Below are 114917 nucleotides of genomic sequence, written 5' to 3'. Positions count from 1 at the left end.
CCTTTGCGGCTTTGTCTACTGCTGTTAATACTGCCGGTTTTTCATTCGGCGGTAGCGGCAGACTTCTGGCGCAGTGAATGGATGGTACCTGAATCTGCTGAAGGCAAAAAGCTAATAATTCGCCCAATAGAAGCATCGGATGCTGATCGCTTCTTCCACAGTTACATGACATCGCAAAAGTGGCTGTATAACCGTCTTGGGTGGGCCTGGCCTTCGGAAAAAAGCAGTCTGGAACAAAATGAAACTATGGTGAGCTACCACCTGGAGCAAGCCAAAGAAAGAACAAGCTTTACCTACTTAGTACTTGATAAAGAAGACAAGTCCATAATTGGCGCCGTTTACATGGTACCCGTTGCCGCCAGCAGAGAAGAGAAAAGCGGTATTCCCCGCAATGCTTATAACGCTGAAATTAGCTGGTGGTTATTAGAGTCAGCGGTGAATGACAATTTGCACAATGACTTTTTTGTTTTGTTAACAAATTGGCTGGAGGCAAGCTGGCCCTGGCGGCAAGTGTTGTTCCCGGTATCGCAAAGCAACGATACAGCCTTACAGCTATTAGAAAGTAGTAACGCGCGTTCGCTCGGGCGTGACTTAGATGCAGAAGAAAAGTATTTCTCCTACGCAATATCACGCAAATAATCCCGCATTGTGCTATCATCGCGCGCAATTAACGAACGGTTAATAAGGAAAACTCATGCAGGTAATTGAAGGCGGAATTAACGCAGCTGGTAAAAAGTTTGCCATTATTGTCTCCCGGTTTAACCATTTTATGGTGGAAAGCCTGTTAGACGGTGCTGTGCAGACGCTGAAACACTACGGTGAAGTAGCCGATGAAGATATCACGGTTGTGCGTGTTCCCGGTGCTTATGAAATGCCGGTAACGGCTAAGCGCCTGGCCAGCTCAGGTAAATACGATGCGATTATTGCCGTTGGTGCTGTTATTCGTGGCGGAACACCTCATTTTGAGTTTGTTGCAGGTGAATGTAATAGCGGGTTAGGCCGGGTTGCAACGGAATTTGATTTGCCAGTGGCGTTTGGTGTTATCACCACCGATACGCTGGAACAAGCCATTGAACGCAGTGGTTCTAAAGCCGGCAATAAAGGCTCGGAAGCCGCACTAAGCGCGCTTGAAATGGTTAATGTACTGAAACAACTCTGAGACACATTAGATGAAACCCGCAGCAAGAAGAAAGGCCCGTAAGCTGGCCGTGCAAGCAATTTACTCATGGCAGTTATCGCAAAATAGCTTTAGCGATATTGAGGCTCAATTTTTAACAGAAAACGATACCAGCAAAGTCGATGTCGACTACTTTTTAGAGTTGGTTCGTGGTGTTGGCGGGCATTACCGGACACTGGACGATGCGCTGGAACCGTTTTTAGACAGACCCATTAAAGAACTCGACCCAATTGAAATGGCCGTTCTGAGACTGGCTGCCTACGAGTTGCGCGAGCGAGTGGATGTACCTTATAAAGTAGCGATTAATGAAGCGATAGAGTTGGCTAAATCTTTCGGTGCCGACGAAAGCCATCGTTTTGTAAACGGCGTTCTCGATAAAGCAGTAGATACTTTCCGCCCAACCAGGCAGTAACTTATGCCCCGCGATGAATTTTCGCTAATCAATGAATACTTTACTCATCGCTCCGCAAAACGGGGCGATGTTGCTATGGGGATTGGAGATGACGGCGCTGTTGTCCGTCCACTGCCCGAGCATGACCTGGTCATTGTTACTGACACTCTGGTAGAAGGCGTGCATTTTGATAAAACCACGCCGCCAAGAGCAATTGGTCATAAAAGTGTGGCTGTTAACCTAAGTGACTTAGCGGCAATGGGTGCCCAACCTTGTTGGGTGAGCCTGGCTTTAACCCTGCCAAACGTTGATGAAGACTGGCTGCAGGAGTTTAGTGGCGGGCTGGATGAAATTTGCAGTTACTACGACTGTCAGTTGATTGGTGGCGATACAACCAAAGGGCCACTCACTATTACCGTAACTGCGCATGGTCAGCTGCCTTCAGGAAGCGCAATACCGCGCTCCGGAGCTAAAGCAGGAGACTGGATTTACGTTAGCGGTTCTCTGGGCGATGCAGGCTTAGGCCTGAAGGTAACTCAGGACAAAGTCAGCACGACAGGGCGGCACTTACAGCAAGTGATTGAGCGGTTGCACTTTCCTACGCCCAGAGTTGCTTTGGGGCAAACGTTACGTGGCATAGCCAGCTCCTGTATCGATGTTTCCGACGGTTTACTTGCAGATTTGGGGCATCTAATGACAGAAGCCGGAACTGTCGGTCAGCTCGAATTAGATAAACTACCCTTGTCTTTAGCCTTAACCGAAACATTAAAAGTGGATGAAGCATTAGCTTTGGCACTAACAGCCGGCGACGATTACGAGCTTTGCTTTACCTTGCCAGAAGAGCATCGCGGACGTATGGAAACCCTGACAGCCCACCTTAAAACACGGCCAGTTTGTATTGGCAGGGTCGCTAATGGCGGACAAGGGGGCATTCAATTGCGTTATCAGGGCGAAGAATGGTCTCTGGCCGATGGTTACCACAGTTTTAATCATTTTGCGGAAAATGATCTTTCCGGGGAAAAGGGCTAGAGGGTTATGAACTAATGTCAAAGACATCGCTTTCATGGTTTAACCCAATACATTGGCTGGCTCTGGGGTTTGGTTCGGGTCTGGCGCCCAAAGCTCCTGGTACTTTTGGTACTCTTGTTGGTATCCCTGTTGTTTTCTTAATGGCTCAGCTTAACTGGTGGGAGTATCTGCTCGCGCTAGTGGTTATGACGCTTGCGGGTATCTGGATCTGCCAGTATACGGCTAAGGCTATGGGAGAGCACGATCACCCTGCTATTGTCTGGGATGAAATAGTTGGCTACGCCATAGCCATGTTCGCGCTGCCGGTGGAACCTTTATGGCTGATTGCTGCTTTTGTCCTATTTCGTATTTTTGATATCTGGAAACCCGGTCCAATAGGCTGGGCTGACAGAAAGCTGCACGGTGGTAACGGCATCATGATGGATGATGTCCTCGCCGGTATTTTCTCTGCTGCGTTACTGCACTTAGGATGGTGGGTATCGGGTTTACTCAGCTAAATAAACCCGACACTCTAACCGTCTGTTCTAACCTTTTTTCAGGAAGTTATTCACCTGGCTTTGGATGCCTTTCGCGTCTAGTCCAATTTCCTCGCGAACCTCGCCTTGAGAGCCATGTTTAATGAACTCATCGGGCAAACCAATATTGAGAACCTGAGGACGGGCTTTGTGCTGCGCGACGTATTCACTGACTGCGCTGCCTGCACCGCCCGCTACAACGTTTTCTTCCACCGTAACCAGTACTGAGTGGTCTTTCATTAATTCGTCCACACAGTTGGTGTCCAGCGGTTTTACGAAACGCATGTCAATGACGGTAGCATTAAATGCTGAAGCGGCTTCTTCTACTTCGGGCAACAGGGTGCCAAAGTTTAAGAATGCCACGTCCTGTCCCTTTTTAACGGTTACCGCTTTACCAATTTCTATAGCCTTACCCTGACGTAATTCCAACCCAACGCCTGCACCACGGGGGTATCGTACGGCAGCCGGACCTTTATGCTGGTAGCCGGTGGTTAGCATATCCAAACATTCTTGTTCATTACTGGGCGCCATAACCAACATGTTTGGAATACAGCGCAGGTAGCTTAAATCGAAAGCGCCCTGGTGGGTCGGTCCGTCGGCACCGACAATGCCGGCTCGATCTATGGCGAACAACACGTCTAAGTTCTGCAAAGCCACGTCATGAATTAATTGGTCGTAACCGCGTTGCAAAAAGGTAGAGTAAATGGCAACAACAGGCTTCATTCCGGCAATGGCTAAACCTGCTGCGTAGGTCACGCTGTGTTGCTCAGCAATTGCCACGTCAAAATACTGTTTTGGGAAGCGCTGCGAAAACTCAACCATACCTGAGCCTTCACGCATTGCCGGAGTTACTGCCATTAGCGACGGGTCGCCACTTGCGGTATCACACAGCCATTGTCCAAAAATTTCAGAGTAGCTGGGAACGCCTGCCGCTTTTTTCGGCAAGCTGGATTCCGCGGGGTCAAACTTAGGAACGCCGTGATAACCAATGGGGTCTTTCTCGGCTGGTTTATAACCTTTTCCTTTTTGCGTCACTATGTGCAGTAATTGCGGACCTTTTAAATCGCGCATGTTGGACAAGGTTTCCACCAGGGTGTCGACATCATGGCCGTCGATAGGACCTATGTAGTTGAAGCCCAGCTCTTCAAAAATAGTACCCGGTGCCATCATGCCTTTCATGTGCTCTTCAGCGCGGCTGGCAAAATGACGAATATGCGGCAGAGGACTGAGTAACTTTTTACTGCCTTCGCGTAATGAAGTATAAAAACGACCGGATAACAGACGGGCGAAGTGATGGTTCAAAGCACCGACGTTTTCAGAAATGGACATATCGTTGTCGTTTAACACCACCAGCATGTCGGGTTTTATGTCACCAGCATGGTTCATTGCCTCGAACGCCATGCCTGCCGTCATAGCCCCGTCACCAATAATAGACACCACTTTCTGGCGTAAACTTTGGCGTTGCGCTGCCACGGCCAGGCCTAAAGCAGCAGATATCGACGTGCTTGAGTGACCCACCGATAAGACATCGTATTCGCTTTCTTCCCGCCACGGAAAAGGGTGTAACCCGTCTTTCTGGCGAATGCTGTGCAACTGCTGTTTACGCCCGGTCAGTATTTTATGCGGATAAGCCTGATGGCCAACATCCCACACCAGCTTGTCTTCAGGAGTGTGGTAGATGTAGTGAAGGGCGACTGTTAACTCAACCGTACCTAAACCGGAGGCAAGGTGGCCACTGCTCTGACTGACCGATGTCAGCAAAAACTGACGAATTTCAGCGCACAAGTCAGGTAATTGCGAGCGTGACAGGCGACGCAAGTCGGCGGGTAAATTAATTTTATCGAGTAACGGATATTGTTGAGTCATTCAGTTAGTGGTCCCGCTTTAACAGCAAGTCGGAAAATTGTTCGAGTTTGTCGGTATTGTAAGGGATATCGCTTAATGACTGTAGCGCTTTGTTATGTAAGTTTTGTAAGCGTCGTTGAGCGCCTTCAATACCTAACAAACGCACGTATGTGGATTTTTCAGACGCGGCATCTGAACCCTGAGGTTTCCCCAGTGCTTCAGTGTTACCTACGACATCGAGAATATCATCCTGTACTTGAAATGCCAGCCCCAAATAACGTGCAAATTGTTCGAATTTTTCTTGCCACTTTTGGGCGTCGCTGCTACCACATAAAACGCCCATGCTGGCTGCTGCTGTTATTAATGCGCCGGTTTTACTTAAATGCATTTGCTCCAGAGCACTTTCGGTAAGGTTCTTTGCCGTTGCCTGTAAATCAATTGCCTGACCGGCACACATGCCCCGGGCACCGCTGGCTTTCGCCAATACATGAACGAGTTGCAGTTGGCGCTCTGCCGGTATGTCCTGCATGTTGCTTTCGGTCAGTATTTCAAAGGCCAGAGTTTGCAGTGCGTCACCTGCGAGAATAGCTGTCGCTTCATCGTACGCAATATGGCAAGTCGGTTGTCCGCGACGTAAGTCGTCATCGTCCATGGCCGGTAAGTCGTCATGAATTAATGAATAAGCGTGAATTAATTCAATAGCAGCTGCTGAACGCAAGGCATCGTCTTGGTTGGCGCCGCAGATATCGGCAACAGTCATTACCAGATAGGGGCGAATACGCTTTCCACCCAGTAAAACACCATGCTGCATTGCCTGACTCAAACGCTTATTTAACGTCAGGGGTTCGAGCTTCTGCTGTAAAAATGTGTCGACTTGCTTTCTTGTATCTGCTGTTAACGAATTAATCGTCACATCAGTTCTCCATCACTTTCATCATTGCCTGATTGTTGTTGCTCGGCTAACAGGGTTGTGACTTTTTGTTCAGCCTGCTGCAATTGTTGCTGGCTGGAGCGTGACAGCGCAATGGCCTGCTCAAACTTTTTCAGCGACTGTTCTAAGGGTAAATCGCCTTGCTCCAGTTCATTAACCAGTTGCTCTAACTGTTCAAGAGCCTGTTCAAAGGATTGCTGCTTCTGTTCTTCTGCCATAGCTGAGTCTGCCTTAAAATCTGTTTTGAGCCGCATTGCTACAAGAATGAAAGTTAATTATCCGATAAAGAATCCCGAATGTCAGCCGATGATCTCATTATTCCTGTGTAAGATGATCAGATGTCGCTTGTCAGAGCGGCGCTATTGTTTAAGAATGAGCACAGCAGCATAAGCGAAAACGCAAATCGGGGAGGAAAGCTGAGTGGATATAGCAACGCTCATAGGAATTATCGGCGCCATCGGCTTTGTTGTGGTCGCCATGATTCTGGGTGGGGATATAAGTCTTTTTATCGATGCGCGTTCGTTTTTTATCGTATTCGGTGGCTCATTATTTATAACCTTAGCTAATTTCTCGTTAAGCCAGTTTTTAGGGACGGGAAAAGTCGTCGTTAAGGCCTTTTTCTTTAAAATTGAACACCCACAAGAGCTTATCGACACTGCCGTTGAAATGGCTGACTCTGCGCGAAAAGGCGGTTTCCTGGCATTGGAAGAGGCGGAAATTCCGAATAAATTCTTTCGTAAAGGCGTCGACATGCTGGTTGATGGCCATGACGCCGAAGTGGTTCGCCAAACCTTGTCAAAAGACATAAAAATGAGTTTTTCTCGTCACGAGGAAGGTGCTCGCGTATTTAAAATACTCAGTGATGTTGCCCCGGCAATGGGTATGATAGGTACCTTGATTGGTTTGGTCGCTATGCTTTCCAATATGGACGACCCTAAAGCCATAGGTCCGGCTATGGCCGTTGCCTTGTTAACCACGCTTTATGGTGCGTTTCTGGCGAACGTTATTGCTATTCCTATTGCCAATAAACTGTTGCTGCGCGCAGAACAGGAAAAACTGAACCAACAATTGATACTGGATGCCATTTTAGGTATTCAGGACGGTCAAAACCCTCGTGTCATTGAAGGTATTTTGCGTAATTACCTGGCTGAATCTAAGCGTATTGGTAATGAGGATGAGGACGAGTAGTCATGGCCTCAGAGAAAGTCAGAGACGAAGAAGAAGAAGACTGCAACTGCCCGCCAGCGGGCTTACCTATGTGGATGGCAACCTTTGCCGATCTCATGACTTTGCTCATGTGCTTCTTCGTGCTCTTGCTGGCTTTCTCCGAGATGGATGTATTAAAGTTTAAGCAAATTGCCGGCTCTATGAAGTACGCCTTAGGTGTACAGAATAAAATTGAAGTTAAAGACATTCCTAAAGGTACCAGTGTCATTGCACAGGAATTCCGGCCCGGGCGTCCGGAGCCGACCCCCATTGAAACCATTCAGCAGCAAACCGTTGAAATGACCCAGCAAATGCTGGAATTTCAGGAAGGCGAGTCTGACTTTGCCGGGGGGCAACAAACCGAACGTGGTGGTCAGGAAGCTGACAGCGCAGAAGATCAAAAAGAAGCTGAATCTGAAAACACCGAAGCCATGACTCAGGTGTCTAAAGAGCTTATGCGCCGCATTGAACAACAGCTAGAGAATGAGATTAAAGCCGGAACCATAGAGCTGGAACAGCATGGTCAGCAAATCATTATTCGTATTCGCGAGCAGGGCTCATTCCCTGAAGGTTCTGCGTTCTTGCAGCCGCAGTTCCGGCCTATCATTCAGCAGGTTGCCGAGGCATTAAAAGATATTCCCGGCGAAATTACCATTTCCGGGCACAGTGATAATGAACGTCTGGTTTCAGAAATCTACTCGTCGCGTTGGGATCTCTCCAGCAAACGCGCGGTGGCCGTTGCTGAAGAAATGCTGAAAGTTGAAGACTTTAGTGAGGACCGCTTGGTTGTCATGGGCTTCTCCGACACTAAACCATTAGTACCAAACAATTCTGAAGAAAATCGTAAGCGCAATCGCCGGGTTGAAATTTCGGTTATGCAGGGTAAGGCGGCAGAATCTGACCCGGTTGATGTTATTGACTGAGTGCTGGTTTCTGTCGGGCAGGACACGTATAATTGCCCACTTTCCTAAAGACTTGACGATTTTGCTATGAAGTTTGTTGTTCGCCTGCACGCCGAAATTACCATTAAAAGCCGCTCTGTACGCAAGCGTTACGGTAAAGTACTTACCAATAACCTGCGTAAAATTCTGGCGCCAATCGATGACTCGGTTTACGCAAAGTGGCTGTGGGACCGAATTGAGGTTTCAGCCGATGGCGATGATTCTGAAGTACGTAATCAAATCAAAGAAGTCTTACAGAATACGCCGGGCATTTCCTGGTTTGCAGAGGTTATCGAGCAGCCATTAACCGACTTTGATGCCATTGCGGAATTAGTGGGCGAACACTGGCTACGGCGCCTGCCGGGTAAAACCTTTGCTATGCGTGTTAAGCGCAAGGGGCATCACGAGTTTAACTCGCAGCAGCTGGAGCGTTACATTGGTGGCTATTTGCTGCAACGCGTTCCCGATGCATCCGTTAACCTTTCTAAACCCGACCTTGAAATTGCACTGCAAATTACGAATAAGGTCGTGCACCTGGTTGGAGAACGTATTAACGGTTTAGGTGGCTTTCCAATTCCTACTCAGGAAACTGTATTGTCCTTGCTTAGCGGCGGTTTTGATTCAGGCGTTGCAACCTATGAGTTTATCCGGCGCGGTGCGCGAACGCACTTCTGCTTCTTTAATTTAGGCGGCGATGCTCATGAAGTGGCCGTGCGTCAAATAGCCTATTACCTCTGGAAGCGTTACAGCGCTTCGCATCCCATTAAGTTCATCAGCGTTGATTTTGCGCCCATTGTTGATGACATTCTTACCAATGTGGAAAACGGGCAAATGGGCGTGGTATTGAAGCGTCAAATGCTACGTGCTGCCGATAAAGTTGCGCGCTATGTCAAAGCTCAGGCTTTGGTCACCGGCGAGGCGATGGGGCAAGTGTCCAGTCAAACTCTGGCTAATTTGCGGGTTATTGACCAGGCAACGGATGCGCTAGTTTTACGGCCTCTTATTACCAAGGACAAACAAGAAATTGTTGATGAAGCCAAGCGTATTGGCACCGAGCCTTTGGCAAAATCGATTCCCGAATACTGTGGGGTTATTTCAAATAAGCCAACGGTTAAAGCTATTCCTGCGGTTATCGAAGCCGAAGAAGCAAAGCTTAATAAAGATTTACTCGATCAAGTGGTGCAGGCGTCAAACGTACTCAGCATGCAGGATATAGCAACTCAAACTGATAAAGAACTGGAGCTGCCGGATACAACCACGGAACTCAAAAGTCATACCACCATCATAGATATTCGAAATGATGAAGAAATTGAAGCTGCGCCTTTGTCGGTAGATGTAGAGGTTATTGAGATACCATTTTTTAAATTAGCCACTCAATTTGCTGAATTGGATCAAAGTCGTGAATACCTGTTGTATTGTGATCAGGGCATTATGAGCCGGATGCAGGCTTTGTTATTGCACGAAAATGGCTATAGCAACGTATCGGTTTATAAGCCTTAATTTAATAGAGAAGTAAATTATGCTGGCAAGAGTTCTGTTTTTTGTTCTGCTGTCGATAACCACCTTTTTATTTCTGTGGCAGTTCCCCAGTACCGGAGCTCAGAGTATCCCTTATATGGATAAGCTGGTTCATTTTGTGATCTTCTTCGTTCTGGCTTTGACGTTCCACCGGGCCTTTGCGTTGTCTGCCAGGTTATCGCTTTTGTTTTTAGCCTGCTACGGTTTAATGATTGAATTGGCTCAGGCTTATGCGCCGGGGCGTGGCGCAGATGTTTATGACTGGTTAGCGGATGCCAGCGGTGTTATCGCTTACTTTGCCTGGCATCACTTGAGAGAAAAATACCTAAGAAAAAAGTCGCGTTAACGCGACTTTTTCTTTGTATCTTTTTTCTTTGCATCCTTTTTCTTTTTATCTTTCTTCTTAGAACGAGCCTTTTCTGTCGACGGGAACTTATACTGAGGCTTCAAGCCCTGAATGGTTCTTCTGTCGAGCTTAGCGTCTAAGTAACGTTCAATACGCCCCAGTAATAAAGCATCGTGCGCTTCCACTAATGAAATGGCTATGCCTTTTTGTCCACCGCGAGCGGTGCGGCCAATTCTGTGCAGATAGACGTCCGCTTGTTTTGGTAAGTCGTAGTTAACAACCACGGTAATATCATCAACGTCCAGGCCTCTTGCGGCTATATCGGTAGCTACTAGCGTGATATCTGTGGTCTGTTTTAACTCGTTCATGATGCGCTGGCGATCACTTTGCGGCATGTCGCCCCGCAAGGTGACAATTTTGCGCCCGGTACCAAACTGACTGCGTAAAAAGTTGGCGATGAGCTCTACCCGCTCACGTGTTCTGACGAAAACAAACTGCCGCCCCGGGTGTTCTTTCAGTGTGCTCATTAAAAGCTGTCGTTTATGCTCATCGGTATCCGCTAAGTGTACCCACTGAACAATTTTACCACGTTCACGCTTTGGTGGCTGAACGTCAATGTATTCAGGTTCCGTCAGCAGCTCGCGCGAAAACTTAATAACACCAGAGCTATTCAATGTTGCAGACAGCAGCAATGACTGTTGGCGATGGCGTGCCTGCAGTGCCATTTCTTTAACTGTTGCTGCAAAGCCCATGTCCAACATGCGGTCGGCTTCATCAATGATCAGCCACTCTATGCCTTCCAGGTTGTACTGCTCGGCTTCGAGCAAATCCATCAGGCGACCGGGTGTGGCGACCAGAATATCGTGCGTTTTTTCCAGCAGAGACAGTTGCGAGCCGTAATTAATACCGCCGGTTACCACAACGGACGACAGCCCCGTCTTGCTTTCAAACTGTTGGGCCTGCTGATGAATCTGCTCAGCCAGTTCGCGAGTTGGAGCAAGAACCAGAATGCGGGCAGGACCTGGTTGTTGACGTGGGAAGTCCAGCAAATGTTGCAGGGCCGGTAACAGGAAGGCTAAGGTTTTGCCGGTTCCTGTCGGGGCACTAACAAGCAAGTCTCTGCCATCGAGGGCTGCAGGAATGCTCTGTTGCTGTACTTTTGCCGGTTTGTTCAGTTGTGCGTCCCGAAGGACCGCAATTAAGCGGTCATCAAGATCAAACTCTTCCCAGTCTGGGGTCATATTATTTTCCTTGAGATCATTTTGTCCGCGATTAACGCAGCAGCAATAAAGCAGAGTTGGTTGTTTGTAACAAACTGGTTGTGGTACTGCCAACTAAAAACTGACGAATACGCGAATGACCATAGGCACCCATTACCATTAGATCAATATTATGCTCTTTTTGATAGGCGTGCAGAGTCGGTTCAACTTCTCCGGAGCGTATTTCAAAATGCACGTTATGACCCAGTTCACGCAGATGGTTTGCTGCCGCTTCAATAGAGGCGTAGCTGTCATTCGTGTCAGCACCCACCATCACCAAATGCAGTGGCAGTCCACGAAATATTGGGCTTTCAGCCAAAAGACGAATGCCTTTTCGAGAAGAGTCGCTGCCATCAAATGCCAGCATGACACTTTTCGGTTCAGTGAACTCTTCAGGCGCAACCAGTATTGGTCGGTGCATGGTTCGTACAACAGTTTCAAGCTGACTACCCACGCGGTTGGTGCGAGAGGTGTCTTCGCCATGAAGGCCCATAACCAGTAGCCGCATAGAGTCTTCAATTTCTAAAAGAGACTCGGCTAAATCACCATGACGTTGTCGCAGATTGACCTGTTCGACACCGTCATGAAGCGCTCTTTCCTTTGCGCTTTCAAGCATGTGGTGACCTTGCTCTAAAGCAAGCTTGCTGCGTTGCTGGTCCAGTTCTGCTAATTGCTCAAGCAAGGCTTCTCTGCTGCCTAAACCTATGTTGCCGGTCATATCCGGTTCGGTAGGGTAGCGGGCTTGGTCCAGAACATGAAAGAGTGTCAGAGGCGTACTTAAACGTAACGCCGCCCAACTGGCGTAATCACAGACCGACTGCGTTGACGCGGAACCATCAATACAAGCAACAACATGTTTCATTATTGAATCCTTTTCCATTAGTGACCGCCCATCAGCTTGTCAACGGCATCAGGCTTGTCGTGTACGCCAAAACGGTCAACGATAGTTGCACTGGCTTCGTTCAGCCCAATGACTTCAACTTCGGCACCTTCACGGCGAAATTTGACTACAGCCCGATCAAGCGCATCAACGGCGGTAATATCCCAGAAGTGAGCATGACTCAGGTCAATGACAATCTGCTCAACCCCTTCCTTAAAATCAAATGCCGCAAGAAACTTTTCAGATGAACTGAAAAATACCTGTCCAATGACACGGTAGGTACGCTTATTGCCGTCCGTATCGATGTCTGATTTAACGTAAAGATAATGACCAATTTTGTTCGCAAAGAACATAGCAGCCAGAAGCACGCCAACCAGAACGCCATAAGCCAGGTTATGTGTTGCGACAACGACAGCAACCGTGGTTACCATGACAATATTGGTGGACAGTGGATGCTTCTTCAAGTTCTTAATGGAGCTCCAGCTAAAGGTACCAATAGAGACCATTATCATTACGGCAACTAATGCGGCCATTGGAATTTGCACCAGTAATTTATCCAGAACTAAAACCATGACCAATAAGAATATACCGGCGACAAGTGTGGAGAGTCGAGTACGACCGCCAGACTTTACATTAATAATCGACTGACCAATCATGGCACAACCCGCCATACCGCCGAGTAAACCAGAGCCAATGTTCGCAATACCCTGACCTTTACATTCGCGGTTTTTGTCGCTGGAAGTATCGGTTAAGTCGTCAACAATGGTTGCTGTCATTAGTGACTCAAGAATACCAACAACCGCAAGTGCCGCAGAGTAAGGGAAAATTATCGCTAAGGTTTCAAAGTTTAACGGAACATCAGGCCACAGGAATATCGGCAGAGTGTCCGGGAGTTCGCCCATATCACCCACGGTACGAATATCCAGACCTAAGAATACGGCAACTATGGTTAAGGACACGATACAAACCAGCGGAGAGGGCAGTATTTTACCGATAACCGGAACGTAGGGGAAACCGTAAATAATGGCGAGGCCTGCTGCGGTCATTGCATAAACGTGCCAGGTGACGTTGGTCAGCTCTGGCAATTGTGCCATAAAAATCAGAATGGCCAGCGCGTTAACGAAACCCGTGACTACCGAGCGTGAAACAAAGCGCATCAGCTCCCCAAGTTTGAGGTAGCCGGCAATTATTTGCAGTACGCCGGTCAATAGAGTGGCGGCTAGCAGGTACTGAAGTCCGTGATCTTTGACCAGGGTGACCATTAGCAGGGCCATAGCGCCTGTTGCGGCAGATATCATACCCGGGCGGCCACCCGTAAAAGCGATAACAACGGCAATACAGAAAGAAGCGTACAAGCCTATTTTCGGATCAACACCGGCGATAATAGAGAATGCGATAGCTTCAGGAATTAGCGCTAGAGCAACGACAATACCTGAAAGCAAATCACCACGTATATTAGAAAACCAGTTCTGCTGGATAGACTTCAACATAGTTAAATGACACCAAATTTTAGTAGCAAACATAAAGCGGCCGGAATGGCCAGAAAAGCAGTGAACAGCCTACTGCGCACCTGTGACAGGGAAGTGACGGCTAGGGTGGCGTAATACGCGTCAGCACGTAGGTGGCTCCTTCTGGTTTGAGGCTGGTCAAAAAAAGAGCGCGAATTTTAGCATAAAATGTGCCAACTACAAGTGATTTCCACATCGGCGTAGCCTGATGTTTACGTCAGGTCAGATATCGCACCTGACGTAAATGTCAGGCTACGACATATCAGACGCGATGCTGCTCCCGCTCGGGCAAAAAGCTAATTGCAGCCGTGGATAATAGCAATAACAGCGTTGATATCATTAAACAAGCAATGAGCCCCCACTGTTGATATACCCAGCCGGATAAAATGGTACCCAATAGACGCCCGGCTGCATTGGCCATATAGTAAAAACCAACGTCCAAAGATACACCGTCGGCGCGTGAGTAAGAGACAATAAGGTAACTGTGTAGCGACGAATTAATAGCAAACAGAATGCCGAACAACCCTAAGCCAATAATAATGCTTTGGATAACCGGCAAGTGTTGCCAAAGCGCCAGGGTTAACGCAAGCGGACTCAGCGTCAGTAGTGCATTCCATACCACCGCCTGAGTTTTGGGCACGTCCTTGCTACTTTTTGTGAATTTAGGCGCAATGCTTTGCACAAAACCGTAGCCAATAACCCACAAGGCCAAAAAGCTGCCCACTTGCCAGTGGCTCCAGTCCAGCTGGCTGGCTAAGAACACCGGTAAAGCGACGACGAACCAAACATCACGCGCGCCAAAAAGTAAAAAACGCGCGCACGACAAAATATTAATAGGCCGGCTTTTGGATAAAATGTCTTTAAATTTAGGTTTGAACTTGGCTTTGCCAGACTCTTTTTTCAGGAAGATCAAACTGCCTACCCAAACCAGGCTGAGCATAACTGCCATGGCAAGCACTGCGCCCTGAAAGCCAATTAATGTAAGCAACAAGCCACCCAGGAAAAAGCCAACGCCTTTTAATGTGTTTTTTGAGCCAGTGAGTATGGCGACCCACTTATACAGCTGGCCTTGTTTGTCGTCCGGCACCAGTAGCTTAATGGTGCTTTTGGCGCTCATTTTATTGAGATCTTTGGCAATACCGGACAGCGCCTGAGCGGCCATCACCCAAATAACAGTGAGCATCGAACTGGGCACCAACAGCATGGCGAGTGCCACAATTTGTATGCCGAGCCCAATGTTCATGGTGCGATTGAGCCCCCAACGGGCCCCCAGCCAGCCACCAAACAGGTTAGTGACTATGCCGAAAAACTCGTAGAACAGGAACAACATGGCCACTTCCAGCGCACTGTAACCCAACTGGTGGAAATGCAGCACCACCAGCATGCGCAGCGCGCCGTCAGTCAGGGTAAAGGCCCAGTAGTTGCCGGTAACAATTAAATATTGGCGTATTGCCGGCGACAGCTTACTTAGCATTATCCGACCTTTTCGACCAGCTCAACCGCGCGGTTGGCATAACCCCACTCGTTGTCATACCAGGCATAGATTTTTACGTGAGTGCCGTTAATAACTTTAGTTGACAGCGCATCCACAATGCTTGAGCGAGGGTCGGTTTTGTAATCTATTGACACTAACGGGCGTTCTTCGTAACCCAGAATGCCTTTAAGCTCACCTTCTGCGGCTTCTTTCATCCAGTCATTAATTTCTTCCACGGAAGTGGATTTTTCAACTTCAAACACACAGTCGGTTAGGGACGCATTGGCAAGGGGGACTCGTACAGCGTGGCCGTCAATTTTGTCTTTCAGTTCCGGGAAAATCTCCACAATGGCCGTTGCTGAACCGGTGGATGTAGGAATTAAGCTCATGCCGCAGGCACGGGCTCGGCGTAAGTCTTTGTGCGGCGCGTCCAGAATGGTCTGCGTGTTGGTTAAATCGTGAATAGTGGTAATGGACGCGTGCTTAATACCAATTTTGTCCTGCAGCACTTTAACCACAGGTGCCAGACAGTTGGTGGTGCAGGACGCGGCAGTGATTATCTGATGCTTGTCAGGGTCATAGAGGTGGTGATTAACGCCCATAACAATGTTCAAAGCGCCGGGCTCTTTGACTGGAGCTGATACCACCACGCGTTTAACGCCCTGTGACAGGTAATCGTTGAGCACCTTCACGGTTTTCACCTTACCGGAGGCTTCTAAAACCACATCACAACCACTCCAGTCGTTGTCAGCAATGGTTTTGTGTTGAGTGAAAGCAATGCGTTCATCACCAATTTGAATAGCATTGTCCGCGCCTTCGGCTTCATAACCCCAGCGACCATGCACCGAGTCAAAATTGAGTAAGTGCGCAAAAGTAGCGGCATCGGCACCCGGGTCATTCACCTGAACAATCTCCAGCTCAGTGTTTTCCCACGCCGCGCGTAGCGCTAAACGGCCAATACGACCCAAACCGTTAATTCCAACTTTAATCGTCATAAAAGACTCCTTTTGTGTATCTCTTACCTGCCTGCTTTTGGGCTCGGGGGGAGTTTGCTGTCTTGTTTCGCTTGAGCATTGCGCCCCCTATGGCGGAGACGCGACAAGCTCATCCATGAGGGCTTGACGAAGGCCATCCTTGGCCTTCGACACTCCACCATAGGGGGCGCAACACTCATAACGCTTACAAGACAACAAACTCCCCCTCCAGTATCTAAAGGGTTTTTGCGCTCATCATTCCCCTTTAACTTGATGTAAACCAGTGTTTCGTCTTATTCGCGAACCAGACTAAAGAGAGCATCACCGGTACTTCTACCAGCACACCCACAACAGTGGCCAACGCGGCGCCGGACTGCAAACCAAATAATGAAATAGCCACAGCTACTGCTAACTCAAAAAAGTTGGATGTGCCAATTAAGCAGGCCGGAGCCGCAATTCTATAAGGCAACTTAATCAGTAACGCGATAATAAAAGTGATAGCAAAAATGCCGTAGGTTTGAATCAGCAACGGGGTTGCTATCATGGCAATGTCCAGTGGACGTGTGAGTAACACCTCTGCCTGAAAGCCAAACAGCAGCACTACGGTTAGCAGTAAGCCGACAATGGACCAGGGCTTCATGCGGGCATCAAAGGTTTGCAGTACAGAGTCGACATTATGCTGTTGCGATGTTGCTTTGCTCTTTAGCCGCTGGCGCGTTAACAGCCCGGCAATAAGCGGTGCCACGACGTATAAGCCAACACTTAACAGTAAGGTTTGCCAGGGCACAATAATATCGGTAATACCCAGCAGCAAGGCGGCAATAGGGGCGAAGGCAAAAATCATAATGACGTCGTTGACCGACACCTGTACCAGAGTATAGCTGGCATCGCCTTTGGTCAGCTGACTCCAGATAAACACCATAGCCGTACACGGCGCAACACCAAGTAGAATGACCCCGGCCAGGTATTCGTTAGCGGTCTCCGGCTGAATAAAGTCAGCAAATACACCTTTGAAAAACAGCCAGCCAACCAGCGCCATGGTGAAGGGTTTTACCAGCCAGTTAATAACGATGGTTAGAATAAGCCCCTTCGGCTCTTTAGCAATTTGTGTAATAGACTCGAAGTTTACCTGCACCATGACCGGATAAATCATCAGCCATATCAGTACGGCGATAATCAGGTTAACCTGGGCAAATTCAATACCTGACAAGACTTCAAAAATTGCCGGGAATACATTGCCCAGTAAGGTTCCTGCAATAATCGCCAGAGCGACCCAAACCGATAAAAAACGCTCAAACACACCCATTATCGACATCCTTGACCTGTTGAGGAATTAACGACGCGTGATAAGCCGCCGTGGTTTTAATCATAGTCGCCATCCAGTCCTGTAGGGCGGGATTAATTCGATAGTACACCCAGCGCTGATCTTTACGGTCGGCTAATAAGCCGTATTCGCGCAGTTGCGCCAAATGCCGCGACACTTTTGGCTGTGACATACCAGTCGCGTCCACGAATTGGCAAACACATAACTCACCATGGTGTTGCAGCATTAAAATCATTTTCAGGCGCAGGGGGTCAGCCATAATTTTGAAGAACTCATGAGGTGCATCAAACAGCTGCGGACGGTCACTTTTCTTGCGTAAAATAAGCAACAGCATCTTTATACGCTCGCTTAATTCATGCGCCGTTTTCTTAAAAGCATCCGCTTTTTTACTGGCCACCGGGTCGGGGAAGTCCCAGGCAATGAAATGCTGCTCGCCGCATAAAGCTTGGCACTCAGTACGAGCTCGATCACACAGGCTTATCACGTAATCAAAGCTATTGAGATTAATTTCATCAAGCGCTTTTGAGTGCAGCCCATCCGTTTCAACACCCAAGTGCTCTAATGCCGCTAAAGCTCCTGGTTCAGGTTGTGTCGGCTCAGTACCCGCGCTGGCAACCTCAAAGTCATCACCAGCAAACTGCCGAAAAATAGCCTCCGCCATCAAAGACCGCGCAGAATTCGCCGTACACAGAAACAAAACCTTCGTCATCAGGTAACACCATACATTCGATAATCCATATATATGCTATACCGAATATATTGGCCGCGCAATAGCCAAGCTGGGAGGCTGGGGACTGAACCAAGAGCGCTGAGGCTACAGGAACCATTGTGGAGGACGCCCGTGAATACATCCCTGTAGGGCTTGGGCAGCGCCATCCATGGCGCTGCACACCTCCACAATGGCCCGCTGTAACCGTCGGGCGCGCTCCTGTTTCAGCCCTCACCTGATATCAATGGCAGGTAGGTGTAGATAGGGTAGGTTGCTCACTTGTAAGCGTTATGAATGTTGAGCCCCCTGTGGCGGAGTGTCGAAGGCCAAGGATGGCCTTCGTCAAGCGTTCATGGATGAACTTGTAGCGTCTCCGTCACAGGGGGCTCAATGTTCAAGCGAAGCAAGTGACAACCTGCCCTATAGCCCTAGCACGTCTTTGCCTTGTTTGAAAGTGACGTCAACGGGGATGCCGGCGTCGGCGAGTTTATCGAGGTCGGCTTTTAGCTGTGGGCTGACAACGCCTAAGGTTGCAACCAGTTCAGCCACACCGTTGTAGTCACCGTCGCCTTGCAGGGTCAGAATTTTTTCTGAAAGGCTGTTCATAGCGGCACGCATTTTGTCCATATCAATGGCGTATTGGCCTTTTTCATTGCGCTTGAAGGCGCCTTCATCGGCAAAGTAGTTGAAACGAATCATGTTGGCTTTGCCGTGGGCACTGGATGCACCAAAACGCACCGAGCGGAAAATGCTGGCCATAAAGGTGGTGTAATAGTCTTCCAGCTCACCTTCGGCTAGAACGCCTTGTTCAAACAACTGCGTTACCATGTAAAGCCCCAGAATATCAGCTTTACCTTCTTCCAGCGCAGAAGCGTGCTCTTTCAATGCCGAACGCACGGTGCCTTTGTCATTCAGTGTGTTTTTAATACCCAGGCCGTGTGCTACTTCGTGGAACATGGTGTTCGCGAAAAAGGCATTAAACGTAATGTTCTCACGCTGCTCCGGTACAATTAACTGCTCAGCAATAGGCACCAGAATTTTATCGAACTTAGCCTGCATGGCGTTTTTCAGCTGTAAGCGGCGAGTGCCTTTTTCCAGTTGAACTTCTTCGTCGTTAGGCAGGTTTATGGCAATGGTCTTACTGCCTGCATTGGAGTGACCGGCATAGTAAACCGCGTCGTAGGCATTTAGCTGAGCATTGGCGCCCGGCATTTCTGCTTTATAAGCCGGCTCAACGGGCAAGCCTTCCTGTAATTGCGGTAAATACTCAGCGTATTTCGCTAAGCGCTCGCTCCATGCTTTATCTTTTATCAAAACATAAGACTCAAACGCCGTTTTGTAACCGTACAGATGGTCTTCGTAGTTTTCGATAGGGCCAATAACCACATCAACATCGTTATCGGTCATTTCCATCCAGGCCATATCTGATGGCTGGTATTCATTACTTAAAAAAGCTTCGGCGCGCAGACGCAAATATTTAGCGAACGCCTGACTCTCTGCCAAATCTGCGGCTTCAAGGAGTATGTCTGAGGCTCTGGTTAATGAATCTTTAAAAGCTTCTGAATAGGGTACGGTAATCAATTCACCTTGCTCATCACGGCGCAACAACGTGTATAGACTGTCTTTGTCAGCAAGGTCTGCATTTTCAAATTCAGTTTTGCTCATATCAGCCGGGTAAAAATTCGCTCCTTCAGGTTTTTCCTCAAAACCGGTCAAGAAAGGTTTGTTGTTATTGAGGCGATCCCAGGGGCCGTAGTTAATGGCGGTAAAATCTCGTACGTCACCTTCAACACTGCTTAAAAGGCTTTCTTTATTTCCGGGAAAAGCTTGTCGCCAGAACAGGTTGTCCATAATTTCCGACGCATCTATGAGTAAACTGACCATCTTTTTCTGGTCGTCTGACAAGTGCGATAAGTCGGTCTTGAGCTGATAAGGTGTATAAATATCAAGCCGTTGTTCAGCTTCAGCAACTAATTCGTAATTCTCAATTGATTTTTTATCGGCTGGCTCAGGCTCGCTGCAGCCCATTAAAATCAGCGCCAGTGGGGCTAAACTAAACAGTGTTTTTTTCATAATATGACTTTTGTATAAATTGTGTTGTTGGCAAGTTCTGTTAATCTACTTCCAAGCTTTTTGAGAAGCAAGAAAACCATAATAATAAGGACTTAAAATGTCATCGCAAAATGCGTTATATCTGCTAATTGACGAGCGACTTAAGCGCGATGAGCTCAAGCTTCCGGGCTTACCTGAAACAGCAGAGCAAGTGCGTAACGCAACCATGGACCCAGATTGTAACCTGCACGATCTTAGTCATATTATCCAGCAAGATACCGTATTGAGTGCCCGCCTGATTCGTCTGGCAAACAGTGCTTATCTGGGCGGAAGAAATAAGGCTGAGAGTTTGATGCAGGCGTTGACCCGTATCGGCATGCGGCGTATTCGTACTCTGGCACTGGCAATGGCGATGGAACAGGTATTTAAACCCGATAATGACATCGTAAAAATGTTTTCTGAGCAGTTTATTAACGAAAGCCGTGAAATAGCCGCAGCCTCGGTCGTTATCACTCAGGATCTTCAACGGCGGGGAATCGGTCATCGGTTACATCAGGATGTGTCTTTGTTAGCCGGGATGATTTCACGCATTGGTGTTGCCCCAATTTTGCGCATGGCCAACGAGTTTGAAGACAGTTTCGCGAATCCGTCGTTTATTAACGAATGTATTACTCAATTCAGTTCTGCATTAGGCAGTAATATTCTGCGTTATTGGCAGTTCACGCCCAACTTGGTGCAGGTGCCGTTGCATTTTTACAAAGGCCGGATGGAATTAGACGATGCGATAACGGTGAACTACTGCGATATTGTCCATTTAGCGAGCTTATTGACCGGTAATGCCAAACCCAATAAAAACAGTGTGACTGTTGTTGAGTATCAAATGCGAGGAGTTATTAAAACGGATGATTTTTGGCAGCAGGAATCGGTTCAGGATTCCTACCGCCAAATGCTGGAGTTACTGTCTTAACCAAAGGCTCGTTTTAAATCATCAAATAGAAGTCCGGCTTCTGCACTCACTAAGGCGAAGTCGGCATCAATTTTCTCTTCCGGGCTTGGATCCACTAAATCATCTTTGGCGTCAAGCAGACGATCCGTGGGCTTAACTCGTTTAAGGGCCATGTCAGACTCGATAATAAACTCTAAGTTTTCCTGCCAAACCAAACCTAAGCGAGTCACCTGTTTGCCGCCGGCTAAGTGCGCCTGAATGTCTTCGCGGGTTAAGTCTTCCTGTTTACAACGAATGATGCCGCCATCGGCCTGCGGGGAACGTAGCTCGGCCTCGTCACCAAACTCAAAAGGGTTTGGTAAGTCTGTGCTTTGCAGCCAGTGAGTCAGGTAAGTTTCAACGGCATCGCCGGGGCTTACCGGACGCACAGGTAAAGAGCCTACAGAAGAGCGCAGTAACCCTAAAAAGTCTTCGGCTTTGTTGGCTGCAGATTCATCAATCGCAATAATTTGACGGTCGAGGTCAATATAACCCCAACTTTGACGAAAACGACTAAACGCCTGTGGTAAAAGCTGGTGAATTAAATCTTCTTTTAAATTCTGTTTTTCTTTACGTGGTACCGAACGGCCTTCAACTTCACTAATCTGGCGAACTTTTTCATCCAGCTGTGCGTTGACCACTGTGCTTGGCAGAACTTTTTCTTCACGTTTTGCACAAAGCAGCCAGCAGTTACCCAGGCTGTGGGTCAGTACTTCGTTGTCCGCACCAAAAGGGGAAGTCCAGCCGAATGAGCTCTGATCGGAGCGCGAACAGGGGTGAAAGCTGTGCTCCGCTAGCTGTTCAGAGAAGTCATCGGGTAATGAAAAGGTTTCGCTGAATTGGTAAAACCGAAGATTTTTAAACCACATAGATAAGCTGTTCCTGTCGCAACATAGTAAAGAAAGATAACAGCGGATTGTATCCCGTTAAGGGAGGTCTGTCAGTTTAAAACCTGTACAGGAAACGAAAAGAAATAGCTTAAACCGTCACCGGGTTCGCTCTCGGCTCTAATTTCGCCGGACAGAGTCTGGGTTACCAGGTTTCTGACAATATGCGTACCCAGTCCGCTGCCACCCTGGTCCCGTTTGGTGGTAAAGAAGGGGTCAAACAGACGGCTGAGCTGGTCCTGAGATAAGCCGTTGCCGGTATCTGAGTAGCGCACCTGAAGTGTTTCACCATCGAGCTTAATCGAAATGGTCATAACGCCGTTATTGATGCCGTCGAAAGCATGGCGTAATGAGTTAAGAATCAAGTTGGTGAATATCTGTGATAAAGCCCCTGCAGGGCAACGTATAAAAATGTCATCGGCGCATTCAAGTTGCACCTGATGGTTGGTTTTCTTCAAATGAGGCTGTAATGACTGGACCAGATCTTCGATATAACTTTTCAGGTTAATATCGCGGATGGCGTCAGATGCCTGATCGACGGCCACCTGCTTAAAGCTGCTGATAAGATCAGATGCGCGGTGCAGGTTATTGTCCAGTAAGTTAAGGCTTTCACGGCCTTCTTCAATAAACTTCTTCAATTGTGCCTGAGTCAGCTCTTTATTAAGCAGTGACTGGTCCAGTGTGTCGAGCTTTTCCCGTAAGTAAGATGAAGCCGTGACACTAATGCCAATGGGGGTGTTTACGTCGTGAGTAATACCGGCCACCAGACCGCCCAATGAAGCCATTTTTTCTGATTCAATTAATTGCTGCTGTGTTTCCCGTAAATGGTTCAGTGAAGACTCTAAGCGTTGGTTCGACTGACGTAAGGTATTTTCAATGGCACGGCGCTGACCCACTTCGCGCTCCAGTTTGTCCTGGCGCATTTCCAGTTCGTTTTTCCGTTGCTCCAGGTCCAGCATAACCTGACTTAAACGTGATGTTTTGCGTGCCACTTCCTGTTCAAGTATGGCGTTTTGTTCATCCAGCTGGCGGTTAGCTGCTTTGAGCTTCTTTTGGGTCCGGTCCAGGTCTGCCTGGTATTCCTCGATATTGTCGAGTAACTGGTTGTAGGCCTGCTCAACTAACACCAACTCGTTGTTGTGCTGGTCGTTCAGACGAATTCTTGAACGCTCCAGATTATCCAGCCGGAACCCTTTAATCTGCTGAGTTAAATCACTTAACGGGCGGCTTAACATACGGTTAAAGGCAATGGTAAAAAGCACAATAAGGAAGGTACTTTTAATAATGGCATTACCGATAATAAAGCCAAGGCTGACTTTTATGCGATCAATCGCAATATCGCGCGTCGAGAACAGACTGACGTCGCCGACTTTGGTGGAGTGACCGGAAAACTCGAAGATTAATGAATCGTAGTAACCGAAAATGCCTTCGCGTTCCGGAAGTAACATACCTTCGCTATTATCGTCCGGTAAATCACTCATTTCTGTGGTTTCGCCCAGCTGGACCAGGATATTTCCGGCGTCGTCGCGGATAAGTACCCCGGCTATGGCGGGAATGCTGATAAGTCCGTCGGCGATGGTATCAATTTGGTTGCTATTGAACTCCCACAACGAGCGCGTAAGTGAACCATTGAAGGTACTTTGTTGGTTCTGAAGTTCAGCAATCAATACACGCTTGGTATCGAAGTACTCCGCCCCTATCTGCACCGCAGTTACTATCAGTGTCAGCACGAAGTAAACGGATAATACCCGGGTAAGCAGCGAGGAAGAAATGCTTTTGATTGCCATAGACAGATGTCAACGAATTGAACAGATAGGGATAAACTAATTCATTGGCCAGAATAACGCAATAAAGCAATCCGCTCATCCTAAATAAAGCCATTGACATAAAAATGACATTTTTCGGTCATTAAGCTGTCACGAAAAGTCACTAAAGTCGCCACAAATTAATTCACAAAGGTCATAATTTATGAAGTTAATTACTTCTGCTGGCGTTTTAGTTGCCGTTGCCTTAGCTGTTGCTCCTGCTTATTCACAGGAAGATAAACTTGAGCCTGTGGTTGAGGGTGCTTCATCCATCAACGAGTCAGCCCGTAAGTCGCAGCTTACCATCGATCAAATCTCAGACGATATGCAGGAGCGGCTGCAACAGTATAAACGCATCATGAAAGAAATTGATGGCTTAAAAGTTTATACCACCCAAGTTGAGCAGCAAATCAGCAGCCAGGAAAGTGAAAAGCAGGACATCAATAATTCTATTGATCAGGTCAGCTATGTCGAGCGTCAAATTACTCCTCTGATGTTGAGAATGATTGACTCCCTTGAGTCTTTTGTTGAATTAGATGTGCCATTTTTGCAAACCGAGCGCAGTGAGCGGTTACAACAACTGAATGACCTTATGGAACGCGCGAATGTTGACGTTTCGGAGAAGTTCCGCCGGGTCATGGAGGCTTATCAGATAGAAGCTGATTATGGCCGAAATATTGAAGCCTATACCGCAGAACATGAAATTAACGGTCAGCAGCAGGATGTTACCTACCTCCGCATTGGTCGTGTGGCATTGATTTATAAAACGCGTGACGGTCAGCACTTAGGTATTTGGAACCAGGAGCAGCGCAGTTGGCAAGAGCTGGACAGTAAGCACCTACCTGCCGTAGACGAAGCGATTCGCATAGCCAGAAAGCAGTTAGCACCTGACTTACTGATGATGCCGCTGTTTGCAAATAAATCAAACAGTTCTACCCAAAACAGCGCCGGTCAATAAGGAGTAATAACCATGAATTTAATACAGCGTATCGCAAAATGGTTTTCAGTAACGGTATTGGCATGTGCTTCTGTTACGGCGTTGGCAGCTCCTGTCCCTCAGGACCCGATTAACTTAGATGAACTGTTACAGCAGTTACAGCAGGGTAAGTTTTCTCAGTCGGAAAGTAATAAAGAGCGCGAACAGCGTTTCCGTGAAAAAGAGCAAGAGCAAAAAGCCATGCTGGCTGACGCTATTGCTGAGCGTAACCGTTTAGAGCAGCGAGCTGAAAATCTGGAAACTCAGTTCGAGCAGAATGAAGTCGACTTGGGTAACTTGAGCGACACCTTAACGCAGCGCATGGGCTCACTAAAAGAGCTGTTTGGTGTGCTGCAGCAGGTTGCCAATGATGCATCCAGTAACTTTAATAATTCGGTTATTTCGGCGCAGTATCCGGGCCGGGCTGAGCAGTTAGACGAGCTTGCTGAACGTATGGGGTCGTCTTCTAAGCTGGCGTCAATTGAGGACATTGAGAGTGTCTGGTTTGCTCTGCAACAGGAAATGACAGAGTCGGGCAAAGTGGCAGAATTCACCACCGAAGTAACGGCTGCTAATGGTGACAAAGCCGAGCAGGACGTGGTTCGTGTTGGTGCTTTTAACCTGGTTTCAAACGGTAAGTATCTGGAGCGCATGAGCTCAACGGGCTCGGTTGCTGAGCTGGTGCGTCAACCTTCGGGTCGTTATCTGAACACTGCGGAAGATATTCAGCAAACCGACAGCGGCGTTGTGACCTTTGGTCTGGACCCTACAGGCGGCTCTATTCTTGGTTTACTGGTTCAGGCACCGAGTTTAGGTGAGCGCATCGACCAGGGCGGTACGGTTGGTTACATCATTCTGGCGTTGGGCGCGATTGGCCTGCTGTTTGCCTTAGAACGCTTTGTATCACTGATGCTGCTGGGTAACAAAGTTAAACGTCAGCTTAAGAAAGACAAGCCAAGCAATGATAACCCGCTCGGTCGCGTCATGCTGATTAAAGACAAGTACCCACAGGCGGATACAGAAACGCTTGAACTGAAGCTCAGTGAAGGCATTTTGCGGGAAGTGCCGAAAATCACTCGTAACCTGACGTTTATAAAGATCATCTCTGTGGTTGCACCGCTGATGGGTCTGTTAGGAACGGTAACCGGCATGATCAACACCTTCCAGGCGATAACACTGTTTGGCACCGGTGACCCGAAACTGATGGCAGGCGGTATATCGCAGGCCCTGGTAACAACGGTGCTGGGTCTGGTGGTTGCGATTCCTATGACCTTATTATTTGCCACCTTACACACCCGTAGTAAGAACCTGATTCATATATTGCAGGAACAAGCATCCGGCATTATTGCGGAGCGGTCTGAGCGAGGAGAGTAACCGTGTTATTCCTCATTGAATTCAGTAATGCGATTAGAGACTTCATCGAGGCCGGCGGACAAGTGCTGCTGGTCATCGGTATTCTCATCTTCACCATGTGGCTGATGATTCTTGAACGCATTTTTTACTATCTGAAAGGACACCGTGCTCGCGTTAAAGACACGCTAAAACGCTGGCAGCAGCGTGAAGACAAGTCGTCGTGGAATGCCGAACAAATTCGCCAGGCAATGATCTCGCGAGCCAGTTTAGCGCTTGGCGGCAACTTACCGGTTATTAAAGCGCTGGTTGCTCTTTGCCCCTTGCTGGGGCTGATGGGTACGGTAACCGGCATGATAGAAGTGTTTGACGTAATGGCTGTCACCGGAACCGGTAGCGCACGTTCAATGGCATCAGGTGTTTCTAAGGCCACAATTCCGACCATGGCTGGCATGGTGGGGGCTTTGTCCGGCGTGTTCGCAGCAACCTGGTTGCAACGAACCACACGTCGGGAGCGCATGAAGCTGGAAGATAAAATTTTATTGGAACGTCACTAAGGTGACGTTGAGGACAAGATTATGAAGCAGCATTTTGCCAATTTAATTGAAGAAGAAGAAAGCGCTATTGATATGACGCCGATGCTCGACGTGGTGTTCATTATGTTGATCTTCTTCATTGTCACCGCGTCTTTTGTGAAGGAAGCCGGAATTGATGTTAACCGTCCGGATGCCGCGACTGCGGTACAGAAAGATCGCGCGAACATTCTCATTGCAATAAGTGAAAACAATGAAATTTGGATAGACAAACGACAGGTGGACGTAAGAGCGGTACAAGCCAACATTGAACGTTTGTATGCGGAAAACCCTCAAGGTTCTGTTGTTATCCAGGCCGATGAAGAGTCAAACACCCGAGTGCTGATTAAGGTGATGGACGCGGCCCGATCAGCAGGTGTTTACGATGTTTCTGTAGCAACGGATGAAGACTAAATGATGAGATTCCTGGCAGCACTATTGGTTGCGGCATTTGTCACCATAGGCTTGTTCTACCTGATGCAATCGTTAATCAGTGGTGGTGAAGGTGCCATGAGCGAGCCTCCGCGCGGTAGCGTACTGGACTTTGTGCGTACGCCGGAACCCGAAGAGGTGCAGGAAAAAGAGCGCAAGCCCGAGCGTCCTCCAGAGCCTGAACAGCCGCCTGAAGACTTACCGCAGCCGCAAATGAATAACGACATTGCCGATTCTGACAGCGGTTCAGGTTATGACTTTTCTGCCAACATGGATGCTGGCGGAGATATTGGAAATGGTATGTCGCTGCAGGCAAGTGACGGTGAGTATTTACCTATCGTTAAGGTACAGGCTGCTTATCCTCGCAGAGCCTTGCAACGTGGCATCGAGGGCTATGTGGTGGTTGAGTTCACAGTGACAAAGCAGGGGTCAGTACGAGACCCGGTTGTTGTAGAGGCGGAACCGGAAGGTATTTTTGATCAGGCTGCCATGGATGCCGTGCTGAAGTTCAAATACAAACCCCGGGTTATTGATGGCGAAGCCGTTGAAGTGGCCGGCGTTCGTAACCGCATGACCTTTGAAATGAACTGAATGGGTGACTTATGAAATTACAATTTCTGGCGTTAGCGGTTTGCAGTGTTTGGTTGTTATTTGTGCATCCGGCTCAGGCTCAACAGACAGAGCGTGTTCCGGCGTTGCGCGAAAAAGTTTACGGACAGCTAGCCCGGGCGCAGGAGCAGGCGGACAATGGTAACCTTACGCAAGGCTTATCAATACTGGGCGAGGTAGCGGAAAAAGCGGACAGCATGAACAGCTATGAGCGCGCCATGATGTGGAACTTTTATGGCTTTATGTATTACGAGCAGGGCAATACCAAACAAGCCATTAACCACTTTGAAAAGGTAGTGAATGAGACGCCTATTCCCGAGTCTTTACAGAAAAGCACACTCTACAGCCTGGCTCAGTTGGCTTTAAGTGACGGTCAGTTCCAACGCGCAATTGGCTTTTTGGGGCAGTGGGAAGGTCTAGCGAAAGAGAACGAGATGAGTAAAGCCTGGGTGTTAAAAGCGCAAGCCTATTACCAGGCCGATAAGCATCAGGAAGCCTTGCCATTCATTGATAAAGCCATAGCCGCCGCAGACTCGAAAAATAAAACACCCGATGAGAACTGGCTGATTTTAAAGCGTGCGCTGCATTACGAACTAGAACAGCCCAAACAGGTTGCTAAAGTGATGGAGCGTTTGGTTGCGGACTATAGCAAGCCGGAATATTGGTTACAGCTTGCCGGTGTTTATGCTCAGTTAGAGCAGGATGACAAGCAGTTAGCCGTTTTAGAAGCAGCGCGGCAGCAAGGCTTTATTGAAAGAGGCAGTGAGTGGAAGCAACTGGCGCAGGCTTACTATTTTAACGAGTTGCCGTATAAAGCCGCTGAAACTATCCACCAGGCAATGTCTGACGGTCAGGTTGAAAAGTCAGTAGATAATCTGAAATTTATGGCTCAGGCTTATACTCAGGCGAAAGAATATGAACTCGCAATTGAAGCCTACAACGAGCTTTCCGGTAAGGTTGGGCACGGGAACTTTGCGCTGCAGGTTGCCCAGTTGCACTTAACTCTGAACAATAACGATAAAGCTCTGGAAAGTGCGGAAAGCGCTCTCAGTAAAGGAAAACTGGACAACGAAGGCAACCTTTACTTGATAAAAGGTATGGCGTCGCTGAATTTAAAGCGCTACGAACAGGCAACGTCGCATTTTGAACAGGCTTTAGGTTATCAGGCAACTGAACAGTCGGCACAGCAGTGGCTTAAATACGCCAAAAGTCAGCTTAAGCAACAGCAGCAATTAGCAAAACTGAAATAAATCTTAAATAAAACCTTCATCTGTCATATTTATGTCATAAAAAGGACATAGAATTGACTCACGACAGAAAAATAACTGCAATAAATTTTGCGGGCACTATAATGTGCGTAAAATTTAGACAGTTCCAGTTTAGACCTCGTGAGGATGACTATGAAAAGGTACTCGGTTCCGCTATTAATTGCTGCTACTGCAGCCAGTTTTTCCACTTTTGCTAATGATGACGACAGTTTAACGGTTTACGGTCGCGCGAATGTGTCTTTGCAAAGCAATGACTATGGTAATGGGGCGGATACTGAAGTTGTCAGTAACTCGTCGCGCTTTGGCTTTAAAGGCGCCGCTGAGCTGGAATCTGACTTAGAGGTTTTTTACCAAATTGAGTTTGGTGTCGACCTTGCTGACTCAGACGATGATAAAGACGCTGTTACAAACCGTAACCAGGTTGTTGGCTTACGCGGTAATTTCGGTGAGGTCATGATTGGCCGGTACGATACTTTTCTGAAAGATTCTCAAGGTTCAGTGGATGAGTTTAAGGACTATGAAGCTGACCTTAAAAGTTTGTTCCGTGGCGAAAACCGCCCGGATAACACGCTGACCTATTACTCGCCTTCATTTAGCAACTTTAAGCTGGGTGTCACCTATATTGCGTCAGAGAATGACAACGAAGACGATGGCTTCTCATTTGGCCTGCTTTACGGTGACAGCAAGCTGAAGAAAACCAATTATTATGCAGCGTTAGCGTTTGACCGTGACGTTAATGGTTATGACATTACTCAGTTAACCGGCGCGACAAAGTTTGGTAAAACACGCGTTGGTGTGGCTCTGCAGCAGTTTGAAACCATTAACGGTGCGAACGACTCCGACGGCTACCTGGTAAGTGCTGCACACCCGTATCAAAACTGGGTGTTTAAAGCGCAGTATCAAGCTATTGATGACGGCAATGATAACGACGCTTCTTTGTCAGTGGGAGCCGATTACTTCTTTAGCGGTGATACCCGCGTTTACGCCTGGTACACCGGTCGTGAATGTGACATCGCGCTTTATTCAACCCGTGGTTGTGGTGCAACCCCCGGCGTAGAGCAGGACTTTATTGCTGTCGGCATTCGCCACGACTTTTCCTGGTAAGCGCTTTCTCCTAAAGTAAACACAAAAGTAGCCTGACAGTGGCTGTCAGGCTACACTATAGCGGTCACTCTCAAACTTTCTGTACGCTATGATCAACCTCGCAGTCTTGGGGCTCTACCTACTTATTGGTTTTATCCTTAAGCGTACCGGCAAGTGTCCGGATAACACCGCACAAGTTCTTAACCTTTACGTTATTTATGCCGCACTCCCCGGTGTTATTTTCAGCAAAGTTCCGGCCCTGGAGTTTTCCTCTGAGCTACTGATCCCGGTTGTTATTCCCTGGGTCTTACTGATAGCCAGTGCGGTTTTTATATGGCTGCTGGGTCGCGCTTTTAAGTGGCCAAGAGAGGTAGTCGGTGCATTACTCATTTGTGTGCCGCTGGGTAATACGTCCTTTTTTGGCTTCCCTATGATAGAAGCCTTTTACGGCAGTGACGCTATTGTTTACGGGTTATTGTACGATCAGTTCGGCTCTTTTTTCGGTTTAGCAATTTATTCGACAATTGTTATTGCCCTGTATCGTGAGCAGGACGAAAAACCGACAGTGGGCAGTGTTTCCCGGCAAATTTTGACCTTCCCGCCATTTATTGCGCTGGTTATTGCGTTATTAACTAAGTCTTTCACTTACCCTGAAGCTTTTCAGCGGCTGATTGACTCATTAGCGGTAACTTTAGTGCCGGTTATTATGATTGCCGTTGGTTTTCAGCTTAAATTTCGTTTACCCAAGGGCAGTAAAACACCGTTAACCATTGGCTTGTTAACTAAATTGGTCTTAATGCCGGCATTAACAATTGCTTTATTGTTCGGCTTTGGTTTTGAAAGCACGCTGGTTCAGGTAACCGTATTTGAAAGTGCTATGCCACCTATGATCACGGCAGGTGCAGTGGCCATTATGGCAGGGCTGGCGCCAAGGTTATCGGCCGCCATGGTGGGTTATGGTATTCTGTTTGCTTTTGTTTCTCTTCCAATTGTTTACGAGTTATTGCAGTGGCTCTCTGCTCAATGACATAAGAAATTTTACAGAGATGTGTCCAGGTTCATAAAAGTGTCATATTCTTTAGTAATAATTGCAGCATCAGTTCATATTAGGGAACCAATGCATGTCACGTAGAATTCTAATTGTTGAAGACGAAGCGCCCATTCGTGAGATGTTGAGCTTTGTTATGGAACAACACGGTTATCAGGCTGTAGAGGCCAATGACTTCGATGCTGCTGTTAGTAAAATTGCTGAACCATACCCCGACATGGTGTTGCTGGACTGGATGCTTCCCGGCGGTTCTGGTCTGCAGTTGGCAAAGAAAATAAAAAGCGATGATTTCACCCGTAATATTCCCATCATTATGCTGACAGCACGAGGTGAGGAAGAGGACAAAATCAAAGGGCTGGAAGTTGGCGCTGACGACTACATTACCAAGCCGTTTTCACCGAAGGAACTGATGGCTCGTATGCGCGCTGTTTTCCGTCGCGTTGCTCCAACGGTTCTGGACGAGCCTCTGGAAGTTGAAGGGCTGAAACTTGATCCGGTATCACATCGTATTTCAGTCGATGATAAAGGTATTGATATGGGGCCAACGGAATTCAAATTACTGCACTTTTTTATGACGCACCCGGAGCGGGTTTACAGTCGAGAGCAGTTACTTGATCACGTATGGGGTACCAACGTTTATGTTGAAGACAGAACTGTCGACGTGCATATTCGCCGCCTGCGTAAAGCGCTGACTGAGCATGGTTATGACCGTTTGATTCAAACGGTGCGGGGAGTCGGTTATCGTTTCTCAAGTCGTTAAGCTTAGGCTGATTTAGCATGGACAGGAACTACTCTAATTGGCAGTCTTTCAGCAATCTGCTTTTATTTTTGCTGCCTTTTTTATTTGTTGGCTGGTTATTTGACCTGTTCTGGCCAATAACGACTTTAGCCTTATTGGGGCTGGTTTGCTGGCATTATTATTATCAGCAAAAGCTCATAAAGTGGCTTTGGCAAAGTCGTACTTTAATGCCGCCCTCTGCACCGGGAAGCTGGTCTTATATTTACGACGGTATCTATCGGTCGCAACGACGCAGTCAAAAAAGACGTAAGGCTCTAGCGCGTTTATTACGGCGTTTTCGTGAAGCGGCGGAAGCCTTGCCCGACGCCGCTATTGTATTCCGTGCTGACGGTGCTTTGCTTTGGAGCAATAAGTTAGCCCAATTTTATTTTGGCCTGCGCTGGCCTGACGATGCCGGTCAACGTTTATCGAACCTTATTCGTCACCCGGAATTCTATGCCTACCTGAACGAAGGTAACTTCGAAGAAGAGCTGACAATACCATCGCCAATACGCGAAAGCCTGGATATTGAAATTCGTATCATGCCTTACAGCGAAGATCAGTTCTTGTTGGTTGCGCGTGATGTGACGCAGGTGAAACGGCTGGAGAATTTGCGTCGGGAGTTCGTGGCCAATGTATCGCATGAATTAAAGACGCCATTGACAGTACTGCAGGGCTATCTGGAAATGATGGACGACCCACAGCAGACGCCGCCGGCCATGTTGAAAAAAGCCGTTGAAAACATGAATGCTCAAAGTACTCGTATGTCGAACCTGGTTGATCAGTTGCTGACGTTGTCACGCATGGAAACGCCCAGTGACGACGTATTCGACCATGAAGTGGATATGCCAGCTATGCTTGAACAACTGCAGGCTGAAGCCAAACGTTTAAACGAAGCGAAGCAGCATACTATTGAGTTCCAGGTGGCTCCTGTCAGAATCTACGGTAAAGAAAACCTTCTGCGCAGTGCCATGCAGAACCTGATAACCAATGCTATTTATTATACGCCAGAGGGCGGGAACATTACGGTGTCGTGGAAACGAGTGGCCGGCGGTGCGGAGTTTAGCGTCACGGACAATGGTAAAGGCATACCCGCTGAACACCTTCCTCGCCTGACCGAACGTTTTTACCGGGTTGAGGATGATCGTAACAGTGCCAGTGGCGGAACCGGGCTGGGCCTTTCTATTGTTAAGCATGCAATAGAGCATCATAACTCACAGTTGGATATTAATAGTTCACTAGAAAAAGGCAGTCGCTTTTCATTTCGCATTCCGAGCGGACTTTTAGTGAATTAGTCATAAATTTTTCACATTGTCATAAAGCTGTCACATAAGCGTCTTAAACTGGCCATAATTCGAAAACAGTTCAATAACCCTTAGAGGTGAATACACTATGTTTCAATCTACTTTGAACAAGACATTAACAGGCTTAGTTGTTGCAGGCTCACTGGCATTCAGTACATTGGCAGCGGCAACTGACGATTTACCAGAATACAAAAAAGTAAGTGGCTTATCCGGCAACTTATCTTCAGTGGGTTCTGACACTCTGGCCAATATGGTGACCTTCTGGAGTGAAGAGTTTAAGCGTAACTACCCAAGCGTAAACATTCAGGTGCAGGCGGCAGGTTCTTCAACGGCTCCACCGGCTTTAACTGAAGGCACGTCAAACTTCGGTCCTATGAGCCGCGCAATGAAGTCAAAAGAAATCGAGTCTTTTGAAAAGCGCCATGGTTACAAACCTACGCCAGTTCGTGTTGCTATCGATGCTTTGGCCGTTTTTGTGCATAAAGACAACCCAATTGAAGGTCTGACGATTCCGGAAGTTGACGCAATATTTTCCTCAACCCGCAAATGTGGCCTGAACGAGCAGGTTAATCGCTGGGGTGACCTGGGCATGGAAGGTGAGTGGACTAACCGTGACTTGCAGCTTTACGGCCGTAACTCGGTATCAGGTACCTATGGTTACTTTAAAGAAATTGGCCTGTGTGACGGCGACTTCCGCTCGAACGTGAATGAACAGCCCGGTTCAGCGTCGGTTGTGCAGTCAGTTTCAACCTCAATTAATGCCATTGGTTATTCCGGCATCGGCTATGTGACCTCAGGTGTTAAAGCGGTGCCTATCGCAAAAGCAGAAGGTCAGGAGTTTATCGGCGCAACTGCTGAAAATGCGTTGGCAGGTCAATATCCATTAGCTCGTTTCCTATATATTTATGTGAACAAGCATCCGACGAAACCACTGGGTAAAGCGGAAGGTGAGTTTCTGCGCATGATCTTGTCAAAAACAGGTCAGGATATTGTTAATAAAGACGGTTACATTGGACTGCCTAAAGCGGTTGTTGAAGCTGAATTGAAAAAGCTTGGCTTAGATTAATTTGTCCCTGAGACTGCTTTGCCGGTAGCTTGCTACCGGCTTTTTTATAACTATTACTGCATTATTAAGAAAATATGACAGTGGTGTAACAATACTGTCATATTTTTCAACTAAACTATTTGCAGAATTTTAGTAACGCGTATTCAAACCTGAGGTTTCTGATGGCATCACTGTCAGCTCAACAATTAGCCGCTAACCGGGGACGACTCTTTAAAGATCGTGCCGCTCGCTATGGTGTCACTTTAGGTGGCATTATGGTGTTGGTAGCGCTGTTGCTTATCTTTTTCTATCTGCTTTATGTTGTTCAGCCTATTTTCGAGTCGGTTTCCTTAAAAGAGGAACAGAGCTTTTCATTGCCAAACAGTGATGATGTAGAAGCACTTGGCATGGAGGAGCAGGCCGAAATTGGTTACCGTCTAATGAAATCGGGGAAATTTGAGTTCTTCGCGCTGGCCGATAAATCTATCGTTAAGCGTAAGGCCGGCGATATCATCGACTCAAAAGAAGTGGTCTCTGATGACAAAATAACGAGCTTTGCCAGCACACTGCCGGTCAACAAGCAGTACGCATACGGTCTGAACGATGGTACGGCGATGGTGGTTCAGCCTAAGTTTAAAGTGTCTTTTGCTGAAGACCCTCAGACAGGCGCACTTGAGCGTACGATAACGCCGCGTGTGGAGGTATTGAATAATGGCGAACCATTAGTTGTCGATGAAAGTGGTCAGGCTTTAGAAAAACTGGCTTACGAGAGCGATGGTGACACTATGATGTTTGCTGCTGTGCAGGGCGGCAATAATCTGCTTATTACCAAGTACGCAGCAGAAGAAAACTTTATGACTGGCGAAACGACATTAAAGCCGGTTTTTCATAAGGTGACACTAAACGGTACTATCGATGACTTAATTGTCACTCCGGATTTACGTCAGGTTATGGCGCGTCGCGGTAACCGAATTCATGTATTTGATGTCGGAATTTCAGGTCAGGTAAGTGAGCGTGAATTAATGCTGGTTAATGCGCGTGAGCAGGGTAATGCCACGGGTCTTTATTTACTGGCCGGAGCAAGTTCTATTTTAGTGACTCATGATACCGGGCTGGTAACACAGTGGTTCCAGGTATCGACAGATAAAGGTCGGCAATATCAATATATTCGCTCATTTGATGCTGGCTCACCGGTTAAAGATGTTGAAGTTGAATATTATCGACGTACTTTCTACACCGTTTCAGAAAACGGACAGCTAGGCATATTCTATACCACTTCAGAGGCGGACCTGTACCGGGGCAACCCTCTTGAATCCAGTTTAGAGCATGTCATGGTCGACCCTCGAGCCAACTACCTCATTATGCAAAGTGGTGATCGCTTCAGTGTGTTTGATATTAAGAACGAACACCCTGAAGTCACCTGGAGCGCTATGTGGCAGGAAGTCTGGTATGAGGGATACCCTGAGCCCGACTACACCTGGCAGTCGACCTCTGGTTCCGATGACTTTGAGTCTAAATACAGTTTGGTTCCTATTGCTTTTGGCACCATCAAGGCAGCCGCATATGCAATGCTGTTTGCTGTGCCTATTGGTTTGGCTGCTGCTGTTTACACGGCGTACTTTATGTCTCCGTCGGTGCGTAAATACGTCAAGCCGACCGTTGAAATTATGGAAGCCTTACCGACGGTTATTCTCGGCTTTTTGGCCGGTCTTTGGCTGGCACCGATAATTGAGAGGTATCTTCCGGGCCTGATAGCCGTGCTGCTGCTGGTGCCGGCAGCGATAATACTGACGGCATTCTTATGGTCGAGGTTACCTTCCCATATTCGTAACACCGTTACCGATGGACGAGCCGCTTTGCTGCTCATACCTATTGTTATTCTGGTCGGTTGGTTATCGTTTGGCCTTAGTCCCTGGGTTGAGCAAGTGTTGTTCGATGGCAATGTGCGTGGCTATTTAACCAATGAGCTGGGTATTACCTTCGATCAGCGTAATTCCCTGGTTGTTGGTATTGCGATGGGCTTTGCGGTTATCCCAACCATTTTCTCAATTGCAGAAGATGCGGTATTCAGTGTGCCGAAGCATTTATCTAACGGCTCGCTGGCGCTGGGTGCTACACCATGGCAAACCCTGACTAAAGTGGTTCTGCTAACCGCCAGTCCGGGCATATTCTCAGCGGTTATGATGGGGCTGGGACGCGCCGTAGGCGAGACGATGATTGTACTGATGGCAACCGGTAACACACCCATTATGGACTGGAACATTTTTGAAGGTATGCGCACCTTGTCGGCAAACATTGCGGTCGAGATGCCGGAGTCGGAGGTTGGCAGTTCACACTACCGAATCTTGTTCCTGGCAGCCTTTGTGCTGTTCGTATTTACCTTTTTCTTTAACACCATTGCTGAATTTGTTCGCCAACGTCTGCGCGACAAATACAGCTCGATGTAATTCCGGAACAGAGGTTTAATTCAATGAATACATGGTTTAAGTCCGGAAAGCCCTGGATCTGGTTAACCGCCGGCTCAGTTAGCATCAGCTTAATAGCGGTTATCGGGCTGGTATTAATGATTGGCTGGCGTGGACTGTCGTTTTTCTGGCCCGCCGCCATTCATGAAATGTCTATTGAACAGGCTGACGGTTCAACACGCACGCTCATTGGTGAAATCTATGAGAGCGAGTCGGTGCCAACATCACGAATCAGTAACTCGGGCACCATCATGGATGGCTACGAAGACGAGGAAGTGACTCGTTACCTGATGAAAATTGGTAACCGTGAGTACGTACCTTTGGATTTTGCCTGGGTGCTTGGTCCTGCCATCCGCTCCGATGAAACACCGGCTGGTCTGGCGGTTATTGAACGTACCAAAGATGGTAATTTCTACGGTTATCCAGTTGCTATCGAGCAGGCAGGCGAACGTGTTGCGACACATGGCGACTTGCGAGATGAATTGTTTAAGCGGGTTGAGCGCGCCGTTGAGCTGAATGAACAGGCTATGGCACTGCAGGAAGGTGAAATTGGTGCTATTAACTATGAGTTAACGCAATTGAACCTACAACGCCGTGGCCTTGAGCTTAGCGGCAGCTTGACTGAAGAAGCGATAAACGACATTGAGCAGCGTCGCGAAGAGCTTCAGGCCGAGTACCTGGAATACGAGAAAGAACTTTTTGCACTGCGTGATGAAGCCGGTCGTGACTCTTTAATTATGCGGGATATGCGCGGCGAAGAAGTCAAAGTGCCTATGTACCGCGTACTGGATGTGAACTTCCCTAACGATATGGGCTTTTTCTCAAAGCTTGGGCATTTTTTCCAGCAAATTGGCAAGTTTGTTTCTGAACCGCCCAGGGAAGCGAATACCGAAGGTGGGGTGTTCCCGGCCATTTTCGGCACGGTATTTATGGTGCTGTTAATGTCCGTTATTGTCGCTCCGTTTGGTGTTATTGCGGCCGTCTATTTACATGAATACGCGGGCAAAAATGCGGTCACTAAATTAATCCGTATTGCTGTCATTAACCTTGCCGGGGTACCGTCGATTGTTTATGGCGTATTTGGTTTAGGTTTCTTTGTTTATATGGTGGGTGGGAGCCTCGACCAGATTTTCTACCCCGAAGCCTTACCAAATCCGACTTTTGGTACGCCGGGTGTTTTATGGTCTGCCGTTACTCTGGCTATATTGACATTGCCCGTGGTGATTGTTGCGACCGAGGAAGGACTTTCGCGCATTCCACCGGCGTTACGTGAAGGCAGCTTGTCGTTGGGCGCAACGAAGTGGGAAACCATTTGGCGCATTGTTCTGCCTATGGCATCACCGGCTATTATGACGGGTCTGATTCTCGCGGTTGCAAGGGCGGCAGGTGAAGTTGCGCCACTGATGCTGGTTGGTGTGGTTAAATCGGCACCTATGCTGCCGGTGGACGGGAACTTCCCTTACTTCCATCTGGACAGAAAATTCATGCACCTGGGCTTCCACATTTACGATGTTGGTTTCCAGAGTCCCAACGTTGAAGCGGCCAGGCCGCTGGTTTACGCCACGTCATTCTTGCTGATCACCATTATTGTTGGCTTGAATTTAACAGCGATTGGTGTGCGTAACCATTTACGTGAAAAATACCGCTCACTTGAGCACTAATGTTGAACACGACAGTTGAACACGACAGTTTTGATGAATTAGCGAAAAGGTCTGAACTTATGATTTCGGTAAACCCGAGTACAAGCAACTTAGAAAAGCTGGACTTACACAACTTGCCAGCAGAACAGACTGCTTTAGATATTAAAAACTTGAATCTTTACTACGGTCAAGATCAGGCGTTACACGATATTTCTATGCGCATTCCCAATAACCGCGTAACCGCGTTTATCGGGCCATCGGGCTGCGGTAAATCAACACTGTTACGTTGTATTAATCGCATGAACGATTTAGTAGAGATTTGCCGTATTGACGGCCAGATTGATATGCACGGTCACAATATTTACGACAAGAACGTCGATGTTGCGGCTTTGCGTCGCCGTGTGGGCATGGTGTTTCAGCGTCCGAACCCCTTTCCTAAATCCATTTATGAAAACGTGGTTTATGGTTTGCGTTTGCAGGGTGTGAAAGATAAGCGGGTATTGGATGAGGCGGTAGAAACCTCGCTTCGTGGTGCGGCGTTATGGGATGAAGTTAAAGACCGTTTAAACGCCAGTGCGTTCAGTTTATCCGGCGGTCAGCAACAACGTGTGGTTATCGCGCGTTCTATTGCCATTGAACCTGAAATTTTGTTGCTGGATGAGCCAACCTCTGCGTTGGATCCTATTTCAACCCTGACCATTGAAGAGCTGATTACTGAGCTGAAGGAAAAGTATACCGTTGTTATTGTTACGCATAACATGCAACAGGCGGCGCGCGTATCAGACCAGACCGCGTTTTTGTATATGGGTAAATTGATTGAGTATGCTGATACGGATACTTTATTTACTACCCCGTCTGAAAAACAGACAGAAGATTATATTACTGGTCGTTACGGTTAAGGAGCGAGTCATGGATAAGATGAATATGGGTAAGCACATTTCCGGTAAGTTCAATGACGAACTGGAAGCTGTGCGTAACCGTGTGTTAAGCATGGGCGGATTGGTTGAAAAGCAATTGCAGGACTCACTTCTGGCAATTCAGAAGGGCGACATCGACTTGGCAGAGAAAGTCCTGACCAGTGACCATAAAGTGAACAAGCTCGAAGTGCAGATTGATGAAGAATGCGTGCACATTATTGCTAAACGCCAACCAACCGCCAGTGATCTGCGTTTAGTCATTGCGATTATCAAAACCATTGCTGACTTAGAGCGTATTGGTGACGAAGCAGAGCGTATTGCAAAAGTCGCTAAGGAAAGTTTCAGTAACGACCAACAGCAACTGTTAGTCAGTCTCGAAAACCTGGGGCAACACGTATTAAGCATGCTGCGTAATGTACTTGATGCTTTCGCCCGTATGGACCTGGAGTCGGCTTATAATGTGCACCAGCAGGACGAGCAGGCTGACCGTCAGTACGAAGCGCTGACACGTCAGTTAATGACATACATGATGGAAGACTCGCGCTCTATTCCAAAAATTATGAATGTGCTTTGGTCCGCACGTTCTTTAGAGCGTATTGGTGACCGTTGTCAGAACATTGCCGAATACATTATCTTTTTTGTGAAAGGCAAAGACGTGCGCCATGTCTCACCAGAGAGCATGGAACGCACGGTTATGGGCAAAAAAGACTAGAATAAACGCCGGGCACGAATAGTGCCCGGAATGTCTTTCAGTTGTTGCAGTATATTGGCGCCATTGTCGCCGTCAATATCCATCACCACGTAGCCCACACTTTCATCGGTCTGTAAGTACTGACCTGCCACGTTAATTTCATTGTCGCTAATAATGCGGTTAATGGCGTTTAGCATACCCGGCTGGTTTTTATGAATATGCAGCAAACGCTGTGCGGTGGCGTGTGTTGGCAAGCTCACTTCAGGGAAGTTCACGGCAGACAGGGTAGAGCCGTTATCCGAATAACGCACCAGCTTTCCGGCCACTTCAACGCCAATGTTTTCCTGAGCTTCTAAGGTTGATCCGCCAATGTGTGGTGTTAACAGACAGTTCTTCAAGCCACGCAGAGGCGACATAAACTCGTCGTTATTACCTTTAGGTTCAACCGGAAACACATCAATTGCCGCACCCGCCAGGTGCCTTGACGACAGGGCTTCAGCCAGGGCGTCAATGTCCACTACCGTTCCGCGCGACGCGTTAATGAGCAGGCTGCCCGGCTTCATACGTTCAATTTGACGACGGCCCATCATCCACTGAGTTTGTTCGGTTTCCGGTACGTGCAGAGTGACAATATCGGCTTGCGTGAGTAAGTCATCCAAAGTGGGAACCGACTGGGCGTTACCCATAGGCAGTTTGTCTTCAACGTCGTAGTAGCGAATGTGCATGCCCAGTTGTTCGGCTAAAACACTCAACTGGCTGCCAATGTGACCGTAGCCGACAATACCCAGTATTTTTCCGCGCGCCTCAAACGACTGCTTAGCCGATTTTAGCCAGCCACCTTCGTGGGCTACGGCATTTTTTTCCGGAATACCGCGTAGCAGCATAATAATTTCGGCTAAAACCAGCTCGGCAACACTGCGGGTGTTTGAAAAGGGCGCGTTGAAGACAACGACACCGTGTCGCTTGGCCGCATCTAAGTCAATTTGATTGGTGCCTATGCAAAAACAGCCAACCGCAATGAGTTTGTCTGCGGCGGCAAATACGCGTTCATTCAACTGGCTGCGTGAGCGAATACCAAGAATGTGAGCGTCTTTAACTTTCTCGCAGAGTTCATCTTCGCTCAGAGAGGTTTGCAGTATTTCCAGGTTATGATAGCCGTGGTGACGAAATAGCTGGATGGCACTGTCATGAACCCCTTCGAGCAATAAAACTTTGATTTTGTCCTTCGCTAATGAGGTTTGCATCAGCCACTTACCTTCAGAGTCTGAACCCCGTCTTCACGGGCAATAAGCGCCACATCCGCACCACGCTGAGCAAAGAGCCCGTTGGTGACTACGCCGACAATATTGTTCAGTTGAGCTTCAAGTTTCATGGGCTCCATGATGTCAAAGTTGTGCACATCGAGGATCCAGTTGCCGTTGTCGGTGGTAAAACCCTGGCGCCAGACCGGGTCGCCGCCAAGTTTTACAATTTCGCGGGCAACGTATGAACGCGCCATAGGAATCACTTCAACCGGCAGCGGGAATTGACCTAAACGGCCAACCATTTTGGTTTCATCAGCGACACAGACGAACTTTTTGGCGACTGCGGCTATAATTTTTTCACGGGTCAGCGCTCCGCCTCCGCCTTTAATCATTTGCCCATGCTCATTAATTTCATCAGCACCGTCTACATAAACGGGAACATCTGCAACGGAGTTCAGTTCAAACACCTCAATACCATGAGACTTCAGGCGCTCGGTAGAGGCTTCAGAACTTGAAACAGCCCCTTCAATGTCATGTTTTCGCTCGGCTAATGCATCGATAAAAAAGTTTACGGTTGAGCCGGTACCGACTCCGACGACAGTGCCGTCTTCAATGTATTGCATAGCAGCTTCTGCTGCCGCTTTTTTTAGTGCATCAGCGTTGCCTGACATGAGCGTTTCTCCGTGTTTGTGCTTTAAGCTCAGTATAGGGAATTTGTTGTTTTTTATCGATCTTTCTTTTACTTCAAAAGCGCCAGTGTTGCGCTGGTGTAATGATTTCCGGCAGCGGAATATCCCAACTCTCAACCGGTATTTTTTCAACCTGTTGTTCGTTATAGCTTAACCCAATGGGCGATAAGTTGGGCCTATTCCCATTATGCCATTGAGCTAATGTTCGATCGTAATAACCGCCGCCCATGCCTAACCGGTTGCCCTGACTGTCGAAGCCGACTAATGGCATCAGCAGTATCTGAATACTGGACAATGGCACCACGTTTTGGACATTCAGTTCGGGTTCAGCAATACCGTACTTGTTGGTTGTCATTGGCGTATCCGGGGCATAGTGTAAAAACAGTAAATGACCTTTAGCAAAAGGGTGAAGCACGGGTAAAACGGTATTAAAGCCTGACTGCCACAGTTTTTGAATAATGGCTGAGGTGGGTAACTCGCCGGCAAAGCTTTTATACACGGCAACGGTGGTCTGCTGAGGGACCCGGTTGCTCAGACGTTGCTCCAGTTTGTCAGCAACCAGATGTGCCGCTTCGCTCTGCTGTTCGGCGGTTAAATTGCGGCGAATTTGCTGTAACTTGCGTCGGAGGTCCTGTCGAGTCATGCTAGAGTCTGCTTAATGATAACCGCTGAGTAATTGCCAGAGGATAACCGATGAAAACAATAAAAACGATAGCTTTAGCCATGGTAGCGATGGCTTTTACGGTTGCAGCCCATGCTGTACAGGCTCCCCCGAAAGCGCCGGAGCGTGATCGCGGTGAAGGTCCGTACGAGCGCCTGATATTACGGGGCGGAACACTAATTAATGGCGAAGGCGCACCACCAATTGGTCCGGTAGACATCGTCATTGAAGACGATCGTATCGTGAATATTGTCAGTGTTGGGAATCCGGGAGTGCCCGTTAAGCCCGAGGGGCGTCCTGAAGCTGAAGCAGGTGATAAAGAGCTGGATGTCAGCGGTCAGTACATCTTGCCCGGCTTTGTTGATATGCATGCGCATATTGGTGGCTCCGCAAAAGGTATTCCGGCGGAGTATGTACTGAAGTTGTGGTTGGCTCACGGCATTACAACCATTCGGGAGCCCGGCAGTTTTAATGGTCTGGACTGGGTTCAGTGGCACGAAGAGCGCGCTGTCGATAATCGCATTACTTCGCCGCGAATCATTCCTTATGTCGGTTTTGGGCAAGGCTGGGATAAGCCTATTTATAACGGCGAGCAGGCGCGTGAATGGGTTCGCTACATTAAAGACGAGGGAGCGAAGGGTATTAAGTTCTTCGGTGCTTCTCGCAAGGTTATGGAAGCGGCGCTGGACGAAGCCAACGAGCAGGGCTTAGGCACTATGATGCACCACGCTCAGCTGAATGTAATGTCGATGAATGCACTGGATTCCGCCCGCCTGGGTTTAACCTCTATGGAGCATTGGTACGGTTTGCCGGAAGCTCTGTTTGAAGAGCGTCGCGTGCAGGACTACCCGGCAGGTTATAACTACAATAATGAGCAAAACCGCTTTGAAGAGGCTGGCCGCTTATGGAAGCAGGCCGCGGAGCCCGGTTCAGAGAAATGGAATTCAGTGCGCAATGAACTGATTGAACTGGACTTCACGATTAACCCCACCTTAACCATATACGAAGCGTCGCGTGACTTAATGCGTGAACGTCAGGCCATTTGGCACGACGAATACACCTTGCCGCGGTTGTGGGAGTTTTTCGAGCCAAGCCGCTACGCTCACGGCTCTTATTGGTTCGACTGGACTACCGACAATGAAATTGCCTGGAAAAAGAATTACCAGAAATGGATGGCGTTCTTAAAGGACTTCCACTCCAACGGCGGCAGAATTACGGTTGGTTCTGATGCGGGCTACATTTATAAGATTTATGGCTTTGGTTACATTCGCGAGCTGGAGTTATTACGTGAAGCCGGTTTGAATGCGTTAGAAGTGATTCACGCCGCCAGCCTGGCCGGTGCCGAGGCACTGAATATGGAAGACGACATTGGCTCTGTTGCTATTGGTAAAAAAGCCGACATGGTTATTGTGAACGAAAACCCGATGGATAACTTTAAAGTGTTGTACGGCACCGGGCACTTCAAGCTTGATGATAACAACCAGCCGATGCGTACCGAAGGCATTCAGTACACCATTAAAGACGGTGTGATTTTTGACGCACAACAATTGCTAGAGGACGTTAAAGCCATTGTTGCTGATGAAAAGGCGGAGCGCCAATAGTAAGGGTGGTTTCCCAAGGTGCCGCTGCTGGCTGTAGCCCTTGAACCCATTGGTTCAAGGCGGGGAGCAAATGGTATCTGCCGTAGGCTTCCCGGTTCATGCCGGGCTTGCACATGGCAGGCCAGTGATCCCCTTTTAATACAAGCATCGGCTCAGGGACATAAGCCTGCTGGCAAACACCCCAGGAAACCGCAAAAGGGTTACAATGTTGCTTTAGGTTAACTGCTAACGGTTACGTTGTGAGCGTTGCTCACTCATTGCCTGTTCTATCGTTGCCTGAAGTAACTGAATTTTTTCTTCAAGCTTAGCCGTTTTTGCAGATTGTTCATTTTGATCCTGAATCCACTCATGGCATAAATTCAGGGCTGTCATAACAGCTATTTGTTCGACATTGGTCAGTTGCGTTCGTTCTTTGGTTTCCATCAGTCTTTCATTGAGCGTATCTGCCGCTTGCTGCAACGCGCTTTCCTGCCCAACAGGGCAAGCCACCTTATAATTACGTTCCAGCAATTTTATATCCATGGTTTTTGCGGCCATTCAAAAGACTCCTTGCAACTGACTCAACAGCTTTGATAACTGCATTATGGCATGAGCTACCGGTGTTTGTCAGCTAGCGATTATGTAAAGCCAGTGTTAGGATTAATGCATGATAAATAAAGGGCAGAATTTAATGTCGACACGTTTTAATTATGACCGCTTAGTGGAACTTTACGCACAATACGACATGACGCCAAGTGCGTCAGAAGTGCAGGGTATGTTAACCGGGCTAATAGCCACCGGGAGCGACGCCAAAAGCAATGAATTAATGATCTTAATGTCAGACCTGGCATACGACGGCCAGGGCTTACCCGTCGAGCTGGAGAACTTGCTGCAACAGCAGGCCGAAGAAATCGAACACTCGTTGGGTGACGAAGATTTAGGCTACCGTTTGTTGTTACCTGAAGACACGACGCCGTTGTCTGACCGCTTAAGCGCACTGGCTGGCTGGGTTAATGCCTTTTTAGTGGGCTATGGTGTTAACCAGGAAAATATGACCAACTTAAGTGGTGACTTAAAAGAAGCCATTGAAGACATGGTCGAGCTGGCGAAAATAGAGTTTACCGACGATGGTGATGAGGAAGAAGAGCGAGCTTACACCGAAATTGTCGAGTATCTGCGTGTTTCAGCCATGATGTGCTACGCCGAATTAGGCCGTAATGAGCTACCGGCAAACCAGCCACCCAAAATTCTGCATTAATTACTGACGGAGTAGAGGTCGTTGATGAGAAACGTTATTCCTCAGGATGAATTTAAGCAGCGTCGACGCCAGCTGCTGGAGTCTTTGCCACCACACTCGGTGGCACTGGTGGCTGCTAACAGTGAAGTTACGCGCAGCAATGATACCGAGTACCCTTTTCGCCAAAACAGCGACTTTTTCTATTTAACCGGTTTTAATGAGCCGGACGCGGTGTTGCTGCTGATTAACGACAGCAACCCACGCAGTGTTTTATTCTGTCAGGATAAAGACCCAAAGCACGAAGTCTGGCATGGGCTGCGTTTAGGCTATACCAATGCTGTTGAAGCCTTAGCCGTTGACAGCGCGGAAGATCTCGACACTTTGCCGGAACGTTTACCGGAGTTGCTGGAGGGTATTGAATCGGTTTTCTACCCCATGGGCGAAGACTCGGTGCTGGCAGAACTGGTGAGCGAAGCGCGCGATGACGTCAGTGTGAAAGCAAGACGAAGCGGTAAATTAGCGCCTCAAAGTTTGTCTGACTTAAGACCTAACCTGGATGCCATGCGTTTAATTAAGTCAGCCAATGAAGTGGCAGTGATGAAAGAAGCTGGCCGAATAAGCTCGGGGGCATTCCGCCGCATTATGCGCTTTGTCGAAGCGGGCAAGCACGAGTATCAGGTAGCGGCAGAGCTGCACCATGAATTTGCCATGAACGGCGCTTTGCATCCGGCTTACGGTATTATCAGCGGTGGTGGTGCTAATGCCTGCGTTCTGCATTACACCGACAACCGAGATGAACTGCGCGACGGTGATTTACTGCTGGTAGACGCCGGCGCGGAGTATCAGGGTTACGCGGCCGACATTACCCGTACTTTCCCGGTAAATGGCAAGTTTAGTGAGCCACAGAGTATACTTTATAACTTAGTGTTGGACGCCCAGCAGGCGGCCTTTGCCGAAATCAAACCCGGCAGTAATTTGGTTCAGGCGAGCGAAGCGGCAGCCAGAGTCATTAGCGATGGTCTCACCGAACTGGGTATTTTAACCGGCGATGCCGAAGTAAACTTCAAAGAACAACGCTGGAAAACGTACTTTATTCACGGCCTGGGCCATTGGCTGGGTCTGGACGTTCACGATGTCGGACGTTATCGCGACAGTGAGGGCGAGCCTGTACCTTTCAAACCCGGCATGGTGCTGACAGTAGAACCCGGTATTTATATTCCGGAAGATGCTGACGTTGAAGAGAAATGGCGCGGCATAGGCATTCGCATTGAAGATGACCTGGTTGTAACAGCGGACGGTTTTGACAACATGACCGCCGATGTACCCAAAACCATTGAAGAGATTGAGACATGGATGAAAGGCCAGTAACGCACGCCGATGTTGTAATAGCCGGAGGTGGCCTGGTGGGCGCCTTAACTGGCTTAATGCTGGCGCAACAACGGCCGGACTGGCACATTGTTGTCTGTGAACCTCGCGCTGAGGGTCCGCCCGCCGACAAACGCATTATTGCTCTGGCTGCTGCATCAGCGCAGCGGCTGCAAAGTCTCGGTGTACTCAATGGCATTGACAGTACTCCAATAAAACATATTCACATCTCCGACCGGGGCTTTGCCGGCGCCACTGAACTGCACGCCGAGAACGAGCGGGTAGAGGCCTTAGGTCGGGTTGTTGCTGCTTCCGAGCTGGTTAATAACCTGTACCTTAGCTGTCAGAAGCAGACCAATCTTGAGTGGTTATCGGGTGTTCGTTTAGATTCATTGCAACAGCAGCAAAAGCAGGTGGAATTAAACCTGGATAACGGACAGCAGCTGTTGGCTAAGTTACTTATTGGTGCCGATGGCCAGAACTCACTGGTGCGCGAGCAACTGGGGCTAAAATCGGATGTTTACGACTATGGCCAGTTTGGGTGCATTGCAACGCTTGATTTAGAGCAGCCATTAGATGGCTGGGCCTATGAGCGCTTTACCGAGAATGGGCCTATTGCCTTACTGCCAATGCAGGGAAGTCAGGCTTCACTGGTGTGGAGCTTTACCGAAGCGCAGCGTGACGTTGCCCAGCAATGGTCCGACACCGAATTTATGCAACGGTGTCAGCAGGCGTTTGGCTACCGCGCAGGCTTATTTAGCGGCGTGTCGAAACGAGTTTTCTATCCGCTGACGTTACGCCGGGCAAAACGCTCGACTCACCACCGCAGTGTGATCATCGGTAATGCCTCGCACGCCTTACACCCCATAGCCGGACAGGGGTTTAACCTGGGGCTGCGCGATACCGAAGTGCTATGTGAGTCGCTGGCCAATGTCGATGACGCCGGTAATTTTCAGGCATTACAAGGTTATGAGCAGAACCGTGAACGTGATTACCAAGCCATTATTAAACTGACGGACGGTTTAGTGCGCGGCTTTTCGAATCACTACTGGCCCACGGTGTTGGGTCGCAACAGTGCGCTGATGTTACTGCAGCATTGTTTGCCGCTGAAATCCGCCTTCGCACGCTTAACCATGGGGATGCAACCATGACCATGAAACGCAAAAAGCTAGACGTTGTGATTGTTGGCGGCGGCATGATTGGCCTGAGCCTGGCGATACGTCTGGCTCAGCAAAACCGACGAGTGATGGTTCTGGAAAGGCATTCGCAACCTGAACTTTCTGAAGAGCTGGCATTGCGGGTAAGCGCCCTGAATGATCGCAGTCGCAGCGTATTAAAAGACTGTGGTGCCTGGCCTTTAGTGCAGGCACACCGAATTGGCCCTTACCAAAGCATGCAGGTGTGGGACAAAGACAGCCCCGCGCACATTGAGTTTTCAGCCCGGGAAATTAACGCCGCAGACTTAGGCGCGATTGTTGAAAACAACGTTGTGGAGCATTTTTTGTGGCACCGCGCTGAGCAGGTCGGTGTTGATATATTGCAGACGCAGCAGTGGACAATGGTTCATGCCGGCGATGATTCTCACCCCGCGGAAATCGATGTTGGTGAGTGGTTACTGTCAGCCGATCTTATAGTAGGAGCCGACGGTGGTCGTTCGAAAGTGCGTCAGTATGCTGAGTTACCACTAACTTTCTGGGACTACGGCCAGCAGGGCATTGTGGCCAATATTCGCACGGAGCAACCGCATAATGGTGTGGCTCGTCAGGTATTTCTGCCCACAGGGCCACTGGCGCTTCTGCCAACGCCTGACTCTCATACCGTTTCTATTGTTTGGTCTGCCGATGAAGATCTCGCCAGAAACTTGCTTAATGAGCCACCTGAGCGCTTTGCAAAACAGGTGGAAACAGAGTCAGGGCGGGTATTAGGCGGCTGCGAGTGTGTTTCTGATATAAAAGCCTTTCCGCTTAAAATGCAGTACGCCCGCCAATGGTATCAGCATCGTATTGTCCTGGCGGGCGACGCGGCTCACACCATTCATCCGCTGGCCGGGCAGGGTGCGAACTTAGGTTTTGGTGACGTGAAAGCCCTAACCGAAAAAATTGAGGGTGTGGATTTATCCTCGCTGGCGCAATTGCACCGCTCGCTGAGCGCGTATCAACGCGAGCGCAAAGCCGACACTCAGCTCATGATAGCCGCAATGGAAACGTTCAAACGCGGTTTCGGCACAGCAAACCCAGTGGTAAAAGGCCTACGCGCTCTGGCTTTCGCACTGCCAAACAAACTCACCTTTTTAAAGCGCAAGCTAGCCGAAGTGGCTCTGGGCACTGATCCCCAGAGCTAGGTGGCTGTGGTTGGTGCCTATTGCTCAGGGAGACGCCCGTGAACCCATCCCTGGGGGGCTTGGGCAGCGCCATCCATGGCGCTGCACACTCCCTGACCAGTACGTAGCAACCATAGGCGCCACCTATTCCGTAGCTCAGCTCTCGTGGCCTGACGTTCACGTCAGGTGAGATGTTCAAATCCGCGCTTTCAGATAATCCGCTAACTGAGAAGCCGCACTTGAAGCGCCGCCGGCCAGGCGCATAATCACGTTGACTGAGCCGGGGTTGGGTAAGGGTTTGTTATCAGAAAAACTTTCCAATATGGGAATATCCTTCGGTACCGTACTTTTAGCCAGAACGGTAATGCCAAGTCCACTGTTCAATGCCGCAGTCAGTCCCGAGAAGTCGGTATTGGTATAAGTGATACGATAAGGCTGATGTGCCCTTTGTAAACTTTGCTCTGCCCTGCGCCGATAAATACAGCCTTCCGGAGCAACCACCATAGGCCAGCCGGGTTGCTCTAACAAGCCGGGTAAGCCCACCCAAACCAACTCTTCGCGCTGAATCAAAACATCACTTTTATTGGTCTGTTCGCGCAGTGCCAGAATAATATCGAACTGCTGTCCCAGTCCGGACAGTAAGTCTTTACTCAACGCCGAAGTCACCTGCAGCGTAACCTGTGGGTAAACCTGAGCAAACTGACCCAGCACTTTGGGTAGCAAACTGGACGCGAACTCACTGGTTATACCGAGCCGCACTTTACCGCTAACCTGTTGAGGCTCGAACTGCGCCCAGGCCTGGTCATTTAGCGCCAACATTCGCTGCGCGTAGTCAAACAGCACGTCACCGTCGGCGGTAAGAGCAAAGCCGCTGCCCTGGCGGGTTAGCAGTTCAACACCCAGTTGCTGCTCCAGCTTTTTAAGCTGCAAACTTATAGCAGGCTGAGAACGGCCCATGCGTTCGCCGGCAAGTGTCATACTGCCTAGCTCAATCACCGCACTAAAACTGCGTAAGGCCTCTAAGGATAAATGTTTCATTGGTTCGCTTTATAAAGTCGCTACTGGGTATTTGAAAAATTAATACCATTATAAGCATTATTGATTTTAAGTTTAAGTGAATCACGCCTATAATTTGCGCCCATACACACGCACACAAAGTGAACAGAGAAGGAACACGGTATGGGTAGCAGAACGCCACTGTACGATGCACACGTAAAAGCGGGTGCGAAGATGGTTGATTTTCACGGCTGGGACATGCCGCTGAACTACGGCTCACAAATTGAAGAGCACCATGCTGTACGCCGTGACTGCGGTGTTTTCGATGTGTCGCACATGACCATTGTTGACGTAGAAGGCCCTCAGGCTCAGGCGTTTTTGCGTTACCTGCTGGCTAACGACGTTGCCAAGCTAAAAACCGAAGGCAAAGCACAATACACCAGCATGTTGAATGAAAACGGCGGTGTTATTGATGACCTTATTGTGTATTTCTTCTCAGAAACTGCTTACCGCATGGTTGTTAACTCAGCAACCCGTGACCGCGACCTGGCATGGATTGAAAAAGTCGCTGCCGATTTTGACGTTACCACCAAAGAGCGTGATGACATGGGTATGCTGGCTTTGCAGGGCCCTAAAGCCGCTGACAAAATACAAAGCATATTAACCGCAGAACAGTACGCTGAAATTGACGGCATGAAGCCTTTTGTGGGTAAAGACGTTGGCGATTACTTTATTGCGACCACAGGTTATACCGGCGAAAAAGGCTACGAAATTGTGGTTCCGGCCGAGCAACTTGAAGCCCTGTGGAATGACTTGCTAAAAGCCGATGTTGCTCCATGTGGACTGGGTGCTCGTGATACACTGCGCTTAGAAGCTGGCATGAACCTGTATGGTCAGGACATGGACGAGAACATCACGCCGCTGGAAGCCAATATGGGCTGGAGCGTAGCGTTTGAACCGGCTGATCGCGACTTCATTGGTCGTAAAGCCTTAGAGCAGAAAAAAGCGAAAGGTCATGACAAATTAGTCGGCCTTGTGATGGAAGAGAAAGGTGTACTGCGTCACGGTCAAAAAGTAACCGTTGAGGGTGGCGAAGGTATCATCACTTCTGGTACATTCTCGCCTACACTTGGTTTCTCAGTTGCAATGGCTCGCGTTCCATCCAGTGTTGGTGATACAGCGGAAGTGGAAATGCGTAAGAAACAAATGCCGGTGAAGGTGGTTAAGCCAGGTTTCGTCAGAAACGGTCAATCTGTTTTATAATCGAACAAGATTCAATACATTCCGGGTAACCCGGGTAGAAGGAAAGCAATATGAGCAATATTCCAGCAGATCTGAAATACGCATCAACCCACGAATGGGTTCGTGATGAAGGCGACGGTACTTTTACTGTAGGTATCTCCGAGCACGCGCAGGAACTTCTTGGCGACATGGTGTTTGTTGAATTGCCGGACGTAGGCGACAAAGTTGCCACAGGCGATGACATTGCTGTCGCTGAATCTGTAAAAGCCGCTTCAGATATCTACGCACCAATGACCGGTGAAGTTGTTGCGGTGAATGAAGATCTGGAAGATGCCCCTGAAACGGTCAACAATGACCCTTACGGCGATGGCTGGTTATTCCGTATAAAAGCAGATGACAGCGGCGAGCTGGACAACTTATTAGACGCGAACACTTACGAGGCTTCAATCGACGAAGACTGAGGCCATTGGCGCATAGCACCAATGACACAGAGCGTCCTGAGCCCCGGAAATTAGCCGGGGTTCATTGTTTTTTGTATCCGATAAGTTTTCGATAAATTTCCGATAAATGTACGAGGCTGAGTTAAATGAGCAGTACTACCCTGACGCAATTAGAGCACCACGATGAATTCATTAGCCGCCATATTGGCCCAAGCGCTGATGAGCAAAAAGCCATGCTGGCTGAGCTGGGTGTAGATTCTTTAGAAGCATTAACCAAAGACACTGTGCCTGGTGCGATTCTGCGTGAACCGTTCCTGCAGACAGGGGAGCCGCAAACTGAACGCGAAGCTCTGGCCCGTCTTAAAAACATCGCGAAAAAGAACCAAATTTGTACCTCGTACATTGGTATGGGCTACTACGACACCGTAGTGCCTAACGTTATTTTGCGTAACGTGCTGGAAAACCCGGGTTGGTACACAGCGTACACGCCGTATCAGCCGGAAATTGCTCAGGGTCGTTTAGAAGCACTGCTTAACTTCCAGCAAATGACCATGGACTTAACCGGCCTGGATTTAGCCAGTGCTTCACTGCTGGACGAAGCCACTGCCGCCGCCGAAGCAATGGCCATGGCGAAGCGGGTTTCTAAAAACAAAAAATCCAACGCGTTTTTCATTGCCGACAACGTTTACACGCAAACGATTGACGTGGTGAAAACCCGTGCGGAATACTTTGGTTTCGACATTATTGTCGGACCGGCGCGTGAAGCTTCTGATCATGACGTGTTTGGTGCGTTGTTACAGTACCCGGACAAGCAAGGTCAGCTGCACAATATTGAACAGTTAATTGGTGAGTTGCAGGAGAAAAAGGCCATTGTCGCCGTTGCTTCTGACTTAATGAGCCTGCTAATGGTGAAGTCACCGGGCGAAATGGGCGCGGACATGGTGTTCGGTAACGCGCAGCGTTTTGGTGTGCCAATGGGCTATGGTGGTCCTCACGCCGCGTTCTTCGCTACCCGTGACAAATTTAAGCGTTCTTTACCGGGTCGTATTATTGGGGTATCGAAAGACTCGCGCGGACGCCCTGCATTGCGTATGGCTATGCAGACCCGTGAGCAGCACATACGCCGCGAAAAAGCGAACTCGAACATTTGTACTGCGCAGGTTCTGCTGGCGAACATGGCGTCGTTTTACGCTGTGTATCATGGCCCTGAAGGCTTACGTCGTATTGCCAACCGCATTCACCGTTTAACCGACATTGTCGCCTTAGGTATGCAGGACAAAGGCGTGAAGCTGGTGAATAGCCACTGGTTTGACACCCTAACCTTTGAAATGAAAGAAAACGCTGCAGACGTATTGGCGCGCAGTAAAGCGCTGGGTCTTAACCTACGCGTTGACGGCGAAGGCGTGTTCGGTATCAGCCTTGACGAAGCCAAAACGCGTGACGACGTTGAAAACTTATTTGCCGCGCTGTTTGGCGACAACCACGGTTTAGACATCGACGTACTGGACAGCCGTGTTGCTGGCGGTGATGTGGAATCTATTCCTGCCGATTTAGTGCGTCAGTCTCAGTATTTACAGCATCCGGTATTTAACGAGTACCACTCAGAAACCGAAATGCTGCGTTATATTAAAAAGCTGGAAAACAAAGACTTAGCCCTGAACCATTCAATGATTTCTCTGGGCTCATGTACCATGAAACTGAACGCCACCGCCGAGATGATTCCGGTCACCTGGCCTGAGTTTGGTCAGTTGCACCCGTTCTGCCCGGCAGAGCAGGCGCAGGGTTATTACGAGTTAGTTGAAACCTTGTCTGAATGGTTAATTGACGTAACCGGTTATGACGCTATGTCTATGCAACCGAACTCCGGTGCGCAGGGCGAGTACGCCGGTCTGCTGGCTATTCAGAAATACCATGAAAGCCGCGGCGACGGGCACCGCGACATTTGCCTTATTCCAAGTTCTGCCCACGGTACGAACCCGGCCTCAGCTCAGATGATGAATATGAAAGTGGTGGTGGTTGACTGCGACAAGCACGGCAACGTGGACATGGACGACTTAAAATCTAAAGCCGAAGAAGCGGGCGAGAACCTGTCGTGCATTATGGTGACTTACCCGTCTACCCACGGTGTTTACGAAGAAGGCATTAAAGACATTTGTGACCTGGTTCACAGCTACGGCGGCCAGGTTTACATGGACGGCGCTAACATGAACGCACAGGTTGGCGTAACCTCACCGGGTTACATTGGCTCGGATGTATCGCACCTGAACCTGCACAAAACCTTCTGTATTCCGCACGGTGGCGGTGGCCCTGGCATGGGTCCTATTGGTGTGAAACAGCACCTGGCTGAATTCCTGCCAAACCACTCTATTGTGAATATCGACGGGCCTAAAGCAGGCAATGGCGCAGTATCTGCTGCACAGTTTGGTAGTGCCAGCATTCTGACCATTTCCTGGATGTACATTGCCATGATGGGCGGACGCGGCTTACGTGAAGCCTCTGAAACCGCTATTTTGAACGCCAACTACCTGGCTGAGAAGCTGAGTAAGCACTTCAAAATTCTGTATCGTGGCCGCAACAACCGTGTTGCGCACGAATGTATTATCGACCTGCGCCCAATGAAAGACGCCGCCGGTATTGCTGAAATTGATGTAGCTAAGCGCCTGCAGGACTACGGTTTCCACTCGCCAACCATGAGCTTCCCGGTAGCGGGTACCATTATGGTTGAGCCGACCGAGTCTGAGTCTAAAGCTGAGCTGGACCGCTTTATTGAAGCCCTGGTCAGCATTAAAGCCGAAGCCGAGAAAGTAGCCGCCGGTGAATGGCCAAAAGACAACAACCCACTGGTAAATGCGCCGCATACGCTAGCCGACATTACCGATGCAGAGTGGGATCGCCCATACGATAGAAAAACGGCAACCTACCCGGTTGAAGCCGTTGGTTACGATAAGTTCTGGCCAACCGTAAACCGTATAGATGACGTATTCGGCGACCGTAACTTGATGTGCTCATGCCCGAGCATTGAAGAGTATCGGTAAGCTTTTTGGGTGGCCTGACTTACGTCAGGTTCGATATCTCACTGATATGAATCTGGAGCCCGCTTTTTAGCGGGCTTTTTCACTCTATTTAGACGCCATACTTAAATTTCCATTCTAACTGGAGATTATTCATGGCAGTTCAACAAGCATATCCGTGGAATAAAGATCGAATTATAGGACAGAAAAAGCCACTCCAGATATCCCATATCTGGGGTATTCGCATACGCCTTGAACTTGAAGGAAAGGCAAGAGATTTGGCTCTTTTCAATCTCGCTTTAGATAGCAAGCTTAGAGGTTGTGATTTAGTGAAACTGAAAGTATCGGATGTTTCGTGTGGTCGTTCGCTGCTTACCAGGACTCATGTTTTGCAGCAGAAGACAGGTTGTCCAGTACAGTTCGAGATAACTCAAGGAACTAGAGACTCTCTATCCGCCTGGATCAGGCAAGCGAATCTATCAGAATCAGATTATTTATTTAGATCGAGAGTTACTGACGCAGAACATATCTCGACTCGCCAGTACAACCGGATATTTCACGGTTGGATCGAGAAGCTAGGCTTGGATCGTTCGCTGTACAGTACTCATTCAATGCGAAGAACCAAGCCATATCTTATCTATAAGAAAACTAAGAATCTCAGAGTTATCCAACTTTTATTAGGCCACAAGAAGTTGGAAAGCACGGTGCGTTACCTTGGAATTGAAGTCGATGACGCACTTGATATTTCCGAGTCAATTGAGGTTTGACTGTTAGGGGGCTGCTACGGCAGCCCTGTGCCAAGAGCTGACGTAATCCGGGAGCTCTCCTGAGCAAACTAGTGGGTCATCCCAAAGCAAATAGTTATAAACTTTCCCGATGAAGTACCGCAGTAGGGTACCGATATTGACCTCTATCCAAAAGTAAAACGATGACATCGATGAAAGTTCAATTAAAATAACAGGTACCTATTTAACTACTATAAATACTATTGAGGAAATAATGCTTAGAGTTTTAGTGTTAATCTTTCTAGCTACCATATCTAGCGCCAACGCAAACGACGCTTGCTCTTTTACTGAAAAAGATACTACTGATGCGAGGAGTATATTAAAGCATTCAGACGAATATATTGGCCTTCTCAACGATATAACCCTGGGCTCTTTCAAAGGCATCAACACTACTGCAGAAACCGCAGTTTCGCTGATTGAAGAAAGGGAAAAGTTAAAAGCAAACTTCTCTATAATATCAGATTCAGCAAAAGCGATTGTTAACGGTAAAACTGACTGCTCAGCAAGAGAGTGGAATGCTATTTTGTTTAATACTGCAGCTTCTATAAGAATGATGGCAGATCTTGAGAGATTTGGTTTGATAAAAGAATGTAAAGTTTGCTGGTTTAGCGTGGTTGTCTTGCATCAGTCTCATGAAAATTTAGCAGTAAAGCTAAAAGGCTTATAAAGAGGCATCTAAGAAACGGCCAAAGCAATTGGCTCTGAGAAAAGAGTCGGACAGTGTAAGTGTGTGCTACAACTCATTGAATAAGCCTCAGCTCAGTGCCAAGAGCGGACAATGAACTCCCACATAAACGGGGCGCGAGCGTCCGGCGACCGTAGGGAGCGTATTTAAGGTGTTTGTTAGATCTTTGGGTCAAACATCATGTACAAACGTTCATCATCTTCGCCATAATTGTCATTGCATTTGCAGCCTACTCGGCATACACGGCGTTCAATAGGAATGTCCAGGTCACTATAAGACATGGCGAGCTTTAATGCGCCCACTGCCATACTATAGAAGTCCACATCTTCTTCGCTCGTACGCTGTGGGTCATCTAAGACGATTCTTTTCAAGAACTTCTTAAATGGAAGCTCTCCACCGCAATGGCGGAATACTAACATTTGATCGAAAGTGCCTTTGGTAAGATTGTCTTCAAGATCTTCCTTGTCTTGAAACCACCTTTGTTTTTCAGATTTCCTAGACCACTTTGTCGGGTTTAACTTCGTCACCCAGATGCGGCCCGTATAGGACCTATTGATTAGCTCCGTGTTGAAGACAAACATTACCGGTCCGTAGGCATTTGCTCTTCTAGCTCTATTATGAATGTCAACGGAATCAGCGAAGACATCAAACCAGATTCCATAACGCTTATCTAGGTCATCCGAGCTTTGAGGTGTTTGTGTGACCCCAAGCCGCTCAACAGTTCCCCTAGACATCAAAGAGCGAGACCGTAGAAATTGACATGCGGTCGCAACGCTATTTGCGTGATGCAACTCATCAATTCCTTTATCCATTAACGCATCAAAAACATGTTTCGAAGGTATATCCACATACGCTCCTTGAAAAATCTAACGCCGCATTCAGCGGCCTGTCCGCTGGAATGCTTTGTTAGCCATTGATTATGTTCTCGATAATCCTAAAAGCCATTTCAAACTCTGAAAAATCTTCAGCTGTCCCGTTTTGACATAGCCAATTACACATATTACCTTTTTCATCCTTATTGACAGCCTTTGAAGCAGGAGTATTTATTTCAACTCCTCTAACTCTTTTCTTGGTTCCTTCTTGAAAGTCAATGAATTGTGGATTGCTCGTTTCGAGACTATCAATTGTGGCGTTTGAAAATAAGTTTTCTATTCCAACTGAGATAGGGTTATTTTGAACTGATGGCAATACTCGTTTAAATACAAGGTTTTTTTGAGCATCCTGTTTGTTTGTGTCACAGTCGTACAGGAGTATTATTTTATTGGGGACCACTTCTGAAACAGAGTTGTTATAACTTTTCCAAATTTTATCTAAGTTTCCAAATCCATCCCCATCTTTTAACTGCACCTTGTCCAATACATCCGTTCTACGCAGCAGCTCAGCCGCCTTTTTTAGGTAACGAATATCATAATCACCCTCTAAAAATACAATTGGTTTTGCATGCTGCTTAATCTCAGAAGTAATTTCTTCTCGGTGTCTTGTGGTTTCTTTAAAAGCTTCGTAGGCAGATACGAATTCAGAAAAGTCACTCGCTGAAACTCTTTCACCATTTGGCATATTGATTATTTCAAAGCCATCCTCCCCAACTGCTTTCTCCATCCCAAGAAGAAAAAGCGGAGCATGAGTTGTAATAACAAACTGGACATTCGGGAATGACTTAATCAGCTCAGGGAGGACCTCTTTCTGATGGATTGCATGAAGGTGCGAGTCGATCTCATCAATTATTACTACTCCTTTAATATCATTGAGGCTTTCAAGTTTTCCTTCTGAAAGATCATAGTCTCTAATAATTGAAAGGAACAAATTAATCAGCTGAACTTCGCCAGTGGAAAGTTGAAATAAATTTGGAACCCAAACCTTTTCATCTTTCATTACCGAAATTTGGCGATTCTTTCTAGTGCCAGCCCCAAGTCTAATATTTCCACTTTCTTTTAGGATGACTCGTATTACCTTAAGGACTGCCTCGTAGAGGCTCGAACTTGGACCTTGATAGCCAGCAAAAACTGGAACTACAGCAGGTTGTTGCTTTCCTGGTGCCGGAAGCGCTACTTGTTGAGTTCGTATTTCAAATGCCTGCCTATCAAAAATCAGGTCAAGCAGCCAATTAATATTATTTTTCAAGGGTGATGTACAGATAATTTCCCTATTCGAATATCCAGATATTCTCTTAAGCTCCGTGTAGCTTGCTTTAGCCTTTAAATTCATTAAATTTAGCCACGCAGGTTCTTCGAATCTATTCACGGGGAAATATAAACAACACTGCTGTGCGAAAATTTTCTTCGTATTTTCTTGGTTTTCCTGAAAGTTAGCAGTGAAGTGTGAGTTTTCCGAACTTGGAATATGATTCCATTCGTGTCTAAGCGGCGTATAGCCCAGGTCGCGCTCAAAGCTTGCTCTTGAAATTGCAAGTTGCCATTCCTGTACTTTTTCGCCAGACTCGAACTCTACATTTGAAAATGAGTACGCCTCACCGGATTTTATATAGTTTGGACTTCTATATTTAAATACTTTGCCTTTCTCAACTTCAACATCCTCATATACTTCTTGCTTTCCTACCACTAGAGCATTTACGAGGTGAGACAGAAAGATACTTTTTCCTGAACCATTTTCACCGACGATGATGAGAGGTTTTGGACTTTGCCCAACTTTAGGGAACTCCACACATAAATGAGTTATTGGCCCCAAATTATCCATTTCTAATTTCTTAAAAATCATCCGATATCTCGATATTCATGGCTAACATTTCTATATTGTGTATACACACTTTGTCACTCGTTAAATTGATCATTACCTAGCTTAAAGTTACTGACCTAAAAAGATTCCAACCTTGAAACGCTCTAAATGAGCGAAAGTAACTTGAACATGCTCAATTCGATTCTAACGAGCGCACAATACCCAACTTTGATTTTTTGTTATGTCATTGACAGTAAACGACTTAAATACACAACACAATAACAAAACGTGTAATAACGCAGAGATATGTGTGCCGTACCTTATTCGTGTCATCCAAACTTACCAATGATAGGGAGGTGAGTAATCAATTAGGTTAGGCAAAAACTCTAAGGTCCGGTCCTCGCTCTTAGCAGACCTTCAGCTCCGAGCTAATAGCAAGATTCAAGCATTAGAAAAGTGACGGTCAAGGAGTAGCGCCAATCCCTACCATAAGTGTTTTTTAATTTTCTTGTTAATGTAGTTGAGAATACGGTAATCTCAAACAAATCAATATGTTAAATTTTTTACTTTCTAGCTTAAAAACTGTCTAGTTAAAGCTGGGAAGTCCAATTAGATCGAGACATTTTAATGCACACAACCTCAACACCAACAACGCCGCCTGAGATTAAACCCCAGTTTCAAGATTCAACTTTTTTCTCACGCTTAGCCGTTTTCATTACTGTCGTAGTATTTTCTGGATTTATTCTTAATGGGGTCGTCAATCATGAACAGTTCGGACGATTCACTTTATGGATAGGCTTACATGGAGCATGCAGTGCTGCCTGGTACCTGTTACTTATTAATCAGTTAAGGCTTTCCAGAACCGGTCGTATGGAAGCACATAGACGTATGGGAAAACTGAGTGTCATGCTGGTGATAGGTATCTTGTCGACTGGTGTAATGATGGTGCTGGGACTATACGACTACCTGGTTAATATGGGGGCTTTTGACCCTTCCGACGCAAGCGCTCGAACGCGAGCAGGAGGCTTGATAGGCGGAACCTTTTTGCAGTGGACCATATTTGCAACTTTATACATTTTGGGGTTGCTTAATATACGCACTCCAACGCACCACAAACGATTTATGTTGGCCTCTGCTATACAAATGATGCCAGAGAGCCTGTCTCGTATTACTCATGTGCTGGGGCTGCCGGGATACGGGATGCTGATCATTATGTTATTGGTTTACTTATCGATTATGGTGTACGACTGGAGAACGGACCGCCGCCTTCACTGGAGTACCCTTATTTCTCTTGCACTGTTTAGCCTATTGGCGATCTCGATTTACACAGTTTTCCGCTCACAGATCTGGGGAGACTGGGTAGTTAACATGTTAAGCGGAATTTGATTGCCACAGTAACACTAGAAAGCAAGCCAGCGTTGCTGTTTTGTACGCAGGAACTGAACTCAGAGCCATCAGATCCGCTTTTGGTAGATGATTGTCAGTCTGCAATGAGCGAGGAGCAGACCTTGGCTTTTTCCTCGTGGATTCAACTAATGAGTCGCCTCCTGCTACAAGTAAGAGCGGATGACGCCTAGCATGAAGGGCACGCTTAACTCAGCAATATTGCACGTTTTGTTATTGTGTTCGGCATTTAAGTCGTTTACTGTCAATCACATAAAGAAAAATCAGAGTTGGATATTGTATGTACGCCCGATGGAGGGTGACTGAGCATGCTCAAATTACTTTTGATAGTTCGAAACTTTTCAAGACCAGAATGTGCTCTTAATCAGTAACTCAAAAATTGGCAACTATTAATTTGAGAGAGTTACTATGTATGAGCGTGCAAAATAATAATATACAAACATCATAAGTGAGTGAAGGGAGAGGGTTCGGTGTCACAGTTTCTTAGAGATATAAAAATTTCAAATGTGAACGTTACCGAACAGATGCTCCAGGCTATTAATGAATTTCTGGCTGGAAAGATGAGCTCCACAAACAAGGCCATTGATGCTCAAGGTATATCAGAACAAGAGAAGTCTGAGCAAAGGCTAGATCTGTTCTATGTTATCCGTTTTGATAACAGAGGGTATCGACTTTACGATCCGCAAGAAGCGTTTCGGTTTTACCAGCAAGCTTCAGAGGTAGAGAGGGTCATTTTTACTCTCGACTCCATACAAAGTGAACGAACGAATCGAATGTACGGCACTTTCTGTGAATTGAGGTTTGATGCAAATGATCCCAATAATTGTATTATCCAAGTGTCTTCCGACGATGGAGATGCCGTTGACTCGATGTATAACGGCTTATTAGAGATTATAAGCAAAAGTAAGAGCCTAAGTGGTTGGGCGAGGACCGCCTGGACCCAACTTCTCGTTCAGATACTTGGAGTGGCATCCGGCTTTGTTTTGAGTCTTATTGCGGCAATAAAGATATCCCCATACCTGAAGATTGATAACAATTTTGTCCTTTCCTTTATTTTTGCTTTCCTTATATTCTCCAATGCTTGGGGGTTTATCAACCAGCAGATCCTCAGCCTCATAAACTATTCTTTCCCGAACATTAGATTCTCAAGAGAGGGTAAGAGCTCCTTCAATTGGCTTACCCAAGCGGTTGTGGGTGGATTATTCGTAGCGCTATTTCTCTTCTTCTTCGGACAAATCATGGGCTGGGTAGGAAGTATATTAGGTGCCTTCATTGTGGGAAGATGAGGTTTATAATAACGCAGGGCGAGGCACGCCTAAAGCCTTGCTCGCGACGTTAGGTGCACAGATAGATTAAAAGGTTACGATGATTCTAAACCGCAAAATTGCGATTACTGATTAACGAGGAAACTCGTTATTGCTAGACCTCTATAGAAGCGTCTACCTTTGACATTGAGCAGCTAAGACCAAAATCGCGCCGGGCAAGATTGAGAGAGGAGCGAACTTTCGGATTTTTGTTTAATTCAACTAGTGACCAACCTCCCTGTTATTAGTAGGTGGAGGTGACGCCAATCATGCGGGACTCACTTATCTTAGCAATATTGCGCGCTTTGTCATTGTGTTGTGTATTTAAGTCGTTTAATGTCAATTACATAACGAAAAATTAAAGTTGGATATTGTGCTCCCGTTGGAGTGTAACTGAGTATGCTCAAATTACTCTCTGCTTTCTCAGGGAGTTTCAAGACCGAAAGTTTCTTTTTATCAGTAGCTTAAGAGCCAGAAAAACTATCAATTGAACCAGTTACAAAGTGCGCGCACACTATATAAATGTCATGTTTTTTGTGCCTGAAATAAAATAATGAAACCTATAAAAGCCAAATATACTGAAATTGTCTTACTGCTAGCCAGGTTAGTTCCTTGGCTTTTTCCTAAGTGGCTTCGGTTTATTGCAAAGAGCTACTCTCGAAAAGAGCAAGAGTCGATTCACCATCTATATGAAAAAGAGGATCGAATAAAAGCTGTCAGTCTTTTCGACGGAAGCTTCACATGGAAAGCTATAAGCGTAGTTGTAAAGATTGATCATGATGATTTGGATTCGATTCGCCGATGGCTAAAGTCCAATGCATCTCCTGGTGATTACGACCCTGATAGAGATGATGCCGTCTTTAAAAACAGGTATGATCATGGTGGCGGGTACAGAAATTTAGGTTGGATTCATTTTCACAGAGAAGATAGGGTAACTTCCTTAATAAGAATGGAGGAAGAAACAGAATTTTGTGATTCTTGTTATGTGTCGTTATCCAAGTATTCGTATGGAATTAACTATTTGTCCCTATATTTTTTTCTTAAAGAATCAGCAACAAGAATGGTCTCCAACGTTGATGTTAGCGAGATAAAAAGATACTACTCCTTTGCTTCCGCAAATCCATTTTCACAGCAATTTAGAGCTATTCAGCATCATGACAAACGAAACCTAGTTGAAGAACTCATAAATGAAAATATAAACAAGGTTTGCAGCGATGTGGTCAGTATTGCTAGAAAAGTTCTTAGTTTATGGCGAATAACTAAGGATGAATCAAAGTTAACGCTAATAGCAGATATCTATCGAGATACTAATGAGCCCTATTTCATTGAGGTTGATGGAGGCGAGGATGATAGTCATGTTCATGTTTGTCGACGAAGTCTTGGATTCTTTGATGATAAAATAAGCAGCGATACTTCAGAACACTTTTTAAGTCGTTATGTGGTCGAGAAGAATGATTTGGATGCGTTGTTTATAAAGAGCAAAAGCTTGGAGGAGTTTGACCGGCTTGATAACTTTGCTCGGAATGGATTGGCTCTATACGACTCACATATATTTATCTCAATGTTTATTGACGTAGCGAAACAACAGGTAGAGATTTCGGAGTACGCTAATTCAGCATTGTTGAAGAACTCAAACAAGGTTGAGAAAAACTATGACATACTTTTCGAGTCTACCAACAAGCTAGAATCATTAAGGGAAAATATTCTGGCGGTTCAGAAAGAAATTCCTCATGGCTGTAGCCAGTCTTATTCAGATAGCGCAAAAAGAATTGCAAAATATAGGCTTAAGCTTGCTGATAAATTAAAAGCATCTATAGATCGTAGGCTGTCCGGATTGAATAGTGAAATGCAGGTTCAAAACCTTCGGTTCAATAGAAAATATTCATTGCTTGTTGGAGTCTTGATTATAGTTCAAATCTTACTAGCAGCACTAACTATTGACTGGGATAAATTAGAAGAAAGATTTAATTCTAGCTTTTTTAAACATGAGGACGTGGTGCAGAAGCAGAGTTCAGCGGAGAAAGGCCAACATAACAAACTACCGCAGCCGACCGCTAACGCGTCCGCTGAGTATGAGTAGGGCGTTAATTGTATGGAGGCAGCGTGAAGTACTTTGCTTACGGCTCAAATATGTCACTTCCAAGATTGAAAGAGAGGGTTCCAAGTGCTGAGCGACTAGGAACGTATACTCTTACTGAACATTCTCTCCGATTTCACAAGGTGAGCAAAAAGGATGGATCTGCTAAGTGCGATGTGTTGTTTACTAAGAATCCTGAAGATTATGTGGTTGGCGCGTTGTTTGAAATATCAGACGCCCAGAAAGGCGCTCTCGACAGTGCTGAGGGATTGGGCTACGGTTACCAGGAAAAGCAGGTTTTGGTAGTTGATGATCAGGGGAGTTCCTTTGAAGCTATTACATACTATGCAACGAATACCGATTCTTCTTTACTCCCATACTCTTGGTATCTAGATCACGTCATATTCGGCGCGAAAGAAACAGGAGTTCCGGCTAACTACCTTTGCTTTTTGTCGGCCACAAAAAGCAAGGAAGATCCTGATAAAGAAAGAGATGCAAGAGAACGTGCAATATACAGTTAACAGACGCAGGCACAGCGACGGCCTTTCTGCTGCGGCTCCGCCTTCACTGCAAAGCCGCGCGTGCTGACGGCGTTAGCATCACGGAGAACCTTTCAGTGAATGAAGTAGATGAAAAGTACCATAACCTCGCTAGAGACGCTCTCTTTAAGAGCCTTCATGATTGCCGGCTTCAAGACGACGTTTCTGCGAAAGTCGAAAAGTCGGAGATATTGAAAGCCTTTCATTACTCGGGGAGTATTCTTAGAAGCAATTCGGGTGACGTTCATTACCGTTTCATGGCCGAAACTGTGTTTATAACCTGCATAAGGCTCGCACGATGCTTGTTTTACCCTCTAGAGGCAAGAACTATAGTCCTAAGAGGTAAGCAGTATTCAATCACTGCGGAGCAGCAGCTAGAGGTCATGAGGCGGAATCTAAAAGAGTTAGAACAATATGGAAGTTAACAATCGGCTGTTGTCGCCCCTACGGGGCTGAGATGACCTTTCCGCAGCTGGGCGTTAACGTCCGCTGTTGGCACGAAGCGGACTATCGATTCATACTCAAATCAAGTGTTATTAACAACCCTCTTTAAATAATATTTTATAGCCCTTAAAAAGGCTTTTAACATAATTAAATCACTTTATAGTCCATATAAAGATTTTTATATAAATATAATTGCGTACCTTAAATAGTCTGCTACACTCTAATCATCGGTTTAAAGCCTATTTAAGGTTCTTTATATGGATTCCGAGCATATTTCAGCCATCATAGGTCAGCGAGTCAGGCAGTATCGGCTGAACCAGGATTTAACTCAGGAGGACTTAGCTACCTTAGCTAATGTCTCACTGAATGCGGTTAAATCTGCCGAGGGTGGTAAAAGCACCTTACCGACCTATGTCGCCATTCTTCAGGCTTTGGGTCATATCGACAATTTACTGGCCGCATTCCCGGACGAGGGCGTTTCTCCTGTGCAACTACTTAAAAGTAGCACCAAACAGAAGAAGCGAGCGAGCGGTAAAACGCGTGTGAAACCTGCTGATAATGAGGAGCTGGACTGGTGATTAATACCATTGAAGTTCGCTACAAAGGTGAGCCTGTCGGTGCCTTAAGTTATAACAAAGGCGACACGGCTGCGCGGTTCGAATACTTATCTGAATTTGTCGAAAAAAACATTCCGCTTGCGCCTTTAACCATGCCCGCCGAGAAGGGACGAATTTACTCCTTTCCGGGGTTAAACTGGGATACCTTCAGAGGCCTGCCTGGCATGCTGGCGGACTCTTTGCCTGACGACTTTGGTAATGCGGTACTGAACCAATGGGTTGCGCAACAGCCTGATCGCACAGAACCTTTGAGCCCGCTTGAGCGGCTTCAGTATACCGGTGAGCGGGGCATGGGCGCTCTTGAGTATCATCCTGCTCGTAAGAATCAAACCAACGCCAAAAACAAAGACATTGAGCTTGAAAGCTTAATGAAGTTAGCACAGGAAGTGCTGGATGCACGAAAGGGTTTTCGTCAGCGCACACACTTTGATGACGCCGCAGACAAAGAAATGATGCAGGCCTTGTTAGCGGTTGGCACCAGCGCCGGTGGCGCAAGACCAAAGGCGGTACTGGCATTTAATAAGGACTTCAGTCAGGTTCGTTCCGGGCAGGGGCTGGTGCCCGAGGGCTTTGAGCATTATCTGCTGAAGTTTGACGGCGTAAAAGAGCGCGACCCGTCTCAGCAAACCTTTGGTGACCCGCTAGGTTACGGTGCCATGGAGTATGTGTATTACTTAATGGCCACGCAAGCCGACATTCATATGATGCCATGCCATTTGCTGGATGAAGGCAACCGGCGCCATTTTGTGACCAAGCGCTTTGACAGAATAGGCAATGAGAAAAAGCACATTCAAACGCTTACCGCTATTAAGCACGTGAATTATCACGACATTGGCGCGTTTTCTTATGAGGAGCTGTTTCAGGTTGCCCGTCAGCTAAGGTTGCCACGGGCAGACGCTATAGACTTATTTCGCCGTATGGCCTTTAACCACGTAGCAACCAACCACGATGATCACTCCAAGAACTTTGGTTTTATGCTGGAGGACAAGCAGTGGCGATTGAGTCCGGCTTACGACGTTGCCTTTAGCTATAAACCCGGAAACCCCTGGGTAGAGCAGCACTGGATGTCGTTAAACGGCAAGCGCAGCGGCCATACCCGAGCCGATTTTTACGCACTGGCAGACGTTCAGTTACCAAAGGTAGAGCGCAAAGAAATCGATGCCATTATTGATGAGGTGATAAACGCGGTGTCTCAGTGGCGGGAGTTAGCCACTGAACATGAGGTGCCCAAAGCGCTTGTGGAATCAATTGACAGGCACCTCAAGTTGAAAGATTTTGCCTAATAAGGCTGTTTACTAGGAGCCTTCTGCTTTCGGTTTAAGGTTTTCATGAACTTCGCTAGCATCGAAGCTTGACTCTGAGTCCGGTTGCTCACCTTTACCGAACTTAATGCTCATTATGGCTTCGACTTCGCTGTCGCGATTACCCCCTACAAAGACACCCGTTTCATAGGACGTCGATGGCCTGGTAGTGGTGCGGCACGACAATATGCCACATTCGCGAACTTGCTCGTAACGACGAGTAAAACCTACTTGAGATGTATTCTGTGTCTGCTCTTTGTCGACCAGAGTTTCACGGCTGGAAACCGTAAACCAGTCGTAGTTATTTTGTAAGGTCAATTCAGCTGCGCGAAGCATAGCAAAGTCCATTGCTTTTTCAGTATCGGAACCTTTCGCCTTAAAGTGAACCCGATACTGGGTGTCGCTTAGCTGGCTTTCCTTATAGCCGAAGCCGTTATCTTCTGCCTGACGGTACTCAGGCGAACTTGAGCATGCAACTAATGCTATTGATGAAAGTAAAGCAAGTGCCCAATATTTCATAATATTGCCTCCTCATTGAGTGAGTTAGGTCAAAAACCTATTTATAGACTAGGTAAACTTTTGATAAATAGATTGGTATTTTCGAAATTTTTACGGCGGTTGACGCTGCTAAGGCTAACCAGTGGGCAGATGAGTTACTATGAAATGATTTATGTGCCGGAGTCTTATTATTCTGACCATACTGCGTACTCATTCCCGCTAGGGCAAGTAAATTGAAAGCGTCGACCACCGGGAAAATCAAATATCGGCTTAATGATTTTACCGCCTGCGTCTTCAACGCTTTTTAAACTTTGTTCGAGGTCTTTGCTGTATAAAACCACCAATGCGCTGCCCGTTGACGTTTGTGCAACCAAGTCAGATTGGTAAAAGCCGCCATCGAGCCCTGCATTTTGAATAGCAGAGTATTCCGGACCATAGTCAACAAACTCCCAGCCAAAGGCCTGTTGAAAAAAGCGCTTGGTTGCTTCAAGGCTCCGCGCCGGTAGTTCAATGTAATTAATTTTGGTTGAGCTCATTGTATGCCTCACTTAGGGCTTTTTGGAAAACGATTTTGCCTTCCGTAAGCGTATCAGAGTTTTCGTAACCCACCACTTGATAATCTCTGGAAATCAAAAACTGAAGCATAGCCGGATAGCGGTTTGAATTCTTATGGGCATGTGAGAATTTCTAAATTTTGTTGGAACTTTTGAGATTAATCATAGCGGCGAGCATGAGTATATGCTGGAGCTTCAACCGTTAATTGCTCTACTATGCGGCAACGAGCTTCTTAACCTTGAGTTCTTTACGGTGTTGCTCGGCATGCCAAAGTTCATATTGAGACTGCTGGTTTAGCCAGCTTTCCGCTGAAGTATTAAATGCGATTGATAGTCTGATAGCCATTTCAGGGCTAATACCAGCCTTGCCGTTCAGAACAGCACTTAACGTTTTCCGGCTTACGCCTAGAGCTTCCGCTGCAGCGGTTACAGATAAACTAAGAGGCTCTAGACAAAGCTCTCGTACAACTTCGCCAGGGTGGGGTGGATTGTGCATCAACATACGAATACCTCAGTGATAATCTTCATAATTTACTATCTCGGCATCTCCATCCTCAAATCGGAAGGTCACGCGCCAGTTTCCGCTGACTGTCACTGACCAAATTCCAGATCGGTTGCCGGAGAGCTTATGGAGTCGAAGGCCTGGTAAATCCATGTCTTTGGTGCCAGATGCCGCATTCAACCTACCGAGAATAAGCCGAAGCCTCTTTGCATGGCTGGCCTGAATCCCTGCGGTGCTACCGAACCTGAAAAACTTAGCCAAACCTTTGTGCTTGAAGTTTCGGATCACGACTAAATCGTACCCTGTAACGTATCGGGTGTCAATTTTTCTAGTTTCTGTATACTACGCATGGACACCTTGCTTAAAAAGTTATTCATCTTCGAGCTCCTCCCTAATTCGCAAAAAACTGGCAAAGCGCGGCACGCCATTATTGGTGTAGCCGTGGTACTTGTAGGTAATGATACTCCCGACAGGTGGCGGGTTAGTGCGTTCTGCATCTGTAAACCCAGTGCCAATAGAAAATTCAATGCCTTGTTGATTTCGCACGCGTAAGGCGCCGAGCATACCGGTATATTTGCCTTTGCCCGGTAAATGGGCGATAACCTCGGCCTCATCGTCGAAATAGGGTTTTAACTTCAATAAAGCGTCGCTCCTGCCAGACTGATGAGGTGCCGTTGCTAAGTGCAGCATCAGGCCTTCTGCGCCATTCTCAACCATAGCTTGCAGGTGTTTGCTTAACTCATGGTTGGAATGAAACCGTTGCTGCTTTACCGGCTTAATATGCTCAGCGTTTATTTGTTCAATTAAGCTTGAATAGTTTTTGTATCGCTCCTCAAAAGGCATCTGCGCGTCTGGCATATCAAACACCATGTATTTCACTTGCCGCCAGCGGTTATCTTTTGGTGTTTGGGTGCGCACAATAGAGCTTAAAGCCTCAAAATTCTGACGTTTTGCCCACAGTTCACCGTCAAGCCAAACGTCGGGTAGCGGTGCAGTAAACCATTCAGGAGCTGATATCAGGTTGCCTTGCCGGGTCAGTAGTTGCTTGCCTGTCCAAATAGCCCGAATACCGTCGTATTTTTCACTTACTAAATAGTCGCTAACGGGGGTGGTTTTGTCCTGTTCGTACACTTTTGCCAGTTGGATTTGCGTTGGGGCCTGCAACGCTGCTGCAGGAAAGGCACAAAAGGCGGTGACGTATAGAACAGCTAAATAAACGAGACGAATTTTAGAGAGTTTTGGCATCCTTGCATCCTTATTTTTCATTCAGTTTCTGAGATGTCGCGCTAACGGAAAGTAAATAGGGTAGCACTGGTTATTAAGGCTAATGCCGAGGTAATGACGTATTGTGAGTTAAGCAAAAGGGCTATTGTTTTTACAATGCAGCTGCAATCAAGATAACAATAAAAAAGTTGTTTTATTATTGAATTACAATACTTATGATGTATATTCAGTTTGTATACATCATTTGGGTTGTTTTATGACTACACTAAAAGACATTGCAGAGCGCCTCGCTGCCGAGCGCAAAAAACAGAACTTATCGCAAAAAGACATGCGAATGCTTATTGGCATGTCTCAACAGCAATACCAACGAGTGGAATCAGGACAAGATTTAAAAGTTTCCACATTGCTGCGTATTTTAGCTGGCTTGGGGCTTGAGTTGTCCATTACCGATCCAAAGCAAATAGAGAATCATCAACCGGTAGAATCCTCCTCGTCGACGGATGACTTTTGGGCAAACAAGCATAAGCATTTAAAGGACGGATGATGACAGCCATGAAAAGAGTCGAAAATGTTGAAGGACTCAGAATGTCTCTTAATGGCCAAGAAGTTGGAGTGTTGACGCACTATTCGGGCGGTAAAAATATCTTTGTATTTTCGCCTAGTTATATTGCGCTTCCGGTAACTCAACGTGAAACGTTGACGTTAACACAGCTGGCGGATGCGAGATATCTAACTCAGCCCTTAGTTAGCGCGCAGCGACTGGCTCCTGTTTTATCGAACTTATTACCTGAGGGTGCTTTAAGAGAATGGATGAGTCGTTCATTAAAAGTGCACACTGGCAATGAATTTCCCTTAATGGCTCATATGGGGCGAAACTTGCCTGGCGCTTTGCTAGCTGAGCCAATACAGGCAGGTCAGGTACCGGGCTGGGCTCTTGATCATCGAGAACAGGTTGAGCCGGTACAGATTGATGTCGAACACAGTCAGGATAAGTTTTCTCTGGCTGGCGTACAAATGAAGTTCTCTTCAGTGAAAGGACAAGACGGTCGATTTAACGTTGGTAGGGATGCCAACGCTGATAGCTGGATAATCAAAACACCCTCAACAGTGCACAAACATGTGCCTTATAACGAATATACTGCGATGCGGCTGGCGCAAATTGCGGGTATTGAGATACCGGAAATTAAGCTGGTTGAACTGAATCAGTTAGATAATTTGCCTGATATTCAGCTCCCTAATGAGACACATGCTTACGCAATAAAGCGTTTTGACCGGGATGATGGAAAGCGTGTACATACCGAAGATTTTGCACAGGTTTTTCAGGTGTATTCCCATGACAAATATAAAAAGTTCAATTATGAGCAAATTGCGGATGCGCTATTTCAATATGGCGCTCAGGGGTTAAAAGATGTTCAGCAAATGGCGAGAACGCTATTGGTTAATATTTTATTGGCTAACGGTGATGCACATCTAAAAAACTGGTCTCTAATTTATTCTGAGGGGCTACGACCAAAGCTTTCTCCGGCGTATGACATTGTATCTACTTTGCCTTATGTAACTGGCGAACTCGAATTTGCTCTTAACATGGCCAGGAACAAAAACTGGTATAATGTCGATATGGCTTCATTTGAAGCCTGGGCAAATAGAATAGGGGTGCCATGGCAAGCGGTTAAAGTGCACTTAGATGAAACATTGATTTTAGCGAGAGAAAACTGGCCTGATAAGCTGTCGGAATTGCCCATGGTTGATTCTCAAAAAGACGTGTTGAAAAGACATTGGCAGAATTTGCAAACCGATTTTCGCATTACATCATGAGTCAAATACGCAAAAGAAGCGTATAAGTAAAGTGAAACTCAATAAAGTGGTGGTCGCAATGCCTCAACAGAGCTCGGAACTCATTATTTTTTACGATGGCGGATGCCCATTGTGCGTTAAAGAAATGCGGCATCTAAAACGGTTGGATAAAGAAGGGCGGATTCAATTCGAAAACGTGAATGAACCAGACTTTAGTCAGCGCTACCCTCAAGTTGACGTTGCTAAGGCTAACCAGTATTTACATGGGCAGACCCGCTCGGGCGAAATGATCTATGGTCTGGATGTCACCCATGAGGCCTGGTCGTTAGTCGGTAAAGGCTGGATTATCGCCCCTCTGCGCTGGCCTGTTATTCGGTGGTTTGCTGACAAAACCTATTTATTTTTTGCACGTAACCGCAACCGCATTTCAAAGCTATTAACCGGTAAAGAGCGATGCGCGCAGTGTTCTATTGACTAATACTTATTCTAAGCCTTGTCGTTTTAAGTAACGGCTAAGCTGCTCAGTGAGTTGTAAACGCTCACTTTCTGACAGAACGCTTAGTAGCCTTTCCTGGGTCTGGACATGTTGATGAATGACTTGGTTGCTAAGAACTAGCCCTTTATCGGTGAGTTTTACCCAGTTAACGCGACCGTCGTTTTCATCCTGCTCACGTGTCACGAACCCTTTTTTCTGAAGCAATGTCAGACGGCTGGTCATACTGCCCGAAGTAACCAGCATTTGTTCCAGTAGTTGGTTAGGGGTCAACCGGTAAGGTTTTCCTGAACGGCGCAAAGTCGCCAGCACATCAAACCCTGCATCGGTGAGTCCGAACTGGCGAAAAGTATTACTCATAGCAGACGTCATATGTTTATGGATTACCTGGAGCCTGCCGACAAGTTCCATGGTTGAGGTATCGAGCTCGGGGAGCTCTTTGGCCCATTGTTGTTTTATTCGTTCTAAATTTTGCATCGCTAGTGAACTCAATATGCTCTATTATCGTATATCTTGAATTCAAGATAAATGATAGTAAGAGTACTTTCAATATGAAAAATCGGTATTTGGTTTTACTGCTGGCTCCTATGGTGAGCGCAGCGGCGCAAGAGCCGCCTAAAGTAACAGCGCAGCAATTTGTGAATTTACAGCAGGGCGAAGCGGCTCACGAAGGTTTTCGGAGAGCTCACGCTAAAGGCATTTGTGTTACGGGGGAGTTTCGCTCTAACGGGCAGTTAGCTACTTATTCTGAGGCCGCACTATTTGAACAGGGGGTAACGCCTTTTATCGGGCGCTTTTCGGTGGCGGGCAATAACCCAACCGCACCTGATTTAAAAGCACCAGTGCGTAGCCTGGCATTAAGCTTTGCTATGAGCTCGACCGAGCAATGGCGTATTGCAATGAATACGCCGCCGGTTATGGCAGTTAAAGACCCTCATACTTTTTACCAGCAAATTCAGGCCATTCAGGCAGGCCCTAAAGCAATACAGGCGTTCTTTGCTGAGCACCCTGAGAGCAGCGACTTTTTAAGCTGGAAGGCGCAATATCAACCCACTGGAAGCTTTGCTGCCGAAACTTATAACAGCATTAATGCGTTTTACTTAATTAACTCTGAAGGCAATGAGCAAGCCGTACGCTGGGCCATGCAACCCAAGGTTTTTGTTCCTGCTGATAACTTAGAGGGTGTGGATGCTCTGCATCAAGAAATTACTAACCGGGTAGTGAAAGAAGACATTGTTTTTGACTGGATGTTTACTTTGGCAAACGAGGAAGACGACGAGAACAATCCAGCAAAGGCGTGGCCGGACAGTCGCGAGCAAATTACGGCGGGGCAAGTTGTTATTACCGCGGTAACGCCGCAATTACAGGGCGAATGTCATGGTATCAATTACGACCCGCTGGTGTTACCAACAGGCATTGAAGCAACCCGTGACCCGATACTGCGGGCTCGGTCTGCGGCTTATGCCGAGTCTTATCGGCGCAGAGCAAAAGAAGCGTTAATGGGTGAGCTAGAGGGGCAGGGCAATGAGTAACCCACATAAGTTTTCGGTATCAATGCGCTTGTTCCACTGGGCTATGGCGGCGTTGGTTATTTCGATGTTGGCGGCGGGGTTATTAATGGTTCGCTCATTAGAGCCCTGGCAGTTAAGCATTTTAACCGTACATAAAGCTTTCGGTGTTGTTGCTGCCGTATTGGTTATTGCGCGCCTGGTTAATCGTTTGTTCCATGAAATTCCGGCATTACCTGGTGACCTATCGAGTTTACAGAAGTTTGTCGCTAAGGCTTCTCATTGGCTGCTTTATTTGCTGTTGTTCGCCATGCCTATTTCCGGGTATTTAATGCAGTACTTTGCCGGGCGGCCCATAGACGTATTTGGCTGGTTCCGTTTACCGGCGGTGCTTACTGTCGACATTGAGAATTATGCCGTATTTAGAGAACTGCACGGCTGGCTGGCAATGGCACTTATGGCATTGGTTGCTTTACACGTTGCTGCGGCCTTGCATCATCACTTTATTCGTAAGGACAAGGTTCTAAGAAGTATGCTTTAGTGCGTTATTGCCTAACGCTGTTTATATTGTGTTGGGCAGTAGCCGCGTGACACTCCCGCGGGGCGCAGTTTACGATGTTTAGTATTGCGCCCCGACACACGTTCCCGCCACAAGCGAAAGCTGCCGGGCTTAAGTTGCGAGCGCATAAACTTCACAACCTGCTTTTCCTGCAGGCCAAATTGTTCTTCAATAGCCTCAAACGGCGTGCGGTCTTCCCATGCCATTTCAATAATTCGAGATTTCTCAGGTTCGGTCAGGTTCATAGGTGACTATGTAAAAGGTTTTATCAAATTACGTTGGCCAATCTTAATCGGATCGTTTTTTTGTGGTATCGATAAAGCGCTAAAACTATTTAGCGTCGTTGAATGAACCCTTTGTCTGGCGCACTCGTATAACTAATGACATATTTAAACGCGAGTTGGCTCTATTTGATAATCTAATTCGTACCACTTAGAACCTGTGCGGATGCTACCCTTGCAGTTTAACCTTAAACTAGGGAAACCTTTGGCTATAAAAAAACGAAGTTCACTGATAGCGATAATCCTCTATATTGTGGGGTTAATTCCTTTATTAATGGTTGCGGCCTGGATCGGAGCTTTAGTGGAGGAACGAATTAAGCAATCCACTAAAGATGAAGCACTAACAGAGCTTCTGCTTGCTAAGTCTTCTTTAGAAGCGTCTCTTTTCAGGGATGTTTTTTTATCCGATAGTCTGGCAACCGTATTCAGTATCGACCCTGAAGAAGCGTCTAAGAATTTTGAAAACATAGGTTCTCGTCTGATTGAAAGATCGCAAAATGTTCGTAACGTTGGTATAGCACCAAATGATGTGGTCGAGAAAATTCTACCTCTAAAAGGAAATGAAAGGGCTGTTGGTTTAGATTTTAGAACCGTACCTTCTCAATATAAAACGGTGAAAGCCGCTCGTGACTTAAAAGATGTCTTTCTTGCAGGGCCTTTAGAGCTCGTTCAGGGGGGGCGTGCTGTTATAGCCCGGCTTCCTATTTTTTATGATTACCCACGAAGCGAGAATTACTGGGGCTCAATAAGTGTGGTTATTGATTACGACAGACTGATGAACTCGGCAGGGCTTTTAGATATTGAGAATGCCAAAGTCGCTTTACGCGGAGTTAATGGACTTGGGGAAAAAGGGGAGGTATTTGAAGGGGACAAACTAACTTTTGAGCAGTCGGATTACCAAGGAACCTTAATAATCCCTAATGGTGAATGGGCGGTAGCTGCGAAATTTGATGCGACAGTTACTCAAACACAATCTCTTCTAATCGATATTGGGCGGCTGAGCCTCTTATTTTTGTACACGTTGGTTTTCTTTGGAACCTTCATGCTTTGGCGCTCTTATCGAATAGAGCGCAGTATGGCGAATCGAGATGCTTTAACTCAGCTTTTTAATCGACGGTTTTCACTCAGTTATCTCGAAAACTTAATGAGTAAGAGAAAGCCCAAAAAACATTTTTATGTGTTGGTTATTGATCTCAACCGGTTTAAGGAAGTGAATGACAAATATGGTCATGATGTGGGTGATAGCATGTTACAACTCGTCGCTAATGGTCTTGAGAAGTCGGTCCGGGCTTCGGATATCGTGGCCCGAATGGGAGGTGACGAGTTTTTAGTAGTTGTGAATAGAGTTGAGACCGAAGAAGCCATTACAGCTATCATTGAAAATATAAAAAAGAACGTTGAAAGTGAGAGCGTCGAAGTGTCAGGAAGCATATTGAAACCGTCGTTGAGTATTGGGTTCGCGAGTAATACAGAGGGCGCGGGCACACCTAAAGATCTTTTGAAGCTTGCTGACCAGAGAATGTACGAGGATAAGAGTAAGGGCTAAGTGTATGCCTTTATTTTACTGTTTTTTCTTCTACACTTAACGATGAAAAGGAAAGAAAACGCACTGACATTTTTAATGATTAAGGAGGCTTTATGACAGGGCCAATGAATCCGAAAGTTAAAAAACATGAGCAGGATCTGACCGAAGAAGAAAAGCGTAAACTGCAGTCTCAGCAGGACAAAGAAAACCAGAGCCGCGAAGATCACCGTCGGCCGGGTTCAACGCATGACACTCATTCGCAAAAAGATAAGCAGATTGCCCCTGAGCAACGTGGCAAGGACTCCCAATAAGAGTAGGAGGCTGTTATGCCTGACGTTTGGCGTGATAAAGACGAGCGAATGTATCAGCATATCAAGCAGTCGCAGCTAGATGACGGTAAGAGTGAAGATGAGGCTGAGGAAATTGCCAGTCGTACCGTGAACAAGCAGCGGCGCGAGGAAGGGGTTACTGATAACACCACCACTCAGGGTACCGGTAACCCCAATAGCCGGCTTGAAGAGCGCACTAAAGATGAGCTCTATAACCGGGCGAAGCAGCTTGATATTGATAACCGCAGTGAAATGAGTAAAGACGAACTGATTGAGGCGATAAGGCAAAAGCAGTAATGGATTAAAGCTGACGACTGACTGCTTTGATGGTTTAATATGGCCATTAGTAGCAAGGAAAGTTGTCAAATTGTCATGGCCGACACGCAGTACATAACCAAAAATCGTCTTTCTCAAGAAGTGAATAAAGCTCGCGTATGGGTCGCTATTATTGGCGCGCCTATTGCGGGTTTTTTAATGTACAAATTACCAAATCTCTGGTGGATTGTTGGGCTAATTTATCTGTTCAGTATTGTAGGAGCAGCATCCACTAAACGTTCAGGTGCCAGGGGCGAACTAAAAACACTTAAGCTGCTAGATAAACTCCCCGATAGCTATGTTTTGTTTAACCAGGTTGATGTGCCCAACTCGCGAGCAAAACGCGGCTTTACGGAGCTGGACTTAATTGTGGTGGGTCCTAACGGCGTGTTTGTTGTGGAAGTGAAGAACAACAATTCTAAAGTAACAGGAGACGATCAGGCGGCTTACTGGACAGCTCATAAAGTAGGGAGTAAAGGTGGCCGTTATACAGCCAAAGTCCGCAATCCAATAAAACAGTTAAAAAAACAGGTTCATGTTTTAGCTGAGCACCTGAAGAAAAACCGCGCATCAACCTGGATAGACGGCGTTGTGTTTTTCTCGCACCGCAGTGCACGGGTTAAACTGTCTTCACCACCCAGCGTGCCCGTTCTTGAGCGTAAAGGACTGGTCGAGTATATCTTGAATTATCAGCCCAAGCGGGCACCCTCAAATGTAGAGAAAGTCGTCCAGCAATTAATAGAACTTAAGCAAATGACGGTTTAGTAATACTAACCAATGATTCTTCATACCTTTGCCACAACCTGTTAACAAAACCGTAACAAAGTTCTTTTAATGTGTCCCGGTGTGTGGTACTTATGAGTTGTGGTTTTTTTGTTAACGAACAGATTAACTGCAGCGCTAATACCATAATTAAAAAAGTTGTATCAAAAAAGCAGAGGGTCATACCATGGATAATTCCGAAGAACTGCAAAAGGTAAATGACAAGTCTGGAAAGGGTCGCGCCGCAAAACGTAAATGGCGTGAAATAGAACAACTAAAAGAGAAGTACCGGTTGCGGGAAGAACTCTCTGAAATGGATTACTCGCTAGAGCTCGATTTGGAAGAAATCGAATTATAAAAAAGAACGCCGTCTGGGTTAGCTCAGACGGCGTTTTGCTTTTTAGCGACTGAAAAACAGCTTAGCGAATTTGTGCCAGCATTTGTTTTAATGCTTTTGGTGCACCGGCTGCTATGTTGCCTGACTGAATGTAGTTGTGACCACCTTGAAAGTCACTGACTATGCCACCTGCTTCGCGAATTAATAATTCGCCGGCCAGCATGTCCCAGGGTTTTAAACCCATTTCCCAAAATGCATCATGACGTGCAGCAGCTACGTAAGCTAAATCTAAAGCGGCTGCGCCTGCGCGACGTACATCGGCACAGTGTTCAAACAGTTTGCTGAACATGTCCAGGTATTCTGGTAAGCGGTTTTTCATTTTGAATGGGAACCCGGTAGCAATAATTGCGCCTTTTAATTCCACTTTCGGTGAAATACGTAAACGACGGCCATTCAGCTGAGCGCCTGCCCCGCGAGATGCGGTGAAGAGTTCTTCGCGCATAGGGTCATACACAACGGCCTGCTGAACAGAGCCTTTGTGAAGCAAAGCAATAGAAATACAAAAGTGGGGAATACCGCGCATGTAATTGGTGGTGCCGTCTAGCGGATCGATAACCCACTGGAAGTCATTTTCTTTACCAGCCTGGGTACCGCTTTCTTCTGCAATGATGCCATGGTCCGGGTAGGACTTTTTGATAGTGTTGATAATAGCCTGCTCTGCGGCTTTATCCATTTCAGTAACCCAGTCATTTAAGCCTTTTGATTCGGCTTCAACAGGGCTGCCCTGATCGAAATTTTTAACTAAAATTTTGCCGGCCGCACGCGCTGCGCGCACCGCAATATTTAACATCGGATGCATACCAATTACCTGTGCTGTAAAAGAACAATTTTCGGTCGCGGATCATACCAGTGTTACGGTATCATGCCAAACTTTTCCATAAGTCGAGAAAAATCCAAGGGAAACGCCATGCTTGATAACATTCGTATTGTTCTGGTGAACACTTCTCACACCGGGAACATAGGCTCTGTTGCCCGTGCCATGAAAACCATGGGACTGTCTAAATTAACGTTAGTAGACCCTGTGCAGGAGCCGGACAGTCACGCATCCGCTTTGGCGGCTGGTGCAACTGATATTTTGGCATCGGCGACTATTGTGGACACCTTGCAAGAAGCGATTGCCGATTGCGGTCTGGTTATTGCGACCAGTGCTCGTAACCGTACGCTGGACTGGCCGCTTTTAGGGCCTCGCGAGTGTGCTGAAAAAGTGCTGGAAGAAGTAGGACAGCACGAGGTGGCTTTAGTATTTGGTCGTGAAAACAGTGGCCTAACCAATGAAGAGCTGCAGCAAAGTCAGTTCCACCTGCATATACCAACAAACCCGGATTACAGTTCTCTGAACCTGGCTATGGCGGTACAAACCGTGTGCTATGAACTGCGCATGCAGTGGCTGGAATCGCAACAACGCAGCTCTGGAGAATTACCGGAATACCCAAGAGCCGAAGATTTAGAACGGTTTTACGAGCACCTTGAAAAAACATTGAGCCAAACAGGGTTCATTGTGCGTCAGCACCCGGGGCAGGTAATGACGAAATTACGCCGCTTATTCACCCGTGCCCGGCCGGAAGAGAACGAAATTAATATTTTGCGGGGTATTTTAGCCTCGGTGGATAAATCGACAGGCAATACTTGACTAAAATAGTCAGGAATGTAAAATTTCATAACATATTATGCTGATTTAAACACCAGAGGAAACCACCATGCGCCTGACGTCAAAAGGTCGATACGCAGTTACAGCTATGCTGGACGTTGCGCTTTTTACGGCAAATGGTCCTGTGCCGTTAGCGGACATTTCTGAGCGTCAGGGAATATCTCTGTCGTATTTAGAGCAACTGTTTGCGCGTTTGCGTAAGCACGGACTGGTGGACAGTGTGCGTGGTCCGGGCGGTGGTTATCGTCTGGGTTGCCCGGCAACCGATATTTCTGTTGGTGCGGTCATTCATGCCGTTGATGAATCTATTGATGCGACTCGTTGCCAGGGTAAAGCTAACTGCCAGGGCGGTGAGCGTTGTTTGACGCATTCGTTGTGGGAAGGCTTAAGTGACCGCATAGCGGACTTCCTGGACGGCATTACCTTGGCTGAACTGATGAAAAAGCGCGATGTTGGTGATGTTCTGAGTCGGCAAAATTCACTTCATAATAAAAGTGAAGAAGAGATTAAGTTAAACTCACATCTTTAATATTGTCTTTAGTTTGTCAGGAGCAACGAAGTGCCCAAGCTACCCCTTTATTTTGATTATGCTGCAACCACCCCTGTAGATCCTGTTGTAGCAGAGAAGATGATGGGCTGTTTAACTCAGGATGGTCTCTTCGGAAACCCCGCGTCACGTTCACATAAATACGGCTGGCAGGCTGAGGAAGCCGTTGATGTTGCCCGGCATCAGGTTGCTGATTTAATCAATGCCGACGCGCGCGAAATTGTGTTTACCTCCGGCGCTACTGAATCGGATAACCTGGCAATAAAAGGTGCGGCTCAGTATTACTCAGATAAAGGCAAGCATATTATTACGCTGAAAACTGAACACAAGGCAGTATTAGATACTTGCGTTCAGTTAGAAAAAGAAGGCTTTGAAGTTACTTACCTGGACGTTGGCAGCGACGGACTGCTGGATATGGATTTGTTCCGCTCAGCTCTGCGTGAAGATACCGTCCTGGTAAGCGTTATGCTGGTTAATAATGAAGTTGGCGTTATTCAGGACATTGCTGCTATTGGGCAGCTTTGTCGTGAAAATGGCACCTTATTCCACGTTGATGCTGCCCAGGCTTCCGGTAAAGTTTCTATGGATATGGCTGAGTTGCCGGTCGATTTAATGTCACTTTCTGCTCACAAAATGTATGGCCCTAAAGGTATTGGGGCGCTCTATGTGCGTCGTACGCCCAGAGTTCGGCTACTTGCGCAAATGCATGGCGGCGGTCACGAACGGGGTATGCGTTCGGGTACCTTACCAACCCACCAGATTGTCGGCATGGGCGTTGCGGCTGAAATTGCTCGTAATGAGCTGGAGCTGGAGCCTGTGCGGGTTAAAAACCTGCAGCAGCGGTTATGGAAGGGTGTTAGTCAGCTAGAAGGTGTAACCCTGAATGGCTCTGACCAGCAACGGGTTCCGCATATTACCAATATCAGCTTTGCCGGAGTTGATGGTGAACTGCTGCTAATGGCGTTAAAAGATCTTGCGCTTTCGTCGGGCTCGGCCTGCACGTCGGCCAGCGTTGAACCTTCGTATGTGCTGAGAGCATTAGGCATTGAACATGAGCTGGCAATGAGCTCATTGCGCTTTAGTATTGGCCGTTATACGTCCGAAGACGATATCGACAGTGCAGTAGAGCTTATCCACCGCACTATCGGTACCTTGCGAGGGGCTGCTTAGTCTTTCAGCAGGCCGGCAAAGGTTTTGCGGAATTTAGCCAGTTTAGGTGAAATGACCGCCTGACAATACGGGTTTTCCGGGTTTCTGGCGTAGTAGTTTTCGTGGTAATCCTCCGCCGGATAAAAGGTCCCTAACTCGGTGACTTCCGTTACTATAGGCGCTGCAAATGCATCGTCAGCCTCTAGCTCAGCAATAATTTTCTCGGCTTCTCGTTTTTGCTCGTCATTATGATAGAAAATCGATGTGCGATATTGCGTGCCAACATCGTTACCCTGGCGATTCACCTGAGTAGGATCGTGCAGGGTGAAAAAGATTTCTAAGATTTGACGGTAAGAGATCTGCTCCGGATCGTACTGGAGTTGAGCGACTTCTGCGTGGCCCGTGTTTCCCGTGCAAACTTGTTCGTAAGTGGGGTTTGGCGTATGACCACCCGTGTAGCCGGATTTAACCGACTGAATGCCTTTTACCTGAAGGAAGGCAGACTCAACACACCAGAAGCAGCCGCCGCCCAGAGTAGCTTGTTGGTATTCATTGTTCGCCATGTCAGAACTCCTTATCGTCAAATAGACGTCTATATGGCTAATTTGTTTTAGCATCCTAGCTGAGAATAAGTGAAAAAACAATCACTGGGTATTCGATTTCTGCGCTGATCTCACGTATAATCCGCGCGACTAATTTATCCCTTTATTTTATTGGAGTTTATAACCATGGCTTTAGAGCGCACTCTATCAATTATCAAGCCTGATGCAGTTGCAAAAAACTTAATCGGCGCTATCTACAACCGTTTTGAATCTGCTGGCCTTCGCATTGTTGGTGCTAAAATGATGCACTTAAGCAAAGAACAGGCGGAAGGTTTCTACGCTGAACACAAAGAGCGTCCTTTCTTTGGCGCTTTGGTTGAATTCATGACTTCAGGTCCTATCGTTGTTCAGGTTCTTGAAGGTGAAGACGCTGTGCGTAAAAACCGTGACATTATGGGTGCTACGAATCCTGCAGAAGCACTGGCAGGAACTATCCGTGCCGACTATGCTGAAACTATAGACGAAAATGCGGTACACGGTTCAGATGCAACTGAATCTGCTGCGCGCGAAATCTCTTACTTCTTCAGCGACGAAGAAGTTTGCCAGCGCACTCGTTAAGACGTAAGAAAATATGGCCTGACGGAAACGTCAGGCTACATCAGAACACTGGAGCTTTATGACCAACGCAATAGATAAAAAAGTGAACTTACTCGACCTGAATCGTGAGGGGATTAAAGAATTCTTTCGTGAAATGGGTGAGAAACCGTTTCGTGCCGAACAGGTTATGAAATGGCTGTATCACTTTTGTGTCGATGACTTTGATGAGATGACGAATCTCAATAAAGCTTTGCGTGAAAAGCTCAAGCAAGTAGCCGAGATTCGCGCACCTGAAATTCGTGAACAACAGCAGTCGTCAGATGGCACCATTAAGTTCGCGATGACTTTGTTTGACGGTCAGGACGTGGAAACGGTATGGATACCCGAAGGTGACCGCGCTACTTTGTGCGTGTCTTCTCAGGTTGGTTGTGCATTAGAGTGCACTTTCTGTTCCACAGGGGCTCAGGGCTTTAACCGTAACCTCAGTGTGGCAGAAATTATCGGCCAGGTGTGGCGGGTGAACCAGCTGTTAGGGGCTTATGGAAAAACCGGAATTAAACCCGTAACGAACGTTGTCATGATGGGCATGGGTGAACCACTGCTTAACTTAAATAATGTTGTTCCGGCAATGGAGTTAATGTTAGATGACCTGGGCTTTGGTTTATCAAAGCGTCGTGTCACTTTAAGTACTTCCGGTGTTGTTCCCGCGTTGGAAAAATTACGTGAACGCATTGATGTCATGCTGGCTATTTCGCTGCATGCACCAGACGATGAACTCCGTAACGAAATTGTACCTGTTAATAAGAAGTACAATATTGAAGAATTTCTGGCATCGAGCCGTCGTTATGTTGAGCAGTCAAAAGCTCAGCGTAAAGTAACGGTAGAGTATGTCATGCTGGACCATGTGAATGATTCAACTGATCAAGCGCATGCGCTGGCGAAAACATTAAAAGATACCCCAAGTAAAATTAATCTTATTCCGTTTAACCCGTTCCCGGGCTCGGACTACGGCCGTTCCAGCAACTCGCGTATTGACCGTTTTGCTAAGGTACTGATGGAGTATGGGTTTACTGTAATGGTAAGAAAAACCCGGGGTGACGATATTGACGCAGCTTGCGGACAATTGGTCGGCGATGTCATTGATCGTACAAAACGCATACTGAAGCGTCAGCAGAAACAGCGTGGTGGAGAAGCAATAGCTGTAAAGACCGCGTAAATTAACAGAATCGCAGGCACAAGGAGTGTGATAATGCGAGCCGCTTTATTATTGATAGCCGTAGTGCTATATGGTTGTACCGCTAACCCTGAACAGTCGGTTTCTGAGGGTAAAGATGTACGGTTGCAGCTGGGACTTGCTTACTTAGCGCAAGGGAAGTTAAAACTTGCGCATCCACATTTGCAAACCGCATTAAAGAATAACCCTCAGTCTCTGGATGCCAACCTTGCCTTAGGGCAATGGTATTTATCGACAAATGACGTTGATTCAGCTTTGTCACTTTACCAACAGGCATTATCATGGCAACCTATGAGCGGTGCATTGTACAATAACTATGCGGTTGCACTGTGTGTGGCTGGTGACTGGAAAACAGCACTGACGTATTTTGATAAAGTGAGGTTGGATAGTAAGTATTCACATCACGACCGGGCCAGGAAAAACAGAGCCGAATGCCTGGCACGAGGAAGTCACGACGCAGCTCAACCATAACAGGGAAACCCCTTACAATCATGACTGCTGAAAACGAACCAACACAAGATAACGAAAAAACAGAACCTGAAGCGGTAAAAGAAACAGAACAAATGCCGAGCAAGGGTCCTGGACAAATACTAAAAGAAGCTCGTGAAGCAAAAGGCCTAAGCCAGCGCGAGGTTGCAGACCAACTGCGTTTGAGAAAGCAGATCATTGAGTTGCTGGAAGTCGATGACTACTCAACTTTTTCGACGCCTACTTTTATTAAAGGTTATTTAAGAGCTTACGCCAAGTTATTGGATCTGGACGACACTGAGTTATTTCAGGCCTACAAGGCAAAAGGCTTTCAAGAAGTTCAAAGTAGCCAGATGCAGAGCTTTTCACGACGTAAGAAGCATCAGGAAAACGATAACCGCTTAATGCTGATTACATACGTGGTCATTATTGTTGTTATTGCCTTAGTTATTTGGTGGTGGCAGGAGCCTGACCTTGGTTTTAATGAAAAAGCTAACGGCACTCAGGAAAGTTCAGAAGTTGCTCCGACGGATGCCGATGGTGAAGCCGACAGTGTTGGCGGTATTGAAATTTCGAATCAGCCGACCGAGCCACAAATTCGGCCTGACGAAGAAGACGCGGTATTAGAGTCAGATGTTGAAGCCGAAGACACTAACGTTGCTGTTGAATCTGTTCAGGAACCGACTGCAGAAGGCGAAGAACTGAATAGCGAGTCGACGGGCGACACCTTAGCAGGTGCTGAGCCGGTTACCGAAGAGACAGATAATGATTCGTCTCTTGAAAGTGCTGAAGAAGCTACCCCTGAAGCTCAGTCAGCAGAAGCTGATGCTGAGCCGATGGAAGCCGCTCAGGTGGCGGCAGAGCAATCTGAGCAGCCTGAAGCGAGTTCACCCAGTTTGGTTTTAGACTTTAATGAAGAATGTTGGGTGAAAATTGATGACGCCACCGGTGAAACTCAGGCCGTTGGTGTTAAAGCAGCGGGCTATCGCATGCCGGTACCGGGCGAGGCTCCATTTTCGGTTACACTATGTAAACCCGAAGCAGTTAACGTAAGTTTTAACGGTAATGCAGTTGATATGAGCCAGTTCCGTACGGGCCGTGTTGCGCGCTTTACCGTGCCGACAGAGTAGTAGAGGTCAATTTAAGGTTATGATGCACGAAAATCCAATTAAACGCCGTCCTTCACGCCGTTTGTATGTAGGTAATGTACCTATTGGCGATGGCGCACCGATTGCTGTGCAGTCTATGACAAATACTGAAACAACCGATGTTGATGCTACCGTTGCTCAAATTGATGCGTTGGCTCAGGCCGGAGCTGATATTGTTCGGGTTTCGGTACCGACAATGGAAGCGGCGGAAGCTTTCAAACAAATCAAATTACGCAGCCCTGTCCCTCTGGTTACTGACATTCACTTCGATTATCGCATAGCACTAAAAGTTGCAGAATACGGCGCTGACTGTTTACGCATTAACCCGGGCAACATTGGTCGTGAAGACAGAATCAAAGCCGTTGTTGATGCGGCGCGTGAGCGCAATATTCCAATTCGCATCGGTGTGAATGGCGGGTCGTTGGAAAAAGATTTACAGGAAAAATACGGTGAGCCAACGGCTGAAGCCTTAGTTGAGTCTGCCATGCGGCATGTCGATATTCTCGACAAACTCGACTTTCACGACTTTAAAGTCAGTGTAAAAGCCTCCGATGTGTTTTTAGCCGTTGATTCCTACCGTCTGCTTGCGAAGAAGATAGACCAGCCACTGCATTTAGGTATTACCGAAGCGGGTGGTAAACGCAGCGGCGCCGTTAAATCGTCAGTAGGCTTAGGCATGTTGCTGGCTGAAGGTATTGGTGACACGCTTCGTGTTTCGCTAGCGGCCGACCCAGTCGAAGAAATTAAAGTGGGATTCGATATTCTGAAGTCACTGCGCATTCGCGCACGTGGTATCAACTTTATTGCCTGCCCAAGCTGTTCGCGTCAGGAGTTCGATGTTATTAGCACGGTTAATGAACTGGAACAGCGTCTGGAGGATATAACTACGCCTATGGATGTTTCGGTAATAGGCTGTGTTGTTAATGGTCCGGGCGAAGCCTTGATATCTCATGTTGGTCTTGCCGGCGCTAAAAATAAAAGTGGTTTGTATATTGGTGGTGCACGCCAGAAACAACGTTTAGATAACCATAATTTAGTGGATGAGCTGGAAGCGCAAATTCGCGAGCAAGTGAAGTTTATTGAAGCTAATAAAATTGACGTAAAAGAAATTAACGGTTGATTTTACCCGCATCGACAAAGTCCTTATAATACCCGCTTATTTTCTGTATCGATAACCAGACGAGAAGGTTCCGTGGCGAATACAATACAAGCAATTCGTGGCATGAATGATTTGTTGCCAGAGCAGAGTCCGGCCTGGCAGCAGGTTGAAGCAGTAATACGCCGTGTTGCTGCAAGCTACGGCTATAGCGAAATCCGTATGCCTGTGCTGGAAAGTACGCAACTTTTTAAACGTTCAATTGGCGAAGTAACGGATATTGTCGAAAAGGAAATGTACACTTTCGACGACCGTAACGGTGAAAGTGTCACTTTACGCCCTGAGGGAACGGCCAGCTGTGTTCGTGCAGGGAACCAACACGGTTTGCTGTATAACCAAATTCAGCGTTTGTGGTACATGGGGCCCATGTTCCGTTACGAACGCCCGCAAAAAGGCCGTTATCGTCAATTTCACCAGTTTGGTATTGAAACCTTTGGTTTAGAAAGCGCTGATGCCGACGCTGAAGTCATTCTGCTTTCTGCCAGGCTATGGCGTGAGTTTGGTATTGCCGATCAGGTTGAACTGCAACTGAACTCTTTAGGGTCTAATGAAGCACGGGCGAATTATCGGGATGCGTTGAAAAATTACTTATCTGACTACATTAGCGAGTTGGATGAAGACAGTAAACGCCGGCTGGAAAGCAACCCGCTGCGTATTCTGGATAGTAAAGATGAAAACACTCAAAAGATTCTTGAAGGTGCGCCTAGCCTGTCGGAATACTGGGACGCAGAATCGAAAGAACACTTCGAGCAATTAACGGCTCGTCTGGAAGCGGCTGGTATTTCCTATACCCTGAACGAACGTTTGGTGCGTGGTCTGGATTATTATAACCGTACCGTGTTTGAATGGGTAACCACAGCCTTAGGTGCTCAGGGTACTGTTTGTGCCGGGGGGCGTTATGATGGTCTGGTTGAACAGTTAGGCGGTAAAGCAACGCCTGCGGTTGGCTTCGCAATGGGTATGGAACGTCTTGTGCTGCTACTGCAGGAGCAAGAAAAGCTGACCCCAAGACGAGTCGTTGATGCTTACTTAATGCCGTTAGGCGAAGAAGCGGAACTAAACGCCCCGCGAATTGCCGAACAGCTGAGAAATGAGTTACCGGAACTGCGGCTGGTAAGCCACTGTGGCGGCGGTTCCATGAAAAAGCAAATGAAAAAAGCTGATAAGTCGGGTGCTGAAGTTGCTCTGATTATCGGTGCTGATGAAATCGCTCAGCAGCAAGTAACGGTAAAACCGCTGCGTACTGCTGAAGAACAACAAACTCTGGGCTGGCAGGCACTAATTGAGTATCTGCAACCAATGACGAGAGGGTAGTCAGGTGGATGAAGAACAACAAGTAGAACGTTTAAAAGAGTTCTGGAAAGAACACGGTAAAGGTATTGTTGCCGGTGTAGTCATTGGCTTTGGTTTGTTTTACGGTTGGCGTTACTACGATCAGCATACACTGGAAACGCAGGAGCGTGCGTCAGCTAACTATGAGCAATTAACCTCGGGGTTGTCCGAAGGTAGCGAGAACGCCGTACTCGAAGCTCAAAACTTTGTCAGCGAAAACCCAGGAAATGTGTACGCACAGCTTGTTGCGTTCCAATTGGCACAGCATGCGGCTGAACGCGCTGACTTGGCAACGGCAGTCACCGTTTTGCAATCCGTTGTAGATAACGCTGATGACGAGAATATGTCAGCTTTGGCCAGCATTCGTTTGGCTCGTGTGTTAATTGCTCAGGAACAACTGGACACGGCTTTAAGCTTGGTTCAAAAGCCCTTACCTGAAGCTTACGCTGGTTTTGCGGCGGAGTTAGAAGGTGACATACTTGCTGAACAGGGCAATACCGAAGAAGCCCGGGCAGCCTATGAACGCGCATTGCAGGCAGGCGAGTCACTGACTCCGGCTTTGCAAATGAAACTCAACAGTCTGGCTAAGTCATAATGCAATTGATTCAACGCTTTATTAAAGGCAGCTTATTATTCTCTGCCACTCTTCTTGTCACCGGTTGCTCTATTTTTGGTGACGATGACGAAGAACCGAAATTTGCTGAGTTACAGCCCATTTCTTCGGAAGTACAGCCAAGAGTTTTATGGGATGCCTCTGTTGGTAGTGGCATAGGAGAGTATTTTTCCCGACTGAACCCTGTGGTTGAGTATGGCAAAGTTTTTGCCGCTGATCGTAATGGAATAGTCAGTGCTTTTGATAAGTCCACAGGTGAGCGCTTATGGCGAATTGATTTACGTCAGAGTATTCAGTTTGACCAGGCAACCGATGAAGGTTGGTTTGGCGGTATTTTCTCAAGCCCATTCCCTGCGCGTATTTCAGGTGGTTTAGTGGCGAGCTACGACCGCGTTTTTCTGGGAACTGAAAACGGTGATGTCGTTGCGCTAAATGCTGAAAATGGTGACATTGTCTGGCACACAGAAGTCAATAACGAAGTCATGTCAGATCCTGCTGTCGGTGAAGGACGCGTTGTTGTGCATACTGGTGGCGGAAAAGTTATTAGCCTGGATGCGGAAACTGGCGAACAGCAATGGGAATATGAGTATCAGGCTCCGATGCTGACAGTTCGTGGCGCATCTGCACCTGCTATTATTAGTGGCGGTATCGTTGTTGGAGACAGTAATGGTACAGGCATGATACTTATTGCCAATAATGGACAGCAGGCATGGACTCAAACCATTGGTAAGCCAAGCGGAAGCAATGAGCTCGAACGCCTGGCGGACGTTGATGCGAAGCCAGCTGTTCAGGGTACTACATTGTACATGATTGCTTTTAACGGTGAGCTGGTTGCGCTGGAATTAAGAGATGGCGAAGTACGCTGGAAGCGCGATTACAAAGCCTTTGAGAATATGTTGGTAACCAATGGTCGGATATTTTTAACTGATGTGAAAAGCCACGTTTATGCACTTGAGCAAAGCGGTGGTGTAGAACGTTGGGGTAATTCACAGCTGTTCGGACGTAAGTTAAGTGCGCCTGCATGGCATCGCGATTACGTTGTTGTCGGTGACTTTGAAGGTTACTTGCATTGGTTAGATAGCGACAGCGGCAATATTGTAGGCCGTTATGAAGTCGGTGGTGACGGTGTTTATGTAGCCCCGGTTGTTGATGACAACATTATGTATGTACAGACTCGGGACGGTGATATCATCGCGCTCGATATTCAATCAGGAAATTAATAAGAGATGTTACCTGTTGTCGCGCTGGTTGGGCGCCCAAATGTGGGGAAATCCACGCTTTTTAATCGTTTAACGCGGACACGCGACGCACTGGTAGCGGACTTTCCCGGGTTAACTCGGGACAGGAAATACGGTCAGGCAAATTACGACGGTTTTCAGTTTATTGTTATTGATACCGGTGGTATTCATGGCGATGAAGAGGGCATTGATGAAGAAATGGCAAAGCAGTCCCTGCTTGCTGTTGATGAAGCAGATGTTGTGCTCTTTATGGTCGATGCCCGAGACGGTGTGACCGTTGGCGATCAAGCTATTGCGGAACATTTGCGTAAGCAAAATAAGAAAGTTTATTTAGTCTGTAATAAAATTGACGGCATCGATGCGCACTCTGCGATGGGCGACTTTTATTCGCTGTCTTTGGGTGAACTCTATGGTATCGCTGCAGCTCATGGGCGAGGGGTTGAGCAGTTATTAGAAACCTGCTTTAGACCAATAGCGGAAGACTATCCCGATGTTATTGTGCCCAAGGACGTTGAGTCTGAAGAGCTTGAGCATGACGAAATCGATTACGAAAAGCTGCCGTTAAAGCTGGCTATTGTCGGCCGTCCTAATGTTGGTAAATCAACTTTAATTAACCGAATACTGGGTGAGGAACGGGTTGTTGTTTACGACATGCCGGGCACCACGCGTGATTCGGTTTATATCCCCATGCAACGCAACGAGCGTGAATATGTCCTGATAGATACGGCCGGAGTGCGTCGGCGAGGTCGTATTGGCGAGGCTATTGAGAAGTTCTCTGTGGTCAAGACATTGCAGGCGATTGAGGATGCAAACGTTGTCCTGATTGTTGTTGATGCGCGTGAGACTATCAGTGACCAGGACCTTAACCTTATTGGCTTTGCATTAAATGCCGGCCGCTCAATTGTTATTGCAGTGAACAAATGGGATGGTCTGCAAAACGACCACAAAGAAGAGATAAAGCGCGAGCTTGACCGCCGCTTAGGTTTTGTCGATTTTGCACGGTTACATTTTATCTCTGCTTTGCACGGTACTGGTGTAGGGCATTTGTTCGAGTCAGTGGAAGAAGCCTACAAAAGTGCAACTCAGCGAATTAGCACCTCTAAGCTGACTAAAATTATGGAAATGGCGCAGGAAGAACATCAGCCGCCATTGGTTAGCGGCCGCCGGGTGAAGTTAAAGTACGCGCATGCCGGGGGTTATAACCCACCACGTATTATTATTCATGGTAATCAGGTTAAAGATTTACCTGGCGCTTACCAGCGTTATCTCATTAATTACTTCCGTAAAGCGCTGGGCGTAATGGGAACGCCGATAAAAGTGGAATTCCGCGAGCCGGTTAACCCGTATGAAGGAAAGAAAAACCAACTGACGTTGTCGCAGCAGCGAAAACGCCGGCGTTTGATGAAGTTCCTGAAAAAGAAAAAGTAGTTTTAATAGAAAGAAGCCTGCAAAAACTGCAGGCTTCTTTATTGATTAATTGAAGTCTGAAGGCGCAAAGCGATATTCCGTCAGGCAATAATCGCAAGTCATGACAATTTCACCCTCCTGCGCCAAAATTTCCTGAATTTCTTCAGGGCTTACTGACGCCAAAGCTTCTAATGTTCGTTCACGCGAACAACCACAAACAAAGCTGACACCTTGTGATGGGTACAGATGGACTTTTTCTTCGTGATAAAGGCGATGCAACAACTCTTCAGCAGGCAAGGTATAAATTTCTTTTGCCGTAATAGTGTCGGTCAGAGTTGCCAGGTGCTCAAAGCCGCTTAAGTCCTTTCCGGTAGCGGGTAAGCGCTGCAGTAACATGCCGGCAGCATGCTCGCCGTCGGCGTATAACCAGACCCGGGTGTGCAGCTGTTCTGACTGTTCAAAGTAGTTTTCCAGCATGGTGGCAATTGAGTCGGCGTCTGCACTTACGACACCCTGATAGCGCTCACCGGTATCCGGCGTTAAAGTGATAACAAGCTGTCCTTTGCCTATCATTGAGCGCAGATCTGTAGCTCCAAGCTCGCTTTTTAAGCGTGCAATGCCCCGGAGTTCCTGATTATGGTTACCATTAACTGCAATAAAATTAAGTGGTCCATCACCCTGAAGCTGAACGGCTATGTGGCCGTTAAATTTTAATGTTGCCGTCAGTAAGGATACTGCCGCCATCATCTGCCCCAGTAACTCCTGAACCGGTGCCGGGTAATCGTGACCACGAATTAAGGTTTGGTAACTGCTGGTCAACTGAACGAGTTCACCGCGCACATCGTGCTCTTCAAAGGTGTAACGTGACAATTGATCAGTTGGGTATTCCATGGGCACTCCTATTTATCGATGACAGGGGCTTACTCGCCGCTATCTTTCATTCTGATAAGTTGACGGCGCTGTTTCTTATCCGGCCGTCCTTCCGGGTGCGGATTATACAACGCATTAAGCTTTCTTGCTTCAGCATTTTGTTCGCGCTTTTCAACGCTTTCTGCGGTTTCCTGATAGAGCAGCTGAGCTTCACTTGCGCCGCGACGTTGCTCACTTAAAGCCATTACTTCCACTTCTTTGGTATCAAAGCCCTGGCGCAAAGTAATAACAGCACCCACCTGTACAATTTTTGAAGGCTTGCTACGCTGTCCCTCATAATGTACTTTGCCTGACTGAACCATTTGCCGGGCAAGTGCTCTGGTCTTATAAAACCGGGCTGCCCATAGCCATTTATCAAGGCGAATAGAGTTCTCTTTTCGATTTCTTGTCATAAAAACGCAACGAATTCGTTATAAACTTTGTGTTAATCGATTGTTGACTCATGTTGCCTGCGCTAGAATGCATGAATCGTCTTTTGTCAGTGTAACAAGAATAAGAATAAAGTGACTGTCCGACTCAAACAAATATTTACAGATCCTCAAATGTGGCGCAGATTAATGCAGGCGCTCACGGCATTCGCGTGGTTTTTGGTCGCAGTACTACTGGCGCGTTTTACCTGGTCTTTAATTAATCCGGCAGAACCGGAGGGGACTGCGGTTCTGCCTAAAGTGACGGTTGACGTTGCGGACAACCGGAATACTGACTTAAGTAGCTTAAAATCATTAAACTTATTCGGTGCCGCTGAGCGAAATGACCGTTCAACGAATACCCGTAACGCACCAAAAACATCATTAAACGTGCGCTTAATTGGGGTTTCTGCCAGCTCTAATCCAGAGCGTTCAGCCGCTATTATCCAGCAAGGAACTAAGCAACAAACCTATGTTATTGGTGAGAACCTTGGTAGCTCATCTGTCACTGTTGAAGAAATTCATGCTGACCGTGTCATTCTTGATAATAACGGACGTTTAGAAACTCTTGAAATGGAAGACATTGGCGAAGATAGACCGGCACTGTCGCTGGTTATTGATGGTTCAGGAAATGGTGACGGGGCTTTGGTCCCGGAAGATGACGAAGGTTCTAATGCTGATGAAAGCAACTTGCCAGACGATGCGAGTGTTGAGGAGCAGTTGGCTCAGGTTGCCAATAACCCATCTTCTCTACTGGATTACGTGAGTATTTCACCGGTGCAGGTGAATGGTGAACTCAAAGGGTATAAATTAAATTCGGGTAAAAACCCTGAATTGTTTCGAGACGCAGGTTTTCAAAACGGTGACTTAGCAGTAGCCATTAATGGCTATGACCTGACCGATATGGAGCAAGCAATGCTGGCCAGTCAGGAACTCTCAGAGCAAAAGCAAGTCAGTATCGAAATTGAGCGCGACGGTGAACGCATGGAGCTGTCGTTTGAGCTACCGGTAAAACAGGATAATTAATATGAACGTGGCAAAGAGTGGCTTAAAAGCATGGCTGGGAGCCTTAGGGATAACTTTAACCCTTATGAGCTCGCCATTAAGCAGCGAAGAGTATGCCGCTAGTTTCAAAAATACCGACATCAACGAATTCATTCAGGTGGTTGGACGTAACCTCGAGAAGACCATCATTATCGATCCAAACGTCAGAGGCAAAATTGATGTCCGCAGCTACGATGTCATGAATGAAGAGCAGTACTATCAGTTTTTCCTGAATGTGCTTGAAGTTTATGGTTTTGCCGTTGTCGAGATGGAATCTGGCGTGTTGAAAGTGATTCGTGACAAAGACGCAAAAACCTCGTCTCTGCCTGTGTTGGACAGAGATACCCGCGGCTCGGGCGACACTATGGTAACTCGTGTTGTGCCGGTAGAGAACGTATCAGTGCGTGAGTTGGCTCCTTTGCTTCGCCAGTTGAATGATCAAAGCGGGGGCGGCATGGTCGTCAGCTATGACCCTTCTAACGTGATTATGATGACCGGCCGTTCAGAAACGGTGCAACGTTTAGTCGAGATTATTGAGCGAGTGGATCAGGCCGGCGATCAGGATGTTGACATGGTCAGCCTGGAATATGCTTCTGCGAGTGAAATAGTGCGCATTGCTCAGTCGCTTTATGAAAAAAATAATGAGGGTGTGCCAGCGTTATTGATCCCGAAAATTGTTGCCGATGAGCGCAGTAACAGTGTCATTGTGAGTGGTGAGCCTCGTGCCCGCTCTCGCGTAGTGAAACTGATTAAACAACTGGACCAGGACTTAAAAACCGAAGGAAACACACGGGTTTTCTATTTGAAATATGCCAAAGCTCCCGAGGTTGTTGAAGTATTAAAGAATGTTAGTAGCTCTATTCAGGCGGAAGTAGAGCAGCAAACAAGCACCGGAAATAACAGTCAGCGTCGCCGTAGCAGCGGTAATGAAACGGTTAGTATCAGCCCGCACGAACCGACTAACTCGGTTGTTATTACAGCGCAAAAAGACATGCTGGCGTCACTGGAAAAGGTGATTCGGGAGTTAGATATTCGCCGCGCCCAAGTTCAGGTTGAAGCCATTATTGTCGAAATTATGGAAGGCGATAGCGTTGATTTTGGAGTGCAATGGATTAGCGAAGATGGCGGCATGGTGCAGTACAACAATGGTAATCAGGTTCCCATTGGCAGTTTGGCGGCAGGGGCTTATCAGGCTCGTGAAAGGCCAGGAACCACCACCACTCGTATAACGGACGGCGGTGTCGAAGTTACGACGACAGAACCCGACGAGCCAGGCGATATTTCGTTGTTGGCGAATTTACTCGGATCGGTAAACGGGATGATGTTCGGTACAATTCAGAATGATTGGGCTGCTGTCGTACAGGCCGTCACTCAGGATACTCGTTCCAATATTCTGGCAACGCCCAGCATTGTCACAGTGGACAACGAGGAAGCAAGTTTTCTGGTTGGTCAGGAAGTACCGACTATTAGCGGCTCAACTACTGGCGATAACAATGACAACCCATTCCAGACAGTTGACCGCACCGAGATAGGTATCAAATTAAAAGTTACCCCTCAGATTAACGAAGGGGATGCTGTGCAAATGACCATTGAGCAGGAAGTTTCCAGCTTGAGCGGTGCTACAGCGGTTGACGTTATTATTAATAAACGTGAACTGAAAACGACAGTGATGGCTGACGATGGCGAAACCATCGTACTTGGCGGTCTGATTGATGAAGACGTGCAGGAGTCGGTATCCAAAGTTCCTCTATTGGGTGATATTCCTATTTTGGGTAAGTTATTCAGTTCAACATCAACTTCTAAGCAAAAGCGAAATTTGATGGTGTTTATTCGCCCGACAATTGTGCGTGACGGCAACCGTATGCGAGATTTGAGCTCGGCCAAGTACAACTACATCAGGGCTTTGCAACTGGATGAACGCTCACGCGGCATTTCATTGATGCCAACTGAGGAAACGCCTTTACTTAATGACTGGGACAACAAACTGACATTACCTCCGGGATTTGATGAGTATCTGGAGAAGAAGGGTAAGGAAAGCAGCGACGACAAAAACAATGAGTCGACAAATGACTGAAGCTAGTGCCATTGCAACAACCCGCCTGCCTTTTGGCTTCGCTAAGCGTTTTGGCGTAGTCGTGGAGCATGGCGAACCCATGATTCTGCATTGTCGCGCCGGTATTTCTGCTGCAGCACTAAAAGAAGTAAGGCGTGCGATGGGGCAGCCGGTAACCATAAAAGAGCACGCCGCCAGTGACTTTGAAAGCCTGTTAACTCGTGCTTATCAACGTGACTCATCCGAAGCCAAACAGCTGATGGAAGATATTGGCAACGAGTCGGACCTATTTTCACTGGCTGATGAGTTACCGCAAACGGAAGACTTGCTGGAAAGTGAAGACGACGCGCCTATTATTAAGCTCATTAACGCTATGCTGAGTGAGGCGATAAAGGAAGGGGCTTCTGATATTCATATCGAAACCTTCGAGAAAGCCTTATTAATTCGTTTCCGTATTGATGGTGTATTGCGTGAAGTGCTGCGTCCAAACCGCAAGTTGTCGTCGCTGCTGGTGTCACGAATAAAGGTTATGGCGCAGCTGGATATCGCTGAAAAGCGGGTGCCTCAGGATGGCCGTATCTCATTATTAATTGCAGGCAGGGCGGTAGATGTTCGTGTTTCGACCATGCCGTCGAACCATGGCGAACGGGTGGTACTGCGTTTATTGGATAAAAACAACGCGCGGCTCAATTTAACTGAACTGGGAATGACTGACGAGAACCGGAAAATTTTCCAGGAACTGATTTATAAACCGCACGGTATTATTTTGGTGACTGGCCCTACGGGGTCGGGTAAAAGTACGACCTTGTATGCAGGCCTTAGCGAGATCAACTCAAAAGACCGTAACATTCTGACCGTAGAAGATCCGATAGAATACGCTATTGATGGCATTGGTCAGACTCAGGTTAACCCTCGTGTTGATATGACTTTCGCTCGCGGACTTCGTGCTATTTTGCGTCAGGACCCTGATGTTGTAATGGTCGGGGAAATACGAGACGTTGAAACGGCACAAATTGCAGTCCAGGCGTCCTTAACGGGTCACCTGGTACTTTCTACTTTGCACACCAACACCGCTGCAGGTGCTATTACCCGTCTGGAAGACATGGGCGTTGAACCGTTTCTGCTGTCCTCCAGCTTGCTGGCTGTGTTGTCCCAGCGTTTGGTGCGAACACTTTGTACTGAGTGCAAACAGCCGCATGAGCCAGACGAAGAAGAAAAAAATATGCTGGGGCTCAGTGCCTCAGATAACAGCGTAATTTATCGGGCCGGTAGCTGCGAACGTTGTAATCATACGGGTTACCGTGGGCGGACCGGTATTCATGAATTACTGGTTGTCGATGATCATGTGCGTGAGTTAGTGCATAACGGGCACGGTGAGCAGTCTATTGAAAAGTACATTAGACAGTCGACTCCGGGCATTCGTCAGGATGGTCTGGCAAAAGTACTGAAAGGCAAAACAACGCTGGAAGAAGTGCTGCGGGTTACCCGCGAGGAGTAAAGGGTGGCAGCATTTGAATACCAGGCTGTTGAAGCTAACGGCAGAAAGAAAAAAGGGGTTTTAGAAGCTGACACTGAGCGTCAGGTGCGCCAGTTGCTGCGAGAGCAGGGCTTAATGCCATTGAGCATAGCCCCCGCAGCTGATCAGGACAGAAAGAAAACCTTAACGCCGCGTTTCGGCTTGCCTCAACGTAAAGTTAAAGCTCAGGATTTAGCACTTATAACCCGTCAGTTGTCTACGCTGGTGGGTTCTGCACTTCCTATTGAACAGGCACTGCTGGCTGTTGCGGATCAAACCGAGAAGCCACGACTTAAAAAGCTGCTAATGTCAGTAAGAAGTAAAGTCGTTGAAGGTTACGGGCTGGCCGAAGCCATGTCTGAGTTTCCCGGGGTATTTGACTCCTTATATACAGCCATGGTGGCTGCCGGGGAAAAGTCCGGGCATTTAGACACCGTACTGGATGAACTGGCGAACTATACCGAGCAGCGGCAGCACATGAAAAGCCAGTTGACTCAGGCGCTTATCTATCCGCTCATGCTGACTTTGGTTGCAGTTGGTATTGTTGTCTTTCTGTTGGTGTCTATTGTGCCGCAGATAGTGGATAACTTCTCTACTATGGGACAGGAATTGCCCCCTACAACACTGGCGATGATAGCCATAAGTGAGTTCTTGCAGAACTGGGGGCTGTGGTTGTTAATAGCTATCGCCTTAGTTTTGGTGGCTTTTAATCAGTGGCTGCGAAACGAAAAAAACCGCCTGAAATATCATCGTCGACTGTTAAAACTTCCTATGCTGGGTAAGGTCATAAGAGGGGTGAGTACGGCGCGTTTTGCCAGAACACTCAGTATTTTGACTTCTTCTGCTGTTCCGCTGCTTGACGGCTTGCGCATTACATCGTCAGTGATAGGCAATTTAGCCATACGGCAGGCTGTCGATGAAGCTGCTGACCGTGTGCGCGAGGGCTCTTCAATGCGAGGTGCGCTGCAGGAAACCGGGTTATTTCCACCTATGATGCTGCATATGATAGCGGCTGGGGAGAAGTCAGGTGAACTGGAGCAGATGCTGAAACGCTCGGCAGATAACCAGGATAAAGAGTTTGAGAATTTGGTATCGGTCAGTTTAAAGGTATTCGAGCCGGTGCTCATTGTGACTATGGCCGGTATCGTATTCTTTATTGTGCTGTCTATCATTCAACCCATTTTACAATTAAATAATAGTGTAGGGCTTTAGCTATGAGACGTAATCAATCAGGTTTTTCATTAGTCGAAGTAATGGTCGTTATTGCCATTATCGGTATTCTGGCGACTATGGTGCTACCCAATGTTCTGGGCAATCAGGAAAAAGCGAATGAACAAAAAGTTATCGCTGACATTGTTGCTTTAGAAAATGCATTGGCACAGTATCACCTCGACAACGGCATGTTCCCAACGACTGAGCAAGGTCTTGAAGCTTTAGTCAACGAACCAAACTTAGATCCTCAGCCGCGCAGTTATCGTCGTGGTGGTTATATCCGCCGGTTACCACAAGACCCTTATGGTAATGACTATCTGTTATTGAACCCGGGCCAGTATGACGACGTTGATATTTTCTCGCCGGGTCCCGATGGGCAGCCGGGCACTGATGATGACTTCGGCAGCTGGATGATTGGCAACAACGACCGTGATCAATAAGCGTCGTCAATTTGGTTTTACCTTAATTGAAGTCATGCTGGTGATGGCCATCCTGGGCCTTATCGCCAGCGCTGTTGTGTTTACCCTGCCAGGCGGTGAGCGTGGCGGAGATTCTCCTCATAACGCTGCTGTTGCGTTACGTCAGCAGCTTAACTACGCACGCGAATATGCCATGGTCAGGCAGCAACCTGTTGGTCTCAAGTTTCATGAGGACGGATATCGTTTTTTATTCTGGCAGGACGAACAATGGAAAGAGAAGAATCCTCGCGGTTTGCGGGCCCAGAAGACCGAATGGCCAATGCGCTGGGAGTTTACCAGTCGGGGTATAGCCATAGTTGAGCAAAGTGAGTCCCTAGAGAGTGGCCTATTCGCGGACGACAGTGACGATGACAGTCTGGTTCCCGATATTCTGATTCTTCCAAGCGGCGAGATGACATTGTTTAGTGTTCATATCGAGCATTTAAACGAGCCTGAAGCGGAACGCTGGCTGATTGCACAAAACAGTTGGTTAATCAGTATCTCCGAAGAGGCTCCGGAGTAGTTATGCGGCTAATGCGAGGGTTTACATTAATTGAAGTGATGGTCGCTTTATCGGTTTTTAGTCTGGCCGCTTTGGCGGCGTTACAAGCGGCCAGTGGACATTTGACCGGGTTAAGTGCCCTGCAGGATAAAACCTTCGCACAGTATGTGGCCTCTAACCGTCTGGCTGAGCTTTCTATTGAAAACAACTGGCCGCTGGAAAACGGGCGAAAAGGCCAGCAAGAACAAGCTGACATTACCTGGTACTGGCAACAACAAGTGACCGAAACCGTAACGCCAAATGTGGTTGCGGTAACGATAAAAGTGATGAAGAGCGAAAACGGCCGTGAATACTTTCGGCTAACCCGTTACGTGCGTAAACCGGATTCAGCGGTGGAGTCTCGCAATGGTCGCTAACTCTGCAAACAGAGGGTTCACCTTAGTTGAGGTGTTGGTCACCATGGTGATATTCGCCATCATCGGTATTGCGAGTTTTCAAGTGCTGAACCAAATGGTCAGCACAGAAGAGCAATCGCAGAAACAACGTGATCAGCTAGAGCGTTTGCAGTTTAGTCAGTTGCTGATGCAGCAGGATATTCGCCAAATGGTCGCTAAACCGACGCGGCCATCGGCTATGGAAGTTACGCATCAGTATTTAAGTAACGACCCAAGATACTTTGAATCAGACGGCGGCGTGTTGGCGTTTGTCAGAAGTGGTTTTGATAACCCCGGCTATATTCTGCCGCGCAGCGAATTGCAGCCTGTGGTTTACCGCCTATGGGAGGGTGACTTACAGCGCGTTACGGAGACATTTGTTAATGATCGCTCATCAGAGCCGTCAATTCAGACGTTATTAGAAGATGTGAATGAACTCTCTTTTCGGTTTTATCGCAGTGAAGCGGGGAGTCGCTCGAGTCGAGACACAGAAAAGGGCTGGAGCGATAGCTGGGAGAGTGCAGGTGACTTACCTCAGGCGGTTGAAGTTACCATTGGCAGTGAAAACTTTGGCACCATTAGGCGGGTGTTTCTGATTGCTGGCGTTGGTCAGTTAGCAGTTGATGACTCTGAGGGGGATCGAGGTGCCAACTAACTTAATCCGGTCGTCACAAAAGGGAGCGGCACTGATAACCGTCCTGCTGGTCATTGCTTTAGTATCGGTTATTGCCGTCAATTTAGGTGGCAAACTACAGTTGCAAATAACCCGTATGGGAAATCTGCAACAAGCTGAGCAGGGCTACTGGATGTGGCTAAGCGCCGAAGATGTTTTAAAAGAAGTGCTTAAAACAGAGCTCGATGAGAATGATGGTGTCGCCCATAGTGAACAAAACTGGGCGGGTCGCAATGGGCCTTTCCCTGTCGAGGGCGGCCAAATCGCCGCACGAGTAAATGACTTGTACAGCTGCTTTAATCTAAACAGCTTGAGTGCTGACGCGGAAGATCCAGGCACACTGGAAAAGCGCAAACGCCAATATAAAGCCTTGTTACAGGCATTAGATATTGATAATTATCAGGCCGAAATTTTGACCGACAGTCTGGTAGACTGGATAGATGAAGATAGTGAGTTATCGGGAAGCAATGGTGCAGAAGACCCAGACTACGAAAGCTTACCTAAGCCCTACCTCGCGGCAAATAGTCACTTGCTGGACTTGAGTGAGCTAAGAATGGTACGTGGTTACAGTGCTAAAATTGTTAATAAACTGAAGCCCGTTGTTTGTGTTATTCCTAATGAATCTGAATTAAAAATAAATATTAATACACTGGAACAAGAGCAGGCGGCGGTACTGACGGGCGTGACAGAAGGTAAGTTATCAATTGCTGATGCTATGTCGCTTTTGGCTAATAGGCCGGAGCAGGGCTACGAGTCGGATGAAGAGTTAACCGAATTAGCTGAGCTTGAAAATGTTCGTTCTGAACTGGAAAGTGACCTTTCAGAGCTGACGGTAAAAAGCGAGTATTTCCAGCTGGTTGCGATGATCCAGTGGGGTGAGATAGAGATGAGAGCGCGCTCGGTATTACATTTAAACCAAGGTCGAGTACAGACATTGTACCGGGCGATGGGAGATTAGTTTATGCAAGAAACACTGATTCTGCGTTTGCCAGCTTACGGTACGAATGAACCCATACCCTGGCTGGTTTGGCATAAAAATCAGCAGGAGTTAATTGCCAGCGGTAGCCTGAACTCAGTCGATGAGCTTTCTCAGCTCAAAGACAAAGCAGGCCGCTGCGAGGTTATTGTTGCCTTGCCGGGGCAGGATGTTTTTATGACAAAGGTAACACTGCCGGCAGGCACTAAGAGACACCTGCAGCGCATTATTCCTTATGCACTGGAAGAAGAGCTGGCAAGTGACATAGAACAGCTGCATTTCTCCTGGCCGGACGTAAAAGGAACGGAATTACCTGTCGGCGTAGTCGCAAAAGAGCGAATGGATGAATGGCTAAAACTGCTTTTAGAGGCCGGTATTGACGCTCCTTACTGGGTGCCTGATTGTTTCCTGCTTCCGTATCAGGAAGGTGTATGGCAGGCAATAGAGCTTGGTGACAGCGTTATTGTCAGAACGGGAGCCTGGGAAGGTTTTACCGTTGAAAAGGAACAGTTTGCAGAGTTAGCACCGGCTCTTGCTTCAGAGCAGGAAAACCCAACCGAAATTGTTCACTACGGTGAGTTAAACTGGCCTCAGTCTCCGGCACCTTTAACCGCCGCCGATATCGAAGTGCCTTTTACTATTGCGGTGCAAAGTCTTGAAACGGGTAATAAGCTTAACTTAAGGCAGGGAAACTATCGTTCACACAGAGCTAAACGTTCAGTAGAGCTTCCCTGGCAGGCTTTTGCCACAGCCGCAAGTGTACTTTTTGTCTTGGCTATTGTGTTAAATGGTGTGCGTTACTGGCAGCTAAATTCACAAAGCGAAACGTTGAAAGCTCAGGCTGAGCAACTTTATCGGGATGCATTTCCAGGTAATACCCGAATTGTGAATTTGAAAGTTCAATTGCAACGACAGCTAGACGGACTGGGTCTTGGTAATTCAGGCCAGGTATCAGTGCTTGCTGTTCTGCAGCAATTAGAACCGGCATTTAAGTCTCAACCTGACTTGCAGCTTGAGCTGTTGCGGTTTCAGAATAACGAATTGCGGTTGCAGGCAACGGCTAAAAGTTTTTCCCAGTTTGAATCTTTCCAGCAGGCTGCGAGAGCAGAAGGCTTAGATATTGAAGCCGGCTCAATGAGTAACCGCGGAGAGACGGTATCGGGCGCATTGACGGTGCAAGTTGAAAGTGGAGGGGCTCAGTCATGAACGGACTCAAACGCTACTTAAAGCCTTATCTGGATTTGGGCGCCCAACGCTGGCGCCAGTTTAATCAACGTGAGAAGACGTTGCTGTCTGTATTAGGCGGCGTGCTTTTTATTGCTTTACTGTATTTCGCTGTGTGGCAACCCAGTGCTCAGGCAGTGGCTAATGCCGAGCGCAAGTTAGAGGCTCAACAGCAGCAGTACCAGTGGGTACAGCAAGCTATCGCACGTTATAAAAAGTTAGAGGGTAAAACCGGACAACGGGAAAGCGCGTCTGGTTCAGTGAGTCAACGCATTAACCGTGCTGCTGCAGCGCAAGATATCCAAATAGCGCGTTTGCAGCCTCAGGGTCAGGACTATTTATTGACCGTGGATGAAGTGTCTTTCTCTGACCTGGTAAGTTTTTTGGCTGAATTAGAGCAGCGCCAGCAGTTAGTATTGACGTCGGTCGATATTGCAAAATTGAATGCACCCGGACAAGTTAGGCTCCGTAAATTGTTAGTAAGAGAGGCTTCATGAATCTAAAGCGCTGGATACCCTGGTTAGTTGTCGTGTATCTGGTTGCCATGCTGGTTATGTTACCGGCACGAGTGGTTTACTGGTTTCCGCTACCGGATAACATCCGGATATCTCAGGTGAGTGGTAGCTTATGGCAGGGGACTGCCGGGCAGGTGGCTGTTGATGACATAGTACTGAGTAATCTGGCGTGGGACTGGCAAGTCTCGTCTGTGTTGCTGGGCGAGCTTGTGGTGGATGTTAATCTTCCTCAGAACAACAACCCTTTTGCGTTGAACGGTCAACTGCTGGCCGGCTCAACAAAGGTTGGCGCGAAGAATGTAACAGCCAGAGGTGATGTCAACGCGCTATTGCAGCTGGTTGGTACTCGCTTACCGCTAAAAACGGGTGGTCACTGGCGCTTGTCGCTGGACAGCTTTGTGGTCACTGCGCCCGGGCCTGTGCGTTGGTGTGACGAGCTGCAGGGGCAGGCACGAGGAGAACAAATACGCGTATTGGTCAATAACCAATGGCAGTCTCTGGGGGATTTCCCGGTTGAACTCGGCTGTAGTGATAATAACACCGTTACGCTTGCTATGGACGGAAATAATAGTCTGGGGCTGAACTTTAACGGCAGTATTAATAGCCAAAGCTTTAATGCTCAGGGAACGGTTAAACCGACACCAAGAACACCTGAAGGTTTAGCTAGAATGATGGAGTATATGGGGAAACCTGACTCTCAGGGACGTTACTCCTTCCGGTTGTGATCTGACTTGCAGGTCAGTCCGTTTACAATTACTGTAATTAATAACTCGTTTAAGCCTCTGCCTAATAAGGAATTTGTATGGATAACATCGTTCAGTGGATTAATGATAACCAGGATATGCTGATCGGTTTCTCGATTAAGTTTGTTATCGCTATTGCGATACTCATTATCGGTAAAATGGTTGCGAATACTGTTACCGGTGTAATGACCAAGAACATGCGTAAGCGCGAAGTAGACGGTGCAGTCATCAGTTTTGTGGGTGCGATTCTGAAAACGGTAATATTCATTGCCGCTATTATGATGGCGTTGTCACACGTTGGTGTTGAAACCACTTCCTTTATTGCTATTTTAGGTGCGGCAGGTTTGGCCATTGGCCTTGCTCTGCAGGGGTCTTTGTCAAACATTGCATCGGGCGTTTTACTGATTATGTTCCGTCCTATTCGTGCCGGCGAATATGTAGACGCTGGTGGTGTTTCAGGAACGGTTGAACAAATTAATATTTTTCAGACGATAATGAAAACGCCGGACCGTAAGGTGGTTTTTGTTCCTAACTCTGAAATTATTGGCGGCCCAATCGTCAACTATAACCGCGAAGAGTTGCGCCGTATCGATTTAGTGATTGGTGTTAGTTACAGTGCTAACTTACAGCAAACGAAAAAAGCACTGATGGATGTTATTACCAGTGATGAGCGTGTACTAAAAGATCCTGAACCCGTGGTTACGGTAACTAACCTAGGAAACTCTTCGGTCGACTTTAACGTGCGTCCGTGGACAAAAAATGAAGATTACTGGCCGACCCGCTGGGATCTTCTGGAACGTATTAAAGACCGTCTGGATGAAGAGGGTATTGGCATTCCGTTTCCCCAAATGGACGTTCACCTGAAAAAAGAAGACTAACTTTTTGTTTGTTTAAAAAGGCCACTATTAAAGTGGCCTTTTTTTGTACTTAATTAACTCAAAGCTTGTGAGATATCAGCAATAATATCTTCCACATTTTCAATACCCACACATAAGCGTATGGCTTCAGGTTTTACGCCAACCGAGGCTTGCTCTTCCGTTGATAGCTGACGGTGGGTTGTTGATGCAGGGTGGCAGGCCAGTGACTTGGCATCACCGATATTGACCAGACGCTTAAACAGTTTCAGCTTGTCATAAAAAGTCACACCGGCATCGTAGCCACCCTTAACACCAAAGGTTAGTAGCGAAGCCGGTACTGCATTCTTAATGTATTTCTTTGCCAGCCCGTGATTCCGGTGTTCTGGTAAAGCTGCAAAGTTAACCCACTCTACCTGAGGGTGTGCTTGTAAATATTCAGCCACTTTTAATGCGTTTTCACAATGGCGTTCAATGCGTAAAGCCAGAGTCTCAAGCCCCTGCAATAGCAGAAAGGCGTTAAACGGTGATAAACAGGCACCGGTATTACGCAGCGCAACGGTTCGCACTCGTGCTATAAATGCGGCGGGGCCAAAAGCATCAGTATAAACCACGCCATGATAGGCGGGCTCGGGTGAGCTAAACTGAGGGAAACGCTGTTTTTCCTGAGCCCAGTCGAAACGACCACCGTCAACAATTAGACCGCCAACCGAATTGCCGTGACCACCGATGTATTTCGTGAGCGAGTGAACAACAATATCGGCACCGAAATCAACAGGCTTGCAGAGTATGGGGGTTGCGACTGTATTATCAACGACCAAAGGTACCCCATGTTTATGTGCAATCTGAGCATACCCTTCTAAGTCGGCGATGTTACCGGCAGGATTGCCGATACTTTCGCAGTAAACCGCTTTGGTTTTACTATCAATAAGCTTCGCTATATCTTCAGGCTTGTCGGAGTCGGCGAAACGCACCTCAATACCAAATGATGGCAGCATATGACGGAATAGCGTATAAGTTCCGCCGTAAAGCTGTGGTGTAGTGACAATATTGTCGCCCTGACTGGCCAAAGTAATGAGAGCATATTCAATAGCAGCCATGCCTGACCCCACGGCAAGTGCTGCAACACCGTGCTCCAGTTCTGCCACGCGTTTTTCCAGAACATCGTTGGTCGGGTTCATAATGCGCGAGTAGATATTTCCTTCAACCGCTAAATCAAACAGGTCGGCGCCGTGCTGAGCGTTATCAAACTCGTATGACACCGTTTGATAAATGGGCGTTGCTACCGACTTGGTTGTTGGGTCGGTTTCATAGCCATGATGTATGGCCAGTGTTTCGTCTTTCATGCGGACTCCAGTTGAGATTCAGTTAAAAAATGCGTTAAAGCCGATTGGTATTGTTCGACATTTTTAATAAAACCATCGTGACCAAAAGGTGTTTCAATGGTGACTCGACCTGTGTGATTAGGGAGTAATTGCTCCAGCTCCGTGACCAGACTTGGAGGCGCAATAGCATCATTATGAAAGTCTATAAGTTGTACCTTTGCCTGAACCCTGGTTGGATCAATGCTGTAGTCATTCAGTATTGGCGTTAGGTGTGTGAACAGGCTGCGACAGTTATTACCGTTTTGTTTTAACAGCTTTTCTCCCTGATACAGAAGATACTCAAACGCATCGTCGGCGTGGTTAAACCGTTGCTCGAACTCTTCAGCGGTACGGTAACTCAGCATGGCCAGGGCCCGGGCGAGAATAATTCCGGACTGGTCATCACCGCAGCGCTGAATCAATGCTTGTTGAAAATAGCGCAACAGGGCGGAATGAACAGAAGGCTTATGAGCGGCTCCAATAGCTTTCAGATGAGTTAATTCCGTTGGGTGGTCAGCAGCAAACTGAAGCCCCAAAACACCACCAAAGGATCCGCCAACCCAGGCTTGCAGATCAATGGTTTCATCTCGTAGTGCCTGACGTATGGCCTCACTGTGCTGTTGAACCGTTAAAGGAATAGCAGGGCAGTCAGAACCTCCCAACCCGCCAAAGTAATCAAAGCTAATGACTTGTACATCATCGAGATCAGAAAATACCGGGTGAAGTGACTGCCACCAACCGCTTTTATCTGGCTTCCATAGTCTACCGCTGGCGCTGATGCCCCCTTGTACAACAATTGCAGGCGCGTCGGCATCGCCATAACGGTAGCCTTTGATGCGTCCGAAGGAGGTCTCTTTGTAAAAACTGCGGGCAACTGGCTGAACCATAGCTAACCTCACGTTGATGAACCATTCCCCGACTGTAATAAATGGATATAAAGCCGTCAAGACATTTAGACGTCTAAATGTAATTGAGCTTATTTTGATATCCGTTGAGTGTGGTATGATTTCGCTATTAACTTTAAAGAAAAGAGTGACGTTCATGGTGTATTCGGTCAGCCAGTTAAACATTGAGATTCGGCAACTGTTAGAGCAGGGGTTTGGGCAAATTAGTCTGGTTGGAGAAATCTCAAATTTTGCGGCACCGGGCTCCGGACATTGGTACTTCACTTTGAAAGATGAGCGTGCTCAGGTTCGTTGCGCTATGTTCCGCAATGCCAATCAACGCGCTAAAGTTCGACCGCAAAATGGTATGCAGGTATTGGTACGGGCCAAAGTCACGGTTTATGAGCCGCGCGGCGACTATCAACTGATTATTGAACAGGTGGAAGATGCCGGGCAGGGTCTATTACAGCAACGCTATGAGCAATTAAAGGAAAAGCTTTCAGCCGAGGGGCTGTTTGCGCCTGAACGCAAGCGGGTACTGCCCGATCATATTCATAAAGTGGGTGTGCTGACGTCGCCAACGGGTGCTGCAATAAAAGACATATTAGCTGTCATGAAGCGTCGCGACCCTAGCGTTGAAGTCATTATTTATCCTAGTGCCGTTCAGGGTGAAGCGGCGGTACCGCAGTTGCAGGCCATGCTGAAAACCGCTTTTGAACGTAATGAAGTGGATGTGCTTTTAGTCAGCCGTGGTGGTGGTTCACTGGAAGATTTATGGTGCTTCAACGATGAGAATTTTGCGCGTCTTTTGGCCACGGCACCCATGCCAACTATTAGCGCGGTCGGTCATGAAATTGACTTCACCATCTCTGACTTTGTTGCGGATGTCAGAGCTCCGACGCCGTCGGCGGCTGCCGAGCTGGTAACTCGCGACCAGCAGCAACAGCAACAAAAAGCTCAGGCTCTGCAAAAACGCTTAGCTCTGGCCCAACAAAGACTACTGCAGCGTTTAAAGCAGCGCTGGCAGTTTCTGCAGACTCGTCTTCAGCAGCAGCACCCGCAACGTCAGCTGCAACAACAATCACAATTGGCTGATGAATTGCAGGCTCGAGCCAGCCGTGCACTGCAGAATCGATTAGCACGTCAGCAACAGCGGGTTTCTTACCTGCAAGGCCGATTACAGGCGGTTCACCCGCAAAAGGAGCTACAGCGTTTACACGAAAAGTTGAATCATCAGCAACAGCGTCTGCCATTAGTCATGCAACGGTTGTTAAAAGAGAACAGGGCCCGGCAGCAGCAGTTAATGCAGTCGTTAAACCTGGTTAGCCCGCTCAACACACTGGAACGTGGCTACGCAATTGTCCGCACCGAGAGCGGTGACGTTGTTCGCAGCGAGAAACAGGTGAACATTGGCAGCACAATAGAGGTTAGGCTGGCCGACGGAAGCATTACCGCTAAACGGCAATGATCCTGAGTTTATTGTCATATTCCTGACATCCTGGCTTTGTTATACTGCGCAAGTTATTCAAAAAGGAGTCGTGGTATGAAACTCAAAGCATTAGTGGCTGGTATTGGACTGGCTTTCGCATCCTCTATGGTGCATGCAGAAGAACAGAAGCCAAATATTATTTATATTATTGGCGACGGTATGGGGTTTGAATTTATTACAGCCTACCGTTATGCCATGTCCGATTTAGACAGTAAAACCATTGCTAAAACCGAGTTTGACGCCATGCTGAAAGGCGCGGCAACAACCTATCCAGATGATGATACCTGGGTGACCGATTCGGCAGCCGGTGCAACGGCCCTTGCAACAGGGGTTAAAAGTTACAACGGTGCTATTGGCGTTGACGCTGACAAGTATCCTTTGCAGACAATGATGGAGCTGGCACGTGAGAGCGGTTGGTCAACGGGCTCGGTATCGACTTCGCAAGTGAACCATGCCACGCCTGCGTCCTTCTTTACTCACCACCCATCGCGCTACGAGTACAACCAAATAGCGGATAAAATTGCGACTCAGGTGGTTGAGGGTGAAGCTTCTTTTGATGTCATGTTAGGTGGTGGACAAAGCTACTTTGACCGTGATGATAAGAACTGGCTGGATATTTTACCGGAACATGGGATGCAAATTGTAACCGACATGGAGCAGTTGGAGTCAGTCGATACGGCACCAGTAATGGGACTTTTTGCTGAGAAAGGTTTGCCTTATGCCATTGATGGTGATGTTGATGCTCTGGCAAATATGACACGCACGGCTTTACGTTTGTTGGATAAAAAGCAGCAGCCTTTCGCGCTAATGATTGAAGGCAGTGAAATAGACTGGTGTGGCCACGCCAATGATATTGCTTGTGCTGTGCACGAAATGGACGGTCTGAACCGGGCACTGCAAGTTGTTCGTGAGTACCGCGAGAATAACCCGAATACTTTGATTGTTATGACGGCAGACCACTCGACCGGTGGGCTGACTATTGGGCGAGATGGCGAGTATGCCTGGTATTCTGATCGCGTTATGCAAATTGAAAGCTCAATTGCGCATATGAGTGAAGAAATGCTGAGCATGGACTCTGATAATTGGCCGGAGTACGTTGCGGACAAAGTCAACTTTGAACTCACTCAGGACTATATCGATGAACTCGCTATCGCCGCTGAAGAAGAGGGCGAAGCGCGGGAAGACAGCCTACACCAGGCACTGGTTTATATAACGGCTGATATTACCGGTACCGGCTGGACAACCAGCGGACATACGGGTGTTGATGTTCCTGTGTTTGCCGCCGGTCCTTACAGTGAAAACTTCGGTGGCTATATGGATAACACCGATATTGGTAAAGCACTGATTGAGATTGTTCGTTAAAAGTAGTTAAATCGGTAGTTGTTGATGATGCAGTTTGGGATAAAACAACAATAAGAGGAAACCTTATGACAATGGAAGTGAACTCAGAACATCAGGAACAACTAAAGAAAATGGCACTTGTTGGGTATATTTTATATGCCCTGAGTCTCATTATTCCTTTTGCGTCGATTGCCGCTGTTATTTTAGCTTACTTAAAGCGTAGTGAAGCCCGTGGAACTTGGGTGGAAAGTCACTTTAACTGGTTAATTAAAACCTTCTGGGTAGGCGTTATTGGAACAATCATTGGTATTATACTGTTGTTTGTTGTGATCGGTTATTTAGTGCTACTGGCGGTTACCATATGGGTTATTTACCGTGTAATCCGTGGTTGGCTGGCGCTGTCAGAAAACAAACCTGTTATTGCTGACATTTAATAAAGAAAGATGTGTAGCCTGACATAAATGTCAGGCTACGCGGTCTTTAGAATTTATACATCGCCATAAGTTGAAGGCGGTTTAAGTCACCGTCTACACTAGCTTCCGTTTCACGATTTGCTTTTGAAATCTCTGCACCGAAAGTCAGGTTAGATGCCGGTGAATACATTAAGTTAAACGCAAGGCGTTGAGTGTATTCTGTCATATCGCCTGCCAAAGCCAGTACTTCACCATCGTTATCTGCCCAGCCGCGAGAGTACACCACGTTTGAACGCAGTTTCTCTGACCAGAAGTGGCGATAAGCAAAGGATACACCGGTTGAGTCAATGGCTTCTAACTCACCATTGCTGTCAATATAAGCACCGTTCCAGGTGTTTAGACCTAAATAACGACCTAAACCAGAGCCCGTAGTAACTGATGCGCGGATATCATCCATGCCGAAGGTGTATTTAGCGCCAAAGCTGACACCGTAACCAAAGGTGGTTTCATCATCGCCAGTTTGACTGACATCGTAAGTTAATTGGCGTAAAAGTGCGGAAGCCTGCCAGGTTAAGTTGTCGGTTTTACCGGTATATTTAAAGGTTACGTCCGGTGAAAAACCGTCACTGGAAATAATACGACCGCCACCAACCGGTGTTACGGTTGTTTCAGGGTTTTCAATTGAGGCGCTAAAGCCGCCGGAGGTGTAGCGAATTTGTGCCTGACGGTTGAAGATAATGCCGTCGGTGATGCCGATAAAGTCGACGGATTCAGCCAGAATGTTTAGGTCCTGAAAGTTAGACCAGGTTTGACCAAAAGTCCATTTCCCATATTTTAAAAATGCGTGACGTAGACGCGGATTATAAGAGTTTGAAATACGTTGGTCACCGTCAGGGGTCAACATAAAATCCATTTCGATATGGCCGGTCAGCGTTTCGCCATTATCTAACTCAGTGTCGGTGGTAAGGAAAAAACGCGACTGACGTGCGTGAAAATCGGTGACCATGTCGTCGCCTTCACCACCCACAGGGGTTAGGCTTGGAATATACTGTTGCCGAGCGATACTGCCGCTTGAAGGTGCCTGACCATCGGTGTAGTCCGATACAATCATGTCCAGTTTAACAAAACCACCAAAATCGATGTCAGTTTCGTTTGCCTGAGCTCCTAAGCTCATAACACCGAGTACGGCAGCGCTTGCTGCTGATACGGTGAATTTCTTTGCGATACTTGCTTTAGCCATGGTGTTCTCCCCTGTAAGCCAAGTGTTCGTTTTGATCGTGCATTTTATTGTTATGCCAAAGATAAACGCTGTTAATTCTCGTTAACTGGTCAATTTTTATCAATCTAGACTATGGTCTAATAGTGTTTAAGCCCTTTAAAACGTACAACAGATACCATCTTGCGAATAAGGAGGAAGAGGTAATGTCGCAACTGTATTCAGTTCCTGAACATATCAAAGCTAAAGCCAAAATCGATAATGACGGTTATAAGAAACTTTACCAACAGTCAGTAGACGATCCTGAAGGTTTCTGGAGTGAACACGGACAGCGAATTACTTGGTTCACACCTTACACCAAAGTTAAAAATACCAGTTTCGAACCGGGTAAAGTCAGTGTTAAGTGGTACGAAGACGGCACTTTAAACGCCTGTTACAACTGTGTCGACCGTCACCTTGCTGATAAAGCCGATAAAACAGCGATTATCTGGGAAGGCGACGACCCTAGTGTAGACAAACACATCACCTACCGCGAGCTACATAAAGAGGTATCCCGTTTTGCTAATGGCCTGAAAAAACTAGGTATAAGCAAAGGTGACCGCGTTGCTATTTACATGCCAATGGTGCCGGAAGCGGCTTATGCCATGTTGGCTTGTGCGCGCATTGGTGCGGTTCACTCGGTTATCTTCGGTGGGTTCTCACCAAACGCCATTGCTGACCGTATTAACGACTGTCAGGCAAAAGCCATTATTACCGCGGATGAAGGTCGTCGTGGCGGCAGTACCATTGGTCTGAAAGCCAATGTGGATAAAGCTTTGTCGGACGGCGCCTGCCCTTCGTTAGAGCACAGCATTGTGTGCCGTGTAACTGAAGGTGATGTCGACTGGACTGAGGGTCGTGACGTTTGGTGGCATGAACTGGTTGGTAACGTCAGTGACGAATGTCAGGCAGAAGTGATGAACGCCGAAGACCCGCTATTCATTCTTTATACCTCGGGTTCAACCGGCAAGCCTAAGGGCGTGGTGCATACTACCGGTGGTTATATGGTGTACGCATCCATGACCCACGAGTATGTTTTTGACTATCAGGAAGATGAAGTCTACTGGTGTGCCGCGGACGTTGGTTGGATCACTGGTCACTCGTACATTGTTTACGGACCGTTAGCGAACGGTGCGACGACCCTGATGTTTGAAGGTGTTCCTACCTACCCGGGTGTTGGTCGTATTGGTGAAATTGTTGATAAACATAAAGTGAACATTCTTTATACGGCACCAACAGCTATTCGTACGTTAATGGCAAAAGGTGACGAGGCAGCGAAAACCTCGACCCGCGAAAGCTTACGTATTTTGGGCAGTGTTGGTGAACCGATTAACCCGGAAGCCTGGGAGTGGTATCACCGCGCTATTGGTAACGGTAAATGCCCAATTATGGATACCTGGTGGCAAACGGAGAACGGTGGTATTTTGATTACTCCACTGCCGGGAGCCACGGATTTGAAGCCGGGTTCTGCCACTCGTCCTTTCTTCGGTATTCAGCCGGCATTAGTCGACAGCGAAGGCAACCTTCAGGAAGGCGAAGCGGAAGGTGGTCTGGTGATTAAAGACTCCTGGCCAGGTCAAATGCGGACACTGTGGGGTGACCACGAGCGCTTTGAGCAAACCTATTTCTCTACCTTTAAAGGTATGTACTTCAGTGGCGACGGCGCACGCCGTGATGCTGATGGTTACTACTGGATAACCGGTCGCATGGATGACGTTCTGAATGTGTCAGGACACCGCCTGGGTACCGCTGAAATTGAAAGTGCGCTGGTAGCACATAAGTCTGTGGCGGAAGCGGCCGTTGTTGGCTATCCGCATGACTTAAAAGGTCAGGGTATTTATGTGTATGTAACACCCGTTGAAGGTGTTGAGGTAACCGATGAGTTGACCAAAGAAGTTCGTAACTGGGTTCGCTCTGAATTAAGCCCAATTGCAACGCCTGATTTGATTCACTGGACGACTGGTTTGCCTAAAACACGTTCGGGTAAGATCATGCGTCGCATTTTGCGTAAGATTGCTGCGAATGAGTATGAAAACCTCGGTGACACCTCTACGCTTGCTGATCCAAGTGTGGTAGATTCATTGATAGAAAATAGAATGAATAAATAATGTCACTTAATTTGGAATCTCATGGCGAAATTTTTAATCGCAGATGACCACCCATTGTTTCGCGAGGCGCTGCAAGGCGCTCTCGCGAATCACTTTTCTGAACTTACCTTACGCGAAGCCGAAGACTTAGATTCAACTTTGGCTGCGTTAAATAAAGACGATGACGTTGATTTGCTTCTGCTGGATTTACATATGCCCGGCAGTGGCGATTTATATGGCCTTATTCGTGTAAGAGAAGATTACCCGCTTTTACCCGTCGCTATTATTTCTGGTAGTGAAGACTCGTCAATTGTTGCTAAGTGCATTGGTTTTGGCGCATTGGGCTTTATTCCAAAATCATTGCCTTCTGCCGAAATAGCAGAGGCTATAGACACCATTTTACAGGGGGAGACCTGGGTTCCAAAAGAAACCCGGGAGCGGCTGGATGTTATTTCAGATGAAGATCAGGAGCTGGCCCGTAAGGTTGCCGAACTGACTCCGCAACAGTACCGGGTGCTGCATTTCCTTCACGAAGGTCTGCTGAATAAACAGATTGCCTATCAACTGGGAATAACCGAAGCAACGGTTAAAGCGCACATTACTGCAATCTTTCGAAAACTTGGGGTTTACAGTCGTACCCAGGCTGTTTTGGTGGCTGAACGTCTGCAATTATGACTTGGCTATTAATATTTGCCTCACTGGCTTATGTGATCTTTCTTTTCGCAGTTGCCACCTGGGGTGACCGGCTTGGCTCGTGGGCGAATAAGGTCAGTCATAAGCCTTTTGTCTATTCCATGTCGTTGGCAATTTATTGTACGTCATGGACTTATTATGGCGCAGTAGGAAACGCCGCTGTCGACGGCTGGGCCTTCTTCCCCATTTTGCTGGGGCCTATTCTCCTGTTTTTGTTTGGTATCCGAATTCTGGAAAAACTGGTTTCGGTTAGTAAGCAACAAAACATCACCTCCATTGCCGATTTCATTTCATCCCGCTTTGGGAAAAGACGTCGGCTTGCCGTAGCTGTTACCGGCATTGCAGCTGTTGCTATCATTCCTTACATAGCACTTCAGCTTAAGGCTGTCGGTATCAGTTTTGCCGTATTAACTGAAAATACCGGCATGATGGCTGAGTTCTCAATCAAAGAATTGGGGGCTGCCGCCTTAATGGCTATTTTCGCCATGCTGTTTGGTACCCGCCATGTTGAGGTAACTGAGTATCGTAGCGGTATGATTCTGGCAATTGCCGTGGAGTCTATGATTAAGCTTGTAGCGTTACTGGCGGCGGGTATTTTTGCCTGGTCACTGCTGCACGGCGATGTACAAACTGATTTATTCAGTTCATTCAGCGATGTAACCAAACCGCAGTGGTCTTTTGCTTCATTCGGGGAATTTGAGTTTATTGTCCAGACCTTTATGGCCGCCGGCGCAATTCTTTGTCTGCCCAGACAGTTTCACGTTGCGGTAGTGGACAATGTCGACGTTCGGCACTTACGCACTGCCCGTTGGGGGTTCCCTCTGTACTTAGCCCTAACGGCCGCCGCTATAGTTCCCATTGCTATTGCTGGTACATTTTATCTTTCTGCAGGCTCTGACGGTTCAACTTATGCTCTGCAGCTGCCGCTTTTGAAAGATCAATTGTGGTTGTCTCTGGTTATCTTTATTGGCGGAATTTCGGCCGCAACGGCTATGGTGATCATTGCCTCAGTCACGTTGAGTACCATGATCACTAACGATGTCATCATGCCTATTTTGTTGCAGCGTGAATCGCGCTTGCCGTTAAAGCACAGACGCAGAGAATACGACCGGGCGTTATTGTTAATCCGTCGTGTGGCCATTGCCGTGACTATGGTTTTGTCTTTTCTGTGCTACTACTTCTGGGCGGCACGTACCAACCTGGTCAGTATTGGGTTGCTGGCGTTTTCTCTGGTTTTGCAGCTGCTGCCGGCTTTACTGGCTGCACTTTATTGGCGAAAAGGCCATGCCCGTGGTGTCTATGCAGGGCTGCTGGCTGGGTCCGTGGGTTGGGTCATTGCGGTACTCATTCCTTTGTATACGAACAACCAACTGACCGACGTTGAAATTATAACCCGGGGTACTGTTGTTTCACTGGGGCTCAATACCTTCAGCTTTATTGTTTTTTCTCTGCTGGCAAAGCCGCGGTTAGTTGACAGGATTC

116 protein-coding genes and 1 other RNA gene (2 of these 117 running past the window's edge) are annotated in these 114917 nt (G+C 47.3%); 82 read left to right on the top strand and 35 right to left on the bottom strand.

The genetic code is table 11. The features are described from left to right. The 5 genes in view from VBY75_RS10455 to VBY75_RS10435 are tightly spaced (at most 55 nt apart) and all read left to right on the top strand, a layout consistent with a single transcriptional unit that may run on beyond the window. On the top strand, positions 1-639 hold the 3' portion of the coding sequence (locus VBY75_RS10455) for a GNAT family N-acetyltransferase (RefSeq protein WP_224798084.1). It extends 12 nt beyond the left edge of the window; only the last 639 of its 651 coding nucleotides appear in the window; its start codon lies beyond the left edge, outside the window; the stop codon is at positions 637-639. Between the two features lie 55 nt (positions 640-694). Next, the gene (gene ribE / locus VBY75_RS10450) at positions 695-1159 is read left to right on the top strand and encodes a 6,7-dimethyl-8-ribityllumazine synthase (protein ID WP_054489444.1); all 465 of its coding nucleotides are present in this window, start codon (positions 695-697) and stop codon (positions 1157-1159) included. A gap of 10 nt (positions 1160-1169) precedes the next feature. Then, positions 1170-1589 (top strand): transcription antitermination factor NusB, encoded by a 420-nt coding sequence (gene nusB, locus VBY75_RS10445; RefSeq protein ID WP_222235758.1) that lies wholly within the window; start codon positions 1170-1172, stop codon positions 1587-1589. Positions 1590-1592: 3 nt separating this feature from the next. Continuing rightward, positions 1593-2597 (top strand): thiamine-phosphate kinase, encoded by a 1005-nt coding sequence (gene thiL, locus VBY75_RS10440; RefSeq protein ID WP_222235757.1) that lies wholly within the window; start codon positions 1593-1595, stop codon positions 2595-2597. A 14-nt stretch (positions 2598-2611) separates the two neighbouring features. Further along, the gene (locus VBY75_RS10435; RefSeq protein ID WP_416512385.1) at positions 2612-3094 is read left to right on the top strand and encodes a phosphatidylglycerophosphatase A; all 483 of its coding nucleotides are present in this window, start codon (positions 2612-2614) and stop codon (positions 3092-3094) included. A 27-nt stretch (positions 3095-3121) separates the two neighbouring features. Here the strand turns inward: VBY75_RS10435 and dxs are convergent, their stop codons facing one another. Genes dxs through VBY75_RS10420 form a run of 3 tightly spaced genes read right to left on the bottom strand, consistent with a single transcriptional unit; the run spans position 3122 to position 6106 of the window. Next, positions 3122-4978, bottom strand: coding sequence for a 1-deoxy-D-xylulose-5-phosphate synthase (gene dxs, locus VBY75_RS10430; protein WP_416512383.1), 1857 nt, complete (start codon positions 4976-4978; stop codon positions 3122-3124). 4 nt (positions 4979-4982) lie between these two features. After that, a complete protein-coding gene (locus VBY75_RS10425) occupies positions 4983-5870 on the bottom strand; it encodes a polyprenyl synthetase family protein (protein WP_416512381.1) in 888 nt (295 codons plus the stop codon). Then, positions 5867-6106 carry an exodeoxyribonuclease VII small subunit gene (locus VBY75_RS10420; RefSeq protein WP_054489432.1) on the bottom strand — a complete coding sequence of 80 codons (240 nt, stop codon included), beginning with the start codon at positions 6104-6106 and terminating at the stop codon, positions 5867-5869. The genes VBY75_RS10425 and VBY75_RS10420 overlap by 4 nt, the downstream gene beginning before the upstream one ends. A gap of 202 nt (positions 6107-6308) precedes the next feature. Between VBY75_RS10420 and pomA the strand changes: the two genes are divergently transcribed. The 4 genes from pomA (at position 6309) to VBY75_RS10400 (ending at position 9899) form a co-directional block, all read left to right on the top strand. Next, positions 6309-7076 carry a flagellar motor protein PomA gene (gene pomA / locus VBY75_RS10415; RefSeq protein ID WP_222235753.1) on the top strand — a complete coding sequence of 256 codons (768 nt, stop codon included), beginning with the start codon at positions 6309-6311 and terminating at the stop codon, positions 7074-7076. A 2-nt stretch (positions 7077-7078) separates the two neighbouring features. Continuing rightward, positions 7079-8017, top strand: coding sequence for a flagellar motor protein MotB (locus VBY75_RS10410; RefSeq protein ID WP_222235752.1), 939 nt, complete (start codon positions 7079-7081; stop codon positions 8015-8017). A 66-nt stretch (positions 8018-8083) separates the two neighbouring features. Further along, on the top strand, positions 8084-9535 hold the full coding sequence (gene thiI / locus VBY75_RS10405; RefSeq protein ID WP_222235751.1) for a tRNA uracil 4-sulfurtransferase ThiI: 1452 nt from the start codon (positions 8084-8086) through the stop codon (positions 9533-9535). 19 nt (positions 9536-9554) lie between these two features. Continuing rightward, on the top strand, positions 9555-9899 hold the full coding sequence (locus tag VBY75_RS10400; RefSeq protein WP_054489423.1) for a VanZ family protein: 345 nt from the start codon (positions 9555-9557) through the stop codon (positions 9897-9899). On the opposite strand, the gene srmB is transcribed toward VBY75_RS10400, so the two are convergent. The 8 genes from srmB to VBY75_RS10360 all read right to left on the bottom strand — a co-directional run bounded on the left by srmB (position 9896) and on the right by VBY75_RS10360 (position 20100). Continuing rightward, the gene (srmB, locus tag VBY75_RS10395; RefSeq protein ID WP_224798077.1) at positions 9896-11140 is read right to left on the bottom strand and encodes an ATP-dependent RNA helicase SrmB; all 1245 of its coding nucleotides are present in this window, start codon (positions 11138-11140) and stop codon (positions 9896-9898) included. The genes VBY75_RS10400 and srmB overlap by 4 nt on opposite strands. Before the next feature lie 31 nt (positions 11141-11171). Continuing rightward, a complete protein-coding gene (locus VBY75_RS10390; protein WP_222235749.1) occupies positions 11172-12020 on the bottom strand; it encodes a universal stress protein in 849 nt (282 codons plus the stop codon). Positions 12021-12037: 17 nt separating this feature from the next. After that, on the bottom strand, positions 12038-13528 hold the full coding sequence (locus tag VBY75_RS10385) for a SulP family inorganic anion transporter (protein WP_278358448.1): 1491 nt from the start codon (positions 13526-13528) through the stop codon (positions 12038-12040). 280 nt (positions 13529-13808) lie between these two features. Continuing rightward, entirely contained in the window at positions 13809-15020 is a 1212-nt protein-coding gene (arsJ, locus tag VBY75_RS10380; protein WP_416512376.1) for an organoarsenical effux MFS transporter ArsJ, read from the bottom strand. Continuing rightward, positions 15020-16015 carry an ArsJ-associated glyceraldehyde-3-phosphate dehydrogenase gene (locus VBY75_RS10375; protein ID WP_416512373.1) on the bottom strand — a complete coding sequence of 332 codons (996 nt, stop codon included), beginning with the start codon at positions 16013-16015 and terminating at the stop codon, positions 15020-15022. The genes arsJ and VBY75_RS10375 overlap by 1 nt, the downstream gene beginning before the upstream one ends. A gap of 244 nt (positions 16016-16259) precedes the next feature. After that, positions 16260-17300: an ACR3 family arsenite efflux transporter gene (gene arsB / locus VBY75_RS10370; RefSeq protein WP_416512371.1), complete on the bottom strand. Its 1041-nt coding sequence runs from the start codon at positions 17298-17300 to the stop codon at positions 16260-16262. Further along, a complete protein-coding gene (locus VBY75_RS10365; protein ID WP_222235744.1) occupies positions 17287-18027 on the bottom strand; it encodes a metalloregulator ArsR/SmtB family transcription factor in 741 nt (246 codons plus the stop codon). The genes arsB and VBY75_RS10365 overlap by 14 nt, the downstream gene beginning before the upstream one ends. A 420-nt stretch (positions 18028-18447) precedes the next feature. Next, positions 18448-20100: a dipeptidyl-peptidase 3 family protein gene (locus tag VBY75_RS10360; RefSeq protein WP_222235743.1), complete on the bottom strand. Its 1653-nt coding sequence runs from the start codon at positions 20098-20100 to the stop codon at positions 18448-18450. A gap of 97 nt (positions 20101-20197) precedes the next feature. Between VBY75_RS10360 and VBY75_RS10355 the strand changes: the two genes are divergently transcribed. Further along, a complete protein-coding gene (locus tag VBY75_RS10355) occupies positions 20198-21046 on the top strand; it encodes an HDOD domain-containing protein (RefSeq protein WP_222235742.1) in 849 nt (282 codons plus the stop codon). Here VBY75_RS10355 and rdgC read toward each other — a convergent pair. Further along, complete coding sequence (gene rdgC, locus VBY75_RS10350; protein WP_222235741.1) at positions 21043-21933, bottom strand: recombination-associated protein RdgC; 891 nt, start codon at positions 21931-21933, stop codon at positions 21043-21045. The two genes, VBY75_RS10355 and rdgC, sit on opposite strands and share 4 nt — an antisense overlap. Before the next feature lie 71 nt (positions 21934-22004). Further along, complete coding sequence (locus VBY75_RS10345) at positions 22005-23738, bottom strand: sensor histidine kinase (protein WP_222235740.1); 1734 nt, start codon at positions 23736-23738, stop codon at positions 22005-22007. A 181-nt stretch (positions 23739-23919) separates the two neighbouring features. On the opposite strand from VBY75_RS10345, the gene VBY75_RS10340 reads away from it, so the two are divergent. The 15 genes from VBY75_RS10340 to phoU all read left to right on the top strand — a co-directional run bounded on the left by VBY75_RS10340 (position 23920) and on the right by phoU (position 39955). Beyond that, positions 23920-24714, top strand: a complete 795-nt coding sequence (locus VBY75_RS10340) for a DUF3450 domain-containing protein (protein ID WP_273023207.1) — start codon at positions 23920-23922, stop codon at positions 24712-24714. 12 nt (positions 24715-24726) lie between these two features. After that, the gene (locus VBY75_RS10335; RefSeq protein WP_416512366.1) at positions 24727-26106 is read left to right on the top strand and encodes a MotA/TolQ/ExbB proton channel family protein; all 1380 of its coding nucleotides are present in this window, start codon (positions 24727-24729) and stop codon (positions 26104-26106) included. Positions 26107-26108: 2 nt separating this feature from the next. Continuing rightward, positions 26109-26639, top strand: coding sequence for a MotA/TolQ/ExbB proton channel family protein (locus VBY75_RS10330; protein WP_054491243.1), 531 nt, complete (start codon positions 26109-26111; stop codon positions 26637-26639). A 21-nt stretch (positions 26640-26660) separates the two neighbouring features. After that, on the top strand, positions 26661-27068 hold the full coding sequence (locus VBY75_RS10325) for an ExbD/TolR family protein (protein WP_199494367.1): 408 nt from the start codon (positions 26661-26663) through the stop codon (positions 27066-27068). A 3-nt stretch (positions 27069-27071) separates the two neighbouring features. Next, entirely contained in the window at positions 27072-27677 is a 606-nt protein-coding gene (locus VBY75_RS10320; RefSeq protein ID WP_222237020.1) for an energy transducer TonB, read from the top strand. A gap of 11 nt (positions 27678-27688) precedes the next feature. Then, positions 27689-28945 (top strand): tetratricopeptide repeat protein, encoded by a 1257-nt coding sequence (locus VBY75_RS10315; RefSeq protein ID WP_416512363.1) that lies wholly within the window; start codon positions 27689-27691, stop codon positions 28943-28945. 150 nt (positions 28946-29095) lie between these two features. After that, positions 29096-30067 carry a porin gene (locus VBY75_RS10310; protein ID WP_416512361.1) on the top strand — a complete coding sequence of 324 codons (972 nt, stop codon included), beginning with the start codon at positions 29096-29098 and terminating at the stop codon, positions 30065-30067. Between the two features lie 88 nt (positions 30068-30155). Next, positions 30156-31073, top strand: a complete 918-nt coding sequence (locus VBY75_RS10305) for an AEC family transporter (RefSeq protein WP_416512359.1) — start codon at positions 30156-30158, stop codon at positions 31071-31073. A gap of 94 nt (positions 31074-31167) precedes the next feature. After that, the gene (phoB, locus tag VBY75_RS10300) at positions 31168-31854 is read left to right on the top strand and encodes a phosphate regulon transcriptional regulator PhoB (protein WP_054491237.1); all 687 of its coding nucleotides are present in this window, start codon (positions 31168-31170) and stop codon (positions 31852-31854) included. 17 nt (positions 31855-31871) lie between these two features. Next, on the top strand, positions 31872-33167 hold the full coding sequence (gene phoR, locus VBY75_RS10295) for a phosphate regulon sensor histidine kinase PhoR (protein ID WP_222235734.1): 1296 nt from the start codon (positions 31872-31874) through the stop codon (positions 33165-33167). A gap of 97 nt (positions 33168-33264) precedes the next feature. Further along, entirely contained in the window at positions 33265-34242 is a 978-nt protein-coding gene (locus tag VBY75_RS10290) for a PstS family phosphate ABC transporter substrate-binding protein (RefSeq protein ID WP_054491235.1), read from the top strand. A 161-nt stretch (positions 34243-34403) separates the two neighbouring features. Continuing rightward, positions 34404-36668 (top strand): ABC transporter permease subunit, encoded by a 2265-nt coding sequence (locus tag VBY75_RS10285; RefSeq protein WP_199494372.1) that lies wholly within the window; start codon positions 34404-34406, stop codon positions 36666-36668. Positions 36669-36691: 23 nt separating this feature from the next. After that, entirely contained in the window at positions 36692-38347 is a 1656-nt protein-coding gene (gene pstA / locus VBY75_RS10280; RefSeq protein WP_416512355.1) for a phosphate ABC transporter permease PstA, read from the top strand. Positions 38348-38406: 59 nt separating this feature from the next. Next, positions 38407-39225: a phosphate ABC transporter ATP-binding protein PstB gene (gene pstB / locus VBY75_RS10275; protein ID WP_287816749.1), complete on the top strand. Its 819-nt coding sequence runs from the start codon at positions 38407-38409 to the stop codon at positions 39223-39225. Positions 39226-39235: 10 nt separating this feature from the next. Further along, positions 39236-39955, top strand: coding sequence for a phosphate signaling complex protein PhoU (phoU, locus tag VBY75_RS10270; RefSeq protein WP_054491232.1), 720 nt, complete (start codon positions 39236-39238; stop codon positions 39953-39955). Here phoU and serA read toward each other — a convergent pair. The 3 genes from serA to VBY75_RS10255 all read right to left on the bottom strand — a co-directional run bounded on the left by serA (position 39952) and on the right by VBY75_RS10255 (position 42510). Then, positions 39952-41181, bottom strand: coding sequence for a phosphoglycerate dehydrogenase (gene serA / locus VBY75_RS10265; RefSeq protein ID WP_271331815.1), 1230 nt, complete (start codon positions 41179-41181; stop codon positions 39952-39954). The genes phoU and serA overlap by 4 nt on opposite strands. After that, positions 41178-41849 (bottom strand): ribose-5-phosphate isomerase RpiA, encoded by a 672-nt coding sequence (rpiA, locus tag VBY75_RS10260; protein ID WP_199494374.1) that lies wholly within the window; start codon positions 41847-41849, stop codon positions 41178-41180. Before rpiA ends, serA begins: the two co-directional genes overlap by 4 nt. 73 nt (positions 41850-41922) lie before the next feature. Further along, a complete protein-coding gene (locus VBY75_RS10255) occupies positions 41923-42510 on the bottom strand; it encodes a 5-formyltetrahydrofolate cyclo-ligase (protein WP_271331741.1) in 588 nt (195 codons plus the stop codon). Between the two features lie 50 nt (positions 42511-42560). Here VBY75_RS10255 and VBY75_RS10250 point away from each other — a divergent pair, with 50 nt between their 5' ends. After that, the gene (locus VBY75_RS10250; protein WP_199494376.1) at positions 42561-44129 is read left to right on the top strand and encodes an amidohydrolase family protein; all 1569 of its coding nucleotides are present in this window, start codon (positions 42561-42563) and stop codon (positions 44127-44129) included. Between the two features lie 6 nt (positions 44130-44135). On the opposite strand, the gene ssrS is transcribed toward VBY75_RS10250, so the two are convergent. Beyond that, positions 44136-44320, bottom strand: a non-coding RNA gene (ssrS, locus tag VBY75_RS10245) — 6S RNA. A 34-nt stretch (positions 44321-44354) separates the two neighbouring features. Beyond that, on the bottom strand, positions 44355-44666 hold the full coding sequence (gene zapA / locus VBY75_RS10240; RefSeq protein WP_054491227.1) for a cell division protein ZapA: 312 nt from the start codon (positions 44664-44666) through the stop codon (positions 44355-44357). Between the two features lie 133 nt (positions 44667-44799). Between zapA and VBY75_RS10235 the strand changes: the two genes are divergently transcribed. The 4 genes from VBY75_RS10235 to VBY75_RS10220 are packed head-to-tail and all read left to right on the top strand — an operon-like array spanning position 44800 to position 49051. After that, positions 44800-45366 carry a UPF0149 family protein gene (locus tag VBY75_RS10235; RefSeq protein ID WP_054491250.1) on the top strand — a complete coding sequence of 189 codons (567 nt, stop codon included), beginning with the start codon at positions 44800-44802 and terminating at the stop codon, positions 45364-45366. Positions 45367-45390: 24 nt separating this feature from the next. After that, complete coding sequence (gene pepP, locus VBY75_RS10230) at positions 45391-46713, top strand: Xaa-Pro aminopeptidase (RefSeq protein WP_416512351.1); 1323 nt, start codon at positions 45391-45393, stop codon at positions 46711-46713. Next, positions 46695-47861, top strand: coding sequence for a 2-octaprenyl-6-methoxyphenyl hydroxylase (gene ubiH, locus VBY75_RS10225; RefSeq protein ID WP_416512349.1), 1167 nt, complete (start codon positions 46695-46697; stop codon positions 47859-47861). The genes pepP and ubiH overlap by 19 nt, the downstream gene beginning before the upstream one ends. Beyond that, positions 47858-49051 carry an FAD-dependent oxidoreductase gene (locus tag VBY75_RS10220; protein WP_416512347.1) on the top strand — a complete coding sequence of 398 codons (1194 nt, stop codon included), beginning with the start codon at positions 47858-47860 and terminating at the stop codon, positions 49049-49051. The genes ubiH and VBY75_RS10220 overlap by 4 nt, the downstream gene beginning before the upstream one ends. Before the next feature lie 174 nt (positions 49052-49225). Here the strand turns inward: VBY75_RS10220 and VBY75_RS10215 are convergent, their stop codons facing one another. Continuing rightward, entirely contained in the window at positions 49226-50068 is an 843-nt protein-coding gene (locus VBY75_RS10215) for a LysR family transcriptional regulator (protein ID WP_011235323.1), read from the bottom strand. Positions 50069-50209: 141 nt separating this feature from the next. Between VBY75_RS10215 and gcvT the strand changes: the two genes are divergently transcribed. From gcvT to VBY75_RS10190, 5 genes are all read left to right on the top strand, one after another. Then, complete coding sequence (gcvT, locus tag VBY75_RS10210; protein ID WP_416512344.1) at positions 50210-51289, top strand: glycine cleavage system aminomethyltransferase GcvT; 1080 nt, start codon at positions 50210-50212, stop codon at positions 51287-51289. A gap of 50 nt (positions 51290-51339) precedes the next feature. Further along, on the top strand, positions 51340-51729 hold the full coding sequence (gcvH, locus tag VBY75_RS10205; RefSeq protein WP_054491221.1) for a glycine cleavage system protein GcvH: 390 nt from the start codon (positions 51340-51342) through the stop codon (positions 51727-51729). Between the two features lie 125 nt (positions 51730-51854). Further along, on the top strand, positions 51855-54743 hold the full coding sequence (gene gcvP, locus VBY75_RS10200) for an aminomethyl-transferring glycine dehydrogenase (protein ID WP_416512342.1): 2889 nt from the start codon (positions 51855-51857) through the stop codon (positions 54741-54743). A 131-nt stretch (positions 54744-54874) separates the two neighbouring features. Beyond that, positions 54875-55486: a tyrosine-type recombinase/integrase gene (locus tag VBY75_RS10195; protein WP_416512340.1), complete on the top strand. Its 612-nt coding sequence runs from the start codon at positions 54875-54877 to the stop codon at positions 55484-55486. A gap of 232 nt (positions 55487-55718) precedes the next feature. Next, positions 55719-56171, top strand: a complete 453-nt coding sequence (locus VBY75_RS10190; protein ID WP_416512338.1) for a hypothetical protein — start codon at positions 55719-55721, stop codon at positions 56169-56171. Between the two features lie 176 nt (positions 56172-56347). Here VBY75_RS10190 and VBY75_RS10185 read toward each other — a convergent pair whose 3' ends face one another. Both VBY75_RS10185 and VBY75_RS10180 read right to left on the bottom strand, forming a co-directional pair. Beyond that, positions 56348-57037 carry a hypothetical protein gene (locus VBY75_RS10185; RefSeq protein ID WP_416512336.1) on the bottom strand — a complete coding sequence of 230 codons (690 nt, stop codon included), beginning with the start codon at positions 57035-57037 and terminating at the stop codon, positions 56348-56350. 58 nt (positions 57038-57095) lie between these two features. Further along, complete coding sequence (locus VBY75_RS10180) at positions 57096-58904, bottom strand: AAA family ATPase (protein ID WP_416512334.1); 1809 nt, start codon at positions 58902-58904, stop codon at positions 57096-57098. 585 nt (positions 58905-59489) lie between these two features. Here VBY75_RS10180 and VBY75_RS10175 point away from each other — a divergent pair. The 6 genes from VBY75_RS10175 to VBY75_RS10150 all read left to right on the top strand — a co-directional run bounded on the left by VBY75_RS10175 (position 59490) and on the right by VBY75_RS10150 (position 66530). After that, positions 59490-60248, top strand: a complete 759-nt coding sequence (locus VBY75_RS10175) for a hypothetical protein (RefSeq protein ID WP_416512332.1) — start codon at positions 59490-59492, stop codon at positions 60246-60248. A 488-nt stretch (positions 60249-60736) separates the two neighbouring features. Beyond that, positions 60737-61552 carry a hypothetical protein gene (locus VBY75_RS10170; RefSeq protein ID WP_416512330.1) on the top strand — a complete coding sequence of 272 codons (816 nt, stop codon included), beginning with the start codon at positions 60737-60739 and terminating at the stop codon, positions 61550-61552. 571 nt (positions 61553-62123) lie between these two features. Beyond that, positions 62124-63650 carry a hypothetical protein gene (locus tag VBY75_RS10165; RefSeq protein ID WP_416512328.1) on the top strand — a complete coding sequence of 509 codons (1527 nt, stop codon included), beginning with the start codon at positions 62124-62126 and terminating at the stop codon, positions 63648-63650. A 23-nt stretch (positions 63651-63673) separates the two neighbouring features. Beyond that, complete coding sequence (locus tag VBY75_RS10160) at positions 63674-64168, top strand: gamma-glutamylcyclotransferase family protein (protein ID WP_416512325.1); 495 nt, start codon at positions 63674-63676, stop codon at positions 64166-64168. A 719-nt stretch (positions 64169-64887) separates the two neighbouring features. Continuing rightward, positions 64888-65208: a helix-turn-helix domain-containing protein gene (locus VBY75_RS10155; RefSeq protein ID WP_416512324.1), complete on the top strand. Its 321-nt coding sequence runs from the start codon at positions 64888-64890 to the stop codon at positions 65206-65208. After that, positions 65205-66530, top strand: coding sequence for a type II toxin-antitoxin system HipA family toxin (locus VBY75_RS10150; RefSeq protein WP_416512322.1), 1326 nt, complete (start codon positions 65205-65207; stop codon positions 66528-66530). The genes VBY75_RS10155 and VBY75_RS10150 overlap by 4 nt, the downstream gene beginning before the upstream one ends. Positions 66531-66542: 12 nt before the next feature. On the opposite strand, the gene VBY75_RS10145 is transcribed toward VBY75_RS10150, so the two are convergent. From VBY75_RS10145 to VBY75_RS10125, 5 genes are all read right to left on the bottom strand, one after another. Beyond that, positions 66543-67067: a CC0125/CC1285 family lipoprotein gene (locus VBY75_RS10145; RefSeq protein WP_416512320.1), complete on the bottom strand. Its 525-nt coding sequence runs from the start codon at positions 67065-67067 to the stop codon at positions 66543-66545. Positions 67068-67234: 167 nt separating this feature from the next. Next, positions 67235-67582, bottom strand: coding sequence for a VOC family protein (locus VBY75_RS10140; RefSeq protein WP_416512318.1), 348 nt, complete (start codon positions 67580-67582; stop codon positions 67235-67237). A gap of 232 nt (positions 67583-67814) precedes the next feature. Further along, positions 67815-68102, bottom strand: coding sequence for a HigA family addiction module antitoxin (locus tag VBY75_RS10135; protein ID WP_133538888.1), 288 nt, complete (start codon positions 68100-68102; stop codon positions 67815-67817). A gap of 9 nt (positions 68103-68111) precedes the next feature. Beyond that, positions 68112-68390, bottom strand: a complete 279-nt coding sequence (locus VBY75_RS10130; protein WP_416512315.1) for a type II toxin-antitoxin system RelE/ParE family toxin — start codon at positions 68388-68390, stop codon at positions 68112-68114. Between the two features lie 81 nt (positions 68391-68471). Then, the gene (locus tag VBY75_RS10125) at positions 68472-69347 is read right to left on the bottom strand and encodes a DNA ligase (RefSeq protein ID WP_416512313.1); all 876 of its coding nucleotides are present in this window, start codon (positions 69345-69347) and stop codon (positions 68472-68474) included. A gap of 235 nt (positions 69348-69582) precedes the next feature. Between VBY75_RS10125 and VBY75_RS10120 the strand changes: the two genes are divergently transcribed. Genes VBY75_RS10120 through VBY75_RS10110 form a run of 3 tightly spaced genes read left to right on the top strand, consistent with a single transcriptional unit; the run spans position 69583 to position 71598 of the window. Further along, positions 69583-69870 (top strand): helix-turn-helix domain-containing protein, encoded by a 288-nt coding sequence (locus tag VBY75_RS10120; RefSeq protein ID WP_278354724.1) that lies wholly within the window; start codon positions 69583-69585, stop codon positions 69868-69870. An 8-nt stretch (positions 69871-69878) separates the two neighbouring features. Continuing rightward, a complete protein-coding gene (locus VBY75_RS10115) occupies positions 69879-71141 on the top strand; it encodes a type II toxin-antitoxin system HipA family toxin (RefSeq protein WP_416512311.1) in 1263 nt (420 codons plus the stop codon). Between the two features lie 58 nt (positions 71142-71199). Further along, entirely contained in the window at positions 71200-71598 is a 399-nt protein-coding gene (locus tag VBY75_RS10110; RefSeq protein WP_416512308.1) for a thiol-disulfide oxidoreductase DCC family protein, read from the top strand. A gap of 3 nt (positions 71599-71601) precedes the next feature. On the opposite strand, the gene VBY75_RS10105 is transcribed toward VBY75_RS10110, so the two are convergent. Beyond that, positions 71602-72090 carry a MarR family winged helix-turn-helix transcriptional regulator gene (locus tag VBY75_RS10105; RefSeq protein WP_416512306.1) on the bottom strand — a complete coding sequence of 163 codons (489 nt, stop codon included), beginning with the start codon at positions 72088-72090 and terminating at the stop codon, positions 71602-71604. Positions 72091-72164: 74 nt separating this feature from the next. On the opposite strand from VBY75_RS10105, the gene VBY75_RS10100 reads away from it, so the two are divergent. Further along, positions 72165-73145: a catalase family peroxidase gene (locus tag VBY75_RS10100; RefSeq protein ID WP_416512304.1), complete on the top strand. Its 981-nt coding sequence runs from the start codon at positions 72165-72167 to the stop codon at positions 73143-73145. Next, on the top strand, positions 73138-73662 hold the full coding sequence (locus VBY75_RS10095) for a cytochrome b (RefSeq protein WP_054489359.1): 525 nt from the start codon (positions 73138-73140) through the stop codon (positions 73660-73662). Before VBY75_RS10100 ends, VBY75_RS10095 begins: the two co-directional genes overlap by 8 nt. An 11-nt stretch (positions 73663-73673) precedes the next feature. Here VBY75_RS10095 and VBY75_RS10090 read toward each other — a convergent pair whose 3' ends face one another. Continuing rightward, positions 73674-73925, bottom strand: a complete 252-nt coding sequence (locus VBY75_RS10090; RefSeq protein ID WP_054489357.1) for a TIGR03643 family protein — start codon at positions 73923-73925, stop codon at positions 73674-73676. A gap of 211 nt (positions 73926-74136) precedes the next feature. Between VBY75_RS10090 and VBY75_RS10085 the strand changes: the two genes are divergently transcribed. The 5 genes from VBY75_RS10085 to VBY75_RS10065 all read left to right on the top strand — a co-directional run bounded on the left by VBY75_RS10085 (position 74137) and on the right by VBY75_RS10065 (position 77250). Next, positions 74137-75507 carry a diguanylate cyclase gene (locus VBY75_RS10085; protein ID WP_416512301.1) on the top strand — a complete coding sequence of 457 codons (1371 nt, stop codon included), beginning with the start codon at positions 74137-74139 and terminating at the stop codon, positions 75505-75507. Between the two features lie 92 nt (positions 75508-75599). Beyond that, positions 75600-75797: a hypothetical protein gene (locus VBY75_RS10080; protein ID WP_054489355.1), complete on the top strand. Its 198-nt coding sequence runs from the start codon at positions 75600-75602 to the stop codon at positions 75795-75797. Positions 75798-75812: 15 nt separating this feature from the next. After that, positions 75813-76112 (top strand): Rho termination factor N-terminal domain-containing protein, encoded by a 300-nt coding sequence (locus VBY75_RS10075; RefSeq protein ID WP_416512299.1) that lies wholly within the window; start codon positions 75813-75815, stop codon positions 76110-76112. A 75-nt stretch (positions 76113-76187) separates the two neighbouring features. Beyond that, complete coding sequence (locus tag VBY75_RS10070; protein WP_416512297.1) at positions 76188-76895, top strand: nuclease-related domain-containing protein; 708 nt, start codon at positions 76188-76190, stop codon at positions 76893-76895. A gap of 184 nt (positions 76896-77079) precedes the next feature. After that, positions 77080-77250 carry a DUF3545 family protein gene (locus tag VBY75_RS10065; RefSeq protein WP_074930865.1) on the top strand — a complete coding sequence of 57 codons (171 nt, stop codon included), beginning with the start codon at positions 77080-77082 and terminating at the stop codon, positions 77248-77250. A 61-nt stretch (positions 77251-77311) separates the two neighbouring features. On the opposite strand, the gene suhB is transcribed toward VBY75_RS10065, so the two are convergent. Beyond that, positions 77312-78088, bottom strand: coding sequence for an inositol-1-monophosphatase (gene suhB / locus VBY75_RS10060; protein ID WP_054489349.1), 777 nt, complete (start codon positions 78086-78088; stop codon positions 77312-77314). Positions 78089-78196: 108 nt separating this feature from the next. Here suhB and trmJ point away from each other — a divergent pair, with 108 nt between their 5' ends. From trmJ to VBY75_RS10045, 3 genes are all read left to right on the top strand, one after another. After that, positions 78197-78919 (top strand): tRNA (cytosine(32)/uridine(32)-2'-O)-methyltransferase TrmJ, encoded by a 723-nt coding sequence (gene trmJ, locus VBY75_RS10055; RefSeq protein WP_054489346.1) that lies wholly within the window; start codon positions 78197-78199, stop codon positions 78917-78919. 67 nt (positions 78920-78986) lie between these two features. Then, the gene (iscR, locus tag VBY75_RS10050; RefSeq protein WP_054489344.1) at positions 78987-79466 is read left to right on the top strand and encodes a Fe-S cluster assembly transcriptional regulator IscR; all 480 of its coding nucleotides are present in this window, start codon (positions 78987-78989) and stop codon (positions 79464-79466) included. Between the two features lie 30 nt (positions 79467-79496). Continuing rightward, positions 79497-80654, top strand: coding sequence for an IscS subfamily cysteine desulfurase (locus tag VBY75_RS10045; RefSeq protein WP_416512293.1), 1158 nt, complete (start codon positions 79497-79499; stop codon positions 80652-80654). On the opposite strand, the gene msrA is transcribed toward VBY75_RS10045, so the two are convergent. Next, on the bottom strand, positions 80651-81196 hold the full coding sequence (msrA, locus tag VBY75_RS10040; RefSeq protein ID WP_054489340.1) for a peptide-methionine (S)-S-oxide reductase MsrA: 546 nt from the start codon (positions 81194-81196) through the stop codon (positions 80651-80653). The two genes, VBY75_RS10045 and msrA, sit on opposite strands and share 4 nt — an antisense overlap. A 165-nt stretch (positions 81197-81361) precedes the next feature. Between msrA and ndk the strand changes: the two genes are divergently transcribed. The 9 genes from ndk to der all read left to right on the top strand — a co-directional run bounded on the left by ndk (position 81362) and on the right by der (position 90389). Then, the gene (gene ndk / locus VBY75_RS10035) at positions 81362-81793 is read left to right on the top strand and encodes a nucleoside-diphosphate kinase (protein ID WP_011235266.1); all 432 of its coding nucleotides are present in this window, start codon (positions 81362-81364) and stop codon (positions 81791-81793) included. Between the two features lie 58 nt (positions 81794-81851). Then, positions 81852-82988, top strand: a complete 1137-nt coding sequence (locus VBY75_RS10030; protein ID WP_054489338.1) for a bifunctional tRNA (adenosine(37)-C2)-methyltransferase TrmG/ribosomal RNA large subunit methyltransferase RlmN — start codon at positions 81852-81854, stop codon at positions 82986-82988. A 33-nt stretch (positions 82989-83021) separates the two neighbouring features. Beyond that, entirely contained in the window at positions 83022-83477 is a 456-nt protein-coding gene (locus VBY75_RS10025; RefSeq protein WP_054489336.1) for a tetratricopeptide repeat protein, read from the top strand. Positions 83478-83497: 20 nt separating this feature from the next. Next, a complete protein-coding gene (locus VBY75_RS10020; RefSeq protein WP_416512289.1) occupies positions 83498-84604 on the top strand; it encodes a RodZ domain-containing protein in 1107 nt (368 codons plus the stop codon). Between the two features lie 19 nt (positions 84605-84623). Then, positions 84624-85742 carry a flavodoxin-dependent (E)-4-hydroxy-3-methylbut-2-enyl-diphosphate synthase gene (ispG, locus tag VBY75_RS10015; RefSeq protein WP_054489331.1) on the top strand — a complete coding sequence of 373 codons (1119 nt, stop codon included), beginning with the start codon at positions 84624-84626 and terminating at the stop codon, positions 85740-85742. Between the two features lie 72 nt (positions 85743-85814). Continuing rightward, positions 85815-87092 (top strand): histidine--tRNA ligase, encoded by a 1278-nt coding sequence (gene hisS, locus VBY75_RS10010; RefSeq protein WP_074930867.1) that lies wholly within the window; start codon positions 85815-85817, stop codon positions 87090-87092. Positions 87093-87096: 4 nt separating this feature from the next. Continuing rightward, the gene (locus VBY75_RS10005) at positions 87097-87705 is read left to right on the top strand and encodes a YfgM family protein (protein WP_222235701.1); all 609 of its coding nucleotides are present in this window, start codon (positions 87097-87099) and stop codon (positions 87703-87705) included. After that, entirely contained in the window at positions 87705-88943 is a 1239-nt protein-coding gene (gene bamB, locus VBY75_RS10000; RefSeq protein ID WP_273022664.1) for an outer membrane protein assembly factor BamB, read from the top strand. Before VBY75_RS10005 ends, bamB begins: the two co-directional genes overlap by 1 nt. A 6-nt stretch (positions 88944-88949) precedes the next feature. Next, positions 88950-90389, top strand: a complete 1440-nt coding sequence (gene der / locus VBY75_RS09995) for a ribosome biogenesis GTPase Der (protein ID WP_199494909.1) — start codon at positions 88950-88952, stop codon at positions 90387-90389. A gap of 45 nt (positions 90390-90434) precedes the next feature. On the opposite strand, the gene hslO is transcribed toward der, so the two are convergent. Then, on the bottom strand, positions 90435-91259 hold the full coding sequence (gene hslO / locus VBY75_RS09990; RefSeq protein WP_222235699.1) for an Hsp33 family molecular chaperone HslO: 825 nt from the start codon (positions 91257-91259) through the stop codon (positions 90435-90437). Positions 91260-91288: 29 nt separating this feature from the next. Next, on the bottom strand, positions 91289-91690 hold the full coding sequence (gene hslR, locus VBY75_RS09985) for a ribosome-associated heat shock protein Hsp15 (protein WP_222235698.1): 402 nt from the start codon (positions 91688-91690) through the stop codon (positions 91289-91291). 150 nt (positions 91691-91840) lie between these two features. Here hslR and gspC point away from each other — a divergent pair, with 150 nt between their 5' ends. The 13 genes from gspC (at position 91841) to VBY75_RS09920 (ending at position 103933) form a co-directional block, all read left to right on the top strand. Then, a complete protein-coding gene (gene gspC, locus VBY75_RS09980) occupies positions 91841-92731 on the top strand; it encodes a type II secretion system protein GspC (protein WP_416512284.1) in 891 nt (296 codons plus the stop codon). Between the two features lies 1 nt (position 92732). Continuing rightward, complete coding sequence (gspD, locus tag VBY75_RS09975) at positions 92733-94823, top strand: type II secretion system secretin GspD (protein ID WP_054489315.1); 2091 nt, start codon at positions 92733-92735, stop codon at positions 94821-94823. Then, positions 94816-96300: a type II secretion system ATPase GspE gene (gspE, locus tag VBY75_RS09970; protein ID WP_416512281.1), complete on the top strand. Its 1485-nt coding sequence runs from the start codon at positions 94816-94818 to the stop codon at positions 96298-96300. The genes gspD and gspE overlap by 8 nt, the downstream gene beginning before the upstream one ends. Before the next feature lie 3 nt (positions 96301-96303). Beyond that, the gene (gspF, locus tag VBY75_RS09965) at positions 96304-97530 is read left to right on the top strand and encodes a type II secretion system inner membrane protein GspF (RefSeq protein WP_054489312.1); all 1227 of its coding nucleotides are present in this window, start codon (positions 96304-96306) and stop codon (positions 97528-97530) included. A 2-nt stretch (positions 97531-97532) separates the two neighbouring features. After that, complete coding sequence (gene gspG, locus VBY75_RS09960) at positions 97533-97970, top strand: type II secretion system major pseudopilin GspG (protein WP_054489310.1); 438 nt, start codon at positions 97533-97535, stop codon at positions 97968-97970. Further along, positions 97945-98511 (top strand): type II secretion system minor pseudopilin GspH, encoded by a 567-nt coding sequence (gene gspH, locus VBY75_RS09955; RefSeq protein ID WP_278355846.1) that lies wholly within the window; start codon positions 97945-97947, stop codon positions 98509-98511. The genes gspG and gspH overlap by 26 nt, the downstream gene beginning before the upstream one ends. A 2-nt stretch (positions 98512-98513) precedes the next feature. Further along, positions 98514-98906, top strand: a complete 393-nt coding sequence (gene gspI, locus VBY75_RS09950) for a type II secretion system minor pseudopilin GspI (protein WP_278355847.1) — start codon at positions 98514-98516, stop codon at positions 98904-98906. Then, positions 98896-99579: a type II secretion system minor pseudopilin GspJ gene (gene gspJ, locus VBY75_RS09945; protein ID WP_278355848.1), complete on the top strand. Its 684-nt coding sequence runs from the start codon at positions 98896-98898 to the stop codon at positions 99577-99579. The genes gspI and gspJ overlap by 11 nt, the downstream gene beginning before the upstream one ends. Continuing rightward, a complete protein-coding gene (gene gspK, locus VBY75_RS09940; protein ID WP_278355849.1) occupies positions 99569-100555 on the top strand; it encodes a type II secretion system minor pseudopilin GspK in 987 nt (328 codons plus the stop codon). The genes gspJ and gspK overlap by 11 nt, the downstream gene beginning before the upstream one ends. A gap of 3 nt (positions 100556-100558) precedes the next feature. Beyond that, the gene (gene gspL, locus VBY75_RS09935; protein WP_278355850.1) at positions 100559-101779 is read left to right on the top strand and encodes a type II secretion system protein GspL; all 1221 of its coding nucleotides are present in this window, start codon (positions 100559-100561) and stop codon (positions 101777-101779) included. Next, complete coding sequence (gspM, locus tag VBY75_RS09930; RefSeq protein ID WP_222235693.1) at positions 101776-102294, top strand: type II secretion system protein GspM; 519 nt, start codon at positions 101776-101778, stop codon at positions 102292-102294. The genes gspL and gspM overlap by 4 nt, the downstream gene beginning before the upstream one ends. Next, entirely contained in the window at positions 102291-103037 is a 747-nt protein-coding gene (locus tag VBY75_RS09925; protein WP_278355851.1) for a type II secretion system protein N, read from the top strand. Before gspM ends, VBY75_RS09925 begins: the two co-directional genes overlap by 4 nt. Positions 103038-103114: 77 nt before the next feature. Continuing rightward, positions 103115-103933: a mechanosensitive ion channel domain-containing protein gene (locus VBY75_RS09920; RefSeq protein ID WP_278355852.1), complete on the top strand. Its 819-nt coding sequence runs from the start codon at positions 103115-103117 to the stop codon at positions 103931-103933. 53 nt (positions 103934-103986) lie between these two features. Here the strand turns inward: VBY75_RS09920 and VBY75_RS09915 are convergent, their stop codons facing one another. Both VBY75_RS09915 and VBY75_RS09910 read right to left on the bottom strand, forming a co-directional pair. Further along, a complete protein-coding gene (locus VBY75_RS09915) occupies positions 103987-105255 on the bottom strand; it encodes an O-acetylhomoserine aminocarboxypropyltransferase/cysteine synthase family protein (protein ID WP_278355853.1) in 1269 nt (422 codons plus the stop codon). Then, a complete protein-coding gene (locus VBY75_RS09910) occupies positions 105252-106160 on the bottom strand; it encodes an alpha/beta fold hydrolase (RefSeq protein ID WP_416512275.1) in 909 nt (302 codons plus the stop codon). The genes VBY75_RS09915 and VBY75_RS09910 overlap by 4 nt, the downstream gene beginning before the upstream one ends. Before the next feature lie 154 nt (positions 106161-106314). On the opposite strand from VBY75_RS09910, the gene xseA reads away from it, so the two are divergent. From xseA to VBY75_RS09895, 3 genes are all read left to right on the top strand, one after another. Further along, on the top strand, positions 106315-107625 hold the full coding sequence (xseA, locus tag VBY75_RS09905) for an exodeoxyribonuclease VII large subunit (RefSeq protein ID WP_278357936.1): 1311 nt from the start codon (positions 106315-106317) through the stop codon (positions 107623-107625). A 75-nt stretch (positions 107626-107700) separates the two neighbouring features. Next, positions 107701-109008, top strand: coding sequence for an alkaline phosphatase (locus tag VBY75_RS09900; RefSeq protein ID WP_222235688.1), 1308 nt, complete (start codon positions 107701-107703; stop codon positions 109006-109008). Between the two features lie 65 nt (positions 109009-109073). Then, complete coding sequence (locus VBY75_RS09895; protein ID WP_054489284.1) at positions 109074-109421, top strand: DUF4870 family protein; 348 nt, start codon at positions 109074-109076, stop codon at positions 109419-109421. A gap of 46 nt (positions 109422-109467) precedes the next feature. On the opposite strand, the gene VBY75_RS09890 is transcribed toward VBY75_RS09895, so the two are convergent. Next, the gene (locus VBY75_RS09890; protein WP_416512271.1) at positions 109468-110640 is read right to left on the bottom strand and encodes a DcaP family trimeric outer membrane transporter; all 1173 of its coding nucleotides are present in this window, start codon (positions 110638-110640) and stop codon (positions 109468-109470) included. A 182-nt stretch (positions 110641-110822) separates the two neighbouring features. On the opposite strand from VBY75_RS09890, the gene acs reads away from it, so the two are divergent. The 3 genes in view from acs to VBY75_RS09875 are tightly spaced (at most 21 nt apart) and all read left to right on the top strand, a layout consistent with a single transcriptional unit that may run on beyond the window. After that, entirely contained in the window at positions 110823-112763 is a 1941-nt protein-coding gene (gene acs / locus VBY75_RS09885; protein ID WP_416512269.1) for an acetate--CoA ligase, read from the top strand. A gap of 21 nt (positions 112764-112784) precedes the next feature. Continuing rightward, the gene (locus VBY75_RS09880; protein ID WP_054489278.1) at positions 112785-113417 is read left to right on the top strand and encodes a response regulator transcription factor; all 633 of its coding nucleotides are present in this window, start codon (positions 112785-112787) and stop codon (positions 113415-113417) included. Further along, positions 113414-114917, top strand: the start of a protein-coding gene (locus tag VBY75_RS09875) for a PAS domain-containing hybrid sensor histidine kinase/response regulator (RefSeq protein ID WP_278355858.1). The gene runs 1970 nt beyond the window's last position; the window shows 1504 of its 3474 coding nt (coding positions 1-1504); it begins with the start codon at positions 113414-113416; the stop codon falls past the right edge of the window. The genes VBY75_RS09880 and VBY75_RS09875 overlap by 4 nt, the downstream gene beginning before the upstream one ends.

Origin of the sequence: Idiomarina sp. HB, from assembly GCF_048059115.1 — a bacterium.
Lineage (GTDB): Bacteria > Pseudomonadota > Gammaproteobacteria > Enterobacterales > Alteromonadaceae > Idiomarina > Idiomarina abyssalis.
The sequence above is the reverse complement of the archived record's forward strand: the minus strand, read 5'-3'. Positions and strand labels throughout refer to the sequence as shown.

Bases quoted from the DNA above. Each gene is read 5' to 3' on its own strand.
- ribE (WP_054489444.1), top strand. From the start codon at position 695: ATGCAGGTAATTGAAGGCGGAATTAACGCAGCTGGTAAAAAGTTTGCC.
- nusB (WP_222235758.1), top strand. From the start codon at position 1,170: ATGAAACCCGCAGCAAGAAGAAAGGCCCGTAAGCTGGCCGTGCAAGCA.
- thiL (WP_222235757.1), top strand. From the start codon at position 1,593: ATGCCCCGCGATGAATTTTCGCTAATCAATGAATACTTTACTCATCGC.
- VBY75_RS10435 (WP_416512385.1), top strand. From the start codon at position 2,612: ATGTCAAAGACATCGCTTTCATGGTTTAACCCAATACATTGGCTGGCT.
- dxs (WP_416512383.1), bottom strand. From the start codon at position 4,978: ATGACTCAACAATATCCGTTACTCGATAAAATTAATTTACCCGCCGAC.
- VBY75_RS10420 (WP_054489432.1), bottom strand. From the start codon at position 6,106: ATGGCAGAAGAACAGAAGCAGCAATCCTTTGAACAGGCTCTTGAACAG.
- VBY75_RS10410 (WP_222235752.1), top strand. From the start codon at position 7,079: ATGGCCTCAGAGAAAGTCAGAGACGAAGAAGAAGAAGACTGCAACTGC.
- thiI (WP_222235751.1), top strand. From the start codon at position 8,084: ATGAAGTTTGTTGTTCGCCTGCACGCCGAAATTACCATTAAAAGCCGC.
- VBY75_RS10400 (WP_054489423.1), top strand. From the start codon at position 9,555: ATGCTGGCAAGAGTTCTGTTTTTTGTTCTGCTGTCGATAACCACCTTT.
- srmB (WP_224798077.1), bottom strand. From the start codon at position 11,140: ATGACCCCAGACTGGGAAGAGTTTGATCTTGATGACCGCTTAATTGCG.
- VBY75_RS10390 (WP_222235749.1), bottom strand. From the start codon at position 12,020: ATGAAACATGTTGTTGCTTGTATTGATGGTTCCGCGTCAACGCAGTCG.
- VBY75_RS10385 (WP_278358448.1), bottom strand. From the start codon at position 13,528: ATGTTGAAGTCTATCCAGCAGAACTGGTTTTCTAATATACGTGGTGAT.
- arsJ (WP_416512376.1), bottom strand. From the start codon at position 15,020: ATGCTAAGTAAGCTGTCGCCGGCAATACGCCAATATTTAATTGTTACC.
- VBY75_RS10375 (WP_416512373.1), bottom strand. From the start codon at position 16,015: ATGACGATTAAAGTTGGAATTAACGGTTTGGGTCGTATTGGCCGTTTA.
- arsB (WP_416512371.1), bottom strand. From the start codon at position 17,300: ATGGGTGTGTTTGAGCGTTTTTTATCGGTTTGGGTCGCTCTGGCGATT.
- VBY75_RS10365 (WP_222235744.1), bottom strand. From the start codon at position 18,027: ATGACGAAGGTTTTGTTTCTGTGTACGGCGAATTCTGCGCGGTCTTTG.
- VBY75_RS10360 (WP_222235743.1), bottom strand. From the start codon at position 20,100: ATGAAAAAAACACTGTTTAGTTTAGCCCCACTGGCGCTGATTTTAATG.
- VBY75_RS10355 (WP_222235742.1), top strand. From the start codon at position 20,198: ATGTCATCGCAAAATGCGTTATATCTGCTAATTGACGAGCGACTTAAG.
- rdgC (WP_222235741.1), bottom strand. From the start codon at position 21,933: ATGTGGTTTAAAAATCTTCGGTTTTACCAATTCAGCGAAACCTTTTCA.
- VBY75_RS10345 (WP_222235740.1), bottom strand. From the start codon at position 23,738: ATGGCAATCAAAAGCATTTCTTCCTCGCTGCTTACCCGGGTATTATCC.
- VBY75_RS10340 (WP_273023207.1), top strand. From the start codon at position 23,920: ATGAAGTTAATTACTTCTGCTGGCGTTTTAGTTGCCGTTGCCTTAGCT.
- VBY75_RS10335 (WP_416512366.1), top strand. From the start codon at position 24,727: ATGAATTTAATACAGCGTATCGCAAAATGGTTTTCAGTAACGGTATTG.
- VBY75_RS10325 (WP_199494367.1), top strand. From the start codon at position 26,661: ATGAAGCAGCATTTTGCCAATTTAATTGAAGAAGAAGAAAGCGCTATT.
- VBY75_RS10320 (WP_222237020.1), top strand. From the start codon at position 27,072: ATGAGATTCCTGGCAGCACTATTGGTTGCGGCATTTGTCACCATAGGC.
- VBY75_RS10315 (WP_416512363.1), top strand. From the start codon at position 27,689: ATGAAATTACAATTTCTGGCGTTAGCGGTTTGCAGTGTTTGGTTGTTA.
- VBY75_RS10310 (WP_416512361.1), top strand. From the start codon at position 29,096: ATGAAAAGGTACTCGGTTCCGCTATTAATTGCTGCTACTGCAGCCAGT.
- VBY75_RS10305 (WP_416512359.1), top strand. From the start codon at position 30,156: ATGATCAACCTCGCAGTCTTGGGGCTCTACCTACTTATTGGTTTTATC.
- phoB (WP_054491237.1), top strand. From the start codon at position 31,168: ATGTCACGTAGAATTCTAATTGTTGAAGACGAAGCGCCCATTCGTGAG.
- phoR (WP_222235734.1), top strand. From the start codon at position 31,872: ATGGACAGGAACTACTCTAATTGGCAGTCTTTCAGCAATCTGCTTTTA.
- VBY75_RS10290 (WP_054491235.1), top strand. From the start codon at position 33,265: ATGTTTCAATCTACTTTGAACAAGACATTAACAGGCTTAGTTGTTGCA.
- VBY75_RS10285 (WP_199494372.1), top strand. From the start codon at position 34,404: ATGGCATCACTGTCAGCTCAACAATTAGCCGCTAACCGGGGACGACTC.
- pstA (WP_416512355.1), top strand. From the start codon at position 36,692: ATGAATACATGGTTTAAGTCCGGAAAGCCCTGGATCTGGTTAACCGCC.
- pstB (WP_287816749.1), top strand. From the start codon at position 38,407: ATGATTTCGGTAAACCCGAGTACAAGCAACTTAGAAAAGCTGGACTTA.
- phoU (WP_054491232.1), top strand. From the start codon at position 39,236: ATGGATAAGATGAATATGGGTAAGCACATTTCCGGTAAGTTCAATGAC.
- rpiA (WP_199494374.1), bottom strand. From the start codon at position 41,849: ATGTCAGGCAACGCTGATGCACTAAAAAAAGCGGCAGCAGAAGCTGCT.
- VBY75_RS10255 (WP_271331741.1), bottom strand. From the start codon at position 42,510: ATGACTCGACAGGACCTCCGACGCAAGTTACAGCAAATTCGCCGCAAT.
- VBY75_RS10250 (WP_199494376.1), top strand. From the start codon at position 42,561: ATGAAAACAATAAAAACGATAGCTTTAGCCATGGTAGCGATGGCTTTT.
- zapA (WP_054491227.1), bottom strand. From the start codon at position 44,666: ATGGCCGCAAAAACCATGGATATAAAATTGCTGGAACGTAATTATAAG.
- VBY75_RS10235 (WP_054491250.1), top strand. From the start codon at position 44,800: ATGTCGACACGTTTTAATTATGACCGCTTAGTGGAACTTTACGCACAA.
- pepP (WP_416512351.1), top strand. From the start codon at position 45,391: ATGAGAAACGTTATTCCTCAGGATGAATTTAAGCAGCGTCGACGCCAG.
- ubiH (WP_416512349.1), top strand. From the start codon at position 46,695: ATGGATGAAAGGCCAGTAACGCACGCCGATGTTGTAATAGCCGGAGGT.
- VBY75_RS10220 (WP_416512347.1), top strand. From the start codon at position 47,858: ATGACCATGAAACGCAAAAAGCTAGACGTTGTGATTGTTGGCGGCGGC.
- VBY75_RS10215 (WP_011235323.1), bottom strand. From the start codon at position 50,068: ATGAAACATTTATCCTTAGAGGCCTTACGCAGTTTTAGTGCGGTGATT.
- gcvT (WP_416512344.1), top strand. From the start codon at position 50,210: ATGGGTAGCAGAACGCCACTGTACGATGCACACGTAAAAGCGGGTGCG.
- gcvH (WP_054491221.1), top strand. From the start codon at position 51,340: ATGAGCAATATTCCAGCAGATCTGAAATACGCATCAACCCACGAATGG.
- gcvP (WP_416512342.1), top strand. From the start codon at position 51,855: ATGAGCAGTACTACCCTGACGCAATTAGAGCACCACGATGAATTCATT.
- VBY75_RS10195 (WP_416512340.1), top strand. From the start codon at position 54,875: ATGGCAGTTCAACAAGCATATCCGTGGAATAAAGATCGAATTATAGGA.
- VBY75_RS10190 (WP_416512338.1), top strand. From the start codon at position 55,719: ATGCTTAGAGTTTTAGTGTTAATCTTTCTAGCTACCATATCTAGCGCC.
- VBY75_RS10180 (WP_416512334.1), bottom strand. From the start codon at position 58,904: ATGATTTTTAAGAAATTAGAAATGGATAATTTGGGGCCAATAACTCAT.
- VBY75_RS10175 (WP_416512332.1), top strand. From the start codon at position 59,490: ATGCACACAACCTCAACACCAACAACGCCGCCTGAGATTAAACCCCAG.
- VBY75_RS10165 (WP_416512328.1), top strand. From the start codon at position 62,124: ATGAAACCTATAAAAGCCAAATATACTGAAATTGTCTTACTGCTAGCC.
- VBY75_RS10155 (WP_416512324.1), top strand. From the start codon at position 64,888: ATGGATTCCGAGCATATTTCAGCCATCATAGGTCAGCGAGTCAGGCAG.
- VBY75_RS10145 (WP_416512320.1), bottom strand. From the start codon at position 67,067: ATGAAATATTGGGCACTTGCTTTACTTTCATCAATAGCATTAGTTGCA.
- VBY75_RS10140 (WP_416512318.1), bottom strand. From the start codon at position 67,582: ATGAGCTCAACCAAAATTAATTACATTGAACTACCGGCGCGGAGCCTT.
- VBY75_RS10135 (WP_133538888.1), bottom strand. From the start codon at position 68,102: ATGTTGATGCACAATCCACCCCACCCTGGCGAAGTTGTACGAGAGCTT.
- VBY75_RS10125 (WP_416512313.1), bottom strand. From the start codon at position 69,347: ATGCCAAAACTCTCTAAAATTCGTCTCGTTTATTTAGCTGTTCTATAC.
- VBY75_RS10120 (WP_278354724.1), top strand. From the start codon at position 69,583: ATGACTACACTAAAAGACATTGCAGAGCGCCTCGCTGCCGAGCGCAAA.
- VBY75_RS10115 (WP_416512311.1), top strand. From the start codon at position 69,879: ATGAAAAGAGTCGAAAATGTTGAAGGACTCAGAATGTCTCTTAATGGC.
- VBY75_RS10110 (WP_416512308.1), top strand. From the start codon at position 71,200: ATGCCTCAACAGAGCTCGGAACTCATTATTTTTTACGATGGCGGATGC.
- VBY75_RS10105 (WP_416512306.1), bottom strand. From the start codon at position 72,090: ATGCAAAATTTAGAACGAATAAAACAACAATGGGCCAAAGAGCTCCCC.
- VBY75_RS10100 (WP_416512304.1), top strand. From the start codon at position 72,165: ATGAAAAATCGGTATTTGGTTTTACTGCTGGCTCCTATGGTGAGCGCA.
- VBY75_RS10095 (WP_054489359.1), top strand. From the start codon at position 73,138: ATGAGTAACCCACATAAGTTTTCGGTATCAATGCGCTTGTTCCACTGG.
- VBY75_RS10090 (WP_054489357.1), bottom strand. From the start codon at position 73,925: ATGAACCTGACCGAACCTGAGAAATCTCGAATTATTGAAATGGCATGG.
- VBY75_RS10080 (WP_054489355.1), top strand. From the start codon at position 75,600: ATGACAGGGCCAATGAATCCGAAAGTTAAAAAACATGAGCAGGATCTG.
- VBY75_RS10075 (WP_416512299.1), top strand. From the start codon at position 75,813: ATGCCTGACGTTTGGCGTGATAAAGACGAGCGAATGTATCAGCATATC.
- VBY75_RS10070 (WP_416512297.1), top strand. From the start codon at position 76,188: ATGGCCGACACGCAGTACATAACCAAAAATCGTCTTTCTCAAGAAGTG.
- VBY75_RS10065 (WP_074930865.1), top strand. From the start codon at position 77,080: ATGGATAATTCCGAAGAACTGCAAAAGGTAAATGACAAGTCTGGAAAG.
- suhB (WP_054489349.1), bottom strand. From the start codon at position 78,088: ATGCATCCGATGTTAAATATTGCGGTGCGCGCAGCGCGTGCGGCCGGC.
- trmJ (WP_054489346.1), top strand. From the start codon at position 78,197: ATGCTTGATAACATTCGTATTGTTCTGGTGAACACTTCTCACACCGGG.
- iscR (WP_054489344.1), top strand. From the start codon at position 78,987: ATGCGCCTGACGTCAAAAGGTCGATACGCAGTTACAGCTATGCTGGAC.
- msrA (WP_054489340.1), bottom strand. From the start codon at position 81,196: ATGGCGAACAATGAATACCAACAAGCTACTCTGGGCGGCGGCTGCTTC.
- ndk (WP_011235266.1), top strand. From the start codon at position 81,362: ATGGCTTTAGAGCGCACTCTATCAATTATCAAGCCTGATGCAGTTGCA.
- VBY75_RS10030 (WP_054489338.1), top strand. From the start codon at position 81,852: ATGACCAACGCAATAGATAAAAAAGTGAACTTACTCGACCTGAATCGT.
- VBY75_RS10025 (WP_054489336.1), top strand. From the start codon at position 83,022: ATGCGAGCCGCTTTATTATTGATAGCCGTAGTGCTATATGGTTGTACC.
- VBY75_RS10020 (WP_416512289.1), top strand. From the start codon at position 83,498: ATGACTGCTGAAAACGAACCAACACAAGATAACGAAAAAACAGAACCT.
- ispG (WP_054489331.1), top strand. From the start codon at position 84,624: ATGATGCACGAAAATCCAATTAAACGCCGTCCTTCACGCCGTTTGTAT.
- bamB (WP_273022664.1), top strand. From the start codon at position 87,705: ATGCAATTGATTCAACGCTTTATTAAAGGCAGCTTATTATTCTCTGCC.
- der (WP_199494909.1), top strand. From the start codon at position 88,950: ATGTTACCTGTTGTCGCGCTGGTTGGGCGCCCAAATGTGGGGAAATCC.
- hslO (WP_222235699.1), bottom strand. From the start codon at position 91,259: ATGGAATACCCAACTGATCAATTGTCACGTTACACCTTTGAAGAGCAC.
- hslR (WP_222235698.1), bottom strand. From the start codon at position 91,690: ATGACAAGAAATCGAAAAGAGAACTCTATTCGCCTTGATAAATGGCTA.
- gspC (WP_416512284.1), top strand. From the start codon at position 91,841: ATGTGGCGCAGATTAATGCAGGCGCTCACGGCATTCGCGTGGTTTTTG.
- gspD (WP_054489315.1), top strand. From the start codon at position 92,733: ATGAACGTGGCAAAGAGTGGCTTAAAAGCATGGCTGGGAGCCTTAGGG.
- gspE (WP_416512281.1), top strand. From the start codon at position 94,816: ATGACTGAAGCTAGTGCCATTGCAACAACCCGCCTGCCTTTTGGCTTC.
- gspG (WP_054489310.1), top strand. From the start codon at position 97,533: ATGAGACGTAATCAATCAGGTTTTTCATTAGTCGAAGTAATGGTCGTT.
- gspI (WP_278355847.1), top strand. From the start codon at position 98,514: ATGCGGCTAATGCGAGGGTTTACATTAATTGAAGTGATGGTCGCTTTA.
- gspJ (WP_278355848.1), top strand. From the start codon at position 98,896: ATGGTCGCTAACTCTGCAAACAGAGGGTTCACCTTAGTTGAGGTGTTG.
- gspL (WP_278355850.1), top strand. From the start codon at position 100,559: ATGCAAGAAACACTGATTCTGCGTTTGCCAGCTTACGGTACGAATGAA.
- gspM (WP_222235693.1), top strand. From the start codon at position 101,776: ATGAACGGACTCAAACGCTACTTAAAGCCTTATCTGGATTTGGGCGCC.
- VBY75_RS09925 (WP_278355851.1), top strand. From the start codon at position 102,291: ATGAATCTAAAGCGCTGGATACCCTGGTTAGTTGTCGTGTATCTGGTT.
- VBY75_RS09920 (WP_278355852.1), top strand. From the start codon at position 103,115: ATGGATAACATCGTTCAGTGGATTAATGATAACCAGGATATGCTGATC.
- VBY75_RS09915 (WP_278355853.1), bottom strand. From the start codon at position 105,255: ATGAAAGACGAAACACTGGCCATACATCATGGCTATGAAACCGACCCA.
- VBY75_RS09910 (WP_416512275.1), bottom strand. From the start codon at position 106,160: ATGGTTCAGCCAGTTGCCCGCAGTTTTTACAAAGAGACCTCCTTCGGA.
- xseA (WP_278357936.1), top strand. From the start codon at position 106,315: ATGGTGTATTCGGTCAGCCAGTTAAACATTGAGATTCGGCAACTGTTA.
- VBY75_RS09900 (WP_222235688.1), top strand. From the start codon at position 107,701: ATGAAACTCAAAGCATTAGTGGCTGGTATTGGACTGGCTTTCGCATCC.
- VBY75_RS09895 (WP_054489284.1), top strand. From the start codon at position 109,074: ATGACAATGGAAGTGAACTCAGAACATCAGGAACAACTAAAGAAAATG.
- VBY75_RS09890 (WP_416512271.1), bottom strand. From the start codon at position 110,640: ATGGCTAAAGCAAGTATCGCAAAGAAATTCACCGTATCAGCAGCAAGC.
- acs (WP_416512269.1), top strand. From the start codon at position 110,823: ATGTCGCAACTGTATTCAGTTCCTGAACATATCAAAGCTAAAGCCAAA.
- VBY75_RS09880 (WP_054489278.1), top strand. From the start codon at position 112,785: ATGGCGAAATTTTTAATCGCAGATGACCACCCATTGTTTCGCGAGGCG.